Raw genomic sequence first — 82,117 nt, 5'->3', positions numbered from 1 at the left:
GCCGCGCCCCATGCTTTTCAGACATCAGGGGCGCGGGGAACTGCGCGACGAGCCCCCACCGGGCCGCAGCCGACGCACGACGAAAGGGCCCCCTCCATGCGGAGAGGGCCCCTTCAACAAACAAGGCTCAGCGCCAGCTGTGCGGCGCCCGGAACCCGGGCTCGCGCTCCAGGCGGCGCCACCCCGCGCGCAGGCGGCCCCGGTGGACCGGGACGGTCTCGGGCTGGGCGGCGGCGCGGGCCAGGAGCAGCGCGGTGATCGCGGCCACTTCCTCGGGCTCGGCGTGACCCTTCTCGACGCGAATATCAGGCAGCTTCATGGAAGTCAGTCTCCGTGGATGAGGTTTCCGCAGGGGTACCGCGAGGCAACCGACGGGTTACTGCGGCGGGTTGCCGTGCTTGCGGGACGGCAGGTCCGCGTGCTTGGTGTGGAGCATCGCGAGGGAGCGGATGAGGATCGCGCGGGTGTCCGCCGGGTCGATCACGTCGTCGACGAGGCCACGTTCGGCCGCGTAGTACGGGTGCATCAGCTCGGCCTTGTACTCCTTGACCATCCGGACCCGCATCGCCTCGGGGTCCTCGGCCTCGGCGATCTGCCGCCGGAAGATGACGTTGGCGGCACCTTCGGCGCCCATGACGGCGATCTCGTTGGTCGGCCACGCGTACGTGAGGTCGGCGCCGATGGACTGGCTGTCCATGACGATGTAGGCACCTCCGTACGCCTTGCGCAGGATCAGGGAGATCCGGGGCACGGTGGCGTTGCAGTACGCGTACAACAGCTTGGCGCCGTGGCGGATGATTCCGCCGTGCTCCTGGTCGACGCCCGGGAGGAACCCGGGGACATCCAGCAGCGTGATGATCGGGATATTAAAAGCATCACACATCTGGACAAAGCGCGCAGCTTTTTCGGATGCCTCGATGTCCAGGACGCCCGCGAGGGACTGCGGCTGGTTGGCGACGATGCCGACCACCTGGCCGTCGAGACGGCCCAGCGCGCAGATGATGTTGCGGGCCCAGCGCTCGTGGACCTCCAGGTAGTCGCCGTCGTCGACGATCTCCTCGATGACCTTGGTCATGTCGTACGGCCGGTTGCCGTCGGCCGGGACCAGGTCGAGCAGGACGTCGCTGCGGCGGTCGACCGGGTCGGAGGGCTCCACGCGCGGCGGGTTCTCGCGGTTGTTCTGCGGGAGCATCGACAGGAGGTAGCGCACCTCGGCGATGCACGTCTCCTCGTCGTCGTAGGCGAAGTGGGCCACGCCGGACGTCTCGGCGTGCACGTCCGCGCCGCCGAGGCCGTTCTGCGTGATCTCCTCGCCGGTGACCGCCTTGACGACGTCCGGACCGGTGATGAACATCTGGGACGTCTCGCGAACCATGAACACGAAGTCCGTGAGGGCCGGGCTGTAGGCCGCGCCGCCCGCGCAGGGGCCGAGCATCACGCTGATCTGCGGGATGACGCCGGAGGCCCGGGTGTTGCGCTGGAAGATGCCGCCGTAGCCGGCGAGCGCGGAGACGCCCTCCTGGATACGGGCGCCCGCGCCGTCGTTCAGCGAGACCAGCGGGGCACCGGCCGCGATGGCCATGTCCATGATCTTGTGGATCTTCGTGGCGTGGGCCTCGCCCAGCGCGCCGCCGAAGATGCGGAAGTCGTGGGCGTAGACGAAGACCGTGCGGCCCTCCACCGTGCCCCAGCCGGTGACGACACCGTCGGTGTACGGCTTCTTGGCCTCCAGACCGAATCCGGTGGCCCGGTGCCGACGCAGCTGCTCGACCTCGTTGAACGAGCCCGGGTCCAGCAGCAGCTCGATGCGCTCCCGGGAGGTCAGCTTGCCCTTGGCGTGCTGCGCCTCGGTCGCCTTCTCGCTCGGGCCGGCCAGAGCCTGGGCACGGATCTCGTGCAGTTCGGCCACTCGGCCGCGCGCGTCCGTCGGCTCACCCGGTGCCTCATCCAAAACGGTCATGTAGCGACCATACGAAGCCGAGCGAGCAAAGCGGTCCGTCGACTCCGTACAGTCTCCGGCGTGTTTTCCTGGTACCCCTGAACAGAACCTCGTCGGCATGCAGGCGAACCGACTGCTCAGGGGGTGTGGGGCTTGTAGGGGTCACACAAAGGCGCGGCGGGCGGGGCGGGCGAGAGTCAGGTCACAGGTGTGGGTGGCGCACGCCGTGCCGGGGGTGACACGGAGCCGTAGCCGGCCGGGTGCCGCCTCCCGCACCTCCACGCTCTCGTCCGTCCGGAGCACGGTGCCGACCGGGCCGCGCCACGTGATCTCCAACGGTCGGCCCGTGCGCGGCGGTTCGCTCACGCAGAGGGTGGCGGTCCTCCCCCGGCGGCGGAGCAGCACGCTCGCCCCGGCGGAGACGGTCAGCGGGCCCGCCGTGCCGGCCTGCCAGAAGTTGGCGGCGGTCAGGCCGAGCGACGGGACGTGGACGGCCTGGCACCGGCTGTCGTTGGCGAAGATCGACAACCAGCGGTGATCGGCGGACCGGGCCGCCACGGCATGCCGGGACGCCCCGGGCATGAGCAGATAGGCGTACGTGGCGTTCACCGGGTCGGTGCCGTGGTCCAGCCAGAGGGTCTGCCAGCGTCGGGTGCGGCGTTCCGAGGTACTGGTGGTGTTGATGTCGGACCAGGCGCCGGTACGGTCCTCGCGCAGGGTGCGCAGGTCCCCGCCCGGAGGGCCGGCGGGGAGGACCCAGCCTCCGTGCCCCTCCAGGTGGGCCCAGCGCCGGCCGCGCACGAGGGCCGGTGTCTGCGCTCTGTCGGCCCCGCCCAGGTTGCGGTTGTCGACCACCGTCTCCACCGGTACACCGTCCGTGCAGCTGATCCCCGCTCCCAGGCAGACGACGGCGTCCGCGACACAGAACCAGGACTTGCGGGCCCGGAGGGTGGAGCCGAGTCCCCGGAGGTGCTGGCCGATCGCCGCGTACTCGCCGTCGGTGGTGCCGCCGACCCATCGCACGTCGGGCTTCGGCGCGCCCCATTCGCCGCCCTCCCGGTCGGCGAGGCGCTTGGTGGAGACGGTGGTGCCGGGGAGCCGGTACCGGTCGACGGTGGGCCAGAACCAGTCCGTGTACTGGTCGCCGCGCCCGGCGGCCCACCAGAGGGTGAGGCCCGCGCCGGTGTGCCAGCCGCGCGGGTTCTCGCCGTTGCCGCACTCGTAGTGGGCGATGCGGTCGGAGGCCATGGCGATGTTCACCGCGAAGCCCGGACGGCGGTGGACGGCCCGGTCCATGGCGGGGAAGAGACGGTGGCCGACGGGTTCCGGGGCGGCGGCGACCGGGGACGCGGCGACGGCGTGCAGCCGGGCCAGGTCCGCGACGCCGAACTGTCTCGCGGTGAGGATCGGTGTGACCGTGTCACGGGCGATCCACCCCTTGATCCGCCCGTGCCACCGCTCGCGCTCGGCGGGGGTGGCACCGAGCGCGAGCAGGGCGACGGCGGCGATGATCCCCTGGCCGTGGAAGTGGTCGCTGCGCATGATGTGGCGGTCGTCGCCCTTGAGGTATCCCCGGCTGATGGCACGGCCGTTGACGCTGTCCATCACCAGCCCGTCATGGATCAGCGGTGCGTACGCCCGTTCGACGCTGTCGAGGACGATCCGGCGGTTCGGGTCGGTCACCTCCCAGGCCGACCCGGCCAGCAGCGCGAAGATCCTGCCGAGCCCGTCGAGCATGACCTGTCCGTACGTCCCCGAGTAGGCGACCCAGGTGTGCTGCACGAACGAGCCGTCGGCGTACAGCCCGTCCCCCCGGGTGACATGGGGGAAGACCGGCGAGAGGGCGTCCCGGGCCAGGGCGATCTTCTCGGGAGCGCGGCCCAGGACGCCGCGCAGGGCCACGGAGCGGCAGAGGTCGACGCGGTTGGCGCCGGTGGAGGTGCCGCCGTACTCGCGGAGCAGCGCGTCGGGGACGAAGTGGTCGATCACCGCGCAGGCGGCGGCCCGTCGGGCGGGCGTCAGTTCGTCGTACAGGGCGGCCACGATGTCCATCAGGAGGCGGGGGCTGCCGATCTGCCACTCCCACCAGTTGCCGTAGCGGGTGGTCGCGGGGTGGTACACCGTCGCGGTGAGGTGGTCGAGGCCGCGCAGGATGTCGGCGAGGAGGCCGGCGTCGCCGGTGGAGCCGGTGCCCGGCTGTACGTACGCCTGGGCCATCGTCCACAGGCGGCTGTAGCTCTGGGTGATTCCCGCCGGCGGGTCGAAGCGGTGGCCGGGCCAGAGGGAGTCGGGGGTGGGCGCCATGGCCGCGCGGAAGGCGTGGGCGAGGTCGCCGGTCTCGCGCAGCCGGGTGGCGTAGGGCTCGGCGGCGGGGTCGTATCCGGCGCCGAGCGCGATCGTGAGCCAGCGGCGGCGGAGGGTGTCGTACGCGTCGTCGGGGGCGAGCGGGTCGGCGGCGTGCGCGCTGGGGGGCGGCGCCGCCAGGGCCGCGGCGAGGAGCAGGACCGTACGGCGGGTGGGGGTCATGCCCATGCCGTCTATCACCTCGCGCGCCGGGGATCAACAATGAGTGACACGGCGATCACCGTGGCGATAAGGTTGAAGCTTGAACGGAATAGGTCTACGGTGGGGCTTGTTCAGTTCGTTGAACATTGAACGACATCACTCAAGGAGTCACGTCATGGGCATCTTCGGCCGCAACAACACCACCACCGAGACCGCCACCGCCACGGCGACCAGCTCCGCGGTGAACCCCGAGCTCGCCGCGCTGACCGGTGACTACACGATCGACGCGTCGCACACCACGATCGGCTTCACGGCCCGCCACGCCATGGTCACCAACGTCAAGGGCGGCTTCCTCGACTTCTCCGGCAGCCTGCACCTGGACGGCTCGGACCCGTCCCGGTCCACCGCCTCCATCGACGTCACGATGGAGAGCATCGACACCGGCAACGCCGACCGTGACGGTCACCTGAAGAGCGCGGACTTCTTCCGGACGGACGAGTTCCCGACGATGACCTTCCGCTCCACCGAGGCGGTCGCCCTCGGCGGCGACGACTACCGCATCACGGGTGACCTGTCGATCCTCGGCACGACCAAGCCGCTCACCATCGACCTGGAGTTCAACGGCGCGGCCAAGGACCCCTTCGGCAACGAGCGCGTCGGCTTCGAGGGCAAGGCGGAGATCCTGCGCTCCGAGTGGGGCCTCACCTGGAACGCGGCCCTGGAGACGGGTGGCGTGCTGGTGTCCGACAAGATCAAGCTGACCTTCGACATCTCGGCGATCCGGAACGCGGGCTGAGACCTCAGGTCCGATCGAGCGTGAGGACGGGGCGGACCGAGAAGTCGTCGTGGAGACCGTCGCCGTCCTCGCCGTACACGAACTCGACCAGGTCGGGGTGGGTGTGGGCGGTGGCCAGCGCCAGCCAGGCCAGCAGATTGCCGTACCCGCCGCAGACCGATTCGCCGCCGTCGCCACCGCGCACCTGAGTGGTGTCGCCGGTGAGTTCGACGGTGTAGGTGTCGTGGGCGATCCGCAGGCCGAAGGCGTTGGGCTCGTTGTGGGGGCCGGTGAGGTCTCCGTACGGGATGCGGTCGAGGGGGCAGTCGTCGCCCCACCGGAACAGGGTGCCGGCCCCGGCTCCGCAGGCGTGCTCCCACTCGTCGGAGGTGGGCATGCGCAGTCCGCGTTCCGCGAGGACGGCCGGCATGTCGGCGGGGGCTTCGGTCAGTTGCTCCGCCTCGACCGCCATGAGCACCGCGGGCAGAACGACGGTGCGGCGTGGGCTGAGCACCCGCGCGAGATGCTCCCGCAGGTCGGCGCCGTCTGCGAACCCCTGCTCCCGGCTGGCCGCGTAGTCGGCGGCCTGCTCGGCCGTCGGGCGCCATGCCTCCGCGTCGAAGCCGAGGGTCACCCGGCCGCCTGGTATCAGGGCGAACTCCTGCCCGTCCCACTCGATACGCGCCCGGTGCGACGGCCCTCCGAGATGCTCGACGGCCTCGACGCCCACCAGCCGGCCGCCCACCAGACCGGCGGCCGCACCGGCGACGCGCCGCGCGACGGCCGCTTCGAAGGACCGCCACTGCGCGAGGGTGAGGGCGGCGAGGGGGGTATCTCCGGAGAGGAAGGCCGCCCGGTCCGCAGCCGCACCGGAGGAGGCGGAGGCGTCGGGGGCACCGGGGATGTGAGGAGACATGGGAGGGAGTGTGGCACGGGGGTCCGACATCACCCACGGCCCTCGACAACGGCCGAGCTCAAGCGGGCTGACCTCATCCGCAGCGGCCGGTGGGGCTCGGCCGTCAGCCGACCGGGGCCGGAGCGCCGCTCCGCCCGTCGAACCGGTAGGCCGGCGCAGCCCGGTGGCCGTGCGTCATGCGGGGCGGTCCCCACGGCGCCCGCCACGTCGGACCCGGAGGCCACCGGTGCGCGGGCGGGGTGGGTGGTCAGCCAGGCGTCGAGGTGGCCGGCGTCGGGGAACGCGACGGCTTCCGTGCCCGCGGGAGTCATGCTCCGCACGGCACGGGTGAAGCAGGCCGGATCCTGGTCTAGAGGACCGGGTCGTCCAGTACCTGGTCGATCACCCGGCGCTGCCGTCCCTCCGGGTCGGGGCCGGAGAGGCCCGCCGTGGTCACCAGCGCCTTCCACAGGGCCCAGCCGCGGGCCCTGCGCCAGGTGTCGTCGGGGAGGCCGACCGCCTCTCGGAAGACCTTCCGTTCCTCGCCGGTGAAGTACGTCCAGGCCATGACGAGGTCGCAGGCGGGGTCGCCGACGCCGGAGGAGCCGAAGTCGATGACGGCCGAGAGGGCGCCGTTCCCGGCGAGGAGGTTCCCGACGGCGACATCGCCGTGGAACCACGTCGGCGCCGAGGGCCAGGCCGACGTCAGCGCGTCCGCCCAGACGGCCCGGCAGGCGGCGACGTCGACGACGTCCGCCAGCCGGTCCAGGGCCTGCTCGACCTCGTCGCCGTACACGCTGGGGTGGCACCCGCGGAAGTACGAGTGCCGCCCCGCCGCCGGACCCCGACCCGTCGGGGCCCCGCGCAGGTCACGCAGGAAGTCGCCGAGATCACGGGCCAGGCGCGTCCGGTCGATGTCCGGCGCCACCTCGACCGTGTCGCCCGGGAGCCATCGGCGCACCGACCACGCGTACGGGTATCCCGCACCCGGCGCGCCGAGCGCCACCGGTTCCGGCACGGGCAGTGGCACGTGCCGGGCCAGTTCGGGCAGGCAGCGGTCCTCCTTCGCCACGGCGGCCGCGTAGCCCTGCGCGCTCGGCAGCCGGACGGTCAGTTCCTCGCCCAGTCTGAAGGTGCGGTTGTCCCAGCCCTGCCGGTCGACGGGCCGGACGGGCAGCTCGCTCCAAGCCGGGAACTGCGCCGAGACCAGGGTGCGTACGAGGTGGGGGGTGATGTCGATCACCGGGTCAGTCTGCGCGCTCCCGCGGCGCACGCGCACCCGTTTTTCCACGCTCGCGGCGGAAAACCGCCGGGGGGACTGACTGGTTCTCGACTCTTGTGCGAGGGCTTTCGGCGTTCTCATAATCCTGCAACAGAAATTGACCTGGGCATGCCAGTAAGGACGCATTCTTGTCATTCGCTTGACATGCCCGCGTCATATCTGCGCTTTTCAGCCGTACGAGTCATCGCATGTCACCCCCCACGGAAGGCATCACGTTGAAGCGACTCATCACCGCCCTGAAGAGATGTGCGGTTGTCGGTGGCGCCGCCCTCGCCATCGCCAGCCTGCAGCCCGTGTCCGCGGCGACCGCGGCGCCGGCCCCGGTCGTCGGCGGAACGCGGGCCGCGCAGGGCGAGTTCCCCTTCATGGTCCGGTTGTCCATGGGCTGTGGCGGCGCGCTCTACACCCAGCAGATCGTGCTCACCGCCGCGCACTGTGTCGGCGCGACCGGCAACAACACCAGCATCACGGCCACGGCGGGCGTCGTGGACCTGCAGAGCACCAGCGGCCGCGTCCAGGTCCGCTCGACCAAGGTGTACCGGGCCCCCGGCTACAACGGCACGGGCAAGGACTGGGCCCTCATCAAGCTCGCCCAGCCGATCAACCTGCCCACGCTGAAGATCGCCACCACGACGCAGTACAACACCGGTGACTTCACCGTCGCCGGCTGGGGCGCGGCCGTCCAGGGCGGTGCCCAGCAGCGGTACATGCTGAAGGCCACGGTGCCGTTCATCAGCGACGCCACCTGCCGGTCCTACGGCGGTCTGTACAGCGGCCTCGTCCCGGCCGAGGAGATCTGCGCCGGGTTCGCCGCGGGCGGCGTCGACACCTGCCAGGGCGACTCCGGCGGCCCGATGTTCCGCCGGGACAACGCCGGTGCCTGGATCCAGGTCGGCATCGTCAGCTGGGGCGACGGCTGCGCCCAGCGCAACGCCCCCGGTGTCTACACCGAGGTGTCCACCTTCGCGTCCCAGATCGCGGCGGGTGCGGCCACCCTCTGAGCGGGGGTCCGCACCAGCTCTCGTACGACGTCCACGGGTCCGGCGGCTCCCCAGCGCCGGGCCCGTGCCCGTGTCCGCGCGCGTGGACCCCTGGGGCGGGCTCTCAGAAGCCTCCGCCGAAGTCCCCGCCGCCCCCGAAGTCGCCGCCTCCGCCGAAGTCCCCTCCGCCGAAGTCGCTCGTGTCGAAGTCGGCGCCCGAGACGTCGCCGCCGCCGTAGCCGGAGGCCGCGCCGAAGTCGCCGTAACCGGAGCCGTACATGGCCGCGTAGGACGGGGTGGCCATCATGCTGCCGAGCATCGTGCCCACGAGGAGACCGGGGAGGAGTGCGCCGCCGTAGTAGCCGCCCGCCCAGGGGCCGTAGGCGGGGCCCGCGTCCCAGTAGGGGCGGCGCCCGCCGGACACCGTGTCCACCTCGCGGATCATGGGGTCCCGGCCGTCGGAGAGGCGGGCCTGGTCGGCCGCGCAGACCGGGACCTCGCGTTCGGTGCCGACGCCCGGGGTCCACAGGACGTCCGCGACGGAGGGGCCGTGGCGGGGGTCGAAGAAACAGGGGGCCCGGCGTTCGGGGAGGGGCCGGCCCTCCCGGCGGGCGGCGAGCTGGGCGAGGGAGAAGCGGCCGTCCTCCAGGGTCCGGGTGACCGCGCGGACCTCTTCGGGCCGGGTGGCCGCCGCCATCAGGGACTTGGCCTGTTCGTACGCGTCCAGGGCCCGTTCGTAGTCGGCGCGCATCGCGTCGTCCGCGCCCGGTTCGGCGGGGTGGAAGTCCAGGCGGTCCAGTTCCTCGCCGAAGGCCGTGATGTCCTCGTCCACCACGACGGCGAGCCGGGCCAGCGCCTCGCGGCGTTCCTCCTCCTTGCGACGGCGGTTGCGGCGCACCAGCGCGTACGCGCCCGCGCCGCCCGCCGCCACGACCGCGCCCGCCACCGCCAGCGCGCCCGTGTCCACGCCCTCGTCGCCGCCGCTCCAGCTCGACGGGGCCGTGCCGCCGGGGTTGCTGCGCAGGGCGTCGTTCACGAAGTCGTTGAGCTGGGCCTTCGGGTCGTCGACGCCCTGGACCGCGGACACCAGGTTCGCCACGGCAGGCCGGCTCAGCACACTGCTGTCGGCGCGGGCGTCGAAGCGGTCGCCGAGGCGGACGGCGTACAGGCCGGTCACGCCGGTCTCGGTGCGGAGGTTGCGGAAGAGGTCCTGGGTCGGGTAGCCGGCCGGGAGCACCGCCACGAAGATCGGCTCGTCCGCGTCCTTGATCGTGTCGGCGAGGGCGTCGGCGTCCGCCCGGGAGAGCAGGTCGGAGGCGGCCGGGTCGACGTAGACGGGGCTCTCGCGCAGCGCCGTGGCCACGGTGGAGAGATCGGTGGCCGCGTGTGCGCCGGGCGCGGCGACGGTCAGCACCGCCAGGGCCGCGAACGTCATCGCGGCGAGCGGCATCATGAGGAGGCGGAACAGACGTCGAACCGGTGCGCCTTTCATACCTTCGAAGCTACCTCGGTCCGCGGGCGAACGGACGGTCCGCGTGCGTGACCTGCTGATCCCGGGAGCGACCTGACGTCCCGGGCGGCGCCCCGACGATCCCGTTCGCGGCGTCCGGTCTCCGTCCGTGCACGGGCGATCCCCGTTCGTGACCTGATGGGAGCCGACCGTCCACTGGGGCGGGCGCCCCGATGCCTGTACAACCGTTCGAAACGAGTGCGGTGCACGCACTCCGGGTGACGGAGCACGGGGGCGGGCGGAATGCTGCGGAGAGTTCTCGCGGTGGTGGGCGCGGTGGGCGGGGCGGTGCTGTTGAGCGGCTGCGGACCCGAGGTCCTGCCGCTGGCCGGCGTGACGGTGGGCGGCGACGGGTCACCGCGGGTGCTGGTCCGGCCGTGCGGTGACGCCACCTACACGGCGCCGGCGCTCGCGGCCTGGTCCGGCTCCCGGGAGGACGAGCCCGGCGAGGACGAGACGGACACGACGGTCTGGGAGAGGGACGGCGAGTGGTCGGGGGACGCGGAGTTCCCTCTCTTCTCACCGCCGGCCGCGTGGGACGCCGAGCCCCGGGGCGAGCAGCGGCTGCTGGCGGGCCACACCTACGAGTTCGCCTTCCACGCCCATACCGACGACCAGGTCAACGGTGCCGTCACCTTCACCGGCGCCGACCTCGCGAAGCTGAAGCCGGGGCGGGTGTGGGCCGACGAGCGGGTCATGAGCGCGAAGGAGTTCGAGGAGCGCACCGAGAGGGCCTGCTGAGGGCGCCGGCGGCCTTCCGGGTGGCGGCCCCGACGGCACCTCGGGCGATGGCCCGGACGGACTTCGCCGCGTCCGTCCGGGCCCGCCGGTTCGTCAGTCCGCCCAGGCCGTCAGTCCGCCCAGTACGTCACTCCGCCAGGTCCGTCACTCCGCCGGCTCCACACCCGCCCGCAGCAGCCCGTACGTGTACGCGTCCTCCAGCGCCTGCCACGACGCGGCGATCACGTTGTCGGCGACGCCGACCGTGGACCACTCGCCCGTGCCGTCCGTCGTGGAGATGAGGACGCGGGTCGTGGAGTTGGTGCCGTGCTTGCCCTCCAGGATGCGGACCTTGTAGTCGACCAGCTCCAGCTTGGCGAGCTGCGGGTAGATCTTCTCCAGGGCGACCCGCAGGGCACGGTCGAGGGCGTTGACGGGTCCGTTGCCCTCGGCCGTGGCGACGATGCGCTCGCTCCTGGACCACAGCTTGACGGTGGCCTCGTTGGCGTGGCTGCCGTCGGGGCGGTCCTCGACGATGGCCCGCCAGGACTCGGTGCGGAAGTACCGCTGCGGCTTGCCCGCGACCTCGTCGCGCAGCAGGATCTCGAAGCTCGCGTCGGCGGCCTCGTACGTGTAGCCCTTGAGTTCGCGCTCCTTGACCCGCTCGACGACGCGGCCCACCAGCTCGCGGTCGTCGCCGAGGTCGACGCCCAGCTCCTTGCCCTTGAGCTCGATGGAGGCCCGGCCTGCCATGTCGGAGACGAGCATCCGCATGGTGTTGCCGACCTGCTCGGGGTCGATGTGCTGGTACAGGTCCGGGTCGACCTTGATCGCGGAGGCGTGCAGGCCCGCCTTGTGCGCGAAGGCGGAGACACCGACGTACGGCTGGTGGGTGGAGGGGGTGAGGTTGACGACCTCGGCGATCGCGTGCGAGATCCGCGTCATCTCCCGCAGGGCGCCCTCGGGGAGGACCTTCTTGCCGTACTTCAGCTCCAGCGCGGCGACGACCGGGAAGAGGTTGGAGTTGCCGACGCGCTCGCCGTAGCCGTTGGCGGTGCACTGGACGTGGGTCGCGCCGGCGTCGACGGCGGCCAGGGTGTTGGCGACCGCGCAGCCGGTGTCGTCCTGGGCGTGGATGCCGAGGCGGGCGCCCGTGTCGGCGAGCACGGTGGCGACGACGGCCTGGACCTGCGCCGGCAGCATGCCGCCGTTGGTGTCGCAGAGGATCACGACGTCGGCGCCCGCTTCGGCGGCGGTGCGGACGACGGCCTTGGCGTACTCGGGGTTGGCGCGGTAGCCGTCGAAGAAGTGCTCGCAGTCGACGAAGACCCGGCGTCCCTGGGCGCGGAGGTGGGCGACGGTGTCGCGGACCATCTCCAGGTTCTCGTCGAGGGTGGTGCGCAGGGCGAGTTCCACATGACGGTCGTGGGACTTCGCGACCAGGGTGATCACCGGGGCGCCGGAGTCGAGCAGGGCCTTGACCTGCGGGTCCGCGCTCGCCTTCCCGCCCGCGCGGCGGGTGGCGCCGAACGCGACCAGCTGGGCGTGCTTGAAGTCGATCTCCTTCTGCGCGCGGGCGAAGAACTCGGTGTCGCGCGGGTTCGCGCCGGGCCAGCCGCCCTCGATGAAGCCGACGCCGAAGTCGTCCAGGTGCCGTGCGATGGCCAGCTTGTCCGCGACCGTGAGGTTGATGCCCTCACGCTGGGCGCCGTCGCGCAGGGTGGTGTCGAAGACGTGGAACGAGTCGTCGAGCTCGCTGGTGTCCGTCATGGTCTCAAGGCTCCTGTGTCGGATCTCGGTCGTACCGGAATGACCGGCTCCACCGTCCTCCTATGATCCCTCGCGCTGCGCTCCCGGCTGAAGGTGGGCCAGAAATGCGAAAAACCCCTCGCGGGTGCGAGAGGTCTGCGCGCGGGTCGAGAACGACGGTGTCCGCCCGTACCTGGTCGTACGTGGCGGTCACTGCGGACCGGCGCGCCTGCTGCCAATAATCATGGCGAACGAGAGCACGGGGGCAGTCTGGCACAGACCGGTCCCGTGCTCACCGTCCGTCTCAGGATGCGAACAGCGTGCTGATCACCTGCCGGTCCCTCGGGTGGGCCCGGTCGGGCTCAGCCCAGGGACTCGTCGAGGAACTCCCGCACGTGCGCCAGGATCCGGGCGCGGTCGGTCCCGCGCAGTCCGATGGCCACATGGATGGAGAAGCCGTCGAGCAGGGCCCGCAGCCGGGCGGCGAACCGGTCGGGGTCGACCGAGCGGAACTCCCCCTTCGACACGCCCTCCGCGAGGAGGGCCACCAGGTCGCGGTGCCAGGCGCCCTCGATGGCGGCCTGGCGGTCGCGGGCGTCGTCGTCGGCGTTCTGCGAGCGGTTCCAGACCTCCAGCCAGAGGGTCCAGTGGGGGTCGCGGTGACCGTCGGGCACGTACAGGTCGACGTACGCCGCCAGCCGCTCGCGGGCGGTGCCCGTGCCGGTGAGCAGCCGGGCGCGCTCCGCGCCGAGCTTGCCCTCGCTCCACTCCAGGGTCCGCAGCAGCAGCTCGTCCTTGGAGCGGAAGTAGTAGAGGAGGTGGCCGCTGCTCATGCCGACCTCCCGGCCGAGCGCCGCCATGGTGAGCTTCTCCAGGCCACGCTCGGCGATCATTCCCATGGCGGCCCCGAGCACGTCCTCGCGGGGCGGGGCGGTGTTGCGGCGACGGGCGCCGTCCGGGCGGCCGTGCGCGGCCGGGGGCGGTGAGGGCGACTGTGGCGTGGTCATCGGTACGTTTCTACCGGACGCCGGTCCTCGGCTGCTGCTGGGTGACGCAGTGGATGCCTCCGCCGCCCGCGAAGAGCGTGCGGGCGTCGACGAGCGTGACCGTCCGCTCCGGGAACAGCCGGCGGAAGATCCCGGCGGCGGTCGCGTCGCGCGGATCGTCGAAACCGCACAGGACGACTCCGCCGTTGCAGAGGTAGTGGTTGATGTAGGAGTAGTCCGCCCAACGGCCGTCGGCCTCCAGCACGGTCGGCGCCGGAACCTCCACCACCTCCAGGCGCCGCCCCTGCGCGTCGGTCGCGGCCCGGAGCAGGCCGATGATCTCCCGGGTGATCTCGTGGTCGGGGTGGGCGGGGTCCGGCTGGGAGTGGGCGACGACCACGCCGGGGCGCGCGAAGGCCGCCACGATGTCGACATGGCCGAGCGTGCCGAAGCCGTCCGGCGGGTAGTCGCCGGTGAGGCCGCGCGGCAGCCAGATCGCCCTGCTGGTGCCGAGGTGGGCGTGGATCTCCGCCTCGGCCTCCTCCCGGGTCCAACCGGGGTTGCGCTCCGGGCCGAGCTGCACGGTCTCCGTCAGCAGGACGGTCCCCTCGCCGTCGACGTGGATCGCCCCGCCCTCGTTGACGAGCTTCGAGGCGTACGTCCGCGCGCCCGCGAGGTCCGCCACCTGCCCCGCGATCTCGGCGTCGTGCTCCCAGCGGGCCCAGGGCTGGGCGCCCCAGCCGTTGAACCGCCAGTCGACGGCGGCGAGTCGCCGCCCGTCCGTGAGGAAGGTCGGCCCGATGTCCCGCATCCAGGCGTCGTCCAGCGGGCGTTCGACCGTGTCGACGTCCTCGCCGAGCAGCGCACGCGCCTGCCGCGACTGCCCCGGCCCGCACACCACCGTCACGGGTTCGAAGCGGCGGACGGCACGGGCGACCGACGCCCAGGCGAGGCGGGCCGCCGCGAGACCGGCCGGATCGTCGAAGGTCGGGTTCGGTCCCGGCCACGCCATCCAGGTGCGCTCGTGCGGAGCCCACTCGGGCGGCATGCGGAAACCGTCGGCGGCGGGTGTGGTCATGGGGGCGGGTGTGGTCATGGGTTCGGCTCCTCAGAGGAAGTACAGGCGGTTGAGGGAGACCGACTCGGCGGGCCCGGAGCGCAGCGGTTCTCCGTCGAGGGTGACCAGCCCGGTGCGCTGGTCCACGTCGACCGCTCCGGTCCGGGAGTTGAGGCGCAGGTCGGCCGGGCCGATCCCGCGCGTGCCGTGCACGGCGACCCTGCGGCGCCGGGTCGGCATCGAGTCGCCCCCCTGGTCGAGGGCGGCCCGTGCGACGAAGGCCACGGAGAGGTCGGCCGGGGTGGCGCCGTGCGCCCCGAACTGCGGCCCGAGCACCAGGGGTTCGCAGGTGTCGGTGGCCGCGTTCGGGTCGCCGACGACGCCGTACGCCGGGAAGCCGGACTTGAGCACCAGCTGCGGCTTGGCCCCGAAGTACTCCGGCCGCCACAGCACGAGGTCCGCCAGCTTGCCGACCTCGATCGAGCCGATCTCGTGCGCGAGGCCGTGGGCGATGGCGGGGTTGACGGTCAGCTTGGCGATGTAGCGCAGGACGCGCTCGTTGTCGTGGCCGTCGTCCGGGGCGCCCCGCTCGGCCTTCATCTTCCCGGCCATCGCGAAGGTCCGGCGGACGGTCTCCCCCGCGCGGCCCATCCCCTGGGCGTCGGAGGAGGTGATACCGATCGCGCCCAGGTCGTGCAGGACGTCCTCGGCGCCCATCGTCCCGGCGCGGATGCGGTCGCGGGCCAGGGCCGCGTCGCCGGGCAGCTCCGTCTTGAGGCCGTGGACGGCGACGATCATCCCGTAGTGCTCGGCGACGGCGTCGCGGCCGAAGGGGAGGGTGGGGTTGGTGGAGGAGCCGATGACGTTCGGGACCCCGGCCATCTTCAGGACGTTCGGCACATGCCCGCCGCCGCAGCCCTCGATGTGGAAGGCGTGGACCGTACGGCCCTCCAGCACGCGCAGGGTGTCCTCGACCGTCAGGCACTCGTTCAGGCCGTCGCTGTGCAGGGCGACCTGGACGTCGTGCTCCTCGGCGACGCGCAACGCCGTGTCCAGCGCCCGGGTGTGGGCGCCCATGTCCTCGTGCACCTTGAAACCGCAGGCCCCGCCCTCGGCGAGCGCCTCCACCAGCGGGGCGTCGCCGGAGGAGGAACCCCGGCCGAGGAACCCGATGTTGACCGGCCAGGCGTCGAACGCGTTGAACGCGTGGCGCAGCGCCCAGGGCGAGTTGACCCCGACGCCCCAGACCGGCCCGAACTCCTGGCCGATGATCGTCGTCACGCCGGAGGCGAGCGACGCCTCCATGATCCGCGGCGAGAGCAGATGGACATGGGTGTCGACGGCACCGGCGGTGGCGATCAGCCCTTCGCCGGACACGATGGACGTGCCCGTGCCGACGATCACCTCGACCCCGTCGAGGGTGTCGGGGTTCCCGGCCCTGCCGATCGCGCTGATCCGGCCCTCCCGGATGCCGATCGACACCTTGCGGATGCCCTGCACCGCGTCGATCACCACGACGTTGCTGATCACGACGTCGCAGGTCTCCCGGACGGCGGCCGCCTTGAGGTGCAGCCCGTCCCGCGCGGTCTTCCCGAAGCCGGCGAGGAACTCGTCGCCGTAGCGCTGGGAGTCCGACTCGACCCGGATCACGAGCCCCGAGTCGCCGAGCCGGATCCGGTCGCCCGCGCGGGGGCCGTACGTGGCGGCGTACGCGTACGGATCGACGCTCATCGGTCCGCCCCCAGGTATCCGCAGGCGGCGGCCCGGTGCAGGGCCTCCTCCCTGGCGCCCGGCGCGTCGAGCTCCCCGTCGACGAGACCGGCGAACCCGATCGCGACCCGGTCACCCCCGATCGGCACGAGCCCGACCTCGACCCGCTCCCCCGGTCCGAACCGCACCGAGGACCCGGCGGGGACCGCGAGCCGCATCCCGTACGCCACCGCCCGAGGGAAGTCGAGCCGCGGGTTGGCCTCGAAGAAGTGGAAGTGGGAGGTGACCGAGACGGGCACGCCCGCGGTGTTGGTGACCGTCAGCCGCACCACGGCCCGGGGGTCGGAGTGCGCCGCGCCCGGCAGGAGCGCGCCGGGGCCGGGGTCCCCCGGTGCGCCGCCGATCGGGTCGGGGACCACGGCGAGCCGCGACCCGTCCTCGAACACCGCTTCGACGTGCACCTCCCTGACGATGTCCGCGACACCCGGCAGCACGTCGTCGGGGCCGAGCAGCCCCCGCGCCCGGTCGATCGCCTCGGCGAGCCGCAGCCCGTCCCGCGCCGCCTCGCACACGGCGTCGGCGACGAGCGCGGTCGTCTCGGGCACGTTCAGCCGCAGGCCGCGCGCACGACGGGCCCGGGCCAGCTCGGCGGCGCCGAAGAGGAGCAGGCGGTCGCGTTCGGTGGGGGTCAGTCGCATGCGGGGGCACCTCCGTGCGCCTCGTATTTAGAGCGCCACTCTAAACACGAAACGCAAGGAAGGGGAAGCCCGTCCGGAGAAGCGAACAGCTCCGAGGGCCCTATCGTTAGATTGGTGCTCTAATTCTTCTGGGAAGCGCCGTACACCGTCCGCGGCTCCCGGACCTCCTCGTCCTCGGTGAGCGCGCCCGAGGTCAGGGCCCCACCCAGGAGCGCGGTGAGCGAGACCGCCGCGACGGCGGCGAGGACGGCCCGGCGCCGGGGCCTGGGCGGACGCGGGCGCGCCGTGCGCGCGGCCGGGATCTCCTCGGTGATCGCCTCCGGGACCACTCCGGTGGCCGCCTCCGCCGCCTCGTCCGGGCCGCACGCGATACGGCGTCGCGCGTCCGTCCACGCCTCGGCCTCGTCCCCGCGCAGTCCGCAGGCCGCGACGAACGCGGCGACCGGTTCCTCGCGCGGCAGACGTTCCCGGCCGAGCATGGTCGCCGCCGTGGAATGGGGCAGGACGTGCCCCGCTTCGGCCGCACGGCGCTCCAGCCGGCGGTAGCTCAGACCGGACCATGCCTTGAGGCGACGGAGGGCCGCGACGAAGGCGGCGGGGTCGGTGTCGGGCGGTTTGGGAGGTGCGGTGGTCATCGGGTTCCCCCTCGTTGAGCTGGACATACACGGACTCGTACAAGCTCGAACACCCCCACAGCTTGAGGAGGCGGGAGATCGGCGGTCAACCTCGGTGCGCATCGCCCCGCCTCGAGACCACCGGGAGGTCACCATGGGTCCGCCCCGCCGTCCATCTCAGCCCCGCAGCAGGGCCAGGAGTGCCGCGCTGTTCGCGGCCGCACTGGCGCTCGGCGTGCTCGCTCCCCTGCCCGTCGGCGGTCCGACGGCCGACGCCGGGCCGCCGCCCGGCGGGGACGCGTCGATCGCCGGCTTCGTCCACCGCACGCTGCCGCGGGACGGCGGCGGCACCGTTCTCGCCGCGCACGGCGACGAACTGGCGTACTGCGCGGGCTTCGGCACGGCGGACCGCGCGGCCGGTGTCGCGGCGAGCTGCCGCACGGTCTACGACGTCATGTCGATGACCAAGCAGTTCACGGCGGCCGCGATCCTGAAGCTGGAGGTGCTGGGCCGGCTGCGGGTGACCGACCGGATCGACCGGCACCTGGGGCCGGTTCCGGAGGACAAGCGCGGGATCACGGTCGAGCACCTGCTCACCCACACCTCCGGCCTCGTCGAGGGGCTCGGCGACGACTACGCCCCCGTCTCCCGCGAGGAGCTGGTGCGCGGGGCGCTGGCCTCGAAGCTCCGCTCCACGCCGGGAACGACATTCCACTACTCCAACACCGGCTACAGCCTGCTCGCCGCGATCGTGGAGAAGGCGTCGGGAGAGGGCTACGAGGCGTTCCTGGCCCGGCATCTGTTCGCGCCGGCCGGGATGAAGCGGACCGGGTACGTGCTGCCCCGGTGGCCGCGGCGGCTGGTCGCGGTGGAGTACGACGACCGGGGGCGGAGCAGGGGCAGGCCCTTCGACCATCCCTGGGCCGCCGACGGACCGTACTGGAACCTGCGCGGCAACGGCGGGATGCTCTCGACCGCCGAGGACGTGTTCCGCTGGCACCGCGCGCTGCTGGGCGAGGAGGTCCTGCCGGCGCGGGCCCGGGACAAGCTGTTCGAGCCGCGCGTCCGGGAGCCCGGCTCGGACAGTTCGTACGGCTACGGCTGGAGCGTACGGGAGACTCCGGACGGCCCGTTCGCCTGGCACGACGGCGGCAACGACTGGTCCCTGGGCCTCCTCGGCCGTTCCCCCGCCGACGGCGTCCTCGTCTTCTGGATCAGCAACCAGGCGTCCCGGGAGGGCGCGTGGAACCTGGAGGACGTGGCGCAGGAGCTGACCCTGGGGCTGGTGGAACGGGTGCGTGCGGAGGGGGCGTGAGGACCGCCGACCGCGGAGAGAGTCCGTGGCCCGCCCCCGGCGGAGATGCCCGGGGGCGGGCCACGGGAACGCGGGGCCGGGCCGGCGGCCGGGCAGGGGCCGGGCCGCTCGGCCGTGGCGTGCTCAGCCCAGCTCGTGCATCCAGCCGTGCTTGTCCTCCACCGTGCCGCGCTGGATGTTCAGCAGCGCCTCGCGGAGCTTGAGGGTGACGGGGCCGGGCTCGCCGGCGGACTGCTGCCAGGTGGCGCCGGTGCGCTTGACCGTGCCGACGGGGGTGATGACGGCGGCCGTCCCGCAGGCGAAGACCTCGGTGAGGGCGCCGCTCTCGGAGTCGGCCTGCCACTGCTCGATGGAGATCCGGCGCTCCTCGGCGCCGTACCCGAGGTCGGCGGCGACGGTGAGGAGCGAGTCGCGGGTGACGCCCTCCAGGATCGATCCGGTGAGGGTGGGCGTGACGATGCGGTCCCCGTACACGAAGTACAGGTTCATGCCGCCCAGCTCCTCGACCCACTTGCGCTCGACGGCGTCGAGGTAGCAGACCTGGGCGCAGCCCTCGGCGGCGGCCTCGGCCTGGGCGAGCAGGGAGGCCGCGTAGTTTCCGCCGGTCTTGGCGTCGCCCATGCCGCCGGGGACGGCGCGGACATGGTCCTCGGAGACCCAGATGGAGACGGGCCGCACACCGCCGGGGAAGTAGGCACCGGCCGGGGAGGCGATGACCAGGAAGAGGTACTCGTTGGCGGGCTTGACGCCCAGGCCGACCTCGGTGGCGATCATGAAGGGGCGCAGGTAGAGGGACTCCTCGCCGCCGTGGGCCGGGACCCATGCCTGGTCCTGCCGCACCAGCGCGTCACAGGCCTCGATGAACGTCTCGACCGGCAGTTCCGGCATCCCGAGCCGCCGGGCGGAGGAGCGGAAGCGCTGGGCGTTCTTCTCCGGCCGGAAGGTGGCGACGGATCCGTCCGGCTGCCGGTAGGCCTTCAGCCCCTCGAAGATCTCCTGCGCGTAGTGCAGGACCATGGTGGCCGGGTCGAGGGAGAGCGGCGCGTACGGAACGAGCTGGCCGTCGTGCCAGCCGCGGCCCTCGGTCCACTTGATGACGACCATGTGGTCGGTGAAGTGGCGGCCGAAGCCGGGGTCGGCCAGGATCGCCTCGCGCTGCGCATCGGAGAGTGGCGAGGCCGAGGGCTTGAGCTCGATCGTGGGCGTCGTCATGAGTGGTTGTCCTTCACCGGTTGTGTGTGACGGGCCGCGCTCACGTCCGCACTGCCGGCGGCGAGTGCTTGGACGTCCGAGCATTGCCTCATTCGGCGGCTCCGCGTTCGATTATCGCAAGCGGAGTCGGCGGAAGAAAACGGCGTGAATGCGACCCAGGGATGATGGTGACACCCGGCGGGACCATGGGGAAGCCATACGGAAGCCGCCGGGTGCTGGTGCGACCCGGCGGCTTCGAAAGAACTTCGAGTGGCGCGGCGGGTCAGCCGGCTACTCGTACGGCGAGGGCGTCGCCGATCTCGTCCGTCGAACGGGCGGGCTTGCCGACGCGCTCCGCGAGGTCGGCGGAGACGGCCTCCTCGATCGCTGTTGCCTCGGCCTCGTAGCCGACGTGGCGCAGGAGCAGGGCGACGGACAGGACCGTGGCGGACGGGTCGGCCTTGCCCTGGCCGGCGATGTCCGGGGCCGAGCCGTGCACGGGCTCGAACATGGACGGGAACTCACCCGACGGGTTGATGTTGCCGGAGGCCGCGACGCCGATGCCGCCGGAGACGGCCGCGGCGAGGTCGGTGATGATGTCGCCGAAGAGGTTGTCGGTGACGATCACGTCGAAGCGGGCGGGGTCGGTGACGAGGTAGATCGTCGCCGCGTCCACGTGGATGTAGTCGGTGGTGACCTCGGGGAACTCCGCGGCCACCTTGTTGAAGATGTTCGTCCACAGGTGACCGGCGAAGGTCAGCACGTTGTTCTTGTGGACGAGGGTGAGCTTCTTGCGCGGGCGGGCCTGGGCACGGGCGAACGCGTCACGGACCACACGCTCGACGCCGAAGGCCGTGTTCACGGAGACCTCGGTGGCGACCTCGTGCTCGGTGCCCTTGCGGATCGTGCCGCCGTTGCCCGTGTACGGGCCCTCGGTACCCTCGCGGACCACCACGAAGTCGATCTCGGGCTGGCCTGCGAGCGGGGTGGCGACGCCGGGAAGCAGCTTCGACGGGCGCAGGTTCACGTGGTGGTCGAAGGCGAAGCGGAGCTTGAGCAGGAAGCCGCGCTCCAGGACACCGGAGGGGACGCTCGGGTCGCCGATCGCGCCCAGCAGGATCGCGTCGTGCTGCTTCAGCGCGTCGAGGTCGGCCTCGGTGAGGGTCTCACCGGTGGCGTGGTAGCGCTGGGCGCCGAAGTCGTACTCCTTGGTCTCCAGCTTCACATCCTGCGGGAGCACGGCGGAGAGGACCTTGAGCCCCTGGGCCACGACTTCCCTGCCGATGCCGTCACCGGGGATCACTGCGAGATTGAGGCTGCGAGACATGACGGCACCGTACTCCTTGTCCCAGGGGATGACATGGGGTGTCCGCGATGCGGACGTGCGAGGGGGGCGGCCGGAGGGTGACGGTGCCCACACGTCACCCCGCGTTCACCCGTACGGGGGGCGGGTGTTGGGATTCGCTGGGAACTTCGTCCCCATGGATATACCCGACTTCGGCATCCCGCCGCAGCTCGCGCGCCGGATGAGCATGGCCGAGCAGCACGAGTACCTGCGGACGAGGCTGACGCGGCGCCGCACGCTGGTGACGGCGGGCTCGCTGGCGGCGGGCGGGCTACTGACCGGCTGCGGCGGCTCCGGTTCGCCGGCCTCGACGCCGTCGACGACCCCCGCCGCGTCGCCCGCCACCTCCCGGGCCCCCGGCTCGGCCGTCGTCCCCTTCGGCCGCCATCTGGCCTTCGGCGGCGACCCCAGGAGTCAGATGCGGATCTCCTGGCAGGTGCCGTTCGCGGTGCGGAAGCCGTACGTGCGGGTGGGCACGAGGCCCGAGGAGCTGAGCCGGAAGATCGACGCCGAGGTCCGCGCCCTGCACACGCCGGGGGTCGAGGGCGTCCGCCTGGGGCTGGAGCAGTACTACCTGCACGCGGCCCTGGACGGCCTGCGCCCCGGCACCACGTACTACTACGGCGTCGGCCACGAGGGCTTCGACCCGGCCGGCCCGGCCCACCGCTCGACGATCGGCACCTTCCGCACGGCACCCGCCGCGCCGGAGAAGTTCGTGTTCACCGCGTTCGGCGACCAGGGCGTCGGCAAGGCGGCGGCCGCCAACGACCACCTGATCATCCGCCAGAAGCCCGCCTTCCACCTGCACGCGGGCGACATCTGCTACGCGAACGGCAACGGCAAGGGGGTGGAGTCGGACGGCTACGACCCCGGGTTCTGGGACCTGTTCCTCAAGCAGAACGAGCCGGTGGCCCGGTCCGTGCCGTGGATGGTGACGACCGGCAACCACGACATGGAGGCCTGGTACTCACCGGACGGCTACGGCGGCCAGCTCGCCCGCTGGTCCCTCCCGGACACCGGCTTCGACCCGCGCACCGCTCCGGGGGTGTACGCGTTCACCTACGGCAACGTCGCCTTCGTGGCGCTGGACGCGAACGACGTGTCGTACGAGATCCCCGCCAACCTCGGCTACACCGGCGGCCGGCAGACCGCGTGGCTGGACCGGAAGCTGGGTGAGCTGCGGGCGGCGAAGGACGTGGACTTCGTCGTCGTCTTCTTCCACCACTGCGCCTACTCTACGTCCTCGCACGCCTCCGACGGCGGGATCCGGGAGAGCTGGCTGCCGCTGTTCGCCACACACCAGGTCGACCTGGTGATCAACGGCCACAACCACGTCTACGAGCGGACCGACGCCGTCAAGGGAGGCGAGGTCGGCAGGGCGGTGCCGATCGGTGCGTCGACCGACCCGACCCGGGACGGCATCGTGTACGTCACGGCGGGCGGCGGCGGGCGTGATCTGTACGGCTTCCCGTCCGGCGTGAAGGAGAGCTACGAGGGGCACGTCACCCGTCACGACGCCGTGGAGACCTTCGCATGGACGAAGTCGCGCAGGTCGAAGGCGGAGACGGTGGAGTGGTCGCGGGTGCGCTACCGGGGCTTCTCGCTGCTCTCGGTGGAGGCGGAGAGCGGCGCGCGGCCCGCCCTGAAGGTGTCGGCACTGGCCCAGGACGGTCAACGGATCGACCACTTCGAGGTGCGGCGCGGCACGTGAGCCGTCCGCTCACGGCCGCACCGCACCCCGGCACGGGTGCGGCTCCCGGCACGGGGGTGGGCTCAGTGCCCGGTCGAACCGCCGTTGTCCCTGCGGTCCAGGGCGCGCTGGAGGGCGGCGGCGGCGTTCTTGCGGTCGGACTCGGTGGTCCGGGAAACGTGGCGGACTCGGCGGCGGACGGTCGTCTCGGCCATGGGGAATCGACTCCTTCGAGGCAATCCGGAGTTCGGAAACGGGCGGTGTACGAGACGCCGGAAGGGGCGGGGAGCGGGGCCGCAGGGGTTGCCTGCCTAGGGCTCCGGCTCACGACCGCCATTCGCTGGATCGAGCGAGACGTTCGGCTCCTACAAAGCTAGGCGAGGTCGGCGCATCTGTCTCCACAGTTAGTCGGACTTCCTACTATCTGAGACGGTGGATTGGGTCACACGCCGTTGACCTGGCCTTTTCACTTCCGTCACACGGCGACGCCCCCGGTCCCGGGTCACGGGATCGGGGGCGTCGGACGAGGGCCGGGCCGGGCGTCCGGGTCAGCCCATGTGCGGGTACGTGTAGTCAGTCGGCGGGACCAGGGTCTCCTTGATGGCGCGGGTCAGGGTCCAGCGCATCAGGTTCTGCGGGGCGCCGGCCTTGTCGTTGGTGCCGGAGGCGCGGCCGCCGCCGAAGGGCTGCTGGCCGACGACGGCGCCGGTGGACTTGTCGTTGATGTAGAAGTTGCCGGCCGCGTAGCGCAGCTTCTCCATCGTGTACGCGGCGGCGGCGCGGTCCCCCGAGATCACCGAGCCCGTCAGGGCGTAGGCGGACACCGACTCCATCTGGGTCAGCATCTCCTCGTACCGGTCGTCCTCGTAGACGTGCACGGCGAGGAACGGGCCGAAGTACTCGGTGGTGAAGACCTCGTTGGCCGGGTCGGTGCACTCGACGACCGTCGGGCGCACGAAGTACCCGACGGAGTCGTCGTAGGAGCCGCCCGCGACGATCGTGCAGGCCGGGTCGGCCTCGGCGCGGTCGATGGCGGCCTTGTTCTTGGCGAAGGAGCGTTCGTCGATGACGGCGCCGATGAAGTGGGACAGGTCGGTGACGTCGCCCATGGTCAGGGACTCGACCTCGGCCGCGAACTCCTCCTTGAAGCCGGAGTTCCAGATCGACGCCGGGATGTACGCCCGCGAGGTCGCGCTGCACTTCTGGCCCTGGTACTCGAAGGCGCCCCGGGTGAGGGCGGTCCTGAGGATCGCGCGGTCGGCGGACGGGTGGGCGACCACGAAGTCCTTGCCGCCGGTCTCGCCGACCAGCCGCGGGTAGGAGCGGTACTTCTCGATGTTCGCGCCGACCGTCTTCCACAGGTACTGGAAGGTCTTGGTCGAGCCGGTGAAGTGGATGCCCGCGAGGTCGGGGTGGGCGAGGGCGACCTCGGAGACCGCGATGCCGTCGCCGGTGACGAGGTTGATGACGCCCTTGGGCAGGCCCGCCTCCTCCAGCAGCCGCATGAGCAGCACGGCGGCGTGCGTCTGGGTGGGGCTCGGCTTCCAGACGACGACATTGCCCATGAGCGCCGGGGCGGTCGGCAGGTTGCCCGCGATGGCGGTGAAGTTGAAGGGGGTGATCGCGTAGACGAAGCCTTCGAGCGGGCGGTGGTCGAGCCGGTTCCAGACGCCCGGGGAGTTGGCCGGGGGCTGCTCGGCGAGCAGGTCACGGGCGTACTTGACGTTGAAGCGCCAGAAGTCGACCAGCTCGCAGGGACAGTCGATCTCGGCCTGCTGGGCCGTCTTCGACTGGCCGAGCATGGTGGAGGCGGCCAGCGTCTCGCGCCACGGGCCGGCGAGCAGCTCGGCGGCGCGCAGGATGATCGCGGCGCGGTCGTCGAAGGACATCGCGCGCCAGGCGGGCGCGGCGGCGAGGGCCGCGTCGACGGCGTCCTGTGCGTCCTGTGCGGTGGCGTTGCCGTAGGTGCCGAGGCGGGCCTTGTGGTTGTGCGGCTGGACGACGTCGAAGCGGTCGCCGCCGCCCATCCGCTTCTCGCCGCCGATGGTCATCGGCAGGTCGACCGGGTTCTCGGCCAGCTCCTTCAGCTTGACCTCCAGCCGGGCCCGTTCGGGTGAGCCGGGGGCGTAGCCGTGCACCGGCTCGTTGACGGGGGCGGGGACCTGGGTCACAGCGTCCATGGGTTCCGTAACTCCTTATTGAGCGGTGTGTGGCGAGCCGTCGTGCGGGGCTCAGCCCTTGCTGACCATCGAGCGGACGAAGAAGCGCAGGTTCGCCGGCTTCTCCGCGAGGCGCCGCATGAAGTACCCGTACCAGTCGGTGCCGTAGGCGGTGTAGACGCGCATCCGGTGTCCCTCGGCGGCGAGCCGGAGATGCTCGTCGCCGCGGATGCCGTACAGCATCTGGAACTCGTACTCGTCGAGCTTGCGTCCGGCGCGGTGGGCGAGTTCCTGGGCGATGGAGATCAGCCGTGGGTCGTGGGACCCGATCATCGGGTACCCCGTCCCCTCCATGAGGATCTTCAGGACGCGTACGTACGCCTTGTCGATCTCGGCCTTCTGCTGGAAGGCGACCTCGGCGGGCTCCTTGTAGGCGCCCTTCACCAGCCGCACCCGGCTGCCGTTCGCGGCGAGGCGGCGGGCGTCGGCCTCGGTGCGGAAGAGGTAGGCCTGGATGACGCAGCCGGTCCGCGGGAAGTCCCGGCGCAGCTCGTCGTGGATGGCGAACATCGAGTCGAGGGTGGTGTGGTCCTCGGCGTCGAGGGTGACCGTCGTCCCGATCGCGGCGGCGGCCTCGACGACCGGCCGGACGTTGGCGAGGGCCAGCTCGTGGCCGCCGTCGAGCGCCTGGCCGAAGAGGGAGAGCTTCACGGACATCTCGGCGCGCTCGCCGAGCTCCAGCTCCTTCAACCGGTCGATCAGCTCCAGATAGGCGTCGCGCGCGGCGGCCGCCTGCTCCGGACGGGTGATGTCCTCGCCGACGACGTCCAGCGTCACGTCGAGGCCCTTGCCGGAGAGGTCCCGGACGACCGGGACGATGTCGTCGACCCGCTCTCCGGGGATGAAGCGGTCGACGACCTGCTTGGTCACGGGCGCCGCGGAGACCAGGCGTCGAATCCGGTCGCTGCGCGACGCGGCGAGAATCACGGGACCCAGCACGGGGCACCTCCACAGACCAGCAGACAGAACCACCGTGAAACCTAAGGATCCCGCCGATCCCCTGCCATCGACAGCTGTCACGCATCCGTGCCGCAGATCTCAGACAGATGTATGAAGGCGGCGGGCGCATACGGGAGAATGCCCGGGTGACGCCCGACACCCCATCGCCCCACCCCATGGGTGACTACCAGGACCTCGTCGACGAGATCTCCGAGCTGCTCGGCGCACCGGCGACGCTGGAGAACCGCGACTTCGAGCTGATCGCCTTCGGCGCGTACGACAGTGAGGGCGACCTCGACCCGTCGGCCCTTGACCCGGTCCGCACCCGCTCGATCCTGACCCGCCGCTCGACGACGGCGGTGCGGGAGTGGTTCGAGGGCTTCGGCATCACCCGGGCGACGGCCCCGGTCCGCATCCCGCCCACTCCGGCGGCGGGGGTCCTCCGGGGCCGGGTCTGCCTGCCCGTACGCCATCGGGGTGTCGTGCTCGGCTATGTCTGGCTCCTGGACGGCGATCCTGGCCCGACCGACGCCCAGCTCTCCGCCGCGATGGCGGTCGCCGCCCGGATCGGCGCCCTCCTCGCGGACGAGGCACAGGCGGGCGCCGACCTCACCCGGGAGCTGCGCGCCGTCCTGACCGCCGGGCGCGACCGGGAACGCGACATGGCGGTGGCGGAGCTGCGTTCCGCGCTCGGCCCGCGCGGCGACGGGGTCCACGCGATGGTGTGCGTGGCCCCCTGGCCGTCCGCCGGCCCGGACGACGCCCCGTCCTTCCGTACGGTGCCGGGGGCGGCCGCGCTGTGCACGGTGCCGTGGGGAACGGGCGGCCGGGGGCTGGCCCTGTTGGTGCGGCTGCGCTCGGCGGCCGTGCCCGCCCCGGCGCGCACGGCCGCCGCCCGGCTCCTGGAACGCGCGGGCGCGCACGCGGCGGCGGGCATCTCGGACGCCCGGGCCGGCCTCGCCGAGCTGGGCACCGACTGGCGGGAGGCCTCGGCGGCGGCCCGGGCCGCGCTCGCCGAGCCGCGTCTCGGCCCGGTCGCCGAGTGGCGCTCCATCGGCCCGTACCGTCTGCTGACCGGGCTTCCGCCCGGCGCCCCGGAGGACCCCGCCGTGCGCCTGCTCCTCACCCCCGCCCACCGCGAACTCGCCCGCACCGCCGAGGTGTTCCTCGATCAGGCGGGCCAGGCGGGCCGCACCGCCGCCGAGCTGGGCATCCACCGCCAGACCCTCTACTACCGGCTCTCGCGCGTGGAGAAGCTCACGGGCCTGCGGCTGACCGACGGCGAGGACCGGCTGCTGCTCCATATGGCCCTGAAGGGGGCACGGCTGTGACGCCGGGGCGGCGGTCGCTCGTGCCGTGACCGGCGCCCGTGCCGCGGCCGCAGGTGTCCGCGGCCGCGTCCCTGACGAGGCAGCCGTCGTGATCAGCCCGCCGTGATCAGCCCCTCCCGGTAGGCGATGGCCACCGCCTCCGTACGGCTCGCCGCCCCCAGCTTGGCCAGGATGTTGGACACATGGACGCTCGCCGTCTTCCCGGTGATGAACAGTTCGTCGCCGATCTGCCGGTTGGTCCGCCCCAGCGCGAGCAGCCGCAGGACGTCGCGCTCGCGGGCGGTGAGCGCAGGTACGTCCCCGGCCGTGGGTGCCTCCGCCAGCCGCCCCCGGCGGACCAGCGCGTCCAGGGCGGCGCGCAGCGTCACGGCGCCCAGCCGATCGGCGGTCTCCCCCACCGCCCGGGCCTCGGCCGCGGCCGCCTCCCGGTCGCCTGCTCCGAGCAGCGCCTCCGCCAGCCGCAGCCGGCACCGGGCCCGCTCGTACGGGTCACCGAACGCGAAGGCGTCCACCGCCGTCCGCCAGGCCGCCACAGCTGGCCTGCCGCGCACCCGGGCCCACTCCGCCTCGGCGCGGGCCAGCCAGGCCATCCCCTCCGGCCCCTGCTCCGCGCCGTCCTCCCCCTCCGCCGCGGTGGCCCGCGCGGCCCCCACCAGCTCCTCGCCCGGGGCGGCCCAGTCCCGCGCCGCCCCCTCGTCCCCGGCCGACCGCCGCTCGGCCACCGCGTCCGCGATCGCCCCGAGAGCCAGCGCGGCGAGCCGCACGGTCGCGTTGGGCCGGGTCCCGGACTCGTCGGAGAGCGCGGCGACGGTCGTACGGAACTGGGCGACGGCGGCCCCGGGATCGCGCCGCAGGACGGCCGCCTCGGTGAGCGCGACGCCCGCGACGAGCCCGGCCATCCAGTCGTACGGCCCGTCCAGCAGCGCCCTGGCCCGCTCCACCGCGCTGTCGTCACCGCGGGCGAGGGCGACGTACAGGGCGGGTCCGGCGGCGTGGCCGGCCGTGGCGGGCAGCCGGTCGACGTCGGCGGCCGAGCGGGCGCACTCGTCCCAGCGGCCCAGGGTGTACAGGCACAGGGAGTGGAGGTACCGCATCTCCACCGGATACGGGGAGGACAAGAGGCCGACGCGGCCCGCGCGGTCCAGCCCGTCGGCGAGCCGGGCGAGGCATCCCTCCAGGTCACCCGATTCGAAACAGCCCGAGGCGAGGTTGAACAGCGCGCGCATCTCCACGGGCGGATTGCCCGCGCGCCGGGCCAGCTCGCGGGCCTCCAGCAGACGCGCCCGGCCCGCCTCCGTACGCCGGTTGCTCCGGGGGTCGAGGCCGACCACGGAGACGATCAGGTCGGCCCGGGCATCGTCGAGTCCGAGCCGCTCGGCGACCTCCAGCGCCCGGCTCGCGACCCGCCGGGCCTCCTCGTCCTCCCCCACGTACCGCGCCGCCATCACATGCGTGGCCGCCGCCCATACCCAGGTACGGGACGGGGGCTCGGCGGGGATCATCTCCAGAGCCTCGCTGCTGTACCGGAACGCGGCCTTCAGGCTGTCGACGCGCATCAGGTCACCGGCGAGGGTGTAGCGCACCCGGGCGGCCAGCTCGGAGCCCGCGTCCGGGCCGACGCCGGCGAGCGCCGCGCGGGTGAGCGAGACCGCCCGGTGGTTCTCCCCGGCGCGCGCGGCGGCCGACGAGGCGCGCAGCGTGAGGGTGACCGTGTCGAGGTCCCGGGGCCGGGCCCCGGCGTCCACGGACTGCCACAGGTCGAGGGCGCCCTCCAGATGCCGCAGTTCCTCGGCGGGTGCCCCGATCCCGCGCGCGTGGTCGGCCGCCTCGACGGACGCCGTCAGCGCGTCGGCGAGGTCGTGGCTCTCCCGCGAGTGATGGGCACGCTCGGCGCTCTCCGCGGCGCGCCCCCGGCGGGCCAGCAGCCTCGCGAACACCCCGTGCAACCGGACCCGTTCGCCCGGCAGCAGATCCGCGTAGACCGCCTCCCGGGTGAGGGCGTGCCGGAACTCGTACGTGGATCCCCCGTGCGGCAGCAGCAGTTGCCGGCCGACCGCCTCCCGCAACGCGGACTCCAGCTCGTCCTCGGGGAGTTGGACGGCGTCCCGCAACAGCTCGTGCCCCACCCTGCGCCCCGCGACCGCCGCCGTGCGCAGCACCTGCTGGGCGGCGCCGGGCAGTTGCTCGATCCGGATCAGCAGCAGGTCGGCCAGCTGGCTGGGCAGCACCGCCCCCGGCTCCTCCGCCGTCGCGGCCAGCAACTCCTCCGCGTAGAAGGCGTTGCCCTCGGCCCGCTCGACGATCCGGCCGACCGTGGCGTCGGACAGCGGCTCGGCGCGCAGCGACCGCACCAGCCGCGCGACCTCCGGGTCCGGCATCGGCCGCAGCTCCAGCCGCTCCACGGCGGGCAGCCGCACCAGCTCGGCGAGCAGGGGGCGCAGCGGGTGGCGACGGTGCAGGTCGTCCGCGCGGTACGAGGCGAAGACGGCGAGGCGGTGGGCCGGGGCGCCGGGGGCGGGGCGTTGGAGCACCGCCCGGCTGAGCAGGAAGCGCAGCAGGTCGCGCGAGGACTGGTCGGCCCAGTGCAGGTCCTCCAGCACGAGCAGGACGGGGACCGCCCCGGAGAGGTCGCTCAACAGCGCGGCGATGCCCTCGAAAAGCTGCAGCCGGTCGCCGCCGTCCGCGCCGCCGCCGAGCAGTCGGCCCGTCGCCGGGTGCGCCTGAAGGAGCGGCGCGAACCGCTCGTCCGCCGCCAGGGCGCCGAGAATCTCGGTGAACGGTAGATAGGGCAGACCGACGTCGCCGAGGTCCACGCAGTGCCCGGTGAACACGACGGTGCGTGTTTCCGCCGCGTACGCCGCGGCCTCCGCCAGGGTCCGGCTCTTGCCGACCCCCGCGTCACCCGCGACCAGTACGGCGCGGGGCTCTCCGCCGCCGGCCCGGTCCAGCACGTCCCTCAGCCGGGCCATCTCGGAGTCCCGCCCGACGAACGGCGCGTGCATGATGCTCTGAGCCACGCGGCCATCCTGACACGCCGCAGTGGGGTGGGTTGTCGAGAACGGGGCCCGGTCACCTCAGGTGACCAGGCCCCGCCTCCGCTACCGGTACCGCTACGAAGGAACCGGCCCTCAGACCAGGTTCACCGAGCGCGCCGACGTCGCGCCGATCTCCTCGGCCACCTCCGCGAGCACGGTCGGCGGAACCGTGTCGTCCACCGTCAGCACCGCCAGCGCCTCGCCACCCGCAGTGGACCGGGCGACCTGCATGCCGGCGATGTTGATCCCGGCCTCGCCGAAGACACGGCCCACCGTGCCGACGACACCGGGCCGGTCGACGTAGCTCAGGACGACCATGTGGTCGGCGAGCGCGAGGTCCACGTCGTACTCACCGACGGCGACGATCTTCTGGTGGTGCTTCGGCCCGGCCAGCGTGCCGGAGACCGACACCTCCTCACCGCTGCCGAGCGTGCCGCGCACGGTGACGACGTTGCGGTGGTCGGGCGACTCGGAGCTGGTGGTCAGCCGCACCTCGACGCCACGCTCCTGCGCGAACAGCGGAGCGTTGACGTACGACACCGTCTCGTCGACGACGTCCTCGAACACACCCTTGAGGGCGGACAGCTCCAGCACCTTCACGTCGTGCTGGGTGATCTCGCCGTAGACCTCGACGTCGAGGCGGACCGCGACCTCACCGGCCAGCGCGGTGAAGATCCGGCCGAGCCGCTCGGCGAGCGGCAGGCCCGGCTTGACGTCCTCGGCGATGACACCGCCCTGGACGTTCACCGCGTCCGGGACCAGCTCACCGGCGAGGGCGAGGCGCACCGAACGGGCGACCGCGATGCCCGCCTTCTCCTGCGCCTCGTCGGTGGAGGCACCGAGGTGCGGGGTGCAGACGACCTCGTCCAGCTCGAACAGCGGCGAGTCGGTGCAGGGCTCCTTGGCGTACACGTCGAGGCCCGCGCCGGCGACCCGGCCCTCCTTGAGCGCCGAGTACAGCGCGGCCTCGTCGACGATCCCGCCACGCGCGGCGTTGACGATGCGCACCGAGGGCTTGACCTTCTGCAGCGCCTCGGCGCCGATCAGGCCGACCGTCTCGGGGGTCTTCGGCAGGTGGACGGTGATGAAGTCGGAGACCTCAAGGAGATCGTCCAGCGAAAGAACCTTCACGCCCATCTGCGCGGCCCGCGCGGGCTGCACGTAGGGGTCGTAGGCGACGACCTTCATGCCGAAGGCGGACATGCGCTGGGCCACCAGGGCGCCGATGCGGCCGAGGCCGACGACACCGAGGGTCTTCTCGGCAAGCTCCACGCCCGTGTACTTGCTGCGCTTCCACTCGCCGTTCTTCAGCGCCGTGTTCGCCTGCGGGATGTGGCGGGCGGTGGCGAGGAGCAGACCGCAGGCCAGCTCGGCGGCGGTCACGATGTTCGAGGTGGGGGCGTTGACGACCATCACGCCGGCCTTGGTGGCGGCGGAGACGTCCACGTTGTCCAGGCCGACGCCGGCGCGCGCGACGACCTTCAGCCTCTTCGCGGCGGCGATCGCCTCGGCGTCGACCTTGGTGGCCGAGCGGATCAGGATGGCGTCGACGTCGGCGATGGCCGGGAGCAGTTCGGCTCGGTCCGCTCCGTTGACGTTCCGGATCTCGAAGTCCGGGCCCAACGCGTCGACGGTGGCGGGCGACAGCTCTTCAGCGATCAGTACGACTGGTTTCGAGCTCACGTGAGTCCTCACAAGTCCAATGCTGCGGACGGCCGTCCCGACGGCCGCAGGCGGTGGAGGGTGGTGTCCGCGTGGAAGACGCACGACGCTGTGGGCCCGACGCGTATGTAGTGCTGCAGTGTAGTGGCGCCGGGGGCATCGCCTCACGCCACCGCGGAAGGATCACCCGGACGTGAAACAAGGCCGGCCGTGGCACCGGGTGAACCCCGCCACGGCCGGCCTCAAAGGATCAGGCCTCTTCGTCGTTGACCCACGACATGAGCTTGCGCAGCTCCTTGCCGGTGGTCTCCAGCAGGTGCTCGGAGTCCTGGGTCTTGTACTCGTTGTACTTCTTCAGACCGCCGTGGTACTCGTCCATCCACTGCTGGGCGAAGGTGCCGTCCTGGATCTCGGCGAGGACCTTCTTCATCTCGGCCTTGGTGGCGTCCGTGATGATCCGCGGGCCGGTGACGTAGTCGCCCCACTCGGCGGTCTCGGAGATCGACCAGCGCATCTTCTCCAGGCCGCCCTCGTACATGAGGTCGACGATCAGCTTCAGCTCGTGCAGGCACTCGAAGTACGCGATCTCCGGCTGGTAGCCGGCCTCGGTCAGCGTCTCGAAACCGGCCTTGACCAGGGCGGCCGTGCCACCGCAGAGAACGGCCTGCTCTCCGAAGAGGTCGGTCTCGGTCTCCTCGGTGAAGGTCGTCTTGATGACGCCGGCCCGGGTGCCGCCGATGCCCTTGGCGTAGGAGAGGGCCAGCGCGAACGCGTTGCCCGTGGCGTCCTGCTCGACGGCGGCGATACACGGAACGCCGCGGCCCTCCTCGTACTGACGGCGGACGAGGTGGCCGGGGCCCTTGGGGGCGACCATGCAGACGTCGACGCCGGCCGGGGGCTTGATGAAGCCGAAGCGGATGTTCAGGCCGTGACCGAAGAACAGCGCGTCGCCGTCCTTGAGGTTGTCCTTGATGTGGTCCTCGTAGACCTGGGCCTGGATCGGGTCCGGGACGAGGATCATGATGACGTCGGCCTCGGCGGCGGCCTCCGCCGGAGTCACCACGCGCAGGCCCTGCTCCTCGGCCTTCGCCTTGGACTTGGAGCCCTCGTGCAGACCGACGCGGACGTCCGCACCCGAGTCGCGCAGGGACAGCGCGTGGGCGTGGCCCTGGCTGCCGTAACCGATGACCGCGACCTTGCGGCCCTGGATGATGGACAGGTCGGCGTCGGCGTCGTAGAACAGCTCGGCCACTTTGGGTTCTCTCCTTGAGTGCAGGTGTTGCGTCCCACCGTATGACGGCGGGCGGAATGAAAGTCTGCGGGTCTCGGCATACGGGCGGCCGCGCGTCGTCGGCCGCCCGTGTCGCGTGTCAGGCCGACCGGTCCAGGGCGCGCAGTGAGCGGTCCGTGATCGAACGGGAGCCGCGGCCGATCGCGATCGTGCCGGACTGGACCAGCTCCTTGATGCCGAACGGCTCCAGCATCTTGAGCATGGCGGACAGCTTGTCGCTGGACCCGGTGGCCTCGATGGTGACGGCCTCCGGGGAGACGTCGACCGTCTTGGCGCGGAACAGCTGGACGATCTCGACGATCTGGGAGCGCGTCTCGTTGTCGGCGCGCACCTTCACCAGAACGAGTTCCCGCTGAACGGCGGAGCCCGGTTCCAGCTCGACGATCTTCAGGACGTTGACGAGCTTGTTGAGCTGCTTCGTCACCTGCTCCAGGGGCAGTTCCTCGACCACCGTCACCACGATGGTGATCCGGGAGATCTCAGGGTGCTCGGTGACACCGACCGCGAGCGAGTCGATGTTGAAGCCGCGACGGGAGAACAGCGCGGCGATCCGGGCCAGGATGCCGGGGGTGTTCTCCACCAGGACGGAGAGCGTGTGCTTGGACATGTCTCGTTCGGTCTCTCTCGCTCAGTCGTCTTCGTTGTCGCCGAAGTCGGGGCGGACGTCCCGGGCGGCCATGATCGTGTCGTTCGAGGTGCCGGCGGCGACCATCGGCCACACCATCGCGTCCTCGTGCACGACGAAGTCGACGACGACCGGGCGGTCGTTGATCGAGTTCGCCTCCTCGATGACCTTGTCGAGGTCGTCCGGGGACTCGCAGCGGATCGCGTAGCAGCCCATGGCCTCCGACAGCTTCACGAAGTCGGGGACGCGGGTACCGCGGGCGTTCGGGTTGACGTCGTCCGGGCCGCTGTGCAGAACGGTGTTGGAGTAGCGCTGGTTGTAGAACAGCGTCTGCCACTGGCGGACCATCCCGAGGGCGCCGTTGTTGATGACGGCGACCTTGATCGGGATGTTGTTCAGCGCGCAGGTGGTGAGTTCCTGGTTGGTCATCTGGAAGCAGCCGTCGCCGTCGACCGCCCAGACGGTCCGGTCCGGGGCTCCGGCCTTGGCGCCCATGGCCGCCGGGACCGCGTATCCCATCGTTCCGGCGCCGCCGGAGTTCAGCCAGGTGGCGGGCTTCTCGTACTGGATGAAGTGGGCGGCCCACATCTGGTGCTGGCCGACGCCCGCCGTGAAGATCGTGCCCTCGGGGGCGAGCTGTCCGATGCGTTCGATGACCGCCTGCGGTGACAGCGAGCCGTCGGCCGGCTGGTCGTAGCCGAGCGGGTAGGTCTCGCGCCAGCGGTTGAGGTCCTTCCACCAGGCCGCGTAGCGCGGGGCGTCGGCCTCGTCCGGTCCGCTCTCGCTGTGCTCCTTCTGCACCGCCTGGATGAGGTCGGCGATGACCTCGCGGGCGTCACCCACGATCGGGACGTCGGCGGCGCGGTTCTTGCCGATCTCGGCCGGGTCGATGTCCGCGTGGACGATCTTCGCGAACGGCGCGAAGCTGTCCAGCTTGCCGGTGACACGGTCGTCGAAGCGGGCGCCGAGGGCGACGATCAGGTCGGCCTTCTGCAGCGCGGTGACCGCGGCCACGGAGCCGTGCATCCCGGGCATGCCCAGGTGCTGCGGGTGGCTGTCGGGGAACGCACCGAGCGCCATCAGCGTGGTGGTGACGGGCGCGCCGGTCAGCTCGGCCAGCACCTTCAGCTCGGCCGTCGCCCGCGCCTTGAGGACACCGCCGCCGACGTACAGGACGGGCCGGTTGGCGGAGGTGATCAGCTTGGCGGCCTCGCGGATCTGCTTGGCGTGCGGCTTGGTGACGGGCCGGTAGCCGGGCAGGTCCATGGCGGGCGGCCAGGAGAAGGTGGTCTTCGCCTGGAGGATGTCCTTGGGGATGTCGACCAGGACCGGTCCCGGGCGGCCGGTCGAGGCGATGTGGAACGCCTGCGCGATCGCCCGGGGGATGTCCTCCGCCTTGGTGACCAGGAAGCTGTGCTTGGTGATCGGCATGGTGATGCCGACGATGTCCGCCTCCTGGAAGGCGTCCGTACCGATCGCCTTGGACACGACCTGGCCGGTGATCGCGACGAGCGGCACGGAGTCCATGTGCGCGTCCGCGATCGGGGTGACCAGGTTGGTGGCGCCCGGACCGGACGTCGCCATGCACACCCCGACCTTGCCGGTGGCCTGCGCGTAACCGGTGGCCGCGTGGCCGGCGCCCTGCTCGTGGCGGACCAGCACGTGGCGCACCCGCTTGGAGTCCATCATCGGGTCGTACGCCGGCAGGATGGTGCCGCCGGGGATGCCGAACACCGTGTCGGCCCCGACCTCCTCGAGAGAGCGGATGAGGGACTGCGCACCCGTGACGTGCTCGACGGGGGTGGTCGGTCCTCCGGATCGGGGCCGCGGCTGCGGATGGTGGGCCCCGGTGGCCTGCTCGGTCATCGGCATTCTCTTCTCGATGCTGAGGGTGTTTTGCGAGGTTCGTGCGGTGTGCGGCTAACGCCGACTGGTGCCCGTGCAACAAAAAACCCCTCCTTGCCACAGGGCAAGCGAGGGGAGCGCGTCGGGTACGGTCGCTGGGGATTCCGGACGCCGTCCGGTGGGTCCCAGCTTCAGCCGACGCGCTTTCCAAGTACGAGGATTCGGGTGCGCATGGCAATGACCCTCTCTCCGGCGCGCACCGCGTGTCAAGCGGGTGGGACGGGAGTCTCAACATGTGAGCGACGGGCACGTCCGCCTCCATGGACAGCGGTGACACCACTGGTGTACACCCCCGTGCCCGTCAATGCTCGCTCATCCCCGGGGCGCCAGGGTCGGCGCCGTGGCCACGACACGCCCCTCCGATTCTCTCGCGCCGCCCGCGAAGACGGGTTCCGCCGGTCCGGAGGGCATCGGGAAGTGGCCGCGGGACAGCGCCCGGCGCAGGCGGTACTCGTCCAGCGGCCCGGAGAAGGCGGCGCCCTGACCATGTGTGCAGCCCATCGCGCGCAGGGCGACGACCTGCTCGGGCAGGTCCACTCCGTCGGCCACGGACTCCAGGCCCAGGTCGTCGGCGATGCGCAGCAGCCCACGCGTGATCTTCTGCAGCCGGGTGGATTCGACGACCCCCTCGACGAGGCCGCGGTCCAGCTTCAGTACGTCGACGGGGAGCCGGCGCAGCGCCGTGATGGCCGCCTGCCCGCTGCCGAGGCCGTCCAGGGCGATTCTGACGCCGAGGCGGCGGAGGTGGTTCAGCCGGCGCTCCAGCTCGTCCGGCGGACCCTTCAGCTCGGTGTCGGACAGCTCGACGACCAGGGAGCCGGGGGGCAGCCCGTGGCGGGTGAGCAGCGTCTCCACCGAGCCCGGGGGCAGTGAGCGGTCCAGCAGACGCCGGGCGCTCATCCGGACGGACACCGGGACGTTGAGCCCGCTGGTGAGGCGGTCGGCGGCCTGCTCGACGGCCTGCTCGAGCATCCAGCGGCCCAGCTCGGCGGTCTTCTCGCTGTCCTCGGAGACCCGCAGGAACTCGGCGGGTGTGAACAGCACCCCCTGGGACGAACGCCAGCGGGCGGCGGTCGCGACCGACGAGATCCGGCCGGTGCCCAGCTCCACCACGGGCTGGTTGAGCAGCATGAACTCGCCGTCGTGCAGCGCGGCCCGCAGCCGGGTGGCCAGCTCGGCCCTGCGGACGACGTCCTGCTGCATCTGCGGCTTGTACAGCTCGACGCGGCCCTTGCCGGACGCCTTCGCCCGGTACATGGCCAGGTCGGCGTTGCGCAGCAGCTCGCCCGCGCCGAGGCCGGGCTCGGCGAAGGAGACGCCGATGGAGGCGGCGACCCGGACATCGTTGCCGTCGATGGTGTACGGCTGCGAGAGGGCGATCCGGAGCCGGTCCGCCAGCTCCAGGATGTGCCGTTCCCGGTCGACGCGGTCGTGGGAGCCGTCCCCGACGATGAGAGCGGCGAACTCGTCCCCGCCGAGGCGGGAGGCGGTGTCCCCCTGGCGTACGGCGTCCTGGAGCCTGCGGGCGGCCTGGACGAGCAGTTCGTCCCCGGCCTGGTGACCGATGGTGTCGTTGACGGCCTTGAAGCCGTCGAGGTCGATGAAGAGGACCGCCGTGTTGCGCAGGGCGGCACCGCGGTCGGAGGAGCGGCGGCCGGAGAGCGCCTGCTGGACGCGCTTGGTGAACAGGGCTCGGTTGGGCAGGTCGGTGAGCGGGTCGTGCTCGGCGTTGTGCTGTAGCTGGGCCTGCAGGCGCACGCGCTCGGTCACGTCCCGGCTGTTGAGGATGAGGCCGCCGTGGTGGCGGTTGACCGTGGACTCCACGTTCAGCCAGCCTCCCCCGCCGGACTTGAAGCGGCACTCGATGCGGGTGGTGGGCTCCTCGGCGGGGCTGGCGGCGAGGAAGCGGCGCACCTCGTGGACGACGCAGCCGAGGTCCTCGGGATGGATGATCGAGGCCAGCTCCTTGCCGACGAGGTCCTCCGCGGGGCGTCCGTAGACCCCGGCGGCGGCCGGGCTGACGTAGCGCAGGATGCCGTTCGGCGCGGCGATCATGATGACGTCGCTGGAGCCCTGCACCAGGGACCGGAAGTGGTTCTCCTTCTGGGCCAGTTCCTGGGTGAGGGTGATGTTGTCGAGGAGCATGATGCCCTGGCGCACGACGAGGGCGAGCACGACGGTGGAGGCGGTGATGAGCACCACGCGGTCGACGCGGCGGCCGTTGAGGACGTTGTAGAGGATGCCCAGCGTGCAGACGGCGGCGGCCAGGTAGGGCGTGAGCGCGGCCAGGGAGCCGGCGATGGGGCGGGTGGCCGGATACCGACCGTGACCTCCGCCCTGGAGGAGCGCGTGCACCTGCCCCGCCTGCGGACTGTCGTGCCGGTGCCCCGGGTGGACCTCGTGGCGGTGCCCCGCGTGGGCGTCGTGGCGCCGGCCCGTGTGTACGTCGTGGCGCTGGCCCGGGATGTGTTCGTGCACCACGCGCGCGTGCCCGACCTCGTCCGCCTGTCCGTGGCGCCGGCCGGCCCAGGGAGCGTAGGCGAGCAGCAGGGAGCCCGCGAACCAGCCGGCGTCGAGGAGCTGGCCCGACTCGTAGCTGGTGTGCAGCAGGGGCGAGGTGAACAGGGCGTCGCACATCACGGTGAGCGCGAGGGCGCCGATCGCGGTGTTCACCGCGGAGCGGTGCATCGAGGAGCGGCGGAAGTGCAGCGCGAGCACCATGCTGACCAGGGCGATGTCCAGCAGGGGGTAGGCCAGCGAGAGCGCGGTGTGCGCGGTGTCGGCGTCGTCGAGCTGGGTGTTCTGCGCGAGCGCGAGGCTCCAGGAGAGAGTGACCAGGGAGCCGCCGATGAGCCAGGAGTCCAGCGCGAGACAGACCCAGCCGGCCCTGGTCACCGGCCGTTTGGCCAGCACCAGCAGTCCGACGATGGCGGGCGGCGCGAAGCAGAGGAAGAACAGGTCCGCGTAGCTCGGCTCGGGCACGGGCCGCTCCAGGACGACCTCGTACCACCCCCAGACGCCGTTGCCCAGGGCCGCCATGGCGGAGGAGAGGGCGAACAGCAGCCAGGCGGGTCGAAAGCGGCTGCGGCGGCTGCGCGCGTAGCGGAAGCAGGAGACGGCGGCCGCGCCGGCCGCGGCACTGAGCCCGAAGTCGCCCATGACGAGGGCGACTTGCTCGTTGCCCCAGCCGAACGCGGCACCGACGGCGTAGGCCGCGCAGAGCAGGACGAGGACGATCTGGGCCCGCAGGCTCGCGCCACCGTGGTCGGGCGCCGGCCCGCCGGGCAGCGGTCCGGGCAGCGACCTGGCCGCACGGAGCGCCGGGTTCAGCGTGGGGGCGGAGGACTGGCGGGGACTCACGGGGTCTCCCCGGTGAGCGCCGCTCCCCTGTCCCGCTGGTCCCGGTGCGTGGGAGGGGTGTGCTTTCTGCGGTTGCTGTGCCTGCGGTGATGACCTTGACCGCTGTGGCCGTCGTGGCTCCCGTGCGGGTGCCTCCGCGTCACAGCTCGCCAGGGCCGCCGTCGGCGGCTCCGCCGCGTCGGATCGTTCGTCCATAGGCCGTGCATCGCCCGTCGCCCCCCTCGCTGTCTCAAGTCCGTCCCCGGCGCCGAACGGTGCGCGGCGCAGCCCCTGTCGGGACGATACACCAGGATCGTCACTCAGGGACATAGCTCCTCTACGCTCAGTGACCATCTCTGGCAACACGAGCACGTTCCGCTTCCGAAGGAACGCGGAGGGTGCCCGAAGTGGACTACGCGCCGTCCGTCCCGCCCGTCGTAGAGACCACGTTGCGCAGGGGCTCCCGGTTCACGAATCGCCCCAACTGGTCCACCAGCAACCTTTTGGCACGCGGCAGGAAGGCCGACGTGGGACCGCCGACGTGGGGGCTGATGAGCACCCCCGGGGCGCGCCAGAGCGGGTGCCCGGGAGGCAGCGGCTCCGGATCGGTGACGTCGAGGGCCGCGGTGAGGCGCCCGGTGTCCAGTTCCGCGAGCAGCGCCTTGGTGTCGACGACGCCTCCGCGGGCAACATTCACCAGGAGGGCCCCGTCCTTCATACGGGCCAGGAAGTCGGCGTCGACCATGCCTCGTGTCTGCTCCGTGAGCGGAGTGGACAGGATCACGACATCCGCCCGTGGCAGCAGGGAGGGCAGTTCGGTGAACGAATGCACCGGTCCGCGCGCCGTGGTGCGCTCAGAGCGCGCGACGCGCGCCACCCGCGCCACCTCGAAGGGCACGAGCCGGTCCTCGATGGCGGCGCCGATCGCTCCGTAGCCGACGATCAGGACGGACTTGTCGGCGAGCGCGGGGCGGAAGTCGCCCTTCCAGCGCTCCTGTTGCTGGTCCCGGACGAAGTCGGGGACACCGCGCAGTGAGGCGAGGGTCAGGGTGAGCGCGAGTTCGGCCGTGCTGGCCTCGTGCACCCCCCGCGCGTTGCACAGCTGGACGCCGGGCGGGAGCACGGACATCCGGGCCAGGACGTCGTCGACACCCGCCGTGAGCGTCTGGATCACCCGCACGTTCCGCATGCGCTCCAGCGGGCTCACCTTCACCGGCCAGCGCTTCATATAGGGGACCACGTACAGGACGCAGTCCGCGGGGTCTCCCGGATACGGCTGTGTGCCGTCCTCACCCCCGTCCCAGAAGAGATAGCGGGGGCCCCGCGGGAGGCCCTCGATCTCGTCCGGCGGGATGGGGAGCCACACCGCGGCGGTCACGTCCGCGGTCGGGTCGGCAGTCGCGTCAGCAGTCATGCCCGGAGGCTATGTCAGGTACCCGGCACGGCAGAGGTTAGGTTGGGGGTCGGGAGAGGGAGGGTCACGACCAGGTGGAGCGCAGGACGATCGGCGCGGCGACGCTCGAGGTGGGGGCCGTAGGACTCGGGTGCATGCCGATGAGCTGGGCGTACACCGGGTCACGGCAACGGGGCGAAGAGTCGATGCGGACGGTGCACCGGGCGCTCGACCTCGGCACCACGCTGCTGGACACGGCCGACATGTACGGCCCCTTCACCAACGAGCTGCTGGTGGGCCGGGTACTGAAGGAGCGCCGTGCGGAGGCCTTCGTCTCCACCAAGGTGGGTCTGTTGGTGGGTGAGCAGCACATCGTGGCCAACGGGCGCCCCGGCTACGTGCGGCGCGCCTGCGACGCCTCGCTGCGCCGGCTGCAGACCGACGTCATCGATCTCTACCAGCTCCACCGGGCGGACCCCGAGGTCCCCGTGGAGGAGACGTGGGGCGCGATGGCGGAACTGGTGCAGGCCGGAAAGGTCAGGGCGCTGGGCCTGTGCGCGGTCGGCGCGCGGGCGGGACGCGGGCCGGGCTCGGGGGTGTACGACGCCACGATCCGCCAGCTCCGGCGGGTCCAGCAGATCTTTCCGGTGAGCGCGGTGCAGGCGGAGTTGTCCGTCTGGTCCCGGGAGGCGCTGGACGCCCTTCTCCCCTGGTGCGCGGCCCGCGGCATCGGCTTCCTCGCCGCCATGCCCCTGGGGAACGGTTTCCTCACCGGCACCCTGACGCCCGGCGGGGGCTTCGAGCGCGATGATCTCCGGGCGCGGCACCCCCGTTTCACCGCGGACATGATGGCCGCCAACCAGCCTCTCGTCGTCGGTCTGCGCCGCGTCGCGGCACGCCACGGGGAGAGGGTGACCCCGGCCCAGGTCGCCCTCGCCTGGATCCTGTCCCTCGGCCCGCACGTGGTGCCGGTGCCGGGCACCAAACAGGCACGGTGGGCGGCGGAGAACGCGGCCGCCCACGCCCTGCGGCTCACGGCCGCGGATCTGGCCGAGGTGGCGGCCCTGCCTCCCGCCCGGGGATCCTGGGACTGAGCGGGCACGCGGAGGCACCGACGGCGCGACCTGCGGCATGTGCCGTGAGGGCGTGGTGCCGGCCGTGCCGGCGGTGCTTGACGTGTGTGCGTGGTGCCGGTGGTGCGTGACGCGTGGGTGATGCCGGAGTTGCGCGCGTGGTGCCTGGGGTACGTGACGTGTGTGAGTGGTGCCGGCTGTGCATGCGGTGCGGGATGGTGTGGTGTGGCGTGGCACGTGAAATATCCGCTTGATCGGGCGGAGGCGGAACCTGTGGGGCACTCGCGGTGTATGACAGGTAGAAGCTCCACGCCGAAGGGATCGTGATGGTGCAACGTCGAGTGGTGACGGCCGCGTTGGCCGCAGCCGTGCTCCTGGTGACGTCCGGCTGCTCCTCCGACGACGGGGAGAAGGACGCGACCGGCAGCTCACCCCCGAGCAGCAGCAGTGCCGAGTCGCCCCCACCCGAGCGGGCGGCGGACGCGGCGCCCCCCGCCAAGGGGTCGGTGAAGGTGGTCCGTACCGTCGCCGAGGACCTCGACAGCCCCTGGGGTCTCGCCCCGCTGCCCGAGGGCGGGCTCCTCGTGTCCTCCCGCGACGAGGCCACGATCAGCAGAATCGACGAGGAGTCCGGCAGGAGGACCGTGCTCGGGGAGGTTCCCGGCGTGGCCCCGGCCGGGGAGGGCGGCCTCCTGGGCATCGCGATCTCCCCGGAGTACGCCTCGGACCACATGATCTACGCGTACTTCACCTCGGAGTCCGACAACAGGATCGTACGGATGCTCTACGACCCCGAGAAGCCGGCGGGCGAGCAGCTCGGCGCCCCCGACACCATCCTCCGCGGCATCCCCAAGGGCACGAACCACAACGGAGGCCGTCTCGCCTTCGGCCCCGACCAGATGCTGTACGCGAGCACGGGCGAGCGGTACGAGGGTCCCCTGGCCCAGGACAAGGACTCCCTCGGCGGCAAGATCCTCCGTATGACCCCGGACGGCGAGCCGGCCCCGGGCAACCCCTTCGACTCCGTCGTGTACTCGTACGGCCACCGCAACGTCCAGGGGCTGGCGTGGGACGCCAGGCAGCGTCTGTGGGCCTCGGAGTTCGGCCAGGACACCTGGGACGAGCTGAACCAGATCCGGCCCGGCGGGAACTACGGCTGGCCGGAGGTGGAGGGCAAGAGCGACACATCCGGTTACGTCGACCCGGTGGCCGTGTGGCGGACGGACGAGGCATCCCCGAGCGGCATCGCCATAGCGGAGGGCTCGGTCTGGATGGCGGGGCTGAAGGGGCAGCGTCTGTGGCGCGTTCCCCTCGACGGCACCAAGGCGGCCGCCGACCCCCAGGCCTTCCTGGAGGGCGACCACGGCCGGCTCCGCACGGTCGTCTCCGCCGGTGCGGACAAGCTGTGGCTGGTGACCAGCGAGACGGACGGCCGGGGTTCCCCGCAGGGCGACGACGACCGGATCCTGGAGCTGCGGGTGAAGTAGACCGCCTCCTACTCCCCGTCCGGCCCGCCCGCCTCCGCACCCGCCTCGTCCCGCATCTGCTCGGGAGGCCGTACGACGACCTTCCCGGACGCCAGGTCTATCGGTCCGCGTCCCGGATCGTTGTCGCCGACGTCCTCCCGGGTCAGTTCCAGCCGCTTCTGCTCGTCACGCGTGTGCTTGCGGCCGGGCGCGAACAGTTCCTCGAAGGCGTTGAACACGGTTCTCCCTCCCCAGCCGCGAGGCGGCGGGTGCCGGTCTCTGTCAGCGGAGCCGCGCTGGCCTCCCCTCCATCATCCCGCCGCCAGCCGCTCCCCGGCCCCCGCCGGGGACAGCCCCACCCGATGGGCCACCGCCGCCGCCTCGCCACGGCCGGACACGCCCAGCTTGGCGAGGATGTTGGAGACGTGGACGCTGGCCGTCTTCGGGGAGATGAAGAGTTCCTCGGCTATCTGGCGGTTGGTGCGGCCGACGGCCACCAGGCGCAGGACGTCGTGCTCGCGGCCGGTGAGGCCGAGCGCTGCTACGGGGTCGGCCGGGGCGAGGGCCGGTTCGGGGGCGTGGCGCAGGGTGAGGCGGGCCCGGCGGGCGAGGAGGGTGACCGCGTCGGCGAGCGGGCGGGCGCCGAGGTGGCCGGCGACGGCGGCGGCGAGCCGCAGCAGTTCCGTCGCTCGGTCCCGGGCCTCGTCGTCCGTGCTGTGGGCCAGCAGTGCCTCGGCGAGGCGGTGCCGGACGCGGGCGAGGTCGTAGGGCCGCTCCAGGGGCTCGAAGGCGGTGACGACGTCGGACCAGGTGTCCGGGTCCGACAGGCCCTCGGCTCGCTGGAGTTCGGCGCGGACCCAGTGTTCGTGGGCGAGCCAGATCGGTGCGCCGGTGGTGAGTTTCCTGACCGCGGTGAGGATCCGGTCGAGGGTCTCGGCGCGGCCCGGCCCGGCGGTGGGCAGGGCGCGGGCGTCGGCCTCGGCGGTGGCGGCGGTGAGCAACAGGGGCCAGGCATAGCGCTGGGTGCCGACAGGGAAACCGGTGTCGAGGACGCGGGCCAGTTCGGCGCGGGCGTCCGCGAGGCGGCCCTCGGCGGCGGCGATGCCGAGGGTGAGGAAGGACAGCGGCAGGTTGTTCTGGGGCATCGGGTTGTGGGTGCCGAAGTAGCGATGGGCGGCGGCCAGTTGGCGCCGGGCCTCGGCGGTGTCACCGCGGGCGAGGGCGAGGGCGGCGAGGGACAGGGAGCTGCCGCCGCGGCTCTTGGTGCTGCTCCCGGCGCAGCCGGCCTGCACGGCGGCTTCCGTGGCCTCGTCCCAGTGGCCGAGGGAGTAGAGCGACTCGGACAGGTTGCCCCAGATCCAGGCCTCGGAGTCGCGCAGGCCCATGCGCCGGGTGACGTCGAGGCCGGTGCGCAGCAGGCGCGCGGCCTCCTGGGAGCGGCCGACGCCCTCCAGGCAGGAAGGGAGGTTCACATGGGCGCGGCCCACGACGGCGGCGGGACCGCGTTCGAGCGAGCGCCGCAGGACGGCCCTCATCTCCTCGATGCCCGTCTCGATGTGGCCGGCGTCGGCCATCAGGCCGCCGAGGGTGAGGCGGGCGTTGAGTTCGATGTCCTCGGCGCCGACCATGCGCGCGTACTCGACGGCGCGCTGGGCGTCGGAGAGCGCGTCGGGGCCGGGGGCGTGGAGCATGGACCAGCCGGCGACGCGGGAGAGGACCTCGGCGTGCACCTCGGAGGGCGGCAGGCCGCGGACGAGTTCCTGGGCGGTGGCGAGTTCCTTCCAGCCGTCGCCCCGGGCCAGACCCTCGATCAGCAGCGAGCGCTGAACCCAGAACCAGGCGGCGCGCAGCGGGCTGCTTCCGTCCGCCAGCCGGTCGAGGGCCCGGCGGGTGATCCTCAGGGCCCGCTCCCGCTCCCCGCACAGCCGTCCCGCGACGGCTGCCTCGGCCATCAGGTCGAGATAGCGCAGCGGATGGGTGCCCGGGGCGCAGCCGCAGGGCGGGTAGACCTCGGTGTAGTCGACGGGGCGCAGGGCGGCGCGCACGGAGTCGGGGGCGGCGTCCCAGAGCTCCATCCCCCGTTCCAGGAGGCGCAGTTGCTCGGTGTGGGCGTGCCGGGCGCGGGCCTCGGCGGAGGCGTCGAGGACGGCGGGCAGGGCCTTGGCGGCGTCGTGGGCGTGGTACCAGTAGCTGGCCAGGCGGGTGGCGCGGCCGTCGGCGGGGACGAGGGTGGGGTCGGCCTCCAGGACCTCGGCGTAGCGGCGGTTGAGGCGGGAGCGTTCGCCGGGCAGCAGGTCGTCGCCGACGGCCTCGCGGACCAGGGAGTGCCGGAAGCGGTAGCCGTCGTCGCCGGGGGCGGCGATCAGGATGTTGGCGCCGACGGCGGCCCGCAGTGCCTCGATGAGGTCGTCCTCGGGGAGCCGGGCGACCGCCGCGAGCAGGGCGTACTCCACGGTGGAGCCGCCCTCGGCGACGATGCGGACGACCCGCTGGGCGTCCTCGGGGAGCCGTTCGACGCGGACGAGGAGCAGGTCGCGCAGGGAGTCGGTGAGGCCGGGGCAGCCGCCGTCGTGGACGGCGACGGCGAGTTCCTCGACGAAGAAGGCGTTGCCGTCGGAGCGTTCGAAGATCTCGTCGGCGCGGTCCTTGTCGGGTTCGGCGGCGAGGATGCCGGCGAGCTGGTGGCCGACCTCGGCGCGGTTGAAGCGGGGGAGTTCGACGCGGCGGACCGTGCGGAGGCGGTCGAGTTCGGCGAGGAGGGGGCGCAGCGGGTGGCGGCGGTGGATGTCGTCGGAGCGGTAGGTGGCGAGGACGACGAGGCGGCCGGTGCGCAGGGTGCGCAGCAGGTAGGAGAGGAGGTGGCGGGTGGAGGCGTCGGCCCAGTGCAGGTCCTCCAGGACGAGGACGATCGTGCGGTCGGCGGCGAGGCGTTCCAGCAGGCGGGCGGTGAGTTCGAAGAGGCGGGCGGTGCCCTCCTCGTCGTGCCGGGCGCGCGAGGTCTCGCCCAACTCGGGCAGCAGCCGGGCCAGTTCCTGTTCCTGCCCGGCGGCCGCGGCGGCCAGTTCGTCGGGCAGTTGGCGGCGCAGGGCGCGCAGCGCGGTGGAGAAGGGGGCGAAGGGCAGTCCGTCGGCGCCGATCTCGACGCAGCCGCCGGGTGCGACGACCGCGCCCCCGCGCGCGGCCTCGGCGGCGAACTCCTCGACCAGGCGGGTCTTGCCCACCCCGGCCTCACCGCCGAGGAGGAGCGCCTGCGGGCCACCCCCGTCTCCTCCGCTTCCCGCCGTACGGGCGGTGCCTTCCCCTGCGCGGGTCAATGCCTCGCGCAACACCTCCAGTTCTGCGGTGCGACCGACGAACACGGGACTGACGGACCTCGTCTCCACATCGCCGAGCATCGCACGACCGCCGGACGCTCCGGCACCGAATATCCGCAGGCTCCGGCCGGCCGGACGCCGGTCACCCACCCCGCGTCCGGCCTCCGCACCCCCGACCGCCCGCCCGGCCTGCGCACCGCCGTGCCCGGCCTCCGCACGGCCGGCGGCGACGCTCCCGGCCCCGCGTCCGGTTTCCGCGTCCCCGACCGGTCGTCCGGCACCCGCGCCGCCAGCCCCGCGTCCGGCTTCCGCGGCGCCGTGCCTGGCACCCGCACGCTCGGTCGTCCCCCGCCCGGCTGCGGCGCGCTCCCCGTCGGCGGCCCCGTTCTCGCGGTTCCGCTGCCCGCTCACGCGGCGCGGAGGAAGCGGAGTCGGCGTATCCGTTCTCCCAGCAGCGGCCGTTCGGCGTCCTTGTCCCCTTCCCCGCCGGCGGACCTCGCCGCCGTCCTGGATTCGTGTGCGGCCTCGCGACGGGCGCGGCGGGCCTCGCGTACCTGTCGGTGGTGCTCCGCCTCGCGGATCAGCTCGGCGGATCGGATCTGCTGGAGGTCGTACTCGAACATCTCGTACCCCTGGTGAAGAGTCGGTCTCGGCTCGCTTGCTGCGATGACTCCACCTTCGTCTCCCAGGCGGTGCGGCCACATCGGGAGAGTTCCGCATCTTGGACGCGAGAGGGGCCTTAGGTCCGTCGTAGGTATCCCTATGACGGACCTAAGGCCCCTCAGAAACGTCCTGCTGTGTGCCGCGGCGGCGTCAGGTGCTCGGCAGCGCCAGCAGCAGGTCGGAGTACTTCAGGGCGGCGAGCACCAGCCCGATGAAGCCGACCGAGACACCGGCCCAGGCCACCGACTTGATCCACGGTGCCTGCACCTGGTCGGGGTCCCCGAACGCGGGCCGCACCAGCACGGCGACGCCGACGATCAGTCCGAGCAGCGCGAACACACCGCCCCACAGCGCGGAGGCCTGCCAGGCGTCGCCGTAGACCGCTTGGAGCTGCGTGGCGACGGTGGCGTTCGACGCGGCCTGCATCTCCAGCTGGCCGGTGATCTCCTCGCGCGCGGAGGCGACCGTGCCGACCCAGCCGCCGGTCAGCGACACCAGGCCCAGCACCACGGACACGATGCCGGCGGCACCCTGCCCCACACCCGGCGCCGCCTTGGCGGCGGCCGGCGGGAACTCGTCGTCGAACTCTCCGGCCTCGTCGGAGCCGTCGGCCTCGACCGTGTCGCCGCTGTCCGTCGCGGCCGTGCGGTCCTGCTCCTTCGCCGCGTCGTCCTTGGTGACGTCGGCGGTCTTCACCGACGCGTCCTCGTTCGTGGCCTCGGCGCCCGTGTCGGCACCGGTCTCGTCAACTGTTGTGGTTCCCATACCTCGCACCGTACGAATGTTGTCTGAGAGGTTTCTTAATGATCGCTGTGAGCCTCGCGATCACGTGCCGCGCGCCATTCGGGCGCCAGGACGGACCATATCTCCACGTCGTGCCGGACACCCCGATGGGGATACCTCTCCCGCTGCACACCGTCCCTGACCATGCCGAGCCGCCGTGCGACGTTCAGGCTCGGCGTGTTGCCGGAGGACGCGATCCACTCGACGCGGTGGATCGCGCGGACGTCGACGGCCCAGTCGATGAGGACGCGCATCGCGCGGGTGACCAGCCCCCGTCCGGTGCCGGCCGGCTCCAGCCAGCAGCCGACCTCGCAGTTGGCGTTCTCCGCGTCGAAGTTGAGGAAGAGGACGCCGCCGAGCAGCGTGCCGTCGAGCCAGATGCCGTGCAGGGAGCCGGTGTCGGCGGCGCGCATGTCGGCGTACCGCTGCAGGACGGCGCGCGCGCCGTCGGTGTCCGTGGCGCTCTGGCCGAAGGGGACGTACGCGTTGATGAAGTCCCGCCCCCGCTCCAGGTGCGTGAGGAACTCCTCGGCGTGCCAGGGTTCCAGGGGCCGCAGTTCGGCCCCGTCGTCACCCAGGGATATCGCGTACATCCGGCTGCCGCTCCTTCGCACCTGCGTCCGTCGCGTCGGCGTCCCCCGCCAGTACGTCCGCCGCCTCGGCGTCCGTCGCGGCGGCCAGCCTCTCATGGGCGGCGCGGGATTCTGGCGGCTCGATGCTGATGCGGGGCATGCGCCGGTCGAGCCAGCGGGGCAGCCACCAGTTGGCGCCGCCGAGCAGGTGCATGAGGGCGGGGACGAGGAGGGTACGCAGGACGAAGGCGTCCAGGGCGACGGCGGCGGCGAGGGCGATGCCGAACATCGCGATCACCCGGTCGCCGCTGAGGACGAAGGCGAGGAAGACGGAGATCATGATGACCGCCGCGGAGTTGATCACCCGGCTGGTCTCGGCGAGGCCCACCCGGACCGCGCGCCGGTTGTCGCCGGTCTCCAGCCACTCCTCGTACATCCGGCTGACCAGGAAGACCTGGTAGTCCATGGAGAGCCCGAAGAGGACCGACACCATGATCACGGGGAGGAAGGGCTCGATCGGCCCGGCGCGGCCGAGGCCCAGCAGTTCGCTGCCCCAGCCCCACTGGAAGATCGCGACGACGACGCCGAACGCGGCGGCGACGGCGGCCACGTTCATCGCGGCGGCCTTGAGCGGTATCCCGATGGACCGGAAGGCGAGCAGGAGCAGCAGACAGCCGAGACCGATGACGACGCCCACGAACAGCGGCAGCTTGCCGACGATGACGTCCGCGAAGTCGTCGTACCCGGCGGTCACCCCGCCGACGTGCAGGTCGAGCGTGGTGCCGGTCTCGGCCCTCGGCAGCACCTCGTCGCGCAGCCGTTCGACGAGATCACTGGTCTTCTCAGACTGCGGGGAGGACTTCGGTGCGACGGTGAGGTACGCGGTGTCGCCGCCGGTGTTGTACGTCACCGGGGTCACCGACGAGACGCCCTCGGTCGCCCGGAGCGTGGTGTCGAGGTTGTCGAGCGCGAGCTTGTCGGCGGCGCCGTCGACCTTGGTGACGAGGGTGAGGGGGCCGTTCACGCCGGGTCCGAAGCCCTGGGCCAGGAGGTCGTAGGCCTGCCGGGTGGTCGTCGCCGCGGGGTCGTTGCCCTGGTCGGAGGTGCCGAGACGCAGTCCGAGCGTGGGCAGGGCGAGCAGGGTCATGACGACGAGGGCGATCGCGCCGAGCTTCTTGGGGTGCCGTTCGACGAAGGCGGACCAGCGGGCGGCGAAGCCGGTGGGCAGTTCGGGCTCGGGCCCGTGCTCGGCGAGGCGGCGGCGCTCGCGACGGCTCAGCGCGCGCATGCCGATGAACGACAGCAGGGCCGGCAGCAGCGTCACGGAGGCGGCGACGGTGAGGACCACGGTGAGCGAGGCGGCTATCGCCACGCCGTTGAGGAAGCCGAGCCGCAGGATCAGCATGCCGAGCAGGGCTATGCAGACCGTGGCACCGGCGAAGACGACGGCGCGCCCGGTGGTCGCGACCGCGTTCCGCGCCGCCTCCTCGACGGGCAGGCCCCGCTTCAGGCCCCGGCGGTGCCGGGTCACGATGAACAGCGCGTAGTCGATGCCGACGCCGAGGCCGATCAGGGTGCCCAGCATGGGCGCGAAGTCGGCGACCGTCATGGCGTGCCCGAGCAGGGTGATCCCCGCGTAGGCAGTGCCCACGCTGACCAGGGCCGTCGCGATCGGCAGCAGACTGGCGGCGAGCGAGCCGAACGCCAGGAAGAGGACGACGGCGGCGACGAGGACACCGACGATCTCCGCGAGATGCCCGCCGGACGACTCGGTGAGCCCGATCGAGGTGCCGCCCAGCTCCACCCGGAGCCCGCCGCTCTCGGCAGTCTTCGCCGTGTCGACGACGGCCTCGGCCTGCGCCTTGTCCACGTCCTCGGCCGGCTGGTCGAAGGTGATCGTGGCGTACGCCGTGCGGCCGTCCTCGCTGATCCGGCCGCCGTCGGCGCCGTCGTACGGGTCGGTGACGGCGGCGACGCCCGGCAGGCCGGCGATGTGGTCGAGGGTCCGGGTCATCGTCTGCTCGACGGCGGCGGCCCGTACGGACCCCTGCTCCGTGTGCCAGACGACGGTGGCGCTGTCCCCGCTGACGCCCGGGAATCCCTCGCTCAGCAGTTCGGTGGCGCGGCTGGACTCGGTTCCGGGTGTCTTGTAGTCGTTGGAGTACGCGGCTCCCGCCACGGCGGCTCCGGCGGCCGTGCCGGCGAAGGCGAGAAGCCACAGAAGGACGGCGACAAGACGGTGCCGGACACACCAGCGCGCGAGGGCTGCCACGGATTGTGCTCCTGGGGACGGGAGACATGAACAATTCCCGGCAACTCTTGCACCACAATGTGATCGTTTGGCCCCTTTGAGGGTCTCCTCACATGGGATGGGAGGCACCTCACAGGACAGACGCCGGCACTCTGTCACCCTGCGTCACGGCCGTGCGCACGGCCGAGGGCGGCCCATCGCCGTGATGTGCCGCCCTCGGGGATACGCGGTGGACCCGCCGTGCGTTCAGCCCTCGGTGACGCCCAGCTTCTCCAGGATCAGCTCCTTGACGCGGGCCGCGTCGGCCTGGCCGCGGGTGGCCTTCATGACCGCGCCGACCAGGGCACCGGCCGCGGCGACCTTGCCGGAGCGGATCTTGTCGGCGATGCCCGGGTTGCCGGCGATGGCCTCGTCGACGGCGGCACCCAGGGCGCCCTCGTCGGACACGACCTTCAGACCGCGCTTGTCGACGACCTCGTCCGGGGTGCCTTCGCCCGCGAGGACGCCCTCGATGACCTGCCGGGCCAGCTTGTCGTTCAGGTCGCCCTTGGTGACCAGCTCGGTGACCCGGGCGACCTGCTCCGGCGTGATGGCCAGCTCGTCCAGCGCGCTGCCGGACTCGTTGGCGCTGCGGGCCAGCTCGCCCATCCACCACTTGCGGGCGGAGGCGGCGTCGGCCCCGGCCTCGATGGTGGCGACGATGAGGTCCAGGGCACCGGCGTTGAGGATCGCCTGCATCTCGGTGCCCGAGATGCCCCACTCCGCCAGGAGCCGGTTACGGCGGACCAGCGGCAGCTCGGGCAGCGCGGCCCGGATCTCCTCGACCCACGCGCGTGAGGGGGCCACCGGAACGAGGTCCGGCTCGGGGAAGTACCGGTAGTCCTCGGCCTCCTCCTTCACACGGCCCGAGGTCGTGGACCCCGTGTCCTCGTGGAAGTGCCGGGTCTCCTGGATGATCGTCCCGCCGCCGTTCAGGACGGCGGCGTGCCGCTGGATCTCGAAGCGCGCGGCGCGTTGGACGCTGCGCAGCGAGTTCACGTTCTTGGTCTCGGAGCGCGTGCCGAACTTCTCACGGCCGTGCGGGCGCAGCGACAGGTTCACGTCGCAGCGCATCTGGCCCATCTCCATACGGGCTTCCGAGACGCCGAGCGCCTTGATGACCTCGCGCAGCTCACGGACGTACGCCTTGGCGACCTCGGGAGCGCGCTCGCCGGCGCCCTCGATCGGCTTGGTGACGATCTCGATGAGCGGGATGCCCGCACGGTTGTAGTCGAGCAGCGAGTGCGAGGCGCCGTGGATGCGGCCGGTGGCACCGCCGACGTGCGTCGACTTGCCGGTGTCCTCCTCCATGTGGGCGCGCTCGATCTCCACGCGGAAGGTCTCGCCGTCCTCCAGCTGTACGTCGAGGTAGCCGTTGAAGGCGATCGGCTCGTCGTACTGGGAGGTCTGGAAGTTCTTCGGCATGTCCGGATAGAAGTAGTTCTTCCGGGCGAAGCGGCACCACTCGGCGATCTCGCAGTTCAGCGCGAGACCGATCTTGATCGCCGACTCGACGCCGATCGCGTTGACGACCGGGAGCGCGCCGGGCAGGCCGAGGCAGACGGGACAGGTCTGCGTGTTGGCGTCCTGACCGAGTTCGGTCGAACAGCCGCAGAACATCTTGGTCTTGGTGCCGAGTTCGACATGGACCTCGAGGCCCATGACGGGGTCGTACGACGCCAGCGCGTCCTCGTACGACACCAGGTCGGTCGTGGTGGTCACGGTCTTACTTCCCTCTCAGCCCAGCAGGACGTCGTCGTCGCCCAGCCGCTTCAGTTCGCGGTAGAGGACGGCGAGGCCGGTGACGATGCCGATGGCGGCCACGGACGCGTCGATCAGCCGCAGCGTGTCCTGCTCGACGCGAGCCTTCCTGATCCGCTTGGCGATGCCCCACGCGCCGAAGGCGGTGGTGGCGATGGACACGTACGTACCGGACTTGGACTTCTGGAAATCCTTGGCCTTGGACAGTGTCTTGCTCACAGCGACGGAGCCTCCTCGAGAAGCGGGTGCCCCCACTTTTCCACGAAGGCGGCCTCGACGGCGGCGCCGACCTTGTAAAGACGGTCGTCCTTCAGCGCCGGGGCGATGATCTGCAGTCCGACCGGGAGCCCGTCCTCGGGCGCGAGGCCGCAGGGCAGGGACATCGCGGCGTTGCCCGCGAGGTTGGTCGGGATGGTGCAGAGGTCCGCCAGGTACATCGCCATCGGGTCGTCGGCGCGCTCGCCGATCGGGAAGGCGGTGGTGGGCGTGGTCGGCGAGACGATGACGTCGACCTGCTCGAACGACTTCTCGAAGTCCCGCGTGATGAGGGTACGGACCTTCTGGGCGCTGCCGTAGTACGCGTCGTAGTAACCGGAGCTGAGCGCGTACGTGCCGAGCATGATGCGGCGCTTCACCTCGGGGCCGAAGCCGGCCTCACGGGTGAGGGAGGTGACCGTCTCTGCGGAGTTCGTGCCGTCGTCGCCGGTCCGCAGGCCGTAGCGCAGCCCGTCGAAGCGGGCGAGGTTGCTCGAACACTCGCTCGGCGCGATCAGGTAGTACGCGGCCAGCGCCAGGTCGAACGACGGGCAGTCCAGCTCGACGATCTCGGCGCCCAGCTCCCTCAGCAGCTCGACGGACTCGTCGAACCGCTGGACGACGCCGGCCTGGTAGCCCTCGCCGCGGAACTGCTTGACGACACCCACGCGCATCCCGGCGACGCTGCCGTTGCGGGCGGCCTCGACGACCGGAGGGACCGGGGCGTCGATGGAGGTGGAGTCGAGCGGGTCGTGGCCGGCGATGACCTCGTGCAGCAGAGCCGCGTCCAGCACCGTACGGGCGCAGGGTCCGCCCTGGTCGAGGGAGGAGGAGAACGCCACCATGCCGTACCGCGACACGGCCCCGTACGTCGGCTTCACACCGACCGTGCCGGTGACGGCGGCCGGCTGACGGATGGAACCGCCGGTGTCGGTGCCGATGGCCAGCGGGGCCTGGTAAGAGGCGAGGGAGGCGGAGGAACCGCCGCCGGAGCCGCCGGGGATGCGGGTGAGGTCCCAGGGGTTGCCGGTGGGGCCGTACGCACTGTTCTCCGTGGACGACCCCATGGCGAACTCGTCCATGTTGGTCTTGCCGAGGATGACGACGTCGGCGTCCTTGAGGCGCTTGGTGAGCGTGGCGTCGTACGGCGGGATCCAGCCCTCCAGGATCTTCGAGCCCACGGTGGTCGGGATGCCGACCGTGGTGAAGATGTCCTTGAGCGCGAGCGGAACACCGGCGAGCGGGCCGAGCTTCTCGCCCCTGGCCTTCTTCTCGTCGACGGCACGGGCCTGGGCGAGGGCACCCTCGCGGTCGACGTGCAGGAAGGCGTGCACCTTCTCGTCGACGGCCTCGATCCGGGCCAGGTGGGCCTCGGTGACCTGCACGGCGGTGAGTTCACCGGCGGCGATCCTCGCGGCGATCTCGGCCGCGGTGAGCTTGATGATGCTGTCGGTCATGACGTGATCAGTCCTCCCCCAGGATCTGCGGCACCTTGAAACGCTGCTGCTCCTGGGCCGGGGCGGCGGCGAGCGCCTGCTCGGGGGTGAGCGAGGGACGGACCTCGTCCGCGCGCATGACGTTCGTCAGCGGCAGCGGGTGCGAGGTCGGTGGTACATCTTGGTCGGCGACCTCACTGACGCGGGCGACCGCGCCGATGATGTCGTCCAGCTGACCCGCGAAGTGTTCGAGCTCTTCGGGCTTCAGCTCCAGACGCGCCAGCCGGGCGAGGTGGGCGACCTCCTCGCGCGTAATGCCAGGCATGCAGCGATCCTCTGGGGTGAGTGTGTGTGGTTTGGCGCCAATCCTAGGGGGCGCGGGGCGCTTGCCGCGCCGCTGGGCCGGGGCGCCTCGTAGCGCGGGGGTACTTGTGCGTCGGCGAGTGCGGGTGAGTGGGGCGTCTCGCGCAGTTCGCCGCGCCCCTGAAAGACCAGGCCCTGCGGGCCTGAAAGACCACGGCCGTGCGGGCCTGAAAGACGACAGGGCTGCGGGACGAGAAGCACGGGGCGCAGCCCTGCTTTTCAGGGGCGCGGCGAACTGCGCGGGAAGGCCCACCGGAGCCACGCCCGCGGACGAAACCCGCGCCCCCGAGCTGTCAGACGCCGTCGCCCTCCACCGCCGCGGGCAACGCCGCGGCCGGCCGCTGCCACCCCCGGGACCCCCGCGCCCGCAGCCAGGCCGTGGCCTCCTCCGGCGGCATCGCCGCGGCGACCAGCCACCCCTGGACCGCGTCGCACCCCAGATCCCGCAGCCGCTCCCACGTCTCGTCGTCCTCGACGCCCTCCGCGACGACGAGCAGCCCCAGCGAATGCGCGAGATCGACCGTGCAGCGCACGATCTCCGCGTCCTCGTTGTCGATCGCCAGCCGGGCCACGAACGACCGGTCGATCTTCAGCTCGCTCACCGGCAGCCGCCGCAGATGCACCAGCGACGAATATCCCGTCCCGAAGTCGTCCAGCGACATCTTCACCCCGTGCCCGGTCAGCCCCGCGAGGGTGTCAGCGGCACGCTGGGGGTCCTCCAGCAGCACGTGTTCCGTTATCTCCAGCTGCAACGCCCCGGCGGGAACCCCGTGACGGGCGAGCCGCGCGGCCACCGCGCCGGCGAAACCGGGGGTGTGGACGTCACGCGGGGACACGTTCACCGCCACCGGTACGTGCAGCCCCTGCGCCCGCCACCGCGCCACCTGCCCCAGCGCGGTCTCCAGCACGTACTCCGTCAGGTGAGGCATCAGTCCGGAGGACTCGGCGATCGCTATGAACTCGTCCGGCGGCACCTTCCCCCGCTCGGGGTGCACCCACCGCACCAGCGCCTCCAGACCGGCGACCTGTCCGTCGAAGCGGACCTTGGGCTGGTAGTGCAGCTCGACCTCGTGCGCGTCGAGGGCGCGGCGCAGGTCGCCGAGCAGACCGAGCCGGTCCGGGGTGTTGGAGTCCCGCTTGGACTCGTAGACCTCGACGCCCGTACGGTCCCGCTTCGCCTGGTACATCGCCACGTCGGCCCGCCGCAGCAGCCCCTCCGCGTCGAGCGCGTGGTCGGGGAAGACGGCGAGCCCGGCACTGGCCTCCAGGACGAGGGTGAGGCCGTCGAGGTCGAGCGGTGAGCCGAGCGCGGCCACGAGGTTGCGGGCGACCCGCGACGCGGACGTCGTGGAGTCGGCGACGGGCAGCAGTACGGCGAACTCGTCGCCGCCGAGCCGGGCGGCCTCCGCTCCGCGCGGCAGGGCGGCCCGCAGCCGGTCCGCTATCTGCAACAGCAACCGGTCGCCCGCGAGATGCCCGAGCGTGTCGTTGACGGACCTGAAGCGGTCGAGGTCGATCAGCATCAACGCCGATCGCGCCCCGATGCGTTCGGCGTCGTCGAGGGCGGTCCAGGTCCGCTCCAGCAGCCACTGCCGGTTCGGCAGGCCGGTGAGCGGGTCGCGCAGCTGTTCCTCGGCGCGGGCGCGGGCTATCCACAGGGTGGAGTCGAGCGCGATGAGGGGGATGGCGAAAAGCGGCAGCAGCAGGGGCTTGGCCAGGGCGACGACGCAGACGAGGGGCGCGATGCCGAGCAGCGCGACGGCGACGAGCCCCTGTCTGACCAGGGCCGTCCGCGCGACGGTGGGCAGTCCGCCGCGCGGTGCGGCCAGATGCCAGAGCAGCAGGCGGCTGACCACGAGGTAGGCGACGGCGACCAGGGCCACCTGGGGCGCCGAGTAGAGGTTCCAGCTGTCCGGGTTCCAGGGACGCTCCACCGAGGGGACGCGGCCGAAGACCCGCAGGACGAGCGCGGCGGCGCCGATGCCGAGGATGTCGACCGCACCGTGCAGGACGCCCTGGCGCCAGCGGCCCCGGCGGGCGATGCCGACGAGGACCACGACGGTGAGGCTGACCATCCCGGCGGCCACCCAGCCGTACAGCAGCAGGACGGCGAGGGTGAGGGCGGCGCCGGAGCCGGTGCCGCCCCACCAGCGGGCACGGCCCATGGCGACGAGGTGGCCGACGATGATGCCGGTCAGGAGCGCGAGGGACCAGCCGACCGTACCGGCGGGGAAGAGCGCGTGCGACCCGACGAACGCCCGGTAGAAGCCGGCGCCGAGAATGGCACCGGCGAGGCCCACGATCACGGCGGGCAGCGCGGGCCAGGACAGGTGCCGGTCGGCGTCGTGGCCCGGCAGTCCGTGCCCGCGGCCCTCACCGAGCACGCCGGTGACGACGGGTGCCCCGCCCGTGCCGGCCGCGGTGCCGGAGGTGAGCTGGGCCGGACCGGGTACGAGGGGTCCGGGTGCGTTCGCGCCCGCACGCCCCGGCGGCCAGGCCGTACCGGTCCTGGACCCCGCCACCGTCCGCCCGGGAGCGTCCTCCCGGCTTCCCTCGAACGGGCGTCCTCCCATGAGCAGGAAGCGCCCCCGTCGCCAGACCCCGGACACCCGGCGCAGGCGCAGCCGTGAGTCCGAGGCGACGCTCTCGGTCGGTTCCATACCCGTCCCTCTCACAGCCGGCGGTGCCCACGCCACGCGGCCCGTTGCTCTCGACGACCTCAACGGCACCGCGTCCGGAAACCCGCCACGCGTCCGGGCACGGCAGGCGCACACCTCAACAGTAGGCCGCACAAGGCTTTCACGGGCAGCGGTCGACGTCGGTTGCCCGAATGCGACCGGCCACCCGTATGCATCTGGTATGCGCCGAACGGGTGGCCTTCAACCCCTACTCCTCGATCGGGAGCGCGACTTCCGCTGCCGCGTCCGGCCCCTGTTCGAGCAGGACGGCGAAGCCGTCCTCGTTCAGGACGGGCACCTTGAGCTGCATCGCCTTGTCGTGCTTGGAGCCCGGGTTCTCGCCCACCACGACGAACGAGGTCTTCTTCGACACCGAGCCGGTCACCTTCGCGCCCCGGCTCTGCAGCGCCTCCTTGGCCCCGTCGCGCGTGTGGTGTTCGAGTGTGCCGGTCACGACGACTGTCAGCCCTTCGAGGGGCCTGGGGCCCTCGTCCCCGCCGGCGCCCTTGTCCTCCAGGGGAACACCGGCCGCCTTCCACTTACGGATGATTTCGCGGTGCCATTCCTCGGCGAACCACTCCTCCAGGGCCTTCGCGACGATGGCGCCCACGCCGTCGACCGCCGTGAGTTCCTCCTGCGTGGCCTGCTCGATCCGGTCGATCGAGCGGAACTCGCGGGCCAGGGCCTGGGCGGCGACCGGTCCGACGTGGCGGATGGAGAGCCCGTTGAGGAAACGGGCGAGCGGACGGCTCTTGGCTTCCTCGATCTTCTGGAGCAGGGCGAGGGTGTTCTTCTTGGGTTCGCCCTTCTGGTTGGCGAAGACCGTGACGACCTTCGGCTCGCCCGTCTTCGGATCGTGCTTGGGCAGACCGCTGTCCGCGTCCAGGACGTACGCCTTGATGGGGAGCAGCTTCTCCACCGTGAGGTCGAAGAGGTCGCCCTCGTCGACCAGGGGCGGGTCGGCGGGCTCCAGCGGCCGGGTGAGGGCCGCGGCGGCGACACCGCCGAAGTGCTCGATGTCCAGGCACTCCCGGCCCGCGAGATACGACACGCGCTCTCTCAACTGGGCAGGGCAGCTACGGGCGTTGGGGCATCGCAGATCGATGTCGCCCTCTTTCATCGGGCGCAGCGGCGTCCCGCACTCCGGGCACTCGGACGGCATCACGAACGGGCGGGTCTCCCCCTCGACGCGCAGGTCGACGACCGGACCGAGGATCTCGGGGATGACGTCACCGGCCTTGCGGATGACGACCGTGTCCCCGATGAGGACGTTCTTGGCCTTGACGACCTCCTGGTTGTGCAGCGTGGCGAACTCGACCTCCGAGCCCGCCACGGTGACCGGCTCGACCTGGGCGTACGGCGTGACCCGGCCGGTGCGGCCGACGCCCACCTTGATGTCGATGAGCTTGGTGTTGACCTCTTCCGGCGCGTACTTGTACGCGATGGCCCAGCGGGGTGCGCGCGCCGTCGACCCGAGACGTCCCTGCAGCCGGATCTCGTCGAGCTTGACGACCGCGCCGTCGATCTCGTGCGCCACGGAGTGGCGGTGCTCGCCGTAGTGGGCGATGAACTCCCGTACGCCGTCGAGGTCGTCGACGACCCGGTTGTGCTCGGCGGTGGGCAGGCCCCAGGACCTGAGGAGGTCGTAGGCCTCGGAGAGGCGGGTGAAGCCGCCGTCGAATCCCTCCAGGGCGCCGATGCCGTGGACGACCATGTGCAGCGGCAGGGTGGCCGTGACCTTGGGGTCCTTCTGGCGCAGCGAACCCGACGCGGAGTTGCGGGGGTTGGCGTACGGCTTCTCACCGGCGGCCACGCGGCGCTCGTTGAGGCCCTGGAAGGCCTCCATCGGGAAGTAGACCTCGCCGCGGATCTCGACGAGCCGCGGGACGCGGTCGCCCTTCAGCCGGTGGGGGATCTCCGCGATCGTCCTGACGTTGGGGGTGATGTCCTCGCCGGTCCGCCCGGTGCCGCGGGTGGCGGCGCGGGTGAGTCTGCCGTCCTCGTAGGTGAGGTTCACCGCCAGGCCGTCGATCTTCAGCTCGCACAACAGGTGGTAGTCGGTGGTGCCGACGTCCCTGGCTACGCGCTCGGCCCAGGCGGCGAGCCCCTCGTCGTCGAAGACGTTGTCGAGGGAGAGCATGCGCTCGCGGTGCTCCACCTCGGCGAGGTCGGTCTCGTACTCGACGGCGACCTTCTGCGTCGGTGAGTCCGGGGTGCGCAGCTCGCCGTACTCGTCCTCCAACGCCTCCAGGGTGCGCAGGAGTTCGTCGAACTCCGCGTCGCTGACGACGGGGGCGTCCTTCACGTAGTACCGGAAGCGGTGCTCCTCGATCTGTTCGGCGAGCCGCGCGTGCTTCTCGCGTGCTTCGGCGGGCACCGCTGCCTCGGCGGGTACCGATGTGGGCTGTGCGTCCTTGTCGCCGGCCACCGTGTCGTCCTCCCGTTACTCTGGGTTGTCCGCGAGGGATCTCGCCGCCTTGACGCAGTGCGCGAGCGCCGTACGCGCGTACGCCGGGGAGACTCCCGCGAGCCCGCACGTCGGAGTGAGCGTGACCGCGTCCGCGAGAAGCCCCGGATGCAGTCCCAGCCTGCGCCACAGCGTCCTGACACCCATGACGCTACCGGCAGGGTCCGACAATGCCCCCTCCGTGGTCGGCACGACACCGGCCAGCAGCTTGGTTCCCCCCTCGGCCGCTTCGCCGATCGCGTCGTCGTCACGCTCGGTGAGCAGCGTGAAGTCGAAGGAGATCCCGGTGGCGCCTGCGCGGCGCAGGAGCGCGAACGGCACGTCGGGAGCGCACGAGTGCACGATCACCGTGCCCTGCGCGGCGTCGATGACGTTCCTCAGTGTCGCCTCGACGAGTTGACGGTCGACGGCGCGGTGCGTGCGGTAGCCGCTGGCGCTCCTTACCTGGCCGCGCAGCACGGCGATGAGGGAGGGCTCGTCGAGCTGGAGGACGAGCTGGGCTCCCGGGGCGCGCCGTCGGAGCTCCGCGAGGTGCTGGCGCAGACCCTCGGCGAGCGAGCCGGCGAGGTCGCGGCAGGCGCCGGGGTCGGAGAGGGCCACCTCGCCGTTCCTCAGTTCCAGGGCGGCGGCGAGTGTCCACGGACCGACGGCCTGGACCTTCAGCGGGCCCGTGTACTCCCGGGCGTACTCCTCCAGCGCGTCCAGGTCCTCGCCCAGCCACGAGCGGGCCCGCCGGGAGTCGCGGCCCGGGCGGTCGCCGAGCCGCCAGCCGCTGGGCTCCACGCGCGCGTACAGCTCGACCAGCATCCCGGCGGTTCTGCCGATCATGTCGGCGCCGGGGCCTCGGGCGGGGAGTTCGGGGAGGTGTGCCATACCTGTCTCCGGCCACTCGAAGGTGCCGGTGACGGTCTTGGCGGCTTCTCGGGCGTCCCCGCCGGGCATGGACCCTACGCCGGTGGCGGGCCCGAAACTGATGTCTTCGCTCACGCCCCGAAGCGTACGGCTCCGCTGGGGGCGCGTTGTCGGGTGCGGGTGCGCAGGGGCTGGTCGCGCAGTTCCCCGCGCCCTGAAAACCCAGGTCCTGCGGGCCGGGGAAGCAGGGGCCCAGCCTCTGCTTCCCAGCTCGCTCGGCAGGGTTCTCAGGCGCCCGGGCGGACCGTCAGGTCGTTCACCTCCGCGTCGCGGGGCAGGTCCAGCGCCATGAGGATCGTCGTGGCGACCGACTCGGGGGCGATCCAGCGGGACGGGTCGTACTCCTTGCCCTCCTGCTGGTGCACCTTCGCCTGCATGGGGCTGGCGGTGCGGCCGGGGTAGACCGTGGTCACCCGCACCCCGTTGCCGTGCTCCTCCCACCGCAGGGAGTCCGCCAGCGCCTTGAGCCCGTGCTTGGACGCGGCGTACGCCGACCAGTCCGCGTGCGCGTTGAGCCCCGCGCCGGAGTTGACGAAGATCACGTGCCCGCGGGCGGCCCGGAGTTGGGGCAGGAAGTGACGGGTCAGTTCGGCGGGGGCGACGAGATTGACGTTGAGCTGATGGCGCCAGGTCTTCGGCGTCAGCTCGCCGACCGGGCCGAGGTCGACCACGCCCGCGATGTGCAGCAGCGAGTCCACCCGGTCCGGCAGGCTCTGGTGGGAGAAGGCCCAGGAGATCTTGTCCGGGTCCGCCAGATCGCCGACCAGCGTCCTCGCCCCCGGGAACTGGGCGGCCAGTTCCTTCGCGCGTCCCGCGTCGCGCGCGTGCAGCACGAGGTCGTCCCCCCGTTCGTGCAGCCGTCGGGCGACGACCGCGCCGATGCCGGAACCCGCCCCGGTGATCACATGAGTAGCCATGCGGTCATGCTCGCATCACCGGAGCGGGACGGGAAACGTCTCAGGCGACGCCCCGGCTCTCCTCCAGGTACGCCAGCGCCCCGACCGGCTCCTCGGCGAAGAAGACCAGGTCGGTGAGCGGCCGGGGCAGGAAGCCCTCGTCCTCCATGCGCCGGAACTGCTCCTTCAGGCCGTCGTAGAAGCCCGCGGTGTTGAGCAGGACGACCGGCATCTCGGTGTGGCCGTGCTTCTTCAGCTCCAGGATCTCGGTCGCCTCGTCGAGGGTGCCGGTCCCGCCGACCATGACGACGACCGCGTCGGCCTTCTCCAGCAGCAGCCGCTTGCGCTCGCCGAGGTCCCGCGCGACCACCATCTCGTCCGTGTTCGGCCGCGCCTTGGCCGACAGGAACTCGACGGAGACGCCCAGCAGTCGGCCGCCCGCCTCCTGCACACCGTCGGCGACCACCTTCATCAGCCCGACGTCCGAGCCGCCCCACACCAGGGTGTGCCCGCCCTTGCCGATCAGCGTGGCGAACTCCTTCGCGGGGCGCGTGTAACGGTCGGCGAGGTCGGCGGCGGAGAGGAAGACGCAGATGTTCATGGGTCCACGTTAGGGGGCGGAACCGACATCGGGGTCCGCTCGTTCGTCGGCTTCCCCGGCGAGCGTCGCGCGGATCCTCGACTGCCGGTGCGGCAGATCCTCCCAGTCGTCCATCAGCCGGGCGGACAGGCCGTGTTGCCGCGCCAGGTCGACGAGCGTCTCGGTCCGGTAGTAGAAGTCCTCGTGCAGCACCTGGTGTTCCGCGCCCTCGGTGCGGCCGAAGGTGAAGTCGAAGTAGCCACCGGGGGCGAGGACGCGGCCGACGTGCGCGAGGCACTGCTCGATGACGTGCGGCGGCGAATGGGAGAACACGCTGTGCGCGTGGACGACGTCGAAGTGACCGGCGGGCAGGAAGGCGAACGTGAGGTCGGCGACGAGCGCGAGGTGCGGGAGTTTGGCCTGCAGGCCCTCGCGGGCGAGGGTGCGCTGGGCCTCCATGAGGATGGCCGGCGAGATGTCGATGCCGTAGTAGTTCCCGGCGTCCAGGTGGTCGATGAACAGGCGCCCGGCCCGCAGGTTCCCGCAGCCGATCTCCAGCATCCGGTGCCGGGGCTCCAGGCCGTGCCGTAGCAGGTAGTCGAACTGCATCCGGCCGACGCGTTCCCACTTCTCGACGGACGGGTTGTGCCCGACGGCCGCCTCGGGGCTGCGTGCCGTGTCGGCGGCCATGACGGCCCGGTAGTAGGAGATGTGGTCGCGGTGCTTGAGCTGCAGCCAGGTGTCCCGCGCCACCCGCCGGGCGTGCGCGGGCATGCGCCTGGGGTGGCGCAGGGCGTACCGCATCCGGTGACCGAGACTCCGACGGTTCCTCGCCGCGTCCCGGAGCGGATCACGGTACGGATCGCGGGACGGGTCCCGAGGCACGTCCCGTGACGGATCGCGAGGCGCGTCTCGTGACGGACTCAGGTGCAGCGACGGGTCCGGGGACGGGTCCCGGGAAGGGTCCTGGGACGGGTTTCCCGCCTGTCCTGCCGGATCTGTGGCTGTCATGGCGACCTCCTTCGTCCCCCTACGGCCCGCCGGGGGCCCCTTGGACGAGCTCGAAGCTCACCAAGCAGCCTGCGCCGCGTACGCGGGGACGGCTACCCGAGGAGGGACGATCGTGGCCGTGGGCCTGGCCCCAGTGCCTGTCTAGGCGACACCCGCCCGCACGCGCGTGGTGGAGGCGATCGTCGCGGAGCCCACCACGCGCGTGCCGTCGTACAGCACGATCGCCTGACCGGGGGCCACCCCGCGGACGGGCTCCGTGAAGGACACCTCCAGGGTGCCGTCGACCAGCTCGGCGCGGACCTCGGTCTCGCCGCCGTGGGCGCGGAGCTGGGCGGTGTAGGTACCGGGGCCCGTGGGGGCCGCGCCGCACCAGCGGGGGCGGATCGCGGTCAGTCCCTCGACGTCGAGGGAGGACGCCGGGCCGACCGTCACCGTGTTGTTCACCGGGGAGATGTCGAGGACGTAGCGCGGCTTGCCGTCGGGGGCGGGCGTGCCGATGCGCAGGCCCTTGCGCTGGCCGATGGTGTAGCCGTACGCGCCCTCGTGGGTGCCCAGGACGGTGCCGGACTCGTCGACGATGTCGCCCTCGGAGCGGCCCAGTCGGTTCGCGAGGAAGCCCTGGGTGTCGCCGTCGGCGATGAAGCAGATGTCGTGGGAGTCGGGCTTCTTGGCGACGGCGAGCCCCCTGCGCTCGGCTTCGGCGCGGATCTCGTCCTTCGTCGTCACGGTGTCGCCGAGGGGGAACATGGCGTGGGCGAGCTGCCGGTCGTCGAGCACGCCGAGGACGTACGACTGGTCCTTGGCCATGTCGGAGGCGCGGTGCAGCTCCCGGGTGCCGTCCTCGCGCACGAGCACCTGGGCGTAGTGGCCGGTACAGACGGCGTCGAAGCCCAGGGCGAGGGCCTTGTCGAGCAGGGCCGCGAACTTGATCTTCTCGTTGCAGCGCAGGCAGGGGTTCGGGGTGCGTCCGGCCTCGTACTCGGCGACGAAGTCCTCGACGACGTCCTCGCGGAAGCGCTCGGCGAGGTCCCACACGTAGAAGGGGATGCCGATGACGTCGGCGGCGCGGCGGGCGTCCCGGGAGTCCTCGATCGTGCAGCAGCCGCGCGCGCCGGTCCGGAACGACTGCGGGTTGGCGGACAGCGCCAGGTGGACGCCCGTCACGTCGTGCCCGGCTTCCGCGGCGCGGGCGGCGGCCACGGCGGAGTCGACCCCGCCGGACATGGCGGCGAGGACACGGAGGGGGCGGGGGCGCTGCGAGATCTCAGTCATAACCCTTCCAGGGTACGGGGCGCCGGGAACCGGAGCCCGCGCATATCCGTTGACGGTCTCGTGGGAACGAGAAGGGCTTCGAAGAGCGGATCCGGGGGCGGCGGTGCGAGCGCCTCCGGCGGCGGGGACACGGGCCGACGCGTCGGGCGCCGGGCGCTGCTCATCGGCACGGCCGTGGCCGCGGTCGGTACGGCCGTGGTGGCGAAGGACGAGCTGACGCGCGCGTGGTGGCGGGTGCCCGGGGTCACGAAGCCGCGCAAGGAGGGCGAGGTCGACTACGCGGGCGCGAAGTGGATCGAGGCCTCGGACGCGAACTGGCGGCTGGCGGACCGGCCGGACGACTTCGGCATAGACATGGTGATCATCCATGTCACCCAGGGCAGTTTCGCCAGCGCGGTCAAGGTCTTCCGGGACCCGGCGCACGGCGCGGCCGCGCACTACATCGTCCGCAAGGACGGCCGCGTCACCCAGATGATCCGCGAGCTGGACGTCGCCTACCACGCGGGCAACCGCGACTACAACGAGCGCAGTGTCGGCATCGAGCACGAGGGCTTCGTGGAGAAGCCCGAGGACTTCACCGCCGAGATGTACGAGGCCTCGGCGCGGCTGACGGCCCGGATCTGCGCGCGGTACGACATCCCTCTCGACCGTGAGCACATCCTCGGCCATGTCGAGGTCCCGGGGACGGACCACACCGACCCCGGCGAGGGCTGGGACTGGGACCGCTACATGAAACTGGTCCGCGCGGCGGCGGCCGCCGGGGCGTCGACGTCCGCCTGACGCGACAGCCGCTGCTCAGCTCAGGCCCGCGTTGCGGGCGCGTTCCACCACCGGCCCGATGGCCTTGGCGACCGCCTCGACGTCCGCCTCGGTGGAGGTGTGGCCGAGGGAGAAGCGGAGGGTGCCACGGGCGAGCTCGGGGTCGGTGCCGGTGGCGAGGAGGACGTGGCTCGGCTGGGCGACACCGGCGGTGCAGGCGGAGCCCGTGGAGCACTCGATGCCCTGGGCGTCGAGGAGGAGCAGCAGGGAGTCGCCCTCACAGCCCGGGAAGGTGAAATGCGCGTTGGCCGGGAGGCGTCCTCCCGGGGCCGGGTCGCCGCCCAGGATCGCGTCCGGCACCGCCGTACGGACCGCCTCGGCCAGGGCGTCGCGCAGGGCGCCGATCTCCCGGGCGAACCACTCCTGCTGCTCGGCGGCGAGCCGTCCGGCGACCGCGAAGGAGGCGACGGCCGGGACGTCGAGGGTGCCGGAGCGGACGTGGCGCTCCTGGCCCCCGCCGTGCAGGACGGGTACGGGGCTGTACTCGCGGCCCAGCAGCAGAGCGCCGATGCCGTACGGGCCGCCGATCTTGTGGCCGGAGACGGTCATGGCGGCGAGGCCGGAGGCGCCGAAGTCGACCGGGATCTGACCGAAGGCCTGGACCGCGTCGGCGTGCAGCGGGACGCCGAACTCCTGGGCCACGTCGGCGAGTTCGCGGACCGGCTGGATGGTGCCGATCTCGTTGTTGGCCCACATGACGGTGGCGAGGGCGAGGTCGTCGGGGTTGCGGGCGATGGCCTCGCGCAGGGCGTCCGGGTGGACCCTGCCGTACGTGTCGACCGGGAGGTACTCGACGGTGGCGCCCTCGTGTTCGCCGAGCCAGTGGACGGCGTCGAGGACCGCGTGGTGCTCGACGGGGCTGGCGAGGACGCGGGTGCGGGCCGGGTCGGTGGCGCGGCGGGACCAGTACAGGCCCTTCACGGCGAGATTGTCGGCCTCGGTTCCGCCGGAGGTGAGGACCACCTCGCTCGGCCGGGCTCCGAGGGCTTCGGCGAGGATCTCGCGGGCCTCCTCGACGGTGCGCCGCGCTCGGCGGCCGGAGGCGTGCAGCGAGGAGGCGTTGCCGGTGACGCTCAGCTGAGCGGTCAGGGCCTCTGCCGCCTCGGGGAGCATCGGGGTGGTCGCCGCGTGGTCGAGGTAAGCCATGGTGAGCCGATTCTACGGGGCCCCGTGCGGGCGGCCTCGGGGTGCTCTCGGACCCGGGCCGGCACGGCACTCGGCCCCGTGTCAGAAGCTCCAGGAGATGGTGTCCGTGCTCTGCATCAGCGCGGCCAGGACCACCAGGTCGGCGACCCCCAGCCCGAGGCCCAGGAAGGCCCGGCCCCGTCGCGTCGTGCCGCGCTTCAGGGCGACGGCCGCCAGGACGATGGCGATGGGGCCGAGGAAGAGGTTGAGGACGAGCAGGCCCAGGAGGCCGAGGACGAAGGAGGCGACGGCCATGCCGTCGGCGTCCCGGCCCCCGGTACGGGTGGGGGCGGTGGTCGTACCGGTCTGCTGACGTGCGGCGGTGAGCTGCATGGTCGGTCTGCTCCCTACTGCGGGCTCTCGGGGGACGGTCGTTCGGCGGGGAACGGCGAGTCGGTGGCGAACGGACGGTCGGCGGTGCGGGGTCAGTCGGTGGTGCGGCTCCGGCGGGCGTGGCGCTCGCGGTAGGCGAAGACCGCCAGCCAGAGGGCGATACCGGCCGCCAGGGCGGACGAGACGGCCATCGGCACATGGGCGACGGTGCCGAGGACGACACCCAGCAGCAGTAGTGCGGCGACCAGGAACAACATGGCGGACCCGCCTCTCGTTTCGGTTCGTCGGTTCGGTCGGTGCGGTGACGACTGGGTGAACGATTGTGGTTACAACTGTTCACTGACTGCCAAGTCTAGCGCGTCACCCGGCTTTGCATTTACGGAGAACAGTTGTTAACTGCATGGCATGAGTCACACCCTCGGCATCCGGCAGGTCCAGAAGCAGAGGACCCGGCAGGCGCTCATGGACGCCGCGCTCGGTCTGCTGGAGGAGCAGAGCCTCAGCAGCCTCGGACTGCGCGAGGTCACCCGGGCCGTGGGCGTCGCCCCCACCGCGTTCTACCGGCACTTCCGGTCGACCGCGGACCTCGGTGTCGCACTGGTCGAGGAGGTGCTCGGAAGTCTGCACCCGGTGCTCGGGGATCTGATGTCGGCGGTGGGCGACAGCGACGAACTCATCGAGCGTGCCGTCGACCTGATCGCCCGCCATGTGGACGCGTACCCCGCACACGTCAGGTTCATCGCGCGCGAACGGCACGGCGGCGTCCAGCCGGTACGGGACGCCATCCAGGACCAACTGGCCCGGTTCGCCGAGGAGGTGGGCGGCGAACTGGCCAAACGGCCGGAGACCGGCGGGTGGACCGACGACGACCGGCTCATGCTGGCGGGGCTGTACGTCGATCAGATGCTGGTGACCGCCTCCCTGTTCCTGGCGGTTCTGGACGCCCCGACGGAGGAACGCGTCCGGGCGACCCGGCTGGCGAGCCGCCGCATGCGGCTGATCAGCATCGGCTGCCGTCACTGGCTGGACTGAACCGCCGAGGCCACCGCAGCCCCCACCATCGCCGGGACCGCCGTTCTGCCCGCCCCCGCCGGGGCCGCCGCTCGGCGCATCGGAAGGCCGGTCCGAGGGAGCGCCCTCCGAGGGAGCACCCGAGGGGGTTGCCGGACGGGGCCTGACCGTTCGCGGCGGGCCGGCCGGAGGGGGCACCCGAGGGGGCACCGGACGGAGCACCCGACGGGGCCTGGCGGCTCTGCCCGCCCGAGGAGCCGTTGCCCGAGGTGGACGACGAGGAGTCGCCGGAGCCGCGCGCCACCAGGAAGAGGGGTGCGGCCGCCGGCAGAACGACGGCGGGGACGAGACGCGCGTGCTTCACGAGAGGCAGCTCCAGAACGATGAGGAGTTCGTGAGCAGCATCGAATCAACGCGACTTGGGGCTCCCTTGGGTCCGCGCTGTGCCGGCCCTGTGCGAACGGCGAAGCCCTCCCCGAGGCACCGGCCCGGGTGCCTCAGTCGGACAGCCTCGCGCGGGCCAGTTGCCGGGACTGCGCGACCAGCCGGTCCGCGCTGTCCCAGACCTCCGCGTCCTCCTCCAGGAAGCCGCCCGCGAGGTTGCGGGTGGTGATGGCGACGCGGAGCGGGCCCGGCGCCGGGCGGCACCGGACGTGGACGGTCAGCTCGACCGTCGGGACCCAGCCCTCGAGGCCCATCTCGAAGGCGGTGGGCGGCAGCGCGTCCACCGCGAGGAGCAGGGAGAACGGGTCGGCGTCACGGCCGTCGGCAAGACCGAACCAGGACCGCATCTCACCCCTGCCCGAGGGCGCGCCGAGGGCCCAGCCGAGGGTCGCGGGGTCCAGCTTCAGGAACAGCCGGTCGGTGATCGCGGAGCCGCCGGGGACGGGGCCGGGCGCGTCCTGCGGGCCGAAGCACTGCTCGACCGGCGGGATCGCGGGTGGCGTCGCCGTCGTACGGACGTCGTCCGGGAGGGCGTCGAGGTCGCCGTAGGAGGCGAGGACCCGTATCCGCTCGACCTCGCGGCCGGCGTCGTCGTACTGGAAGAGGGAGGCCTGCCCGGTGGACAGGGTCCTGCCGGCGCGGACGACGTCCGTGCGGACGACCGCCGGGCCCGGCTGGGAAGCGGTCAGGTAGTGCGCAGAGATCGTGAACGGGTCACCGTGCGGCAGCGCGTCGGCGAGGGCGCGGCCGAGGACGGCGAGGAGGTAGCCGCCGTTGACGGCACCGATGATGGTCCAGCCGGCGGAGAGGTCGATGTCGTAGACGCCGGGTCCCCGCCGGGTGACCGCGGTGTCCCGGTCGAACTCGCTGTCGCCGACGGTGGCCTGCACGGAAGCTGCTTCGGGCATGGGTGAACCGTACATCAAGTGATTACTAAGCGGTAGCTTTATGTGTTGCGGTGACGTCTCACCCCGGGCCGACCCGGTCGCCCCTCCTCTCCCCCACCGGTCTCATCCCTCCTCGACCGCCGCCGACCGCCGGTTCCAGGCCCGTGGCGCCCGCCAGTGGTACCGCATCGCGAGCAGCCGCAGCACGAAGGCCGTGATCGCGGCGAGGGCCGAGGTGACGGGGGTCAGGGCGTCCTGGCTGATGCACAGGACGACCATCCCGGCGCCGACCATCGCGGGCACGGCGTACAGGTCGCGGTCCCAGCGCAGCAGCGAGGGCACCTCGTTGGCGAGGACGTCCCGCAGCACACCGCCGCCGACCGCCGTGGCGAGACCGAGGACGAGGGAGGCGGTCAGGCCGAGGCCGTAGTCGTACGCCTTCGCCGTGCCCGCGACGCAGAACAGGCCGAGGCCGGCCGCGTCGAAGACGTTGACCCCGGACTGGATGCGCTCCACGTGCGGGTGCAGGAAGAAGACGAGGAGGGCGGCGAGCAGCGGGGTGACGAAGTAGCCGAGGTCGGTGAAGGCGGCCGGCGGTACGGCACCGATGACCAGGTCACGGAAGAGTCCGCCGCCGAGGGCGGTCACCTCGGCGAGGACGGCGATGCCGAAGATGTCGAAGTTCTTGCGGACGGCCAGCAGCGCGCCGGAGATCGCGAAGACGAAGATGCCGATCAGGTCGAGCGGGTAGGGAGACACCCCTACATTGTGGCGCAGCAGCGAGCCCCCGCCTTCCATTGCAAGGCGGGGGCTCGTTCTCACTTACTTGTCGTCGGCGTCGCCGGGGTCCTTGGCGGCCTTGGGTTCCTTGGCGGCCTCGGTCTCGGCGGGGGGTTCCGCCGCCTCGGGCGGTTCCGTGGCGGAGGACGGTTCCGTCACCGTCGTCGCGGCCGGCGCCTCGGTCTTCTTCACCGTGTCCGGTACCAGCTCGGCCGCCTCCTTCGCGGCCGTCAGCAGGACGACGTCCTGCGGCTGCTGGTCCTCGAAGTTCTCGGGGTGGTGGCAGGCGACCCGCTGCCCCGGCCTCAGCTCGGCCAGCGGCGGCTCGGTGGTCGTGCAGACCTGCGTGGCCTTCCAGCACCGGGTGTGGAAGCGGCAGCCGCTCGGCGGCGCGATCGGCGAGGGCACGTCGCCCTTGAGCAGGATGCGCTCGCTCTTGGCGCCACGGCGCGACGGGTCCGGGATCGGCACGGCCGACAGCAGCGCCTTGGTGTAGGGGTGCATCGGCGCCGTGTACAGGGAGTCCCGGTCGGCCAGCTCCACGATCTTGCCGAGATACATCACGGCGATGCGGTCGGAGACGTGGCGGACCACCGAGAGGTCGTGCGCGATGATCACGTACGTCAGGCCGAGCTCGTCCTGGAGGTCGTCCATCAGGTTGACGACCTGGGCCTGGATGGACACGTCGAGCGCGGAGACCGGCTCGTCCGCGACGACCATCCGGGGCTTCAGGGCGAGCGCGCGGGCGATGCCGATGCGCTGGCGCTGGCCGCCGGAGAACTCGTGCGGATAGCGGTTGTAGTGCTCGGGGCTCAGGCCCACCAGCTCCAGGAGGCCCTGGACCTCCTTCTTCACCCCGCCCTCGGGCTGGACGCCCTGGAGCTTGAACGGCGCCGAGACGATGGTGCCGATGGTGTGCCGGGGGTTCAGCGAGCCGTACGGGTCCTGGAAGATCATCTGGACGTCGCGGCGCAGCGGGCGCATCCCGGCGGTCTTGAGATGCGTGATGTCCGTGCCGTCGAACTCGACCTTGCCGCCGGACGGCTCCAGCAGGCGGGTGATGAGCCGGCCCATGGTCGACTTGCCGCAGCCGGACTCGCCGACGACGCCGAGGGTCTCGCCCCGGCGCACCTCGAAGTCGATGCCGTCGACGGCCTTGACCGCCCCGACCTGCCGCTGGAGCAGGCCCTTCTTGATGGGGAAGTGCTTGACCAGGCCCTCGACCCTGAGCAGCGGTTTCTCGTCGGCGTCGGCGCGCGGGGCCGGCACGGCGGCCCGGGTCTCAGTCTCGCTCACAGCTTCGGCGCAATCTCTTCGGTCCAGATCCGCGTACGGTCCTCCTGCGACAGGTGGCAGGCGGTGAAGTGCCGGCCGCCGACCTCGCGCAGGTCGGGGCGCTCGGTGCGGGTGATGTTGTCCTTGGGGACGTCCGCGTAGGGGCAGCGCGGGTTGAAGGCGCAGCCCGAGGGCACGTTGATGAGGCTCGGCGGCTGGCCCTTGACCGGGATGAGCCGGTCGGTCTGGGCGCGGTCGATGCGCGGCATCGAGCCGAGCAGGCCCCAGGTGTAGGGGTGCTGCGGCTGGTGGAAGATGCCGTCGACCGGGCCGCGCTCGACGCAGCGGCCGCCGTACATCACGAGGATGTCGTCGGCGATCTCGGCGACCACCCCGAGGTCGTGCGTGATGATGATGACCGCGGAGCCGAACTCCTTCTGCAGGTCTCGGATGAGGTCCAGGATCTGCGCCTGGACGGTGACGTCCAGGGCGGTCGTGGGCTCGTCGGCGATCAGCAGTTCGGGGTTGTTGACCAGGGCCATGGCGATCATGGCGCGCTGGCGCATACCGCCGGAGAACTCGTGCGGGTAGCCGTCGACGCGCTTGTGGGGCTCCGGGATGCCGACGCGGTCGAGGAGTTCGATCGCGCGCTTGCGGGCGACCTTCTTGCTGACGTCGTGGTGGACCCGGTACGCCTCGACGATCTGGCTGCCGACCTTGTAGTACGGGTGCATCGCGGACAGCGGGTCCTGGAAGATCATCGCCATGTCGCGGCCGCGCAGCCGGCGCACCTCGTCGGGGCTCGCCCCGACGAGTTCCTTGCCGTCGAGCCAGATCTCGCCGGACATCCGCACGTTCTTGCCGCGCGCGCCGAGCCGGTGCAGACCCATGATCGCCAGCGAGGTCACCGACTTGCCGGAGCCGGACTCGCCCACGATGCCGAGGGTCTTGCCCTTCTCCAGCTGGAAGGAGAGGCCGTCGACGGACTTGACCAGACCGTCGTCGGTGGGGAAGTGCACCTTGAGGTCGCGCACTTCGAGGAACGCCGTGGGGGCGTCCCCGGCGCGTGCGGGCTCGCCCACGGCGGCCCCGGTCTTGGACAGTTCGGTCACGAGAGCCTCACCCGCGGGTCGATCGTGGCGTACAGCAGGTCCACCACAAGGTTCATGAAGACGACGAAGAACGCCGCGAGCAGGGTCACCCCGAGGATCGGGGGCAGGTCGTTGGCGCTGATCGACTGGACCGCGTACTCGCCGATGCCGTGCAGCGAGAACACGGTCTCGGTGATCAGGGCACCGCCGAGGAGCAGGCCGACGTCCATGCCGAAGACCGTCACCAACGGGGTCAGCGCGGCCCGCAGACCGTGCTTCACGACCACGTTGCGCTCCCGCAGGCCCTTGGCCCTCGCGGTGCGGATGTAGTCCTCGTTCATCGTCTCCAGCATGCCCGAGCGGGTGAGCCGGGCGTAGATGGCCGAATAGAGGAGGGCGAGCGAGCACCACGGCAGGAAGAGGGTGTTCGCCCACTGCGAGGGGTTCTCGGTGAAGGGGACGTACGTCCGGCCGAAGATCTCCAGCTGGTAACTGAACAGCAGCAGGGCGAGCTGGCCGGTGAAGAACATGGGCAGGGAGACGCCCGCGAGCGCCACGCCCATGGCGGCCCGGTCGAAGAACGAGCCGGGCTTCAGGGCCGAGATGACACCGGCCGTGATACCGCCCAGCAGCCACAGCACGGCGGCGCCGGAGGCGAGCGAGATGGTCACCGGCAGCCGGCTGGTGAGCTGCGGCCAGACCTCAAGGTGGTCCTTGAAGGAGTAGCCGAAGCAGGGGGCGTCACAGCGGACGGTGGTGGGCCCCAGGTCGTACGTGGCACCGGAGACAATGCCCTTGATGAAGTTCCAGTACTGCTCGTAGACCGGCTGGTCCAGGCCGAGGTTCCGCTTGACCGCCGCGATGTCCTCGGGCGAGGGGTTCTTGCCGATGTACTGCTGTGCCAGCTGGTCGGCGGTCTGTCCGGCGAGCTTCGGCAGGATGAAGAAGATGCCGAAGGTGACCGCGGTGACGACGAGCAGCAGGATCACCGCCGCGATCGTCCGGCGGATGATGTACGAGATCACGAGGACCGGCGCCGGCGCCCGCGGGTGTGCTCACCCGCGGGCGCCAATGCCTTCACCTGCCTTCCGGGGCTACTTCTTTTCCTTGGCACCGATGTTGAGGTAGTCGTACTGACCGCTGAAGGCCGAGGACGACACCAGGTTGGTGGCGTACGGCGAGCGGTACAGCAGGACCTTGAAGTAGGTCAGGGGCACGATGGCGGCCTGCTCCATGACCTTCTTGTCGACCTCGGTGTAGGCGGCGGTGCGGGCAGCCTCGTCCGTGTTGCCGATCGCGTCGTCCAGCAGCTTGTTCACCGCGGGGTCGTCCAGCTCGGACAGGTTGGTGTTGCCGGACTGGCCGATGGCCTTGCCGTGCACGATCTGCTGCAGGAAGCCGTAGCCCGTGGGCCAGTCGGAACCCCACTGCATCATGATGAGGCCGATGTCGTTCTTCTTGTTGAACGCCGGCACACCCGCGTAGTCGGAGAAGTACTTGCCCGACGGGTACTGCTTGATGTCGGCCTGGATGCCGACCTTCTTCAGCGCCTCGACGACCGCGGTGGCCGCGTCGACCTCGCCCTGACGGTCGGTGCGGGCGGAGATGGAGGTCTTGAAGCCGCCCTCCTTGCCGCAGGCCTTCAGGCTCTCCTTGGCCTTGGTGACGTCACCCTTGTTGCCGGGGGTGGCGTACATGTCGGCCTTCTCGTAGCCCGTGACGTCCGGGGGCAGCACCGTGGAGGCGATGTCACCGCGGATCGGGCCACCCATGGCGGTCTGCACGGCGACCTTGTCGATCGCGTACTCGACGGCCTTGCGGCAGTCGATGTTGTCGAACGGCGCGACCTTGGTGTTGATCGCCGTGTAGACGAGACGGCCGCCTGACGCGTTGTCCGTGTTGGCCTTCAGGTCCTTCTTCCCGAGGACCTTGGCCTGGGTCTGGGCGTCGACACCGGTGCCCTGGATGTCGATCATGGTGTCGCCGGCCATGACGTCATTGTCGATGGTGGCCTTGTTGACCTTCAGGTTCACCACGATCTTGTCCGGGTACTGCTTGCGCAGCGGGTCCGTCTTGGCGTCCCACTCCGTGTTGCGGACGAGGACGATCTGCTTGCCCTCGTCGTACTTCTGGAACTTGTACGAGCCGGTGGAGACGACCTTCTTGGTGTAGTCGACGCCGGTGTCCTTGGCCTTCGGCACCGGAGCCGTCTGCGGCATGCTCGCCAGGTAGTCGAACTCGGAGAACGCCTTGTTGAGCTTGAAGACGATCGTGTAGTCGTCCGGGGTCTCTATGGAGGAGATGCCCTTGTCGCTCTTGTCGGCGTAGGGACCCTTGTACTTCTTCGGGTCGTTCAGCATCTGCTGGAAGTAGTTCGGGCCCAGCGAGAGCACGTCACGCGCGAAGTTCGAGCGCTCCACGGCGTACTTGACGTCCTTGGAGGTGACCTCGGTGCCGTCCTCGTACTTGACACCCTTGCGGATCTTGTACGTCCAGGTCTTGCCGCCGTCGCTGGGGGTACCCGCGCTCTCGGCGAGGTCGGGGACCAGCTCGTTGCCCTTCTCGCCCGGGCCGGGCTTGAAGGTCATCAGCGGACGCGCGTAGAGGCGGCTGAAGTTGAAGCCGTACGCGTAGTACATGTTGCCCGGGTCGAGGGACTCGGGGGCGTCGGTGCTCGCGTAGGTGACCGTTCCGCCCTTGTGGGTGGACTCGTTGACGACGCCCGTGGTCGCGGCGTTGGCGCCGGCGCCCTTGGGGGTGTCCTCCGTGCCGTCTTCCGCCTTGCTGCAGGCGGACAGAAGCAGGCCGGCGCTGCTCACAACCGCGACAGCGGCCATTGCTGACCTTCGCATGATGGTCGGTTTCTCCTTCGTAGTTGGACAGTTGTGTGGGACTTCGGGCCACAACCGGGCCGCGGTCGCAGACGTCAGCGGCTGCGGGGGTCGAGGGCGTCCCGGAGGCCGTCACCGAGGAGGTTGAAGGCCAGCACCGTGATGAAGATCGCGAGGCCGGGAACGATCATGTACTGCGGGTCGACCTCGAAGAAGTCGACCGCCTGGTTGAGCATGCCGCCCCAGGAGGCCTGCGGCGGCTGGATCCCGACGCCGAGGAAGCTGAGCGACGCCTCGAAGATGATGTTGGTCGGGATGAGCAGCGTCGAGTAGACGATGATCGGCGCGACGAGGTTGGGCAGCAGCTCCTTGAACAGGACGTACGGGCCGCCGGCGCCCATCCCCCGCGAGGCGTCGATGAACTCACGCTCCCGCAGCGCCAGGGTCTGGCCGCGCACGATGCGTCCCATGTAGGGCCAGTTGAAGAAGCCGATCACGAAGATCAGCACCGAGATGTGCAGGGGCAGTCCTTCGAGACCGAAGGCGCCGCCCTGCAGCGTCGCGGAGATGGCGATCGCGAAAAGCAGCAGCGGGAACGCCAGGAAGGTGTCCATCAGCCGGCTGACGACGGTGTCGACCCGGCCGCCGTAGTAGCCGGCGACCAGACCCAGCACCACGCCGATGGCGTTGGACAGGATCGTCGCGCCGAAGGCCACCACCAGGGAGACCCAGGAGCCCTCCAGGATGCGGGCGAGGATGTCGCGGCCGAACTTCGGCTCGACACCGAGCGGGTGGTCCCAGCTCATCCCGCCGAAGTCGCCCTTGGGGAGGGAGGTGTTGGGGTCGATCAGGTCCTGGTTGAACGCGTTGGGGTCCAGCCCCAGCATCGACTGCAGCGGCCGGGAGAGGGCCGCGATCAGGATCAGCAGGACGACGATGAGACCGCCGGCGACGGCCACCTTGTCGCGCTTGAAGCGGGTCCAGGCGATCTGGCCGAGCGAACGGCCCTCGATCTTCTTGGCCTCGACACCTTCCAGCACGGCTTCGGGCTGCGCCTCGGCCTGCGATCCGGTCGTCTCAATGGGTGCGGTCATCGTCCCTCGTGCTTGCCCGTGCCGGTGGTTGCCGACTGTGCCTGGCGGCCGCCCGGGTCTGCGGTGCGGTCCGTCACCACTGCTGTCTCGCCTGCTCTGTGACTACTGCTGAGTACGAGGGAGGGGCACGGCGGAGAACTCCACCGTATGAACAGCGCGTTCGCCGCATCCCCCCATCGCTCTGGGGGAGTCTTCAACGGCCGCGCGATCAGGCACCAGACCCGACGGCGAAAGTATGCGCAACCGTGATGTGGCCAGCGCGGTTCCGCTATCCGGACGTGACGCTCTGTTGAGCGGTCGAGGCGGGGGGAACGCCGACGGGGCGGCTCAGTACCGGCTCGGATACCCGTAGCCGCCCGCCGCCGGGGCCTGCGCCCGGGCGGCCGGGGCCGCGTGGGCCTCGCGGTCGTAGAACGGGCGGGCGCCGGCCCGCAGCCACATGGCGACCGGGTCGTACTCGTCGGACATCGCGACCGTGGAGACGGGCAGACCGTCCGGGACGGCGCCGATGGACTGCTGCATCATCGCGCGCACCGAGTCCACGGCCGACGGCGAGGTGTCGTACACGTCGAGGCCGATCGCCAGGTAGGGCGCACCGAGCGCCGGCTGCACCCAGGCGCGCCGCAGCGAGCGCACGGCGGGCGTGCGGTGCGCGTTCTGGGTCAGCAGGCCGTAGAACTGGGGGATGTCGATGGCCGGCTCGGACAGCCGGAGCGGGCCGGCGGGCTGCCGCTCCAGGCCGGTGGCGATCCGGCGCAGATCGAGCCAGGGGATGCCGACGCCGCCGCCCGGCGCGTGCGGGTTCAGCCAGAGGCCGTAGTGGTCGGGGTAGAGCGTGCGGGCCACGTCGAGGCCGTCGACCACCTCGTAACTGCGGTTCCAGCCACTGGCGGAGAGCTCCTGGGCGGAAGTCACACAGGGGGCGTAGTTGAACCCGTCGACCTCCATGTTCCCGTACTGGGCGTCCGGGGAGCCGCCCTGGCCGTGCCAGAGCAGCATCCAGATCTGGCCGGAGGACGGGGTGGCGAGGGCACGCAGCAGCGCCTCGTAGGCGTCGTAACGCCCGGGCGTCACCTGCCGCAGCATGTGCTCGACCTGCCCGGTGGCGATGCTGCCGCTCACGTTGGCCGTCCTTCGTGTTGGACCCTGGTTGTAGGAGACAGCTTAGGTGGTGTGCCGGTTGAGCCGGTCAGGGCTCGGGCGTTGCCGTACGTCGCGGGCCGCGGGTGTGTCGTGGCTGGTCGCGCCGCTCCCCGCACCGTTTCGGGGCGCGCTGGTCAGTACCCCTGTTGGTAGAAGGGCCGCACCTTCTCGCGGAGCCAGTCGCCCACCGGGTCCTGGGCGACGTCCAGGAAGACCATGTTGACCGGCCAGGGGACCGGGGCCCCGGCGAGGGCCCGGCCGAGGGCGGCCAGGGGCAGACCGCGGTCGGCCTCCCAGGAGGTCAGCTCGACGCCGATGAACATGACGGGGTCGGCGGTCTCGATGGCGGCGAGGCAGCGGCGGGCGGAGAGGACCACCCCGGTCGCGGCGAACTCCCCCGAGGCGGCCGCGAGGAAGTCCACGGGATCGTCCTGCCAGTCCGGCTCGAACAGCCGTACGCGGGCGCCGTTCGCCGAGCCGTCCAGCGGGGTCCGTCCGGCCCGGCACAGTTCGGCCACCGCGGGCGGCGGCAGCGGCATCCCCACGACGCCGTCCGGGTTGAGGGCGAGGCCGATCTGCGGGGGCAGGCCGCGCGCGAACTCGACGGCCGGGGCGATCGTGAACGACATGTGGTTCCCGACGACCTGGCGGAACTGCTCCTCGGACGTGAACACCGGCACGTACGCCTGGCCGTCGAACTCCATCGTGGGCAGGTCGAGCTGGCCGCTGCTCGGGCCGCCGCCCTCCGGGAGCGGCACCCAGACGAAGCTGCGGGCCAGCACCTCCACGATCCGCGCCCCGGGCTGGGGCACACCGAGTGACGCGGAGAGCACCTCCTCCAGCTCGTTGCCGGGCCACCCGCCGTGCCCGTGGGGATGCGCCTGTGCCGGAAAGTCCGCCGGGAAGTCCATCTGCTGCCTACCGCTTTGCTCCGTGATGCTGTTGTCCCTGCACCTTAATTGCTCCCGGGCCGCGGGCGCGCCCTTCGGGAGCCGCCTCCTATCCCGTGAAGTCGATCCGCTTCAGCACGTCCGCCGCCGCCCGGTCGATCAGCACCGCCGCCCCGCACCCCTGTGGCAGCCGTCCCTTCTCCACGGCCCGCAGCAGTCTGGTCATCGCACCGCGGTGCCGGGCGAACGCGTACCGCGACACGCCACGCCCCCGCTCCCGCTGCCCGTCCCGCGCCTCGTCCGCCGTCACGTCGAGCAGCAGCAGATGCAGCGTGCCGCCCCGCCGTCCGGCCTCCCGCGCCAGCCAGCTGCGCACCCACGCCTGCGCCCCGCAGTCGTGCACGACGACGCCCTCCCCCGAGCGGAGGGCGCGCCGCAGTCCCACGTAGTGCGCGAGGCGCACGAAGGGCCGGTAGACCGCGTACGGCAGGCGGCGGGCGAAGCGCGCGTCGAAGCGGTCGCGGGTGTCCTGGGAGTCGATCCGCACGCCCGGCACGCTCCGCCGCATCAGCGTGGACTTGCCGCTGCCGGGAAGCCCGGTCACCACCACCAGGTCGCGTGGTCCGAAGGACAGTCCGTGCGGGCTGCGCCCGGCACGCTCCCTGAGGTCGCGGACGACCGCCCTCGGGAACGGGCCGCACGCCTCACCGGCCGGTGCGACGGGCTGCTTGGGCATGGCGGTGATGCCCGAGGTCGTCGCGTACGCCGTGGTCCTGTTCACCGTGATCGTCCTCCCCAGGGGTATGGAGTCCCATCCCCACAGACTGTAAAGAGAAGGTAATGCCCGATCCCTCCTGGTTGAGTCCTCGTCCTGCCACAAGAGTGCTACGAACCGGTGTGTCCGCTCCCGCTCGCCGCCCTCACCAGTGAAGGTCCCCCTGCCGCGCCACGTCGATGCGTGCAATGATGTGCGCGCCAACTGCATACCGGCCGCTTGAATCCGCGCGGGAGAGCTCCCAGCAGTCTCGCTGGGGCGCCGAAGGAGCAAGTCCCTCCCTTGAATCTCTCAGGCCCAGTTACCGCGCGGGCGAGGCACATCTGAAAAGCGGGCCGCACCTCTCGACGGAGGACGGCTCCACCCAAGGTGCAAACCACGATCACCGGTACGTCACGATCACCGGTACGTACGGTCGCGGTGAACCTCTCAGGTTCCGATGACAGATGGGGAGGATCGTCCTCGCCTGTCATGCCCCGGGAGCAAACCGATGAGCAGTAGCCCCACCGCTGGATCGCGCCGTACCGCGCTCGATGCCCTGCATCGCTCGCTCGGTGCGACGATGACCGACTTCGCAGGCTGGGACATGCCCCTGCGTTACGGCTCCGAGCGTGACGAGCACCTCGCCGTCCGCACGAGGGCCGGTCTCTTCGACCTCTCCCACATGGGCGAGATCACCGTCTCGGGTCCGGGGGCCGCCGCGCTGCTCGATCACGCCCTGGTCGGTCACATCGGCGGCGTGAGGCCCGGCCGCGCCCGCTACACCATGATCTGCCGTGAGGACGGCGGCATTCTCGACGACCTGATCGTCTACCGGCTCGCGGACACGGAGTACCTCGTCGTCGCGAACGCCTCCAACGCCCAGGTGGTGCTGGACGCGCTCGTCGAGCGTGCCGCCGGGTTCGACGCCGAGGTGCGGGACGACCGGGACGCGTACGCGCTGCTCGCCGTCCAGGGCCCCGAGTCGCCCGGCATCCTGGCCGCCCTCACCGACGCCGACCTCGACGCTCTGAAGTACTACGCGGGCCTGCCGGGCACGGTCGCCGGGGTCCCGGCGCTGATCGCGCGCACCGGGTACACCGGCGAGGACGGCTTCGAGCTGTTCGTGAAGCCCGAGCACGCCGTCGAGCTGTGGCAGGCGCTGACCAAGGCCGGCGAGGGCGTCGGCCTGGTGCCCTGCGGGCTGTCCTGCCGGGACACGCTCCGCCTGGAGGCGGGCATGCCGCTGTACGGGCACGAGCTGTCCACCGGGCTGACGCCGTTCGACGCCGGGCTCGGCCGGGTCGTGAAGTTCGACAAGGAGGGCGACTTCGTCGGGCGCACGGCCCTGACGGCGGCCGCGGAGCGTGCCGCCTCGGCCCCGCCGCGCGTCCTCGTCGGGCTGGTCGCCGAGGGCCGCCGGGTGCCGCGTGCCGGGTACGCGGTCGTCGCGGACGGTCGGGTGATCGGCGAGGTCACCTCCGGCGCGCCCTCCCCGACGCTGGGCAGGCCCATCGCCATGGCGTACGTCGACGCCTCGCACGCCGCCCCGGGCACCGTCGGTGTGGGCGTGGACATCCGGGGCAGCCACGAGCCGTACGAGGTCGTGGCCCTGCCGTTCTACAAGCGGCGGAAGTGACACCTTCGTAGCCGTGCGGCCGTGGGCACGCTTCGGTGGCCGTTCAGCTGCGAGCATGCGTGCGCAGGCGTATGCGTGGTCGTATACGTAGTCGTCCGGAAGCGGCGTCGTGCGGACCTTGAGGTGACCCTGGGCACATCCGCGCTGTTCAACAGCGGTTTCAGCAGTCCCCCTTTCACACCACTCCCCCGCGTACAGGAGAATTCAGGCCATGAGCAACCCCCAGCAGCTGCGTTACAGCAAGGAGCACGAGTGGCTGTCGGTCGCCGAGGACGGCGTCTCGACGGTCGGCATCACGGAGTTCGCGGCGAACGCGCTCGGCGATGTCGTCTACGCCCAGCTCCCCGACGTGGGCTCCACGGTCGAAGCGGGCGAGACCTGCGGCGAACTGGAGTCCACGAAGTCGGTGAGCGACCTGTACTCGCCGGTCTCCGGTGAGATCACCGAGATCAACGAGGACGTCGTCAACGACCCGTCGCTGGTGAACACCGCCCCGTTCGAGGGTGGCTGGCTGTTCAAGGTACGGGTCGCGGGCGAGCCGGACGATCTGCTCTCCGCCGACGAGTACGCCGCCCACACCGCCGGCTGAGAGGACGAGGTCGCACGCATGTCGCTTCTGAACACGCCCCTGCACGAGCTGGACCCCGAGGTCGCCGCCGCCGTCGACGCGGAGCTGCACCGCCAGCAGTCCACCCTGGAGATGATCGCCTCCGAGAACTTCGCCCCCCTCGCGGTGATGGAGGCCCAGGGCACCGTCCTGACCAACAAGTACGCCGAGGGCTACCCGGGCCGCCGCTACTACGGCGGCTGCGAGCACGTCGACGTCACCGAGCAGATCGCGATCGACCGCCTCAAGGACCTGTTCGGCGCGGAGTACGCCAACGTCCAGCCGCACTCCGGCGCCTCCGCCAACCAGGCCGCCCTGTTCGCACTCGCCCAGCCCGGCGACACCATCCTCGGCCTGGACCTGGCCCACGGCGGCCACCTCACCCACGGCATGCGCCTGAACTTCTCCGGCAAGCAGTTCGACGTGGTGGCCTACCACGTGGACGACTCCGGTCTCGTCGACATGGACGAGGTCGAGCGGCTGGCCAAGGAGCACCGCCCGAAGGTGATCATCGCGGGGTGGTCGGCGTATCCGCGGCAGCTGGACTTCGCCGCGTTCCGCCGGATCGCCGACGAGACCGGCGCGTTGCTGTGGGTGGACATGGCGCACTTCGCGGGTCTGGTGGCCGCCGGGCTGCACCCCAACCCGGTCGAGTACGCCGACGTGGTCACCTCCACGACCCACAAGACACTCGGCGGCCCGCGCGGCGGCATCATCCTGGCCCGCAGCAAGGAGTTCGCCAAGAAGCTGAACTCCTCGGTCTTCCCCGGCTTCCAGGGCGGTCCGCTGGAGCACGTCATCGCGGCCAAGGCGGTGTCCTTCAAGGTCGCCGCGTCGGAGGA

The 82,117-nt window shown here is 71.6% G+C and carries 67 protein-coding genes and 1 riboswitch; of the genes, 13 read left to right on the top strand and 54 right to left on the bottom strand.

Annotated features, from left to right (window positions below):
- Positions 1–127: 127 nt before the first annotated feature.
- From ACFU5F_RS20455 to ACFU5F_RS20445, 3 genes are all read right to left on the bottom strand, one after another.
- Positions 128–319, bottom strand: coding sequence for an acyl-CoA carboxylase epsilon subunit (locus tag ACFU5F_RS20455; protein WP_383889030.1), 192 nt, complete (start codon positions 317–319; stop codon positions 128–130).
- A 57-nt stretch (positions 320–376) separates the two neighbouring features.
- Complete coding sequence (locus ACFU5F_RS20450; RefSeq protein WP_383889027.1) at positions 377–1,960, bottom strand: acyl-CoA carboxylase subunit beta; 1,584 nt, start codon at positions 1,958–1,960, stop codon at positions 377–379.
- Between the two features lie 141 nt (positions 1,961–2,101).
- Positions 2,102–4,471 carry a polysaccharide lyase 8 family protein gene (locus ACFU5F_RS20445; protein WP_383889025.1) on the bottom strand — a complete coding sequence of 790 codons (2,370 nt, stop codon included), beginning with the start codon at positions 4,469–4,471 and terminating at the stop codon, positions 2,102–2,104.
- A 148-nt stretch (positions 4,472–4,619) separates the two neighbouring features.
- Here ACFU5F_RS20445 and ACFU5F_RS20440 point away from each other — a divergent pair, with 148 nt between their 5' ends.
- Positions 4,620–5,240, top strand: a complete 621-nt coding sequence (locus tag ACFU5F_RS20440; RefSeq protein WP_383889023.1) for a YceI family protein — start codon at positions 4,620–4,622, stop codon at positions 5,238–5,240.
- A 4-nt stretch (positions 5,241–5,244) separates the two neighbouring features.
- On the opposite strand, the gene ACFU5F_RS20435 is transcribed toward ACFU5F_RS20440, so the two are convergent.
- A complete protein-coding gene (locus ACFU5F_RS20435) occupies positions 5,245–6,135 on the bottom strand; it encodes a hypothetical protein (RefSeq protein ID WP_383889021.1) in 891 nt (296 codons plus the stop codon).
- A 349-nt stretch (positions 6,136–6,484) separates the two neighbouring features.
- Positions 6,485–7,357 carry an aminoglycoside phosphotransferase family protein gene (locus ACFU5F_RS20430; protein WP_383889019.1) on the bottom strand — a complete coding sequence of 291 codons (873 nt, stop codon included), beginning with the start codon at positions 7,355–7,357 and terminating at the stop codon, positions 6,485–6,487.
- A 254-nt stretch (positions 7,358–7,611) separates the two neighbouring features.
- Here ACFU5F_RS20430 and ACFU5F_RS20425 point away from each other — a divergent pair, with 254 nt between their 5' ends.
- On the top strand, positions 7,612–8,397 hold the full coding sequence (locus ACFU5F_RS20425) for a S1 family peptidase (RefSeq protein ID WP_383889038.1): 786 nt from the start codon (positions 7,612–7,614) through the stop codon (positions 8,395–8,397).
- A gap of 103 nt (positions 8,398–8,500) precedes the next feature.
- On the opposite strand, the gene ACFU5F_RS20420 is transcribed toward ACFU5F_RS20425, so the two are convergent.
- Positions 8,501–9,868, bottom strand: a complete 1,368-nt coding sequence (locus tag ACFU5F_RS20420; protein WP_383889017.1) for a hypothetical protein — start codon at positions 9,866–9,868, stop codon at positions 8,501–8,503.
- A gap of 261 nt (positions 9,869–10,129) precedes the next feature.
- Between ACFU5F_RS20420 and ACFU5F_RS20415 the strand changes: the two genes are divergently transcribed.
- Positions 10,130–10,627 (top strand): hypothetical protein, encoded by a 498-nt coding sequence (locus ACFU5F_RS20415; protein ID WP_383889014.1) that lies wholly within the window; start codon positions 10,130–10,132, stop codon positions 10,625–10,627.
- A 144-nt stretch (positions 10,628–10,771) separates the two neighbouring features.
- Here ACFU5F_RS20415 and cimA read toward each other — a convergent pair whose 3' ends face one another.
- From cimA to ACFU5F_RS20385, 6 genes are all read right to left on the bottom strand, one after another.
- Complete coding sequence (gene cimA, locus ACFU5F_RS20410) at positions 10,772–12,376, bottom strand: citramalate synthase (RefSeq protein WP_383889011.1); 1,605 nt, start codon at positions 12,374–12,376, stop codon at positions 10,772–10,774.
- 341 nt (positions 12,377–12,717) lie between these two features.
- Positions 12,718–13,362, bottom strand: coding sequence for a TetR/AcrR family transcriptional regulator (locus ACFU5F_RS20405; RefSeq protein WP_383889008.1), 645 nt, complete (start codon positions 13,360–13,362; stop codon positions 12,718–12,720).
- 10 nt (positions 13,363–13,372) lie between these two features.
- Entirely contained in the window at positions 13,373–14,419 is a 1,047-nt protein-coding gene (locus tag ACFU5F_RS20400) for an agmatine/peptidylarginine deiminase (protein WP_383889036.1), read from the bottom strand.
- A 30-nt stretch (positions 14,420–14,449) separates the two neighbouring features.
- On the bottom strand, positions 14,450–16,129 hold the full coding sequence (locus tag ACFU5F_RS20395; protein WP_383889006.1) for an urease subunit alpha: 1,680 nt from the start codon (positions 16,127–16,129) through the stop codon (positions 14,450–14,452).
- A complete protein-coding gene (ureA, locus tag ACFU5F_RS20390) occupies positions 16,126–16,806 on the bottom strand; it encodes an urease subunit gamma (protein WP_383889003.1) in 681 nt (226 codons plus the stop codon). The genes ACFU5F_RS20395 and ureA overlap by 4 nt, the downstream gene beginning before the upstream one ends.
- Positions 16,807–16,925: 119 nt before the next feature.
- Positions 16,926–17,441: a hypothetical protein gene (locus tag ACFU5F_RS20385; protein ID WP_383889000.1), complete on the bottom strand. Its 516-nt coding sequence runs from the start codon at positions 17,439–17,441 to the stop codon at positions 16,926–16,928.
- Positions 17,442–17,574: 133 nt separating this feature from the next.
- Here ACFU5F_RS20385 and ACFU5F_RS20380 point away from each other — a divergent pair, with 133 nt between their 5' ends.
- Positions 17,575–18,735 carry a serine hydrolase domain-containing protein gene (locus ACFU5F_RS20380; protein ID WP_383888997.1) on the top strand — a complete coding sequence of 387 codons (1,161 nt, stop codon included), beginning with the start codon at positions 17,575–17,577 and terminating at the stop codon, positions 18,733–18,735.
- Positions 18,736–18,858: 123 nt separating this feature from the next.
- On the opposite strand, the gene ACFU5F_RS20375 is transcribed toward ACFU5F_RS20380, so the two are convergent.
- Together ACFU5F_RS20375 and ACFU5F_RS20370 are read right to left on the bottom strand one after the other, a co-directional pair.
- Positions 18,859–19,947: a branched-chain amino acid aminotransferase gene (locus tag ACFU5F_RS20375; protein ID WP_383888994.1), complete on the bottom strand. Its 1,089-nt coding sequence runs from the start codon at positions 19,945–19,947 to the stop codon at positions 18,859–18,861.
- A gap of 262 nt (positions 19,948–20,209) precedes the next feature.
- Positions 20,210–21,253, bottom strand: coding sequence for a 3-isopropylmalate dehydrogenase (locus ACFU5F_RS20370; RefSeq protein ID WP_383888991.1), 1,044 nt, complete (start codon positions 21,251–21,253; stop codon positions 20,210–20,212).
- Positions 21,254–21,407: 154 nt separating this feature from the next.
- Between ACFU5F_RS20370 and ACFU5F_RS20365 the strand changes: the two genes are divergently transcribed.
- On the top strand, positions 21,408–22,982 hold the full coding sequence (locus ACFU5F_RS20365; protein ID WP_383888988.1) for a purple acid phosphatase family protein: 1,575 nt from the start codon (positions 21,408–21,410) through the stop codon (positions 22,980–22,982).
- Positions 22,983–23,044: 62 nt separating this feature from the next.
- On the opposite strand, the gene ACFU5F_RS20360 is transcribed toward ACFU5F_RS20365, so the two are convergent.
- From ACFU5F_RS20360 to ACFU5F_RS20350, 3 genes are all read right to left on the bottom strand, one after another.
- A complete protein-coding gene (locus ACFU5F_RS20360; RefSeq protein ID WP_005479955.1) occupies positions 23,045–23,176 on the bottom strand; it encodes a hypothetical protein in 132 nt (43 codons plus the stop codon).
- Positions 23,177–23,509: 333 nt separating this feature from the next.
- Positions 23,510–25,141, bottom strand: a complete 1,632-nt coding sequence (gene pruA / locus ACFU5F_RS20355; protein ID WP_383888985.1) for an L-glutamate gamma-semialdehyde dehydrogenase — start codon at positions 25,139–25,141, stop codon at positions 23,510–23,512.
- 51 nt (positions 25,142–25,192) lie between these two features.
- A complete protein-coding gene (locus ACFU5F_RS20350; RefSeq protein ID WP_383888982.1) occupies positions 25,193–26,119 on the bottom strand; it encodes a proline dehydrogenase family protein in 927 nt (308 codons plus the stop codon).
- A 107-nt stretch (positions 26,120–26,226) separates the two neighbouring features.
- Here ACFU5F_RS20350 and ACFU5F_RS20345 point away from each other — a divergent pair, with 107 nt between their 5' ends.
- Positions 26,227–27,450 (top strand): PucR family transcriptional regulator, encoded by a 1,224-nt coding sequence (locus ACFU5F_RS20345; protein ID WP_383888980.1) that lies wholly within the window; start codon positions 26,227–26,229, stop codon positions 27,448–27,450.
- A gap of 92 nt (positions 27,451–27,542) precedes the next feature.
- Here the strand turns inward: ACFU5F_RS20345 and ACFU5F_RS20340 are convergent, their stop codons facing one another.
- The 7 genes from ACFU5F_RS20340 to ACFU5F_RS20310 all read right to left on the bottom strand — a co-directional run bounded on the left by ACFU5F_RS20340 (position 27,543) and on the right by ACFU5F_RS20310 (position 40,721).
- Positions 27,543–30,467 carry an AAA family ATPase gene (locus tag ACFU5F_RS20340; protein WP_383888977.1) on the bottom strand — a complete coding sequence of 975 codons (2,925 nt, stop codon included), beginning with the start codon at positions 30,465–30,467 and terminating at the stop codon, positions 27,543–27,545.
- 111 nt (positions 30,468–30,578) lie between these two features.
- Complete coding sequence (serA, locus tag ACFU5F_RS20335; protein ID WP_383888974.1) at positions 30,579–32,168, bottom strand: phosphoglycerate dehydrogenase; 1,590 nt, start codon at positions 32,166–32,168, stop codon at positions 30,579–30,581.
- Positions 32,169–32,397: 229 nt separating this feature from the next.
- Entirely contained in the window at positions 32,398–33,399 is a 1,002-nt protein-coding gene (ilvC, locus tag ACFU5F_RS20330; RefSeq protein WP_013000491.1) for a ketol-acid reductoisomerase, read from the bottom strand.
- A 118-nt stretch (positions 33,400–33,517) separates the two neighbouring features.
- Entirely contained in the window at positions 33,518–34,045 is a 528-nt protein-coding gene (gene ilvN, locus ACFU5F_RS20325) for an acetolactate synthase small subunit (protein WP_381341224.1), read from the bottom strand.
- 21 nt (positions 34,046–34,066) lie between these two features.
- Positions 34,067–35,929: an acetolactate synthase large subunit gene (locus ACFU5F_RS20320; RefSeq protein ID WP_383888971.1), complete on the bottom strand. Its 1,863-nt coding sequence runs from the start codon at positions 35,927–35,929 to the stop codon at positions 34,067–34,069.
- Between the two features lie 351 nt (positions 35,930–36,280).
- Positions 36,281–39,328 (bottom strand): putative bifunctional diguanylate cyclase/phosphodiesterase, encoded by a 3,048-nt coding sequence (locus ACFU5F_RS20315; protein ID WP_383888969.1) that lies wholly within the window; start codon positions 39,326–39,328, stop codon positions 36,281–36,283.
- Between the two features lie 391 nt (positions 39,329–39,719).
- Positions 39,720–40,721, bottom strand: a complete 1,002-nt coding sequence (locus ACFU5F_RS20310; RefSeq protein ID WP_383888966.1) for a 2-hydroxyacid dehydrogenase — start codon at positions 40,719–40,721, stop codon at positions 39,720–39,722.
- Positions 40,722–40,795: 74 nt separating this feature from the next.
- Here ACFU5F_RS20310 and ACFU5F_RS20305 point away from each other — a divergent pair, with 74 nt between their 5' ends.
- Together ACFU5F_RS20305 and ACFU5F_RS20300 are read left to right on the top strand one after the other, a co-directional pair.
- A complete protein-coding gene (locus ACFU5F_RS20305) occupies positions 40,796–41,794 on the top strand; it encodes an aldo/keto reductase (RefSeq protein WP_383888964.1) in 999 nt (332 codons plus the stop codon).
- A 305-nt stretch (positions 41,795–42,099) separates the two neighbouring features.
- Positions 42,100–43,260, top strand: coding sequence for a PQQ-dependent sugar dehydrogenase (locus ACFU5F_RS20300; protein ID WP_383888961.1), 1,161 nt, complete (start codon positions 42,100–42,102; stop codon positions 43,258–43,260).
- Between the two features lie 8 nt (positions 43,261–43,268).
- Here ACFU5F_RS20300 and ACFU5F_RS20295 read toward each other — a convergent pair whose 3' ends face one another.
- The 17 genes from ACFU5F_RS20295 to mnmA form a co-directional block, all read right to left on the bottom strand.
- Positions 43,269–43,478, bottom strand: a complete 210-nt coding sequence (locus ACFU5F_RS20295; protein WP_383888958.1) for a DUF6191 domain-containing protein — start codon at positions 43,476–43,478, stop codon at positions 43,269–43,271.
- Positions 43,479–43,550: 72 nt separating this feature from the next.
- A complete protein-coding gene (locus tag ACFU5F_RS20290; RefSeq protein ID WP_383888956.1) occupies positions 43,551–46,634 on the bottom strand; it encodes an AAA family ATPase in 3,084 nt (1,027 codons plus the stop codon).
- A 326-nt stretch (positions 46,635–46,960) separates the two neighbouring features.
- Positions 46,961–47,176 (bottom strand): hypothetical protein, encoded by a 216-nt coding sequence (locus ACFU5F_RS20285; protein WP_383888953.1) that lies wholly within the window; start codon positions 47,174–47,176, stop codon positions 46,961–46,963.
- Between the two features lie 190 nt (positions 47,177–47,366).
- Positions 47,367–47,981 (bottom strand): hypothetical protein, encoded by a 615-nt coding sequence (locus ACFU5F_RS20280; protein WP_383888951.1) that lies wholly within the window; start codon positions 47,979–47,981, stop codon positions 47,367–47,369.
- 35 nt (positions 47,982–48,016) lie between these two features.
- A complete protein-coding gene (locus ACFU5F_RS20275; RefSeq protein ID WP_383888948.1) occupies positions 48,017–48,592 on the bottom strand; it encodes a GNAT family N-acetyltransferase in 576 nt (191 codons plus the stop codon).
- Positions 48,570–50,843, bottom strand: a complete 2,274-nt coding sequence (locus tag ACFU5F_RS20270) for an MMPL family transporter (RefSeq protein WP_383888946.1) — start codon at positions 50,841–50,843, stop codon at positions 48,570–48,572. Before ACFU5F_RS20270 ends, ACFU5F_RS20275 begins: the two co-directional genes overlap by 23 nt.
- A 225-nt stretch (positions 50,844–51,068) precedes the next feature.
- On the bottom strand, positions 51,069–52,583 hold the full coding sequence (gene gatB / locus ACFU5F_RS20265) for an Asp-tRNA(Asn)/Glu-tRNA(Gln) amidotransferase subunit GatB (RefSeq protein ID WP_383888943.1): 1,515 nt from the start codon (positions 52,581–52,583) through the stop codon (positions 51,069–51,071).
- Positions 52,584–52,598: 15 nt separating this feature from the next.
- A complete protein-coding gene (locus ACFU5F_RS20260; protein ID WP_383888940.1) occupies positions 52,599–52,841 on the bottom strand; it encodes a hypothetical protein in 243 nt (80 codons plus the stop codon).
- Positions 52,838–54,334 carry an Asp-tRNA(Asn)/Glu-tRNA(Gln) amidotransferase subunit GatA gene (gene gatA / locus ACFU5F_RS20255; RefSeq protein ID WP_383888938.1) on the bottom strand — a complete coding sequence of 499 codons (1,497 nt, stop codon included), beginning with the start codon at positions 54,332–54,334 and terminating at the stop codon, positions 52,838–52,840. Before gatA ends, ACFU5F_RS20260 begins: the two co-directional genes overlap by 4 nt.
- Positions 54,335–54,341: 7 nt before the next feature.
- A complete protein-coding gene (gene gatC / locus ACFU5F_RS20250; protein WP_013000507.1) occupies positions 54,342–54,638 on the bottom strand; it encodes an Asp-tRNA(Asn)/Glu-tRNA(Gln) amidotransferase subunit GatC in 297 nt (98 codons plus the stop codon).
- 331 nt (positions 54,639–54,969) lie between these two features.
- Positions 54,970–57,336 carry an EAL domain-containing protein gene (locus tag ACFU5F_RS20245; RefSeq protein WP_383888936.1) on the bottom strand — a complete coding sequence of 789 codons (2,367 nt, stop codon included), beginning with the start codon at positions 57,334–57,336 and terminating at the stop codon, positions 54,970–54,972.
- Between the two features lie 226 nt (positions 57,337–57,562).
- On the bottom strand, positions 57,563–59,782 hold the full coding sequence (gene ligA / locus ACFU5F_RS20240) for an NAD-dependent DNA ligase LigA (RefSeq protein WP_383888933.1): 2,220 nt from the start codon (positions 59,780–59,782) through the stop codon (positions 57,563–57,565).
- Between the two features lie 15 nt (positions 59,783–59,797).
- Positions 59,798–60,808: a methionine synthase gene (locus ACFU5F_RS20235; protein WP_383888931.1), complete on the bottom strand. Its 1,011-nt coding sequence runs from the start codon at positions 60,806–60,808 to the stop codon at positions 59,798–59,800.
- Positions 60,809–60,960: 152 nt separating this feature from the next.
- A complete protein-coding gene (locus ACFU5F_RS20230) occupies positions 60,961–61,650 on the bottom strand; it encodes an SDR family oxidoreductase (RefSeq protein WP_383888928.1) in 690 nt (229 codons plus the stop codon).
- A 40-nt stretch (positions 61,651–61,690) separates the two neighbouring features.
- The gene (locus ACFU5F_RS20225) at positions 61,691–62,230 is read right to left on the bottom strand and encodes a TIGR00730 family Rossman fold protein (RefSeq protein WP_383888925.1); all 540 of its coding nucleotides are present in this window, start codon (positions 62,228–62,230) and stop codon (positions 61,691–61,693) included.
- A 9-nt stretch (positions 62,231–62,239) separates the two neighbouring features.
- Entirely contained in the window at positions 62,240–63,013 is a 774-nt protein-coding gene (locus ACFU5F_RS20220) for a class I SAM-dependent methyltransferase (protein ID WP_383888922.1), read from the bottom strand.
- Positions 63,014–63,361: 348 nt separating this feature from the next.
- Complete coding sequence (gene mnmA / locus ACFU5F_RS20215) at positions 63,362–64,492, bottom strand: tRNA 2-thiouridine(34) synthase MnmA (RefSeq protein ID WP_383888917.1); 1,131 nt, start codon at positions 64,490–64,492, stop codon at positions 63,362–63,364.
- Between the two features lie 60 nt (positions 64,493–64,552).
- On the opposite strand from mnmA, the gene ACFU5F_RS20210 reads away from it, so the two are divergent.
- On the top strand, positions 64,553–65,272 hold the full coding sequence (locus tag ACFU5F_RS20210) for an N-acetylmuramoyl-L-alanine amidase (RefSeq protein WP_383888914.1): 720 nt from the start codon (positions 64,553–64,555) through the stop codon (positions 65,270–65,272).
- A gap of 15 nt (positions 65,273–65,287) precedes the next feature.
- Here the strand turns inward: ACFU5F_RS20210 and ACFU5F_RS20205 are convergent, their stop codons facing one another.
- From ACFU5F_RS20205 to ACFU5F_RS20195, 3 genes are all read right to left on the bottom strand, one after another.
- A complete protein-coding gene (locus ACFU5F_RS20205) occupies positions 65,288–66,457 on the bottom strand; it encodes a cysteine desulfurase family protein (RefSeq protein WP_383888911.1) in 1,170 nt (389 codons plus the stop codon).
- An 81-nt stretch (positions 66,458–66,538) separates the two neighbouring features.
- Positions 66,539–66,829: a DUF4190 domain-containing protein gene (locus tag ACFU5F_RS20200; protein WP_383888909.1), complete on the bottom strand. Its 291-nt coding sequence runs from the start codon at positions 66,827–66,829 to the stop codon at positions 66,539–66,541.
- Positions 66,830–66,921: 92 nt separating this feature from the next.
- A complete protein-coding gene (locus ACFU5F_RS20195) occupies positions 66,922–67,086 on the bottom strand; it encodes a hypothetical protein (protein WP_013000518.1) in 165 nt (54 codons plus the stop codon).
- Positions 67,087–67,234: 148 nt separating this feature from the next.
- Here ACFU5F_RS20195 and ACFU5F_RS20190 point away from each other — a divergent pair, with 148 nt between their 5' ends.
- Positions 67,235–67,861: a TetR family transcriptional regulator gene (locus tag ACFU5F_RS20190; protein ID WP_383888906.1), complete on the top strand. Its 627-nt coding sequence runs from the start codon at positions 67,235–67,237 to the stop codon at positions 67,859–67,861.
- 476 nt (positions 67,862–68,337) lie between these two features.
- Here the strand turns inward: ACFU5F_RS20190 and ACFU5F_RS20185 are convergent, their stop codons facing one another.
- The 10 genes from ACFU5F_RS20185 to ACFU5F_RS20140 all read right to left on the bottom strand — a co-directional run bounded on the left by ACFU5F_RS20185 (position 68,338) and on the right by ACFU5F_RS20140 (position 79,056).
- Positions 68,338–69,192 carry a thioesterase family protein gene (locus ACFU5F_RS20185; protein ID WP_383888903.1) on the bottom strand — a complete coding sequence of 285 codons (855 nt, stop codon included), beginning with the start codon at positions 69,190–69,192 and terminating at the stop codon, positions 68,338–68,340.
- 102 nt (positions 69,193–69,294) lie between these two features.
- Entirely contained in the window at positions 69,295–69,969 is a 675-nt protein-coding gene (locus tag ACFU5F_RS20180; protein WP_383888900.1) for a trimeric intracellular cation channel family protein, read from the bottom strand.
- A 24-nt stretch (positions 69,970–69,993) separates the two neighbouring features.
- Complete coding sequence (locus tag ACFU5F_RS20175; RefSeq protein ID WP_383888898.1) at positions 69,994–71,247, bottom strand: ABC transporter ATP-binding protein; 1,254 nt, start codon at positions 71,245–71,247, stop codon at positions 69,994–69,996.
- The gene (locus ACFU5F_RS20170) at positions 71,244–72,338 is read right to left on the bottom strand and encodes an ABC transporter ATP-binding protein (protein ID WP_383888895.1); all 1,095 of its coding nucleotides are present in this window, start codon (positions 72,336–72,338) and stop codon (positions 71,244–71,246) included. Before ACFU5F_RS20170 ends, ACFU5F_RS20175 begins: the two co-directional genes overlap by 4 nt.
- Positions 72,335–73,342, bottom strand: a complete 1,008-nt coding sequence (locus ACFU5F_RS20165) for an ABC transporter permease (RefSeq protein WP_200308327.1) — start codon at positions 73,340–73,342, stop codon at positions 72,335–72,337. Before ACFU5F_RS20165 ends, ACFU5F_RS20170 begins: the two co-directional genes overlap by 4 nt.
- 69 nt (positions 73,343–73,411) lie before the next feature.
- Positions 73,412–75,169 (bottom strand): ABC transporter substrate-binding protein, encoded by a 1,758-nt coding sequence (locus ACFU5F_RS20160; protein ID WP_383888893.1) that lies wholly within the window; start codon positions 75,167–75,169, stop codon positions 73,412–73,414.
- A gap of 74 nt (positions 75,170–75,243) precedes the next feature.
- A complete protein-coding gene (locus ACFU5F_RS20155) occupies positions 75,244–76,242 on the bottom strand; it encodes an ABC transporter permease (RefSeq protein WP_383888890.1) in 999 nt (332 codons plus the stop codon).
- 327 nt (positions 76,243–76,569) lie between these two features.
- Complete coding sequence (locus ACFU5F_RS20150; RefSeq protein ID WP_383889033.1) at positions 76,570–77,328, bottom strand: enhanced serine sensitivity protein SseB C-terminal domain-containing protein; 759 nt, start codon at positions 77,326–77,328, stop codon at positions 76,570–76,572.
- Between the two features lie 191 nt (positions 77,329–77,519).
- On the bottom strand, positions 77,520–78,296 hold the full coding sequence (locus ACFU5F_RS20145) for an enhanced serine sensitivity protein SseB (protein ID WP_383888887.1): 777 nt from the start codon (positions 78,294–78,296) through the stop codon (positions 77,520–77,522).
- Between the two features lie 88 nt (positions 78,297–78,384).
- Positions 78,385–79,056 (bottom strand): AAA family ATPase, encoded by a 672-nt coding sequence (locus ACFU5F_RS20140; RefSeq protein ID WP_383888885.1) that lies wholly within the window; start codon positions 79,054–79,056, stop codon positions 78,385–78,387.
- Between the two features lie 214 nt (positions 79,057–79,270).
- Positions 79,271–79,367, top strand: a riboswitch (glycine riboswitch).
- Positions 79,368–79,540: 173 nt separating this feature from the next.
- Here ACFU5F_RS20140 and gcvT point away from each other — a divergent pair.
- The 3 genes from gcvT to glyA all read left to right on the top strand — a co-directional run.
- Positions 79,541–80,668: a glycine cleavage system aminomethyltransferase GcvT gene (gene gcvT, locus ACFU5F_RS20135; RefSeq protein ID WP_383888882.1), complete on the top strand. Its 1,128-nt coding sequence runs from the start codon at positions 79,541–79,543 to the stop codon at positions 80,666–80,668.
- Positions 80,669–80,879: 211 nt separating this feature from the next.
- Positions 80,880–81,257, top strand: coding sequence for a glycine cleavage system protein GcvH (gcvH, locus tag ACFU5F_RS20130; RefSeq protein ID WP_013000532.1), 378 nt, complete (start codon positions 80,880–80,882; stop codon positions 81,255–81,257).
- 18 nt (positions 81,258–81,275) lie between these two features.
- The coding region (glyA, locus tag ACFU5F_RS20125) for a serine hydroxymethyltransferase (RefSeq protein ID WP_383888880.1) at positions 81,276–82,117 on the top strand (842 nt) is incomplete at its 3' end.

The organism is Streptomyces sp. NPDC057438 (assembly GCF_042802995.1).
Classification (GTDB): Bacteria; Actinomycetota; Actinomycetes; order Streptomycetales; family Streptomycetaceae; genus Streptomyces.
The sequence above is the reverse complement of the archived record's forward strand: the minus strand, read 5'-3'. Positions and strand labels throughout refer to the sequence as shown.

Bases quoted from the DNA above. Each gene is read 5' to 3' on its own strand.
- ACFU5F_RS20455 (WP_383889030.1), bottom strand. From the start codon at position 319: ATGAAGCTGCCTGATATTCGCGTCGAGAAGGGTCACGCCGAGCCCGAG.
- ACFU5F_RS20450 (WP_383889027.1), bottom strand. From the start codon at position 1,960: ATGACCGTTTTGGATGAGGCACCGGGTGAGCCGACGGACGCGCGCGGC.
- ACFU5F_RS20445 (WP_383889025.1), bottom strand. From the start codon at position 4,471: ATGGGCATGACCCCCACCCGCCGTACGGTCCTGCTCCTCGCCGCGGCC.
- ACFU5F_RS20440 (WP_383889023.1), top strand. From the start codon at position 4,620: ATGGGCATCTTCGGCCGCAACAACACCACCACCGAGACCGCCACCGCC.
- ACFU5F_RS20435 (WP_383889021.1), bottom strand. From the start codon at position 6,135: ATGTCTCCTCACATCCCCGGTGCCCCCGACGCCTCCGCCTCCTCCGGT.
- ACFU5F_RS20420 (WP_383889017.1), bottom strand. From the start codon at position 9,868: ATGAAAGGCGCACCGGTTCGACGTCTGTTCCGCCTCCTCATGATGCCG.
- ACFU5F_RS20415 (WP_383889014.1), top strand. From the start codon at position 10,130: ATGCTGCGGAGAGTTCTCGCGGTGGTGGGCGCGGTGGGCGGGGCGGTG.
- cimA (WP_383889011.1), bottom strand. From the start codon at position 12,376: ATGACGGACACCAGCGAGCTCGACGACTCGTTCCACGTCTTCGACACC.
- ACFU5F_RS20405 (WP_383889008.1), bottom strand. From the start codon at position 13,362: ATGACCACGCCACAGTCGCCCTCACCGCCCCCGGCCGCGCACGGCCGC.
- ACFU5F_RS20400 (WP_383889036.1), bottom strand. From the start codon at position 14,419: ATGACCACACCCGCCGCCGACGGTTTCCGCATGCCGCCCGAGTGGGCT.
- ACFU5F_RS20395 (WP_383889006.1), bottom strand. From the start codon at position 16,129: ATGAGCGTCGATCCGTACGCGTACGCCGCCACGTACGGCCCCCGCGCG.
- ureA (WP_383889003.1), bottom strand. From the start codon at position 16,806: ATGCGACTGACCCCCACCGAACGCGACCGCCTGCTCCTCTTCGGCGCC.
- ACFU5F_RS20385 (WP_383889000.1), bottom strand. From the start codon at position 17,441: ATGACCACCGCACCTCCCAAACCGCCCGACACCGACCCCGCCGCCTTC.
- ACFU5F_RS20380 (WP_383888997.1), top strand. From the start codon at position 17,575: ATGGGTCCGCCCCGCCGTCCATCTCAGCCCCGCAGCAGGGCCAGGAGT.
- ACFU5F_RS20375 (WP_383888994.1), bottom strand. From the start codon at position 19,947: ATGACGACGCCCACGATCGAGCTCAAGCCCTCGGCCTCGCCACTCTCC.
- ACFU5F_RS20370 (WP_383888991.1), bottom strand. From the start codon at position 21,253: ATGTCTCGCAGCCTCAATCTCGCAGTGATCCCCGGTGACGGCATCGGC.
- ACFU5F_RS20365 (WP_383888988.1), top strand. From the start codon at position 21,408: ATGGATATACCCGACTTCGGCATCCCGCCGCAGCTCGCGCGCCGGATG.
- ACFU5F_RS20360 (WP_005479955.1), bottom strand. From the start codon at position 23,176: ATGGCCGAGACGACCGTCCGCCGCCGAGTCCGCCACGTTTCCCGGACC.
- pruA (WP_383888985.1), bottom strand. From the start codon at position 25,141: ATGGACGCTGTGACCCAGGTCCCCGCCCCCGTCAACGAGCCGGTGCAC.
- ACFU5F_RS20345 (WP_383888980.1), top strand. From the start codon at position 26,227: ATGTATGAAGGCGGCGGGCGCATACGGGAGAATGCCCGGGTGACGCCC.
- ilvN (WP_381341224.1), bottom strand. From the start codon at position 34,045: ATGTCCAAGCACACGCTCTCCGTCCTGGTGGAGAACACCCCCGGCATC.
- ACFU5F_RS20320 (WP_383888971.1), bottom strand. From the start codon at position 35,929: ATGACCGAGCAGGCCACCGGGGCCCACCATCCGCAGCCGCGGCCCCGA.
- ACFU5F_RS20310 (WP_383888966.1), bottom strand. From the start codon at position 40,721: ATGACTGCTGACGCGACTGCCGACCCGACCGCGGACGTGACCGCCGCG.
- ACFU5F_RS20300 (WP_383888961.1), top strand. From the start codon at position 42,100: ATGGTGCAACGTCGAGTGGTGACGGCCGCGTTGGCCGCAGCCGTGCTC.
- ACFU5F_RS20290 (WP_383888956.1), bottom strand. From the start codon at position 46,634: ATGCTCGGCGATGTGGAGACGAGGTCCGTCAGTCCCGTGTTCGTCGGT.
- ACFU5F_RS20285 (WP_383888953.1), bottom strand. From the start codon at position 47,176: ATGTTCGAGTACGACCTCCAGCAGATCCGATCCGCCGAGCTGATCCGC.
- ACFU5F_RS20280 (WP_383888951.1), bottom strand. From the start codon at position 47,981: ATGGGAACCACAACAGTTGACGAGACCGGTGCCGACACGGGCGCCGAG.
- ACFU5F_RS20275 (WP_383888948.1), bottom strand. From the start codon at position 48,592: ATGTACGCGATATCCCTGGGTGACGACGGGGCCGAACTGCGGCCCCTG.
- gatA (WP_383888938.1), bottom strand. From the start codon at position 54,334: ATGACCGACAGCATCATCAAGCTCACCGCGGCCGAGATCGCCGCGAGG.
- gatC (WP_013000507.1), bottom strand. From the start codon at position 54,638: ATGCCTGGCATTACGCGCGAGGAGGTCGCCCACCTCGCCCGGCTGGCG.
- ACFU5F_RS20245 (WP_383888936.1), bottom strand. From the start codon at position 57,336: ATGGAACCGACCGAGAGCGTCGCCTCGGACTCACGGCTGCGCCTGCGC.
- ACFU5F_RS20230 (WP_383888928.1), bottom strand. From the start codon at position 61,650: ATGGCTACTCATGTGATCACCGGGGCGGGTTCCGGCATCGGCGCGGTC.
- ACFU5F_RS20225 (WP_383888925.1), bottom strand. From the start codon at position 62,230: ATGAACATCTGCGTCTTCCTCTCCGCCGCCGACCTCGCCGACCGTTAC.
- ACFU5F_RS20220 (WP_383888922.1), bottom strand. From the start codon at position 63,013: ATGCGGTACGCCCTGCGCCACCCCAGGCGCATGCCCGCGCACGCCCGG.
- mnmA (WP_383888917.1), bottom strand. From the start codon at position 64,492: ATGACTGAGATCTCGCAGCGCCCCCGCCCCCTCCGTGTCCTCGCCGCC.
- ACFU5F_RS20205 (WP_383888911.1), bottom strand. From the start codon at position 66,457: ATGGCTTACCTCGACCACGCGGCGACCACCCCGATGCTCCCCGAGGCG.
- ACFU5F_RS20200 (WP_383888909.1), bottom strand. From the start codon at position 66,829: ATGCAGCTCACCGCCGCACGTCAGCAGACCGGTACGACCACCGCCCCC.
- ACFU5F_RS20195 (WP_013000518.1), bottom strand. From the start codon at position 67,086: ATGTTGTTCCTGGTCGCCGCACTACTGCTGCTGGGTGTCGTCCTCGGC.
- ACFU5F_RS20190 (WP_383888906.1), top strand. From the start codon at position 67,235: ATGAGTCACACCCTCGGCATCCGGCAGGTCCAGAAGCAGAGGACCCGG.
- ACFU5F_RS20185 (WP_383888903.1), bottom strand. From the start codon at position 69,192: ATGCCCGAAGCAGCTTCCGTGCAGGCCACCGTCGGCGACAGCGAGTTC.
- ACFU5F_RS20180 (WP_383888900.1), bottom strand. From the start codon at position 69,969: ATGGAAGGCGGGGGCTCGCTGCTGCGCCACAATGTAGGGGTGTCTCCC.
- ACFU5F_RS20160 (WP_383888893.1), bottom strand. From the start codon at position 75,169: ATGCGAAGGTCAGCAATGGCCGCTGTCGCGGTTGTGAGCAGCGCCGGC.
- ACFU5F_RS20155 (WP_383888890.1), bottom strand. From the start codon at position 76,242: ATGACCGCACCCATTGAGACGACCGGATCGCAGGCCGAGGCGCAGCCC.
- ACFU5F_RS20150 (WP_383889033.1), bottom strand. From the start codon at position 77,328: ATGCTGCGGCAGGTGACGCCCGGGCGTTACGACGCCTACGAGGCGCTG.
- ACFU5F_RS20145 (WP_383888887.1), bottom strand. From the start codon at position 78,296: ATGGACTTCCCGGCGGACTTTCCGGCACAGGCGCATCCCCACGGGCAC.
- gcvT (WP_383888882.1), top strand. From the start codon at position 79,541: ATGAGCAGTAGCCCCACCGCTGGATCGCGCCGTACCGCGCTCGATGCC.
- gcvH (WP_013000532.1), top strand. From the start codon at position 80,880: ATGAGCAACCCCCAGCAGCTGCGTTACAGCAAGGAGCACGAGTGGCTG.